The 113348-nt window shown below is 56.7% G+C and carries 107 protein-coding genes (2 of these 107 only partly in view); 43 read left to right on the top strand and 64 right to left on the bottom strand.

Annotation, left to right across the window (positions count from 1 at the left end; genetic code table 11):
• Both nemA and ACMYSN_RS01065 read right to left on the bottom strand, forming a co-directional pair.
• Nucleotides 1–21 carry the 5' end (the start) of an alkene reductase gene (gene nemA, locus ACMYSN_RS01060; protein ID WP_462496672.1) on the bottom strand. Its footprint begins 1077 nt before the window's first position, so 21 of the gene's 1098 nt are visible here — the first part of the coding sequence; its start codon is at nt 19–21; its stop codon lies beyond the left edge, outside the window.
• A 53-nt stretch (nt 22–74) separates the two neighbouring features.
• Nucleotides 75–674, bottom strand: a complete 600-nt coding sequence (locus ACMYSN_RS01065) for a TetR/AcrR family transcriptional regulator (protein ID WP_462496673.1) — start codon at nt 672–674, stop codon at nt 75–77.
• Nucleotides 675–813: 139 nt separating this feature from the next.
• Here ACMYSN_RS01065 and ACMYSN_RS01070 point away from each other — a divergent pair, with 139 nt between their 5' ends.
• The gene (locus tag ACMYSN_RS01070; protein WP_174509365.1) at nt 814–1056 is read left to right on the top strand and encodes a DUF1289 domain-containing protein; all 243 of its coding nucleotides are present in this window, start codon (nt 814–816) and stop codon (nt 1054–1056) included.
• A 48-nt stretch (nt 1057–1104) separates the two neighbouring features.
• Nucleotides 1105–2001 (top strand): aldo/keto reductase, encoded by an 897-nt coding sequence (locus tag ACMYSN_RS01075; RefSeq protein ID WP_462496674.1) that lies wholly within the window; start codon nt 1105–1107, stop codon nt 1999–2001.
• Nucleotides 2002–2033: 32 nt separating this feature from the next.
• Here ACMYSN_RS01075 and ACMYSN_RS01080 read toward each other — a convergent pair whose 3' ends face one another.
• The 3 genes from ACMYSN_RS01080 to ACMYSN_RS01090 are packed head-to-tail and all read right to left on the bottom strand — an operon-like array spanning nt 2034 to nt 5219.
• Nucleotides 2034–4076: an FUSC family protein gene (locus ACMYSN_RS01080; RefSeq protein WP_462496675.1), complete on the bottom strand. Its 2043-nt coding sequence runs from the start codon at nt 4074–4076 to the stop codon at nt 2034–2036.
• Nucleotides 4073–4972 (bottom strand): HlyD family secretion protein, encoded by a 900-nt coding sequence (locus tag ACMYSN_RS01085; protein ID WP_462496676.1) that lies wholly within the window; start codon nt 4970–4972, stop codon nt 4073–4075. Before ACMYSN_RS01085 ends, ACMYSN_RS01080 begins: the two co-directional genes overlap by 4 nt.
• Before the next feature lie 10 nt (nt 4973–4982).
• Complete coding sequence (locus ACMYSN_RS01090) at nt 4983–5219, bottom strand: DUF1656 domain-containing protein (protein ID WP_123754592.1); 237 nt, start codon at nt 5217–5219, stop codon at nt 4983–4985.
• A gap of 172 nt (nt 5220–5391) precedes the next feature.
• On the opposite strand from ACMYSN_RS01090, the gene slyA reads away from it, so the two are divergent.
• Nucleotides 5392–5832: an ArsR family transcriptional regulator gene (gene slyA / locus ACMYSN_RS01095; RefSeq protein WP_462496677.1), complete on the top strand. Its 441-nt coding sequence runs from the start codon at nt 5392–5394 to the stop codon at nt 5830–5832.
• Nucleotides 5833–5869: 37 nt separating this feature from the next.
• Here slyA and ACMYSN_RS01100 read toward each other — a convergent pair whose 3' ends face one another.
• Nucleotides 5870–7222, bottom strand: coding sequence for an MASE4 domain-containing protein (locus ACMYSN_RS01100; RefSeq protein WP_462496678.1), 1353 nt, complete (start codon nt 7220–7222; stop codon nt 5870–5872).
• A 236-nt stretch (nt 7223–7458) separates the two neighbouring features.
• Entirely contained in the window at nt 7459–7926 is a 468-nt protein-coding gene (slyB, locus tag ACMYSN_RS01105; RefSeq protein ID WP_004862684.1) for an outer membrane lipoprotein SlyB, read from the bottom strand.
• A 263-nt stretch (nt 7927–8189) separates the two neighbouring features.
• Between slyB and anmK the strand changes: the two genes are divergently transcribed.
• The 5 genes from anmK (at nt 8190) to pdxY (ending at nt 12771) form a co-directional block, all read left to right on the top strand.
• Nucleotides 8190–9314, top strand: coding sequence for an anhydro-N-acetylmuramic acid kinase (anmK, locus tag ACMYSN_RS01110; RefSeq protein WP_462496679.1), 1125 nt, complete (start codon nt 8190–8192; stop codon nt 9312–9314).
• Between the two features lie 91 nt (nt 9315–9405).
• Nucleotides 9406–9729 (top strand): C-type lysozyme inhibitor, encoded by a 324-nt coding sequence (gene mliC / locus ACMYSN_RS01115; RefSeq protein WP_462496680.1) that lies wholly within the window; start codon nt 9406–9408, stop codon nt 9727–9729.
• 57 nt (nt 9730–9786) lie between these two features.
• Entirely contained in the window at nt 9787–10443 is a 657-nt protein-coding gene (gene pdxH / locus ACMYSN_RS01120; protein ID WP_434587281.1) for a pyridoxamine 5'-phosphate oxidase, read from the top strand.
• Nucleotides 10444–10574: 131 nt separating this feature from the next.
• A complete protein-coding gene (tyrS, locus tag ACMYSN_RS01125; protein ID WP_123754586.1) occupies nt 10575–11849 on the top strand; it encodes a tyrosine--tRNA ligase in 1275 nt (424 codons plus the stop codon).
• Between the two features lie 61 nt (nt 11850–11910).
• Entirely contained in the window at nt 11911–12771 is an 861-nt protein-coding gene (gene pdxY, locus ACMYSN_RS01130) for a pyridoxal kinase PdxY (protein ID WP_154145297.1), read from the top strand.
• A 44-nt stretch (nt 12772–12815) separates the two neighbouring features.
• Here pdxY and gstA read toward each other — a convergent pair whose 3' ends face one another.
• The 13 genes from gstA to blr form a co-directional block, all read right to left on the bottom strand.
• The gene (gene gstA, locus ACMYSN_RS01135) at nt 12816–13421 is read right to left on the bottom strand and encodes a glutathione transferase GstA (RefSeq protein WP_174509358.1); all 606 of its coding nucleotides are present in this window, start codon (nt 13419–13421) and stop codon (nt 12816–12818) included.
• 105 nt (nt 13422–13526) lie between these two features.
• Nucleotides 13527–15032 carry an MFS transporter gene (gene dtpA / locus ACMYSN_RS01140; RefSeq protein ID WP_462496681.1) on the bottom strand — a complete coding sequence of 502 codons (1506 nt, stop codon included), beginning with the start codon at nt 15030–15032 and terminating at the stop codon, nt 13527–13529.
• A gap of 599 nt (nt 15033–15631) precedes the next feature.
• Nucleotides 15632–16267 (bottom strand): endonuclease III, encoded by a 636-nt coding sequence (gene nth / locus ACMYSN_RS01145; RefSeq protein ID WP_462496682.1) that lies wholly within the window; start codon nt 16265–16267, stop codon nt 15632–15634.
• The gene (locus ACMYSN_RS01150; RefSeq protein ID WP_462496683.1) at nt 16264–16968 is read right to left on the bottom strand and encodes an electron transport complex subunit E; all 705 of its coding nucleotides are present in this window, start codon (nt 16966–16968) and stop codon (nt 16264–16266) included. Before ACMYSN_RS01150 ends, nth begins: the two co-directional genes overlap by 4 nt.
• A 3-nt stretch (nt 16969–16971) precedes the next feature.
• Nucleotides 16972–17592, bottom strand: a complete 621-nt coding sequence (gene rsxG, locus ACMYSN_RS01155; protein WP_123754580.1) for an electron transport complex subunit RsxG — start codon at nt 17590–17592, stop codon at nt 16972–16974.
• A gap of 9 nt (nt 17593–17601) precedes the next feature.
• The gene (rsxD, locus tag ACMYSN_RS01160) at nt 17602–18654 is read right to left on the bottom strand and encodes an electron transport complex subunit RsxD (RefSeq protein ID WP_174509356.1); all 1053 of its coding nucleotides are present in this window, start codon (nt 18652–18654) and stop codon (nt 17602–17604) included.
• The gene (gene rsxC / locus ACMYSN_RS01165; protein WP_462496684.1) at nt 18655–20841 is read right to left on the bottom strand and encodes an electron transport complex subunit RsxC; all 2187 of its coding nucleotides are present in this window, start codon (nt 20839–20841) and stop codon (nt 18655–18657) included. It abuts the gene before it with no gap.
• A complete protein-coding gene (gene rsxB, locus ACMYSN_RS01170; protein WP_462496685.1) occupies nt 20834–21412 on the bottom strand; it encodes an electron transport complex subunit RsxB in 579 nt (192 codons plus the stop codon). Before rsxB ends, rsxC begins: the two co-directional genes overlap by 8 nt.
• A 1-nt stretch (nt 21413) precedes the next feature.
• Nucleotides 21414–21995, bottom strand: coding sequence for an electron transport complex subunit RsxA (rsxA, locus tag ACMYSN_RS01175; RefSeq protein WP_123754576.1), 582 nt, complete (start codon nt 21993–21995; stop codon nt 21414–21416).
• Nucleotides 21996–22074: 79 nt separating this feature from the next.
• Nucleotides 22075–22515 carry a DUF2569 domain-containing protein gene (locus ACMYSN_RS01180; RefSeq protein WP_462496686.1) on the bottom strand — a complete coding sequence of 147 codons (441 nt, stop codon included), beginning with the start codon at nt 22513–22515 and terminating at the stop codon, nt 22075–22077.
• 67 nt (nt 22516–22582) lie between these two features.
• The gene (ydgT, locus tag ACMYSN_RS01185; RefSeq protein WP_123754574.1) at nt 22583–22798 is read right to left on the bottom strand and encodes a transcription modulator YdgT; all 216 of its coding nucleotides are present in this window, start codon (nt 22796–22798) and stop codon (nt 22583–22585) included.
• A gap of 254 nt (nt 22799–23052) precedes the next feature.
• Nucleotides 23053–24423 (bottom strand): glycoside hydrolase family 1 protein, encoded by a 1371-nt coding sequence (locus ACMYSN_RS01190; protein ID WP_462496687.1) that lies wholly within the window; start codon nt 24421–24423, stop codon nt 23053–23055.
• A 125-nt stretch (nt 24424–24548) separates the two neighbouring features.
• Nucleotides 24549–24698, bottom strand: coding sequence for a division septum protein Blr (gene blr, locus ACMYSN_RS01195; RefSeq protein ID WP_123754572.1), 150 nt, complete (start codon nt 24696–24698; stop codon nt 24549–24551).
• A 191-nt stretch (nt 24699–24889) separates the two neighbouring features.
• Between blr and ACMYSN_RS01200 the strand changes: the two genes are divergently transcribed.
• Nucleotides 24890–25930 carry an oxidoreductase gene (locus ACMYSN_RS01200; RefSeq protein ID WP_462496688.1) on the top strand — a complete coding sequence of 347 codons (1041 nt, stop codon included), beginning with the start codon at nt 24890–24892 and terminating at the stop codon, nt 25928–25930.
• Between the two features lie 28 nt (nt 25931–25958).
• On the opposite strand, the gene add is transcribed toward ACMYSN_RS01200, so the two are convergent.
• The 4 genes from add to yedE form a co-directional block, all read right to left on the bottom strand.
• Nucleotides 25959–26960 carry an adenosine deaminase family protein gene (gene add, locus ACMYSN_RS01205; protein WP_462496689.1) on the bottom strand — a complete coding sequence of 334 codons (1002 nt, stop codon included), beginning with the start codon at nt 26958–26960 and terminating at the stop codon, nt 25959–25961.
• 186 nt (nt 26961–27146) lie between these two features.
• Nucleotides 27147–28667: a diguanylate cyclase DgcJ gene (gene dgcJ / locus ACMYSN_RS01210; protein WP_462496690.1), complete on the bottom strand. Its 1521-nt coding sequence runs from the start codon at nt 28665–28667 to the stop codon at nt 27147–27149.
• 354 nt (nt 28668–29021) lie between these two features.
• Nucleotides 29022–29255 carry a sulfurtransferase-like selenium metabolism protein YedF gene (yedF, locus tag ACMYSN_RS01215; RefSeq protein ID WP_123754568.1) on the bottom strand — a complete coding sequence of 78 codons (234 nt, stop codon included), beginning with the start codon at nt 29253–29255 and terminating at the stop codon, nt 29022–29024.
• A complete protein-coding gene (gene yedE, locus ACMYSN_RS01220) occupies nt 29252–30463 on the bottom strand; it encodes a selenium metabolism membrane protein YedE/FdhT (protein WP_462496691.1) in 1212 nt (403 codons plus the stop codon). Before yedE ends, yedF begins: the two co-directional genes overlap by 4 nt.
• Before the next feature lie 321 nt (nt 30464–30784).
• Here yedE and ACMYSN_RS01225 point away from each other — a divergent pair, with 321 nt between their 5' ends.
• A complete protein-coding gene (locus ACMYSN_RS01225) occupies nt 30785–31813 on the top strand; it encodes a CorA family divalent cation transporter (protein ID WP_123754566.1) in 1029 nt (342 codons plus the stop codon).
• 52 nt (nt 31814–31865) lie between these two features.
• Here ACMYSN_RS01225 and ACMYSN_RS01230 read toward each other — a convergent pair whose 3' ends face one another.
• Together ACMYSN_RS01230 and malX are read right to left on the bottom strand one after the other, a co-directional pair.
• Nucleotides 31866–33038 (bottom strand): MalY/PatB family protein, encoded by a 1173-nt coding sequence (locus ACMYSN_RS01230; protein ID WP_462496692.1) that lies wholly within the window; start codon nt 33036–33038, stop codon nt 31866–31868.
• Between the two features lie 49 nt (nt 33039–33087).
• Nucleotides 33088–34680 carry a PTS maltose transporter subunit IICB gene (malX, locus tag ACMYSN_RS01235; RefSeq protein ID WP_462496693.1) on the bottom strand — a complete coding sequence of 531 codons (1593 nt, stop codon included), beginning with the start codon at nt 34678–34680 and terminating at the stop codon, nt 33088–33090.
• A gap of 176 nt (nt 34681–34856) precedes the next feature.
• Here malX and ACMYSN_RS01240 point away from each other — a divergent pair, with 176 nt between their 5' ends.
• On the top strand, nt 34857–35885 hold the full coding sequence (locus tag ACMYSN_RS01240) for a Mal regulon transcriptional regulator MalI (RefSeq protein WP_123755489.1): 1029 nt from the start codon (nt 34857–34859) through the stop codon (nt 35883–35885).
• A 26-nt stretch (nt 35886–35911) separates the two neighbouring features.
• Here ACMYSN_RS01240 and ACMYSN_RS01245 read toward each other — a convergent pair whose 3' ends face one another.
• Nucleotides 35912–37465 carry a YdgA family protein gene (locus ACMYSN_RS01245; RefSeq protein WP_462496694.1) on the bottom strand — a complete coding sequence of 518 codons (1554 nt, stop codon included), beginning with the start codon at nt 37463–37465 and terminating at the stop codon, nt 35912–35914.
• Between the two features lie 98 nt (nt 37466–37563).
• Nucleotides 37564–38742, bottom strand: a complete 1179-nt coding sequence (manA, locus tag ACMYSN_RS01250; protein WP_462496695.1) for a mannose-6-phosphate isomerase — start codon at nt 38740–38742, stop codon at nt 37564–37566.
• A gap of 196 nt (nt 38743–38938) precedes the next feature.
• Between manA and fumA (ACMYSN_RS01255) the strand changes: the two genes are divergently transcribed.
• Together fumA (ACMYSN_RS01255) and fumC are read left to right on the top strand one after the other, a co-directional pair.
• A complete protein-coding gene (gene fumA / locus ACMYSN_RS01255) occupies nt 38939–40585 on the top strand; it encodes a class I fumarate hydratase FumA (RefSeq protein WP_174509346.1) in 1647 nt (548 codons plus the stop codon).
• 144 nt (nt 40586–40729) lie between these two features.
• Nucleotides 40730–42130 carry a class II fumarate hydratase gene (gene fumC / locus ACMYSN_RS01260; RefSeq protein ID WP_462496696.1) on the top strand — a complete coding sequence of 467 codons (1401 nt, stop codon included), beginning with the start codon at nt 40730–40732 and terminating at the stop codon, nt 42128–42130.
• On the opposite strand, the gene tus is transcribed toward fumC, so the two are convergent.
• The 3 genes from tus to rstA form a co-directional block, all read right to left on the bottom strand.
• Complete coding sequence (gene tus / locus ACMYSN_RS01265) at nt 42120–43052, bottom strand: DNA replication terminus site-binding protein (protein ID WP_462496697.1); 933 nt, start codon at nt 43050–43052, stop codon at nt 42120–42122. The genes fumC and tus overlap by 11 nt on opposite strands.
• 73 nt (nt 43053–43125) lie before the next feature.
• The gene (gene rstB / locus ACMYSN_RS01270) at nt 43126–44427 is read right to left on the bottom strand and encodes a two-component system sensor histidine kinase RstB (RefSeq protein WP_462496698.1); all 1302 of its coding nucleotides are present in this window, start codon (nt 44425–44427) and stop codon (nt 43126–43128) included.
• A 107-nt stretch (nt 44428–44534) separates the two neighbouring features.
• Nucleotides 44535–45251, bottom strand: a complete 717-nt coding sequence (gene rstA, locus ACMYSN_RS01275) for a response regulator transcription factor RstA (protein ID WP_462496699.1) — start codon at nt 45249–45251, stop codon at nt 44535–44537.
• A gap of 173 nt (nt 45252–45424) precedes the next feature.
• Here rstA and ACMYSN_RS01280 point away from each other — a divergent pair, with 173 nt between their 5' ends.
• Complete coding sequence (locus tag ACMYSN_RS01280; protein WP_123754556.1) at nt 45425–45760, top strand: GlpM family protein; 336 nt, start codon at nt 45425–45427, stop codon at nt 45758–45760.
• Here ACMYSN_RS01280 and folM read toward each other — a convergent pair.
• The 3 genes from folM to ydgH all read right to left on the bottom strand — a co-directional run bounded on the left by folM (nt 45757) and on the right by ydgH (nt 49030).
• A complete protein-coding gene (gene folM, locus ACMYSN_RS01285; protein ID WP_462496700.1) occupies nt 45757–46482 on the bottom strand; it encodes a dihydromonapterin reductase in 726 nt (241 codons plus the stop codon). The genes ACMYSN_RS01280 and folM overlap by 4 nt on opposite strands.
• A gap of 36 nt (nt 46483–46518) precedes the next feature.
• Nucleotides 46519–47901, bottom strand: coding sequence for an amino acid permease (locus ACMYSN_RS01290; protein ID WP_462496701.1), 1383 nt, complete (start codon nt 47899–47901; stop codon nt 46519–46521).
• A 178-nt stretch (nt 47902–48079) separates the two neighbouring features.
• Nucleotides 48080–49030 carry a DUF1471 family protein YdgH gene (gene ydgH, locus ACMYSN_RS01295; RefSeq protein WP_462496702.1) on the bottom strand — a complete coding sequence of 317 codons (951 nt, stop codon included), beginning with the start codon at nt 49028–49030 and terminating at the stop codon, nt 48080–48082.
• Between the two features lie 519 nt (nt 49031–49549).
• Between ydgH and pntA the strand changes: the two genes are divergently transcribed.
• The 3 genes from pntA (at nt 49550) to ACMYSN_RS01310 (ending at nt 52814) form a co-directional block, all read left to right on the top strand.
• A complete protein-coding gene (gene pntA / locus ACMYSN_RS01300) occupies nt 49550–51079 on the top strand; it encodes a Re/Si-specific NAD(P)(+) transhydrogenase subunit alpha (protein ID WP_123754551.1) in 1530 nt (509 codons plus the stop codon).
• Nucleotides 51080–51089: 10 nt separating this feature from the next.
• Nucleotides 51090–52478, top strand: a complete 1389-nt coding sequence (pntB, locus tag ACMYSN_RS01305; protein ID WP_462496703.1) for an NAD(P)(+) transhydrogenase (Re/Si-specific) subunit beta — start codon at nt 51090–51092, stop codon at nt 52476–52478.
• A 147-nt stretch (nt 52479–52625) separates the two neighbouring features.
• Nucleotides 52626–52814: a YdiH family protein gene (locus ACMYSN_RS01310; protein ID WP_123754549.1), complete on the top strand. Its 189-nt coding sequence runs from the start codon at nt 52626–52628 to the stop codon at nt 52812–52814.
• Between the two features lie 137 nt (nt 52815–52951).
• Here ACMYSN_RS01310 and uspE read toward each other — a convergent pair whose 3' ends face one another.
• The 3 genes from uspE to ogt all read right to left on the bottom strand — a co-directional run bounded on the left by uspE (nt 52952) and on the right by ogt (nt 55503).
• The gene (gene uspE, locus ACMYSN_RS01315; protein WP_462496704.1) at nt 52952–53902 is read right to left on the bottom strand and encodes a universal stress protein UspE; all 951 of its coding nucleotides are present in this window, start codon (nt 53900–53902) and stop codon (nt 52952–52954) included.
• Nucleotides 53903–54039: 137 nt separating this feature from the next.
• Nucleotides 54040–54792 carry a fumarate/nitrate reduction transcriptional regulator Fnr gene (gene fnr / locus ACMYSN_RS01320; protein WP_004862555.1) on the bottom strand — a complete coding sequence of 251 codons (753 nt, stop codon included), beginning with the start codon at nt 54790–54792 and terminating at the stop codon, nt 54040–54042.
• 195 nt (nt 54793–54987) lie between these two features.
• Nucleotides 54988–55503 carry a methylated-DNA--[protein]-cysteine S-methyltransferase gene (ogt, locus tag ACMYSN_RS01325; RefSeq protein WP_462496705.1) on the bottom strand — a complete coding sequence of 172 codons (516 nt, stop codon included), beginning with the start codon at nt 55501–55503 and terminating at the stop codon, nt 54988–54990.
• Nucleotides 55504–55639: 136 nt separating this feature from the next.
• On the opposite strand from ogt, the gene ACMYSN_RS01330 reads away from it, so the two are divergent.
• Nucleotides 55640–55906, top strand: coding sequence for a hypothetical protein (locus tag ACMYSN_RS01330; RefSeq protein WP_462496706.1), 267 nt, complete (start codon nt 55640–55642; stop codon nt 55904–55906).
• A gap of 230 nt (nt 55907–56136) precedes the next feature.
• Here ACMYSN_RS01330 and abgT read toward each other — a convergent pair whose 3' ends face one another.
• Genes abgT through ACMYSN_RS01345 form a run of 3 tightly spaced genes read right to left on the bottom strand, consistent with a single transcriptional unit; the run spans nt 56137 to nt 60478 of the window.
• The gene (abgT, locus tag ACMYSN_RS01335; RefSeq protein WP_462496707.1) at nt 56137–57663 is read right to left on the bottom strand and encodes a p-aminobenzoyl-glutamate transporter; all 1527 of its coding nucleotides are present in this window, start codon (nt 57661–57663) and stop codon (nt 56137–56139) included.
• A gap of 59 nt (nt 57664–57722) precedes the next feature.
• A complete protein-coding gene (locus ACMYSN_RS01340) occupies nt 57723–59168 on the bottom strand; it encodes a M20 family metallopeptidase (protein ID WP_462496708.1) in 1446 nt (481 codons plus the stop codon).
• A complete protein-coding gene (locus tag ACMYSN_RS01345; protein WP_462496709.1) occupies nt 59168–60478 on the bottom strand; it encodes a M20 family metallo-hydrolase in 1311 nt (436 codons plus the stop codon). Before ACMYSN_RS01345 ends, ACMYSN_RS01340 begins: the two co-directional genes overlap by 1 nt.
• A 166-nt stretch (nt 60479–60644) precedes the next feature.
• On the opposite strand from ACMYSN_RS01345, the gene ACMYSN_RS01350 reads away from it, so the two are divergent.
• Both ACMYSN_RS01350 and smrA read left to right on the top strand, forming a co-directional pair.
• The gene (locus ACMYSN_RS01350; RefSeq protein WP_154143898.1) at nt 60645–61556 is read left to right on the top strand and encodes a LysR family transcriptional regulator; all 912 of its coding nucleotides are present in this window, start codon (nt 60645–60647) and stop codon (nt 61554–61556) included.
• 99 nt (nt 61557–61655) lie between these two features.
• On the top strand, nt 61656–62219 hold the full coding sequence (gene smrA, locus ACMYSN_RS01355) for a Smr/MutS family protein (RefSeq protein ID WP_462496710.1): 564 nt from the start codon (nt 61656–61658) through the stop codon (nt 62217–62219).
• Here smrA and ACMYSN_RS01360 read toward each other — a convergent pair.
• Nucleotides 62216–63022, bottom strand: coding sequence for an IclR family transcriptional regulator domain-containing protein (locus ACMYSN_RS01360; RefSeq protein ID WP_123754540.1), 807 nt, complete (start codon nt 63020–63022; stop codon nt 62216–62218). The genes smrA and ACMYSN_RS01360 overlap by 4 nt on opposite strands.
• Before the next feature lie 167 nt (nt 63023–63189).
• On the opposite strand from ACMYSN_RS01360, the gene ACMYSN_RS01365 reads away from it, so the two are divergent.
• Genes ACMYSN_RS01365 through pcaC form a run of 6 tightly spaced genes read left to right on the top strand, consistent with a single transcriptional unit; the run spans nt 63190 to nt 68254 of the window.
• Nucleotides 63190–63876, top strand: a complete 687-nt coding sequence (locus tag ACMYSN_RS01365; RefSeq protein ID WP_154143897.1) for a 3-oxoacid CoA-transferase subunit A — start codon at nt 63190–63192, stop codon at nt 63874–63876.
• 10 nt (nt 63877–63886) lie between these two features.
• Entirely contained in the window at nt 63887–64543 is a 657-nt protein-coding gene (locus ACMYSN_RS01370) for a sugar phosphate isomerase family (RefSeq protein ID WP_462496711.1), read from the top strand.
• Nucleotides 64544–64553: 10 nt separating this feature from the next.
• Nucleotides 64554–65756, top strand: a complete 1203-nt coding sequence (gene pcaF / locus ACMYSN_RS01375; protein WP_123754537.1) for a 3-oxoadipyl-CoA thiolase — start codon at nt 64554–64556, stop codon at nt 65754–65756.
• Between the two features lie 9 nt (nt 65757–65765).
• Nucleotides 65766–67118, top strand: coding sequence for a 3-carboxy-cis,cis-muconate cycloisomerase (locus ACMYSN_RS01380; protein ID WP_462496712.1), 1353 nt, complete (start codon nt 65766–65768; stop codon nt 67116–67118).
• A complete protein-coding gene (gene pcaD, locus ACMYSN_RS01385) occupies nt 67108–67872 on the top strand; it encodes an alpha/beta hydrolase (protein WP_462496713.1) in 765 nt (254 codons plus the stop codon). The genes ACMYSN_RS01380 and pcaD overlap by 11 nt, the downstream gene beginning before the upstream one ends.
• Complete coding sequence (gene pcaC / locus ACMYSN_RS01390; protein WP_123754534.1) at nt 67865–68254, top strand: 4-carboxymuconolactone decarboxylase; 390 nt, start codon at nt 67865–67867, stop codon at nt 68252–68254. Before pcaD ends, pcaC begins: the two co-directional genes overlap by 8 nt.
• A gap of 49 nt (nt 68255–68303) precedes the next feature.
• Here the strand turns inward: pcaC and ACMYSN_RS01395 are convergent, their stop codons facing one another.
• Nucleotides 68304–69938: a mechanosensitive ion channel family protein gene (locus tag ACMYSN_RS01395; RefSeq protein ID WP_462496714.1), complete on the bottom strand. Its 1635-nt coding sequence runs from the start codon at nt 69936–69938 to the stop codon at nt 68304–68306.
• 259 nt (nt 69939–70197) lie between these two features.
• Between ACMYSN_RS01395 and ACMYSN_RS01400 the strand changes: the two genes are divergently transcribed.
• The 3 genes from ACMYSN_RS01400 to ACMYSN_RS01410 are packed head-to-tail and all read left to right on the top strand — an operon-like array spanning nt 70198 to nt 73400.
• On the top strand, nt 70198–70653 hold the full coding sequence (locus ACMYSN_RS01400) for a MarR family transcriptional regulator (RefSeq protein WP_174509333.1): 456 nt from the start codon (nt 70198–70200) through the stop codon (nt 70651–70653).
• 22 nt (nt 70654–70675) lie between these two features.
• Complete coding sequence (locus ACMYSN_RS01405) at nt 70676–71854, top strand: efflux RND transporter periplasmic adaptor subunit (protein WP_462496715.1); 1179 nt, start codon at nt 70676–70678, stop codon at nt 71852–71854.
• Nucleotides 71855–71864: 10 nt separating this feature from the next.
• Nucleotides 71865–73400: a DHA2 family efflux MFS transporter permease subunit gene (locus tag ACMYSN_RS01410; RefSeq protein ID WP_123754530.1), complete on the top strand. Its 1536-nt coding sequence runs from the start codon at nt 71865–71867 to the stop codon at nt 73398–73400.
• A gap of 73 nt (nt 73401–73473) precedes the next feature.
• Here the strand turns inward: ACMYSN_RS01410 and fumA (ACMYSN_RS01415) are convergent, their stop codons facing one another.
• A complete protein-coding gene (gene fumA / locus ACMYSN_RS01415) occupies nt 73474–75123 on the bottom strand; it encodes a fumarate hydratase (protein WP_462496716.1) in 1650 nt (549 codons plus the stop codon).
• Between the two features lie 54 nt (nt 75124–75177).
• A complete protein-coding gene (locus ACMYSN_RS01420; RefSeq protein WP_123754528.1) occupies nt 75178–76689 on the bottom strand; it encodes an anion permease in 1512 nt (503 codons plus the stop codon).
• A 638-nt stretch (nt 76690–77327) separates the two neighbouring features.
• On the opposite strand from ACMYSN_RS01420, the gene ACMYSN_RS01425 reads away from it, so the two are divergent.
• Together ACMYSN_RS01425 and ACMYSN_RS01430 are read left to right on the top strand one after the other, a co-directional pair.
• A complete protein-coding gene (locus ACMYSN_RS01425) occupies nt 77328–80105 on the top strand; it encodes a flavocytochrome c (protein ID WP_462496717.1) in 2778 nt (925 codons plus the stop codon).
• Between the two features lie 84 nt (nt 80106–80189).
• Nucleotides 80190–81143, top strand: coding sequence for an FAD:protein FMN transferase (locus tag ACMYSN_RS01430; RefSeq protein WP_462496718.1), 954 nt, complete (start codon nt 80190–80192; stop codon nt 81141–81143).
• On the opposite strand, the gene dcuR is transcribed toward ACMYSN_RS01430, so the two are convergent.
• Both dcuR and ACMYSN_RS01440 read right to left on the bottom strand, forming a co-directional pair.
• The gene (gene dcuR, locus ACMYSN_RS01435) at nt 81124–81843 is read right to left on the bottom strand and encodes a two-component system response regulator DcuR (protein WP_462496719.1); all 720 of its coding nucleotides are present in this window, start codon (nt 81841–81843) and stop codon (nt 81124–81126) included. The genes ACMYSN_RS01430 and dcuR overlap by 20 nt on opposite strands.
• Complete coding sequence (locus tag ACMYSN_RS01440; protein ID WP_462496720.1) at nt 81840–83459, bottom strand: sensor histidine kinase; 1620 nt, start codon at nt 83457–83459, stop codon at nt 81840–81842. Before ACMYSN_RS01440 ends, dcuR begins: the two co-directional genes overlap by 4 nt.
• A 174-nt stretch (nt 83460–83633) precedes the next feature.
• Here ACMYSN_RS01440 and ACMYSN_RS01445 point away from each other — a divergent pair, with 174 nt between their 5' ends.
• The 4 genes from ACMYSN_RS01445 (at nt 83634) to ACMYSN_RS01460 (ending at nt 88988) form a co-directional block, all read left to right on the top strand.
• Nucleotides 83634–84554: an N-acetylmuramic acid 6-phosphate etherase gene (locus ACMYSN_RS01445; RefSeq protein WP_462496721.1), complete on the top strand. Its 921-nt coding sequence runs from the start codon at nt 83634–83636 to the stop codon at nt 84552–84554.
• Nucleotides 84555–84906: 352 nt separating this feature from the next.
• Complete coding sequence (mqo, locus tag ACMYSN_RS01450; protein ID WP_462498176.1) at nt 84907–86520, top strand: malate:quinone oxidoreductase; 1614 nt, start codon at nt 84907–84909, stop codon at nt 86518–86520.
• A gap of 197 nt (nt 86521–86717) precedes the next feature.
• Complete coding sequence (locus tag ACMYSN_RS01455) at nt 86718–87914, top strand: multidrug effflux MFS transporter (RefSeq protein ID WP_462496722.1); 1197 nt, start codon at nt 86718–86720, stop codon at nt 87912–87914.
• A gap of 147 nt (nt 87915–88061) precedes the next feature.
• On the top strand, nt 88062–88988 hold the full coding sequence (locus tag ACMYSN_RS01460; protein ID WP_462496723.1) for a LysR family transcriptional regulator: 927 nt from the start codon (nt 88062–88064) through the stop codon (nt 88986–88988).
• Here the strand turns inward: ACMYSN_RS01460 and mdcH are convergent.
• The 11 genes from mdcH to ACMYSN_RS01515 all read right to left on the bottom strand — a co-directional run bounded on the left by mdcH (nt 88978) and on the right by ACMYSN_RS01515 (nt 98404).
• Nucleotides 88978–89880, bottom strand: a complete 903-nt coding sequence (gene mdcH / locus ACMYSN_RS01465) for a malonate decarboxylase subunit epsilon (protein ID WP_462496724.1) — start codon at nt 89878–89880, stop codon at nt 88978–88980. The genes ACMYSN_RS01460 and mdcH overlap by 11 nt on opposite strands.
• On the bottom strand, nt 89877–90497 hold the full coding sequence (locus ACMYSN_RS01470) for a phosphoribosyl-dephospho-CoA transferase (RefSeq protein WP_462496725.1): 621 nt from the start codon (nt 90495–90497) through the stop codon (nt 89877–89879). Before ACMYSN_RS01470 ends, mdcH begins: the two co-directional genes overlap by 4 nt.
• A gap of 1 nt (nt 90498) precedes the next feature.
• A complete protein-coding gene (locus ACMYSN_RS01475) occupies nt 90499–91458 on the bottom strand; it encodes an AEC family transporter (protein WP_174509321.1) in 960 nt (319 codons plus the stop codon).
• 141 nt (nt 91459–91599) lie between these two features.
• Entirely contained in the window at nt 91600–92400 is an 801-nt protein-coding gene (gene mdcE, locus ACMYSN_RS01480) for a Clp protease/crotonase-like domain-containing protein (protein ID WP_462498177.1), read from the bottom strand.
• A complete protein-coding gene (locus ACMYSN_RS01485) occupies nt 92400–93233 on the bottom strand; it encodes a malonate decarboxylase subunit beta (RefSeq protein ID WP_462496726.1) in 834 nt (277 codons plus the stop codon). Before ACMYSN_RS01485 ends, mdcE begins: the two co-directional genes overlap by 1 nt.
• Nucleotides 93226–93525 (bottom strand): malonate decarboxylase acyl carrier protein, encoded by a 300-nt coding sequence (gene mdcC, locus ACMYSN_RS01490; RefSeq protein WP_462496727.1) that lies wholly within the window; start codon nt 93523–93525, stop codon nt 93226–93228. The genes ACMYSN_RS01485 and mdcC overlap by 8 nt, the downstream gene beginning before the upstream one ends.
• Nucleotides 93526–93535: 10 nt before the next feature.
• Nucleotides 93536–94396, bottom strand: a complete 861-nt coding sequence (locus ACMYSN_RS01495) for a triphosphoribosyl-dephospho-CoA synthase (protein WP_462496728.1) — start codon at nt 94394–94396, stop codon at nt 93536–93538.
• Entirely contained in the window at nt 94396–96051 is a 1656-nt protein-coding gene (gene mdcA, locus ACMYSN_RS01500; protein WP_462496729.1) for a malonate decarboxylase subunit alpha, read from the bottom strand. The genes ACMYSN_RS01495 and mdcA overlap by 1 nt, the downstream gene beginning before the upstream one ends.
• Nucleotides 96052–96371: 320 nt before the next feature.
• Nucleotides 96372–96590 (bottom strand): hypothetical protein, encoded by a 219-nt coding sequence (locus ACMYSN_RS01505; RefSeq protein WP_462496730.1) that lies wholly within the window; start codon nt 96588–96590, stop codon nt 96372–96374.
• Between the two features lie 128 nt (nt 96591–96718).
• Complete coding sequence (locus tag ACMYSN_RS01510) at nt 96719–97144, bottom strand: hypothetical protein (RefSeq protein ID WP_462496731.1); 426 nt, start codon at nt 97142–97144, stop codon at nt 96719–96721.
• A gap of 228 nt (nt 97145–97372) precedes the next feature.
• Nucleotides 97373–98404 (bottom strand): AI-2E family transporter, encoded by a 1032-nt coding sequence (locus tag ACMYSN_RS01515; RefSeq protein WP_462496732.1) that lies wholly within the window; start codon nt 98402–98404, stop codon nt 97373–97375.
• 529 nt (nt 98405–98933) lie between these two features.
• Between ACMYSN_RS01515 and mdtJ the strand changes: the two genes are divergently transcribed.
• The 3 genes from mdtJ to ACMYSN_RS01530 all read left to right on the top strand — a co-directional run bounded on the left by mdtJ (nt 98934) and on the right by ACMYSN_RS01530 (nt 101877).
• The gene (gene mdtJ, locus ACMYSN_RS01520; RefSeq protein WP_462498178.1) at nt 98934–99296 is read left to right on the top strand and encodes a multidrug/spermidine efflux SMR transporter subunit MdtJ; all 363 of its coding nucleotides are present in this window, start codon (nt 98934–98936) and stop codon (nt 99294–99296) included.
• A complete protein-coding gene (gene mdtI, locus ACMYSN_RS01525) occupies nt 99283–99612 on the top strand; it encodes a multidrug/spermidine efflux SMR transporter subunit MdtI (protein ID WP_462496733.1) in 330 nt (109 codons plus the stop codon). Before mdtJ ends, mdtI begins: the two co-directional genes overlap by 14 nt.
• 108 nt (nt 99613–99720) lie before the next feature.
• Complete coding sequence (locus ACMYSN_RS01530) at nt 99721–101877, top strand: putative bifunctional diguanylate cyclase/phosphodiesterase (RefSeq protein WP_462496734.1); 2157 nt, start codon at nt 99721–99723, stop codon at nt 101875–101877.
• 3 nt (nt 101878–101880) lie between these two features.
• Here the strand turns inward: ACMYSN_RS01530 and ACMYSN_RS01535 are convergent, their stop codons facing one another.
• Together ACMYSN_RS01535 and ACMYSN_RS01540 are read right to left on the bottom strand one after the other, a co-directional pair.
• The gene (locus ACMYSN_RS01535; protein ID WP_462496735.1) at nt 101881–102693 is read right to left on the bottom strand and encodes a trypsin-like serine peptidase; all 813 of its coding nucleotides are present in this window, start codon (nt 102691–102693) and stop codon (nt 101881–101883) included.
• Between the two features lie 646 nt (nt 102694–103339).
• Nucleotides 103340–104257: a LysR family transcriptional regulator gene (locus tag ACMYSN_RS01540; RefSeq protein ID WP_462496736.1), complete on the bottom strand. Its 918-nt coding sequence runs from the start codon at nt 104255–104257 to the stop codon at nt 103340–103342.
• A gap of 117 nt (nt 104258–104374) precedes the next feature.
• Here ACMYSN_RS01540 and ACMYSN_RS01545 point away from each other — a divergent pair, with 117 nt between their 5' ends.
• On the top strand, nt 104375–104983 hold the full coding sequence (locus ACMYSN_RS01545) for a LysE family translocator (RefSeq protein ID WP_462496737.1): 609 nt from the start codon (nt 104375–104377) through the stop codon (nt 104981–104983).
• A gap of 76 nt (nt 104984–105059) precedes the next feature.
• Here ACMYSN_RS01545 and ydgU read toward each other — a convergent pair whose 3' ends face one another.
• The 3 genes from ydgU to ACMYSN_RS01560 all read right to left on the bottom strand — a co-directional run bounded on the left by ydgU (nt 105060) and on the right by ACMYSN_RS01560 (nt 107313).
• The gene (gene ydgU / locus ACMYSN_RS01550) at nt 105060–105143 is read right to left on the bottom strand and encodes a small membrane protein YdgU (protein ID WP_462498179.1); all 84 of its coding nucleotides are present in this window, start codon (nt 105141–105143) and stop codon (nt 105060–105062) included.
• Between the two features lie 69 nt (nt 105144–105212).
• Complete coding sequence (gene asr / locus ACMYSN_RS01555; RefSeq protein WP_462496738.1) at nt 105213–105632, bottom strand: acid resistance repetitive basic protein Asr; 420 nt, start codon at nt 105630–105632, stop codon at nt 105213–105215.
• 193 nt (nt 105633–105825) lie between these two features.
• Entirely contained in the window at nt 105826–107313 is a 1488-nt protein-coding gene (locus ACMYSN_RS01560) for a carboxypeptidase M32 (protein WP_462496739.1), read from the bottom strand.
• Nucleotides 107314–107542: 229 nt separating this feature from the next.
• On the opposite strand from ACMYSN_RS01560, the gene ACMYSN_RS01565 reads away from it, so the two are divergent.
• The gene (locus ACMYSN_RS01565) at nt 107543–107635 is read left to right on the top strand and encodes a KPN_01571 family protein (RefSeq protein ID WP_217426886.1); all 93 of its coding nucleotides are present in this window, start codon (nt 107543–107545) and stop codon (nt 107633–107635) included.
• Between the two features lie 34 nt (nt 107636–107669).
• Here the strand turns inward: ACMYSN_RS01565 and ACMYSN_RS01570 are convergent, their stop codons facing one another.
• Nucleotides 107670–108920, bottom strand: coding sequence for an MFS transporter (locus tag ACMYSN_RS01570; RefSeq protein ID WP_462496740.1), 1251 nt, complete (start codon nt 108918–108920; stop codon nt 107670–107672).
• 118 nt (nt 108921–109038) lie between these two features.
• Here ACMYSN_RS01570 and ACMYSN_RS01575 point away from each other — a divergent pair, with 118 nt between their 5' ends.
• The 3 genes from ACMYSN_RS01575 to bioD all read left to right on the top strand — a co-directional run bounded on the left by ACMYSN_RS01575 (nt 109039) and on the right by bioD (nt 112104).
• Nucleotides 109039–109947, top strand: a complete 909-nt coding sequence (locus ACMYSN_RS01575; RefSeq protein ID WP_462496741.1) for a LysR family transcriptional regulator — start codon at nt 109039–109041, stop codon at nt 109945–109947.
• Between the two features lie 118 nt (nt 109948–110065).
• Entirely contained in the window at nt 110066–111286 is a 1221-nt protein-coding gene (gene mlc / locus ACMYSN_RS01580; protein ID WP_123754499.1) for a sugar metabolism global transcriptional regulator Mlc, read from the top strand.
• A gap of 122 nt (nt 111287–111408) precedes the next feature.
• Nucleotides 111409–112104 carry an ATP-dependent dethiobiotin synthetase BioD gene (gene bioD / locus ACMYSN_RS01585; RefSeq protein WP_462498180.1) on the top strand — a complete coding sequence of 232 codons (696 nt, stop codon included), beginning with the start codon at nt 111409–111411 and terminating at the stop codon, nt 112102–112104.
• Here bioD and clcB read toward each other — a convergent pair.
• On the bottom strand, nt 112057–113348 hold the 3' portion of the coding sequence (gene clcB, locus ACMYSN_RS01590; protein WP_462496742.1) for a voltage-gated chloride channel family protein. Its footprint extends 4 nt past the window's final position; the window shows 1292 of its 1296 coding nt (coding positions 5–1296); its start codon lies beyond the right edge, outside the window; it ends in the stop codon at nt 112057–112059. The genes bioD and clcB overlap by 48 nt on opposite strands.

Here is a 113348-nt window from a genome sequence, read left to right on the forward strand (position 1 = left end):
AAACAGTTTTGATTCGGACATGATGACTCCTGAGTAGACCGGTCGTCTAGAAATTCGGTAAATAAAAACGCCTGTTAAACGTCAGGCGCAGCAATAATGTGTTTCGCATGGGCGAGGGCACTTTCCAGAGGCATCGCACTATGAGTAATCTTGGCCTGCAAATTGGCACCCAGCCACAGGGAGTACAGCACCTGGGAGAGGGTGAATGCATCGCCACTAAACTGCAGGCTGCCTTCCTGGCGTCCGTGCTCCAGCGCGTCACCCAGCAGATGAATAATCTGGCTGGCGCCTTTGTTCATTTCCTCACGCATCGATTCAGACAGGTCGCACACTTCCGCGGAAAGTTTCACCGTCAGGCAGCCGCTGATAATGCCCTGCTGGCAAAACTGCGTCAGGGTATGCTGATAGTACGCCAGCAGACGATCGCGATAGTTGCCTTCGCCGTGGGAAAAATGATCCACCAGCCGCTGAAGATAGCCGGCATAGTGATATTCCAGCAGCGCAACGCCGTAAGCTTCCTTGGAGCGAAAATAGTGGTAGAAAGAGCCTTTCGGCACTTCCGCTATTTTTAACAGTTCGCTCAGCCCCATGCCGGTGAAACCGCGGTGCATGCACAGCTGTTCTCCGGTAGCAAGGATGTGTTCGCGGGTATCGCATTCGCTATGTTTGTTCATGGGGCTCACTGTAATAGACCGATTGGTCTAATGCAAGAAAAAAGTAAAGTGCCGCCTGGCGCAGAGCCTGAAGAACAAAAGTTGCGTAGTCCGGTTGAAACGTCTTCAATAAACGATACAGATCAGCGACGGGGGCAGTGTGGTGGCAGAGCAACTGGAGTTTTTCCCGGTACAAAGTCCGTGCCGGGGAATTTGTCAGTCAGATGAGCGCGGTTTTTGCCGGGGCTGCTTTCGCAGTCGCGAGGAGCGCTTTCAATGGCAAACCATGAGTGATGTGCAAAAACAGGATGTCCTGCGCCTGTGCCGCCAGCGATTGCTGCGCAAATTACGCGCGAATAAACCCCAGGCCGCGGAAGAACCGCAGCAACCCTCACTGTTTTAATGACAAAATTGCGTATACTCGACCCACTTATTTGTTGAGGATGTCGTTATGGTTCAGCGTATTGCTATGGCTCCACAGGGGCCGGAATTCTCGCGTTTTGTTATGGGCTACTGGCGGTTGATGGACTGGAACATGTCCCCCAGCGCGCTGGTGAGTTTTATCGAGCAGCACCTGGATCTGGGCATTACGACCATCGATCATGCGGATATTTACGGTGATTATCAGTGTGAAGCGGCGTTTGGTGAAGCCCTTAAGCTGGCACCGCACCTGCGTAGCCGGATGGAGATTGTCAGCAAGTGCGGGATTGCCACCAAAGCCCGCGCCGAAAACACTATCGGCCACTATATTACCGACCGTGACCACATCGTTTTAAGCGCCGAACAGTCCCTGCGTAATCTGGCAACCGATCATCTGGATCTGCTGCTGATTCACCGCCCGGACCCGTTGATGAACGCGGACGAGGTGGCGGAAGCCTTCCTCGCGCTGCATCACAGCGGTAAAGTCCGTCACTTCGGCGTATCCAACTTTACGCCGGCGCAGTTTACCCTGCTGCAATCGCGCCTGCCGTTTACCCTGGCCACTAACCAGGTGGAAATCTCTCCGGTGCACCAGCCGCTGTTGCTGGATGGCACGCTGGACCAGCTCCAGCAGCTGCGCATCCGGCCGATGGCCTGGTCGTGCCTTGGCGGCGGCAGCCTGTTCAATGACGAGCGCTTCCAGACGCTGCGTGATGAACTGGCGCAGGTCGCTCATGAGCTGAATGCCGAGAGTATTGAGCAGGTGGTGTATGCGTGGATCCTGCGCCTGCCGTCCCAACCGTTGCCGATTATCGGCTCCGGTAAAATAGAGCGCGTGCGCTCGGCGGTGGTGGCGGAGAAACTGAACATGTCTCGCCAGCAGTGGTTCCGCATCCGTAAAGCGGCGTTAGGTTACGACGTCCCGTAAGCGTTATCCCGCCTCCGCGACGGCGGAGGCGTTCACTGCGTTTTTTTCTCCACCATCGCGCTTTCCGTTATCGTCCCGATAGCGGGCGCCTGCTCAAGCTGAGACAGGGCGCAATACAGCCGCCAGATCACCGCTGCCAGCTCTTTCGCCGCCGGTTGATGGTGATGGCTCAGGGTATCGCAAATATGCTGCAGCTCACGCAGCGTAGAGGCCAGCGGACGTTGCTGAACGCCACGTTCGCTCATCACATCGCGCAGCAGACTAATACACAAATCACGAACCTGCGACAGCGGATCCGAGCGGGTTTCCCATTCTCGCAGCTGCCAGACCACATGCGAACAGTTGAGCAGCACCACTCCCCAGCGCAGCAGCCAGCGGCGGGCCAGGGCATCCTGGCTGTGGCTTAACTGGCTGATATGGTGATACACCAGCGATTCAAACTCATGCTCGCTGTGCTGCGGGTGACGACTTAGCTGATCGACAAAGTGACGGCGTAACGTTTTGATATGACGCCGGCTCTTGCGCGCATCGGAACCCGGGCTTATTACCGCAAACGCCAGCCAGGCAAAGCCGACGCCGATGATTTTGCCGAGATTGTCGTTGAGGAAGGCGGCGAAGTCATACACCGGCGGGTTGGTTACCGAAATAAACGACCCCATAAACACAATCAGCTGTCCCCACAGACCGGCCAGCCTGGGCATCTGCAGCTTGAGCAACTGCATAGTGGTCAGCAGCGGGAACAGGAATAACAAAAACTGCCATAGATCGGTTATCTGTACCATCAGGCCGAACTTCACCGCAAAGCTGAACACCGACAGCAAAACCAGCGTACGCATTAGTAACGTTAATGATTTGAACGGCGATGGCGAGACGGAGTACAGCACGCAGCAGATCGCCGCCAGGGTCAGCGCCGCAGCGCTGGCCTGCCACTGGGTGCTGATGCCCCAGGCACCCACCGCCACCAGGGCGCAAAAGGTCCTGATACCGTTCCACAGCGCTTCAGCCTGATCGGTATGGCGCGCTAACGCCGGGGCGGACGGGACGTTAAATTCGGCGATCGCCGAGGCATTTTCCACCCGGCGGATCCAGCGACCGCTGTCGAGATACAAGCGACAAAAGTAGCGCAGGCGCTTCCACACGGCGAGGTGGCGGTAGTCGGCACCGGCGGGAGGTGCCAGCGGGGCGATAATCCGCGCGACGCTGTAAAAATCGGCCTGCGGACTGGCGAGAGCGACGAGCAGCGTCTCCAGCACCTGGCGGGTCTCTGCCGGGGCTGCCGGCCAGTTGATCAACATCCGGCGCAGGCTGGAGATAACACTGGTGAGGCGCAGCTGCTGGTGGAGTAAATAATTGAGCAGCGGATTCTGCCGACGAAAACGGTAGTGGCTCCAGAAGGCCTGAATGCGCAGCAGGTTCATGGTCAGAATTTGCCCGATCACGCTTTCGTGGGCGCTACGAATCGCATCGGTGGTTTCCGGCACCCACAGTAGACTGGCGTGTTCAAGCAGGCGCGCGTGCATGTTTTTCAACGCCGTCAGCAGCGTGGTACCGTCGGAGGTGCTGGGCATGATCATCATCATCAGCCCGCCGCAGAGGATCCCGACGATAACCTCGCACACTCGCGACTGCGCGATGGTCCACAGCTCATTGGCATCGGTAATGTTAATCACCGGGAAGGCGATAATCGCGCAGGTATAGCCGGCGAGCTGGAAGGCATAGGCCACGTTGTTGGTATACATCGCGCAGGCCCAGGTACAGAAGGCGATCCACGCCGAGATGCTGAGCAGGAACAGCCACGGGTCGTTGAGGGTATGCCCGGCGAGCAACAGCGCGGCGCAGGCTCCGAGCAGGCTGCCGGCGATGCGGCCAAAGCTTTTGCTGATCACCCCACCGACGGTCGGGAAGCTGACGACGGCGGCGGAGGTCATCGCCCAGTACGGCTCATCGAGGTTCAGCCAGTAGGCAATGCTCAGCGCCAGGCACATGGCGATGCCGTTGCGCAGCGCGTATCGCCACTGCGGCCGGCTGGCCTTAACCCATGGCAGCGCACGCCACGACAGGGCCTGCAGTTTCATCGTGGTGCGCCAATCGAGACGGTGCAGGTGGTACCGGAAACCAACGTGGTCTCTGGCGGCAGGGCATCAAACTCGATGCGCACCGGCACGCGTTGAGCCAGACGAACCCACGGGATATTGGGCTTGATGTTCGCCACCAGGCTGTTTCCCCCCTCGACGCTTTGGTCGACGATGGCACGGCCGATACTGCCCACGTGACCCTGTAACGTTTGTTTACTGCTGTAGAGGACGATCTGCGCGCTATCGCCGGCGCGGATATGGCGCAGCTTGGTCTCTTCAAAGTAACCGATGACATAGAACGAATGGCTGTCGACCAGGGCAAAGACCGGATGACCGACGGCGGCATAGTCCCCGACCCGGGTGCTCAGATTGGTGACCCAGCCGTCGACCGGGGATTTCACCTCGGTCTGGCCGAGCTGCCAGCGGGCGTGTTCCAGGCTGGCCTGCGCCACCCCGACAACCGCTTTGGCCGCCTCAAGGCCGGTGTTGGCGGTATTCAGCGCGGTATTGACGTTCTCCAGATCTTCGGCAGAAATCGCATCCTTCGTCAGGTGACGGCGGCGCTGGGCATCGTTCGCCGCTTTGCTCTGTTCTGCTTTGGCTTTCGCCACCTCCGCCTGAGCCTTAGCGAGCTGCGCCTGGGCGTTCAGGAGGGCGATGCGGTAAGGGGTATCATCGATGCGAAACAGCACGTCGCCAGCTTTCACGAGCTGATTATCGCGGACGTTGAGCTGAAGGATGCTGCCGGAAACCTGGGGCGTAATACTGACCTGCTCTGCGCGCACTTTGCCATCCCGGGTCCAGGGTGACTGGGTGTAGTAGTTCCACACCAGCCAGGCGGCAATGAGGGCGAGGGCGGCAACAAACAGGGTCGAGAGATATTTTAGTTTTTTCATGTCGTGAACATTACCAGGCAGTCAGTAAAACCAGAGCCAGACAAACGGAAAGCGCGAATAAGGACAGGTCCATCAGCAGGGGATGCCAGATATCACCGGCATACATCCAGTCGCGCAGCTGACGATGGATCACCAGCCAGACAAAAAATCCCAGCAGAACGGCTTTAAACAGAGGCGGAAAGTAGATGGACGCGCCAAAAATCAGGTCCTGGAGCGACAATCCTGACGTGTTAAGACTCAGTTTCACAAGCAAAAATCCTTTGCTATTGCAGGGAGTAAGTTCAGGGCATGCTACTATTACACAGTGTAAATCATTGTTTTGATGTTGGTGAATCAGGTAATTCATTTGTTTTGCTAATTTAAATACTGCAAACTATTCTAAAATCAGTATAATAACTTAGCAAGCTAATTATAAGGAGATGAAATTGGAATCGCCACTAGGTTCTGATCTGGCCCGTTTAGTCCGCGTCTGGCGCGCGCTGATCGACCATCGCCTGAAACCTCTGGAGTTAACGCAGACGCACTGGGTTACGCTGCACAATATTCATCAGCTGCCGCCTGAGCAGTCGCAAATTCAACTGGCGAAAGCAATTGGTATTGAGCAGCCTTCTTTGGTTCGCACCCTGGATCAGCTGGAGGAGAAAGGTCTTATTTCTCGCCAGACCTGTGCCAACGACAGACGCGCGAAACGCATCAGGTTGACGGAAAAAGCGGAACCACTGATCAACGAAATGGAAGAGGTGATCGGTAAGACACGCGATGAAATTCTGTCCGGCATTTCACCAGAAGAGGTGGAAACGCTGCTCCAATTGGTGCGTAAACTGGAACACAATATCCTCGATTTGCAGGCAAAAGACTAATCTATTCAGGGCCTTGATTTCTCAAGGCCTTTTTTGCTTATTCCTCCCACACCACCACGCGATTTCTGCCGCTATTTTTGGCCTGGTACATGGCCGCGTCGGCCCGCTTCACGCACTCTTCCGGACTCAGGCCACTGTCATAAACGGTGAAAATGCCTGCGCTGATGGTCATTTGCTCCGGCAGGTCTTCTTGTTTCTCGTTGACGGCCAGACGAATGCGCTCCGCCACCGCCTGAGCATCTTGCGGCCCGGTGTTGACCAGCAGCAGGGCAAACTCTTCCCCGCCGATGCGGGCGGCGGCGTCCTGGGTGCGGACATTCTTCTGCAGAACGCTGGCGGCGTACTGGATGACTTTGTCTCCCTGCACGTGGCCATAGTTATCGTTAATGCGTTTGAAGAAGTCGAGGTCGCAGACGATCACCGACAACGGCTGACAGGCGGACACCGTCGATAACTGTCTGGTCAGGGTGTCGTAAAAATGGCTGCGGTTGTACAGTCTGGTCAACGAGTCGCGAATCGAGTTTTGATACGAGGTCATATATTTCTGCTCGGATTTGCGGTACAGGCTGAATACATCGCATAACAGGATAAAAAACATAAATAAGGTACTGATAACTTCAAATATCCTGGCGTAATACCAGGCGTATTCGGTATTACCGCTGGTCAATAAAAGAAAAGTCAGTGTGAATATATAGGCGCTGCAGAAAAAGGCACCGCTGTACCAAAATACATTGCGAAGCTGGGTAACAGAAACCAGAAATAACAGGGTGATAAACCATCCGATCGCCATCAGGCAACCCAGAATATTATGCCAGAGCGCGGAGTGAGTTAAAGTGATATTGTCAATTAGTGTGATATAAAGTAATGGGTTGTGGCTTGAATACATCCACGATAACACACAGATGAACCCCGTAAATAAGATGCAAAATATTAAAATAAAGCTGTGCGCTTTGCGCGTGAGTTTCTCGCTATGACGGAAGTGGAATAAGGAGATGCTGAGAATAAACAACACCATCATCATGATATTGCGGAAGCTGTAAAAAATAAGCGCATCATTGGCGTTGGTCAGCAGCCCCGAGTCACACAGGAACCACGCCGGATAGCTGCTTAGCGTACCGAACATCAACAGTGACGAGCCCGCAAAGGCGCAGGCAATCGCGATCAGGTACAGACGTTTACGGTTACACCAGTACTTCATGACCATAAAACAGGAAATGGTCACATGAAGTATTAATAAGAAAATCGTCAATACGGGAAAGAGCAGTGGATTAAATGTCGGCATACGACTAATTAATGACTCGGAGAACAAATGTATCAGACCAATGGCAATAATGCCGATGGCCAGAAGGATTAATGTTCTTTTTACTAAATGATTACGCTCAATAAACATTAGTTACATCCATGCGATAGGTTGGGTTGCTGACTCGGATCTATTATGTTTGGAATGCGAATTTTCTCAATAATATACAGGGCTGTGACAGCAGAATATTGAGCGAACGCAAATGTTGGATGAGAAAGTGAAGGGCGGTGAGGGAAGGTCGTGCCTGAAAAGAAAGATACCGTGCGGAGATTAACCTGGCATATGAAAAAATAATGCGGCCCGAGCAGGCCGCATTATCGAAAAGATTAACGTGGGGACACCGTAACCTGGCTGCCGCTGCCAGCAATGGCAACACGCTGACCGACGGAGAACGGGGTTGTGCCCTGTTTCTGTACCACCAGAATGGTGTTACCGTCATCTTTACGGATTTCCAGCTCAACACCCTGGGTTTTGTTCATTGCGCCTTGCACGCCCTGGCCTGCTACGCCACCTGCGACGGCACCCGCGGCAGTTGCCAGTGAACGACCGGTACCACCACCGATGGTGTTACCCAGAAAACCACCAAGAACCGCACCACCGATAGCACCAATCGCATTGCTGTCGTCGCCGCTCTGAATCTGTACGGCGCGAGTATGCACGATAGTCCCGTAGGTGACGCTCTGCACTTGTTTGGCTTCTGATGCGGAGTAAACGTCTCCGGAGAGGCCACTGCTGCTGACGCAGCCGGCAAGTGATAAACCAATCATCGAGACAGCCAAAACACGTAAAATCATTGATGAATCTCCTTCACTAAATAGTGTTCTGTTGAACGTCCATGCGCTCAATTATATGGTATTTCATCGACGACGGGCATACCTGCAGCATGGAGTATGCAAAAAATAATAATCAGACGCTTCTCAACCTAACATAAACACAGGTGCTTTACGCTATGCGCAACCTTGTCGTTTTAGTGTTAATAAACATTATTACGCCATAGCAATGCCCGGTGCTTTATGATTGAGTGTGGCGTAAACGAATCATGGAATGAGGAAGGTGTATGAAATCAGGTCACTTTATTGGCGTCATGTCCGGTACCAGCCTTGATGGTATCGATGTTGTTCTGGCGGCAATCAATGAAAGCGTGGTGGCACAGCAGGCTAGCCTGTCATACCCCATTCCCATTGCCTTAAAAGAAGAGATCCTCGCCATCTGCCAGGGACAGCAGCTGACGCTGTCACAGTTCGGCCGTCTGGATACGCGTCTGGGGCGGCTGTTTGCCGATGCGGTGCTGGCGCTGATGCGTCAGGAGAAACTGCAGGCGGCGGATATCATTGCCATCGGCTGCCATGGGCAAACGGTATGGCATGAACCCACCGGCGAGGCGCCGCACACTCTGCAAATCGGCGATAACAATCAGATTGTGGCCAAGACCGGCGTGACCGTCGTCGGCGATTTTCGTCGCCGTGATATTGCCCTCGGCGGGCAGGGCGCGCCGCTGGTACCGGCTTTCCACCACGCGCTGCTGGCGCATCCGGTCGAGCGGCGGATCGTGCTCAATATCGGGGGGATTGCCAATCTGTCACTGTTAGCGCCGGGTGTGCCGGTGCGCGGGTATGATACTGGTCCGGGCAATATGCTGATGGATGCCTGGATCTGGCGTCAGTGCGGGAAACCGTACGATAAAGATGCGCAATGGGCCAGCGAAGGCAAAGTCCTGCTGCCGTTGCTGCAGAATATGCTTAGCGACCCGTGGTTTGCGCTGCCGGCGCCGAAAAGCACCGGACGCGAATATTTTAACTATGGCTGGCTGGAGCAGCATCTGGCGCGGTTCTCCGGGCTGCGCGCTCAGGATGTCCAGGCGACCCTGGTTGAGTTAACGGCGGTGACCATCGCCGAGCAGGTCATGCTGAGCGGCGGTTGTGAACGCCTGCTGGTATGCGGCGGCGGCGCTCGTAACCCGCTGTTGATGGCACGACTGGCGGCGCTGCTGCCGGGAACCGAGGTCTCGACTACCGACGCGGCGGGCATCAGCGGCGATGATATGGAAGCGCTGGCGTTTGCCTGGCTGGCATGGCGTACAATGTCCGGGCTGCCGGGCAATTTACCGTCGGTCACCGGTGCCTCCGAGGCGTCGATACTTGGGGCCATTTTCCCTGCCGGCCCGCGGCAAAATCAGAGTTAACTGAAATCTCTCTTATGGATTAACCGGTAAACTGGCTGAATTAACGGGGGGCGACAGGCTCCTCTGGACCGGGAAAGTCGAAGGCAAACGAATGAAAAAAATCCTTATTGTTGTTCTCCCTTTTATGCTTGCAGGATGTAGCTACTACAACCAGTTTGTGGACCGGATGCAGACCAATACGCTGGAATACCAGTGCGATCAGAAACCGCTGACGGTACATATCAACAACACGCGTCAGGTTGCCAGCTTCATTTATGACAATCAGCAGTTGAACCTGCAGCAGGGTATTTCGGCCTCCGGCGCGCGTTATACCGATGGTGTTTATGTCTTCTGGTCGAAAGGCGACAGCGCCACTGTCTACAAACGCGATCAGGTAGTGCTGGACAACTGCCAGCTGCAGACGGCCAAACGTTGAGATTTCTGTCCCGGGGGCGCACAATGACGCCACCCGATGACAACTTTCTTCAGTGCCATGTCTGATAACGATGATTTGCAGCAAATCGCGCATCTGCGCCGAGAGTACACCCGTGGTGGCCTGCGTCGCCACGATCTTCCCGCTGAACCGCTAACATTGTTTGAGCGTTGGCTTCGCCAGGCCTGTGACGCCCGACTGGCCGATCCGACGGCAATGGTTGTCGCCACCGTTGATGAAAACGGTCAACCCTGGCAGCGAATCGTGCTGCTTAAGCACTATGACGAAAAAGGGCTGGTGTTCTACACCAACCTTGGCAGCCGCAAAGCGCACCAGATTGAAAAAAATCCGCATGTCAGCTTGCTGTTCCCGTGGCATATGCTGGAGCGTCAGGTGATGGTGGTCGGCAAAGCCGAACGCCTGTCGACCCTCGAAGTGGTGAAATATTTCCACAGTCGCCCGCGCGACAGCCAGATCGGTGCCTGGGTTTCCCAGCAATCAAGCCGCATCTCGGCCCGCGGTATTCTTGAAAGCAAATTCCTCGAACTGAAGCAAAAATTCCAGCAGGGCGAAGTGCCGCTGCCGAGCTTCTGGGGAGGATTCCGCATCTCTATCGATCAGATGGAGTTCTGGCAGGGCGGTGAACACCGTCTGCACGATCGTTTTTTATACCAGCGCGACCATGACGCGTGGAAAATCGACCGCCTGGCTCCCTAATCCCGGAAATTTGTTGTGTTAAGCGCTGGTGCTCGATGGGCTGGCGCTTTATTCTATAGTCTTCATTTTTCGCGTCTGGCGAAAAGTCGTGTACCGGCAAAGGTGCAGTCGTTTTATACATGGAGAATTTGATGGCAAGCAGTAACTTGATTAAACAATTGCAAGAGCGGGGGCTGGTAGCCCAGGTGACGGACGAGGAAGCGTTAGCAGAGCGACTGGCGCAAGGCCCGATCGCGCTCTATTGCGGCTTCGATCCTACCGCTGACAGCTTGCATTTGGGGCATCTTGTTCCATTGTTATGCCTGAAACGCTTCCAGCAGGCAGGCCATAAACCCGTGGCCTTGGTGGGAGGCGCAACCGGTCTGATCGGTGACCCGAGCTTCAAAGCCGCCGAGCGTAAACTCAACACCGAAGATACCGTGCAGGAGTGGGTAGATAAAATCCGCAAGCAGGTCGCACCGTTCCTCGATTTTGATTGCGGTGATAACGCCGCGATTGCCGCGAATAACTACGACTGGTTCGGCGGCATGAACGTGCTGACCTTCCTGCGTGATATCGGCAAGCACTTCTCCGTCAACCAGATGATCAACAAAGAAGCGGTTAAGCAGCGTCTGAACCGTGACGATCAGGGCATCTCGTTTACCGAATTCTCCTATAACCTGTTGCAGGGTTATGACTTCGCGTGCCTGAATAAACTGCACGGCGTGGCGCTGCAGATTGGCGGTTCCGATCAGTGGGGTAACATCACCTCGGGTATCGATTTGACCCGTCGTCTGCACCAGAACCAGGTCTTTGGTCTGACCGTGCCGCTGATCACCAAAGCAGATGGTACCAAGTTCGGTAAAACGGAAGGTGGCGCAGTCTGGCTGGATCCGAAGAAAACCAGCCCGTACAAATTCTACCAGTTCTGGATTAACACCGCGGATGCCGATGTTTATCGCTTCCTCAAGTTCTTCACCTTTATGGACATGGCTGAGATTAATGCCCTGGAAGAAGAAGACAAGAACAGCGGCAAGGCGCCACGTGCGCAGTACGTGCTGGCCGAGCTGGTGACCCGCCTGGTGCATGGCGAAGAAGGCCTGATTGCCGCCAAACGCATTACTGAAAGCCTGTTCAACGGCAACCTGAGCGACCTGAGCGAAGCTGACTTCGAACAGCTGGCGCAGGATGGCGTACCGATGATTGAAATGGACAGCGGTGCCGATCTAATGCAGGCGCTGGTGGATTCCGAGCTGCAGCCATCTCGTGGCCAGGCGCGTAAAACTATCGCCTCCAATGCGGTCACCATCAACGGTGAAAAACAGTCCGACCCGGAATATGTCTTCACCGATAGCGACCGCCTGTTTGGCCGCTATACCTTACTGCGTCGCGGTAAGAAAAATTACTGTCTGGTCTGCTGGAAGTAATTGCGTAAAGGCAGGGGCGTGGGAAACCACGCCCCTTATTTTTTGCTGTCAGGTACCCAAGATGAAGAACATCCTCGCCATCCAGTCCCACGTTGTGTTTGGCCACGCCGGCAATAGTGCCGCAGAATTCCCGATGCGCCGCCTGGGCGCGAACGTCTGGCCCCTTAATACCGTACAATTTTCCAATCATACCCAGTACGGGAAATGGACCGGGTGTGTGATGCCGCCTGCGCATCTCACCGAGATCGTCCAGGGGATTGCGGATATCGATCAGCTGCAGCGTTGTGATGCGGTCCTCAGCGGTTATCTGGGCTCTGCCGAACAGGGTGAGCATATTCTCGGGATTGTGCGTCAGGTGAAGGCGGCCAATCCGGCGGCGAAATACTTCTGCGATCCGGTGATGGGTCATCCGGAGAAAGGCTGTATCGTGGCGCCTGGCGTGGCGGAATTTCATGTCCGTCATGCGCTGCCGGCAAGCGATATCATTGCGCCAAACCTGATTGAGCTGGAGATCCTGTGCGGTCATCCGGTAGCGAACGTCGCGCAAGCCGTGGCCGCCGCACGCGAACTGATCGCCCAGGGGCCGCAGGTGGTGTTAGTGAAACATCTCGCCCGCGCTGGCCGCAGCATGGATCGTTTTGAAATGCTGCTGGTGACGCACGACGAAGCATGGCATATCAGCCGCCCGCTGGTGGATTTTGGCCTGCGTCAGCCGGTAGGCGTGGGGGATGTGACCAGCGGACTGCTGCTGGTTAAGTTGCTGCAGGGTGCAACGCTGCGTGAAGCGCTGGAACATGTGACCGCCGCAGTCTATGAAATCATGCTGACGACCAAAAATATGCAGGAGTATGAACTGCAGGTCGTTGCCGCGCAGGATCGTATTGCGCTGCCGGAGCAGCACTTCAGCGCGACACCGCTGTAAACCTCGTTAACTGCCCGGTATTGCGCCGGGCAGTTCTTCTCGCCTTACTGAAGCCCTTCAGCCGCCAGTGCTGCGGCAACCGATGGACGCGCCGCCATGTGCTGCATCCAGACCGCAATATGCGGATAGCCTGTCATATCTAACTTCAGCGCATACGCCCAGCGCAGCACCGTAAACAGATAGCCGTCGGCAATGGTGAAACGGTGACCGTTCAGCCACTGCTTATCTGCAAGCGAGCCATCAATATACTGCAGCTTCTTCTCCAGCTGAGCACGTGCCGTCGGTTTATAGTCTTCCGGGGTGTCCGGGCGAAACAGCGGCGTGAAGCCTTTATGCAGTTCGGTTGCGACGTAGTTGAGCCATTCCAGCGTCTGGTAACGGGCAACGGAGCCAACCGGTGCCAGCAGCTGGCGGTCCGGGACCTGGTCTGCAATGTACTGCATGATGGCAACGCCTTCGGTGAGCAGAATATCGTCGTCAAGCAGCAGCGCCGGTACCTGGCCTTTGGGGTTGATCTGCAGATAATCATCACCGTTTTCCAGGCGTTTATGCATCAGATCAACGCCTTGCAAAGTGAAGTCCAGTCCACTTTCACGCAGGGCAATATGTGAGGCAAGAGAACACGCACCGGGTTTGTAGAACAGTTTCATCAGTAACTCCTCGTGGCTGCAGTTTTCTGTATGTTAGCCCAGGGGTAAAAAAAAAGCCGCTAACAAAACGTTAGCGGCCTAAATTTATTGGTTTTCCCGAAGCGCTTAGACGGTAGCCGTATCGCGAGCTTTAGCGACGGCGTCGTCATCCTGAGTCATGCGGTTCAGCTTCGGTGCGAAGGCAAACATCAGCACAGAGATAACGGCGGTCGTGATACCGATCTGCAGGAACACGTGACCATAGACGGCCAGGGACTGCAGCGGGTCGGTTACGTTTTCCGGTACCGCCATCAGGTTTGCTACTTTACCGGCGATGATTGCCGCGCCAGCGGTGGTCAGGAACCAGCTACCCATGATGAAGCCCATCAGACGCTGAGGAACCAGCTGAGCCACCATTGCCAGGCCGAGACCAGAAATCATCAGCTCACCGATACTCTGCAGCGCGTAGCTCAGAATCAGCCAGTTCACGGAGACGATACCGGCATCGGTCGCGAATTTCGCGCCCAGCGGCAGCACGAGGAACGCCAGCGAGCACAGCACCATACCGATAGCAAATTTGTGCGGCATCGGCAGACGGTCGCCCATCTTGTTATAGATAGCGGCCAGAATCGGGCTGCCGATCATAATCCAGAACGGGTTCAGCGCCTGGAACTGCTCCGGCTGGAAGCTGATACCCAGAATAGCGTGCTCAACGTTACGGATTGCGAAGAAGTTCAGGGAGGTCGGCATCTGGCTGTACAGCACGAAGAAGACGATCGCCTGAAGCATCAGAATAAAGGCCACAATCATTTTACGACGTGCAGCGCCTTGCATGCCCATGGCTTCTTTAGCAAAGATAATCACGATACCCAGCGCAACCACGCCCAGCACCATACGGGCAATACCCTGGTTGTGCAGCAGCCAGGTAGCAATCACCACAAGGATAACCACACCGACGATGGTTGCCAGCAGTTTGCCGTAGTGAACCGGTGCAAAGTCAGGTTTAGAACCGTAGTTTTTCACCCATTTTTTGCAGAACATAAAGTTCACGAGGGTGATCAGCATCCCGACGAAGCTCAGAGAGAAGGCGATGCTCCAGCCAAACTTTGCCGCCAGCCACGGAGTAGCCAGCATAGAGAAGAACGAACCGATGTTGATGGACATATAGTACATCGTAAATGCGCCATCGAGACGCGGGTCGTCTTTCTCATAACAGGTCGAGAGCAGGGAGGACGGGTTAGCCTTAAACAGGCCGTTACCGACGGCGATAGTCGCCATACCCATATACACGATTGCAGCATCATGACCGGAGTACGCGACCAGCGCGTAACCAATTGCCAGAACGATAGTGCCGAGCATGATGACACGTTTGGTGCCGAGGACTTTGTCACCCAGCCAGCCGCCGATAGCGACAAGGCCATAAACCAGTGCACTGAAGGAGGAGAAGAGTGTAATAGAATCCGCTTCTGACATACCCAGCTGTTTTACCAGGTAAACGGCCATGATCCCTTGCAGGCCGTAATAACCAAAACGCTCCCATAATTCGATCGAGAAGATCAGATAGAACGATTTCGGTTGTTTGAAAGCGTTCAAACTCACGCTTTCTGCTGGTTTATTGTTTGCAGTTGACACATATACCTCTTTTTTTACATCCCATATTAACGGGGGGTGTTCGGGGCGCAATCTGAGAAGACCGCCGCCTTTATAGTTATTCTGGAGGGAAAACGGGAAGTAATGTTCACTATCCTGACCATTCAGGCAAGGGGTTTGTAATACTCTGTTACATATATCTCAGGCGTTATAATACGCCAGTCATTTAAATGTTATACAGAGTTAAATTTCATCTTTTAGGTATTGTTGACATTTTTATCTGTCGCCTTACGAAAAACATTGGATAACGGCGATATGTTCTGCTGATAAGCCTTGAACCTAGTGATATAGCCCATAATCCTAAAAATAGGCGGGGTATTGTCCTGACTACTGGGGCTCTGGTATTGCAAATGCTGGATTTCATTATCATCAAAGAAACAAAAATTTAACATCAGGTTGCTAAGGTGATCTGGATCACAAATGTATAGAAATTTTTGCTACATAAAAAATGATTAACCTGGCTGTGCGTTATATAGCCGGTTAATTCTTCTGCAAAGTGGATGATTATTGGTGTTAAAGACAGGGCGGAGGCGTTAAGCGCAGAACCACATTATTTAATGGTCATGATTCTGCACTGGCGGTCAGGAATAGACTTTCTCTTTAAACTCGCATAAATCTTCGATCAGGCACGAGCCACAGCGCGGTTTGCGGGCAATACAGGTATAGCGGCCGTGCAGAATCAACCAGTGATGGCAGTCGACTTTAAACTCGGCAGGAACCACCTTTAGCAGTTTTTCCTCAACCTGTTCAACGTTCTTGCCCGGGGCAAATTGTGTCCGATTGCAAACGCGGAAAATATGCGTGTCTACCGCAATCGTCGGCCAGCCAAACGCGGTGTTCAGCACCACGTTGGCGGTTTTCCTGCCCACGCCGGGAAGGGCTTCCAGCGCCGCTCTGTCTTCAGGAACCTCGCCATGATGCTGTTCGAGCAGGGTCCGGCAGGTCTTAATGACATTTTCCGCTTTGCTGTTAAACAGGCCGATGGTCTTGATATACGATTTGACGCCATCGACGCCCAGTTCCAGCATCGCCGCCGGGGTGTTGGCCACTGGGTAGAGCTTTGCCGTGGCCTTGTTCACGCTGACGTCGGTGGCCTGGGCGGACAGCAGCACCGCAATCAGGAGCTCAAACGGGCTGGTGAAATTGAGTTCTGTGGTCGGGTGCGGGTCGTTATCCCGCAGCCGGGTGAGGATTTCCAGACGCTTGCTCTTGTTCATCCCAGACTTTCCGTGTGTGCATCCGCAGGAGCGGCAGGTGTCGCCGCAACCGCTTTGGCTTTACGCTGTTTAGTGCGCTCATCAATAAGGTATTTTACCGCCAGCATCATACCGAGGCCAATAAACGCCCCCGGTGGTAGCATCGCCAGCAGGAACGGCGTATCGGTGTGGAACACCTCAATACGCAGCACTTTAGCCCAGTTGCCCAGCAGGCTGTCTGCGCCGTCGAACAGGGTACCGTTACCGATAATCTCGCGCAGCGACCCCAGCACAAACATCGCGCAGGTGGCCCCCATCCCAATGGAGAAACCATCCAGCGCCGACAGAGCTGGCCCTTTTTTGGCAGCAAAGGCTTCCGCCCGGCCGACCACGATACAGTTGGTGACGATCAGCGGGATAAAAATCCCCAGAGACTGATACAGGCCAAAGGCGTAGGCGTTAATCAGCATCTGCACCACGCTTACCACCGAGGCAATGATCATCACGTAAATGGGGATACGGATCTCGGCCGGTGTCCAGCGGCGCAGGCTGGAGATAGCCAGGTTGGTCAGCGTCAATACCAGCGTCGTCGCCAGACCCAGTCCGAGCGCATTGGTGGCGGTTGACGTCACCGCAAGCAGGGGGCACATGCCGAGCAGCTGCACCAGGGCGGAGTTGTTTTTCCACAACCCTTGAACAATGACCTCTTTGACTTCGCTCATGGTCTACTCTCCGCAGGGGGTAAGTTCGGGAATCTGTGCCGGCAGCGTCTGGGCATACAAACCGGCGCGCTTCACGGCGTTAACTACCGCACGTGGGGTGATGGTGGCACCGGTGAATTGATCAAAATCGCCGCCGTCTTTTTTGACAGCAAAATGGCTGTCGCTCGCGCCGTGGATCACTTTACCAGCAAAGTGGGTGATCCAGTCCGACAGGCGTAACTCAATTTTATCCCCCAGGCCTGGGGTCTCATGATGCTCGGTCACGCGGGTACCGAGGATAGTACCTTTAAAATCGGCTGCGACCAGCAGCTGAATGGCGCCGGAGTAACCATCCGGCGCGGTGGCTTCCATTACGACTCCGACCGGAGCATCCTGGTTTTTAGCAATCCAGATCTTATGCTGGCCTTTGCCGAGCGACGGCTCCGCCACCAGAAAACAGCTTTGCAGTAGATCGTTAGTGTAGCGCTCGGCAGGCAGAACCTGATTGAATAACGCTTTCTGTTGCGTGGCCGCCTGCTCATCAATCGTCGATTTCGTCAGCGCATTGATGGCTGCGGTCAACCCGGTTGTACCGGCGGCAAACAGCGCCAGCGTGATCCCGTGTTTGCGCATGCTATTTAACATCATCAATCCTCAGCGGTGGCCATAAACGCGCGGGCGCGTGTAGTAATCAATCAACGGAACGGTGATATTTGCCAGCAATACGGCGAATGCCACGCCGTCCGGATACCCACCAAAACTGCGGATCAGCCACACCAGCAGGCCGGCGAGGGCGCCGAAAATCAGGCGGCCACGGTTGGTCGTGGAGGCGGTGACCGGATCCGTCAGAATAAAGAATGCCCCCAGCATGGTGGCGCCAGATAGCAGGTGAATCTGCGGCGCGGCGAGGCTTTGCGGGGAAAACAGCCAGCCGAGAGTGGCGCACAGGGTCAAACTGAGCAGGAAGCTGAGCGGAATATGCCAGCGGATGGTTTTCTGCCACAGCAGGAACAGGCCGCCGGCCAGATAGGCGAGATTAACCCACTGCCAGCCCGGCCCCACCAGTACGCCGCCGAAAATAGGGTACTGCATGATCTCTTTGACTTCATGTCCGGCACGAAGCGAGGTTTTAAAGGTGTCGAGTGGCGTGGCCTGGCTTATCCCGTCAATGCCCATTCGCAGGGTATTGATGTCGCCACCGCTGGCGGTATGGCCGGTAAAGATCACCTGCAGGGCGTCGGTGAAGCCCGGAATGGTTGCGGCAATGTCATGCGGCGGGAGCCACGAGGTCATCTGCACCGGGAATGAAATCAGCAGGACCACGTAACCAATCATCGCCGGGTTAAACGGGTTGTGACCCAGCCCGCCGTACAACTGCTTGGCGATAATAATGGCAAAGGCTGTGCCTAATACCACCATCCACCAGGGGGCCAGCGGCGGAATACTGATGGCTAACAGTAAGCCGGTCAGCAGCGCGGAGTTATCGGCGAGGGTGGTGGCAATATTCTGTTTGCGCAATTTGAGGATCGCGGCTTCCGTCCCCCAGGCCGTCAGGGCTGCCAGAATAAGCTGTATAGCGGTACCCCAACCAAAGAACCAGGTCTGGACCACCAGACCGGGAACGGTCGCGAGCAACACCAGCAGCATTATCCGTGAGGTCTGACGCTGGTTATGGGTATAAGGGGAGCTTGCGATTCTGAAAACCATTTATTCCTCGTTAACTGCCTGCCGGGATGTTTTCCTGGCCTGAACACGGGCGATTGCTTCGGCGACTGCGGCTTTGCGCGGATCGTCGTTGGCGGCTGGCGGATGTTGCTCTTGTTGCTGTTCGGCCTTACGGGCTTTAGCACGAGCGATAGCGGCTTCGACGGCGGCTTTGCGCGGGTCAACGGCGGCTTCAGTTACCGGTTGAGCGGCAGCCTGCGGTGCACTCTGCTGCCCGGCCTTGCGGGCTTTAGCGCGGGCAATTGCCGCTTCGACGGCGGCTTTGCGCGGGTCAACGGCGGCTTCTGCCTCCGGTTGAGCGACAGCCTGCGGTGCACTCTGCTGCTCCGCCTTGCGGGCTTTGGCGCGGGCAATTGCCGCTTCGACGGCGGCTTTGCGCGGGTCAACGGCGGCTTCTGCCACCGGTTGAGCGGCAGCCTGCGTTGCACTCTGCTGTTCGGCCTTGCGGGCTTTGGCACGAGCGATAGCGGCTTCGACGGCGGATTTACGCGGGTCAACGGCGGTTTCGGTCACCGGTTGAGCATCAGACTGCGGCGCGTTCTGCTGCTCGGCCTTGCGCGCGCGCGCCTCGGCTTTCCGTGCCTCGCGGGCAGCGATGGCGTCACTGTTATCTGGTTTTGTGCCGGCCTGGATGATAATCGGCTGTGCGGCATCGCGCTGTTTGTCACGTACCCGGGCCAGCGCGGCGTTAATGGCATCCTGATCTTTGGCTGCCGGTTGTACCGCGGACTGCTTGTGCCGTTCCTGGCGTGCGGCTTTATCACGCTCCAGTCGTGCCTGGCGTGCTTCAAATCGGGCTTTGGCTTCCGCTGCGCGTTTCTCTTCCTGAAAGATGGCGGTAATCTCCGCTTTTTCCTGGCGGAAGTATTGCACCAGCGGAATATTACTCGGGCAGACCCAGGCGCAGGCGCCGCACTCAATACAGTCGGCCAGGTTATGGCTCGTTGCCTTGTCGTGCTGTTGCCCTTTGCTGAACCAGTAAAGCTGCTGAGGCAGCAGGTCAGCGGGGCAGGCGTCGGCGCAGGCGCTACAGCGAATGCAGCCTTTCTCTTCTTCGGCCTGGCCCATTTCATCGACGGAGGGCGCCAGCAGGCAGTTGGTGATTTTAACTACCGGCACGTCCAGCCACGGCAGGGTGAACCCCATCAGCGGGCCGCCCATGATCACCATCTGATCGGCGCTCGGGCAAAAACCGGCATTTTCCAGCAGGTGGCGCACCGGCGTACCCAGTCGCGCCCAGACGTTGCCAGGACGGGTAACCGATTCACCGGTCAGGGTAACAACACGTTCGGTGAGCGGCTCGCCGTCAATCACCGCGCGTTTCACCGCGTAGGCTGTTCCGACGTTTTGCATCAGAATGCCGATGTCGGAGGAGCGCCCGCCGTGGGGAACCTGTTTCCCGGTGAGGATCTGCGTCAGCTGTTTGGCACCGCCTGACGGGTATTTGGTCGGAATGACCCGCAGCTCAATGCCGTGGGCATCGCATAACACTGCCCGCAGCATCGAAATGGCCTGCGGTTTATTATCTTCAATGCCGATCAGGACCTGGCGGGGCTGTAATATGTGGGCCAGGATGCGGATGCCGTCAATAATTTGTGCCGCACAGTCCTGCATCAGGCGATCGTCGGCGGTAATGTACGGCTCGCATTCGGCGGCGTTAATAATCAAGGTTTCAATGTTATCGCCGCCGCCGCGTAATTTTATGCCCGTCGGGAAGCCTGCACCGCCAAGACCTGCAACGCCGAACTGATGGATGCGCTCAATCAGCGCTTCACGGCTCTTATTCTGATAATCACTCCAGCCGTCGCGCTCGATCCAGCGGTCTTCGCCATCGGCATCGATAATCACGCTCATTTCCGCCAGCGCGGAGGGGTGGGCTGTAGAGTGCGGGGCAATGGCGCTCACCACGCCGGATGTCGGCGCATGCACCGGCAGCATTCGACCCCAGCCGCGGGTCAGCGGCTGGCCACGCAACACCCGATCGCCCGGTTTTACGCACAGCTCACCCTCGGCACCAATGTGCTGCTTAAGCGGGATGACAAATTGCTGTGGCAAGGGAACCTGGCGCAGTGGCGTTGCGTTAGACTGGCTTTTCATTTCAGGCGGATGAATGCCGCCATTGAAATCCCAGATTTTGTCTTTTCTGAATGCGGAGAATAACTTAAACATGTTGTTCCACAGGAATATTGCGTACCGGAATAGTGTGAAGATCCCATTTCCAGGTTTCAGTGGTCGTCGCGACCGGCACCATTTCAATACATTGCGTCGGACATGGCGCGACGCAGAGATTACAGCCGGTACACAGATCGCTCATCACGGTATGCATGGCGCGGGTGGCGCCAAGGATCGCATCGACAGGGCAGGCCTGGATGCATTTGGTACAGCCGATGCAGTTGTTCTCGTCGATAATCGCCAGCATGCGCACGGGTTCCTGCGCCAGCTCATCGCCATCAATGGGTTGCGGATCGACGTTTAACAAGGCCGCGATCTTCAGCATCACCGCTTCGCCGCCAGGGGCGCAACGGTTAATTTTCTCGCCCTGGGTACCGACGGCTTCGGCATAGGGGCGACAGCCCGGGTAGCCGCACTGACCGCACTGACTTTGCGGGAGCAGTTCATCGACTTTTTCAACCACCGGGTCATCTTCTACTTTGAAGCGGCGGGAGGCGTATCCCAGAATCAAGCCAAAAATCAGCCCCAGCAGGCTGATGGCGATCACCGCTATCCAGACAGCACTCATATTACAACTTCACCAAACCACTAAAGCCCATAAATGCCAGCGACATCAGGCCCGCTGTCACCAGGGCAATCGCATTACCACGAAACGGTGCGGGGACATCCGCCACCACCAGTCGCTCGCGAATTGCCGCAAACAACACCATCACCAATGAGAAGCCGACCGCGGCGGCAAAGCCGTACAGTGCGGACTGCAGGAAGTTATGGCCGAGGTTTATATTCAACAGTGCCACGCCGAGTACCGCACAGTTAGTGGTAATCAGCGGCAGGAAAATGCCTAACAGGCGATACAGCGCCGGGCTGGTTTTGCGAACCACCATTTCGGTAAATTGCACGACCACGGCGATGACCAGAATAAAGGCCAGCGTGCGCAGGTAAATCAGATTGAGCGGGATCAGGATCCAGGTATCAATCAACCAGGCACTGATGGAGGCCAGGGTCATCACAAACGTGGTGGCCAGCCCCATCCCCATCGCGGTTTCCAGTTTTTTGGAGACCCCCATAAACGGGCATAATCCAAGAAACTTCACCAGAACGAAGTTGTTAACGAGGACAGTACCAATAAAGAGCAGTAAATAATCAGCCATCAACTCGACCTGAAAACAGAAAAAGCCGCCTATTATCGAATAAATCGATACCGGCGACAACAGGTTAACTGTGTGGGTATTACGAATTCACGAAAGTTCGCTTAACCCGTTTGGAACGTTTGAAGTAAGGCACCAGCAGCGCCGCGGCAAGCAGCGGGAACACCAGCTGGCGCAGGGCCATCGCATCGGTGATCGGTGAAAAGGCAAACGCTTTTATCGCCAGCAGTAAAGAAACCAGCAGCCAGATAATGTAATGCTTTGGCACCAGCGCCCGTCGTTTGAAAAAGGCAAAGGTTAGCCACAGGGTGTAGTACCACATGCCAACGGCAAACAGCAGCGAGCCGACCCACAGCAGGAGGTGGCCTGTGCTCATTTCCGACAGCAGGGCAAAGGTCCGGGAGGACATCAGCGCGTTAGCAAATATCAACAGCGACAACGACGTGCTCAGCAATGCCACCAGTAGCCATGCCAGTGGGGCCAGCAGCCACCCGCCGATACGTTCAGCAGATTGAGAAGACATTATTTCTCCCGGTTTCGATGAAATGAAGGGCGGGAGTATAAGCAACTGGCATGGTTGAGAACAGGATTTATTGCACGTAACGCCAAACGGATTTAGGCACCTGGCCGATGTCGAACAATTTCCCACCAGAAACCAGCTCCGCCCGGCGATGATCGGCGGCACGATACATATTGACGATCTCCACGGTGTCGGTCAGGGAATAGTTAAGGTGGTCAAAAAGTTTTTCAAGGCTTTCAAGCGAACTGATTTTTCGAAATTTTAATAAGTAATCCTGAACGGTCATTTGCGTTTCCATTTTATAATCGGACTATACCCTTCTTCTTTCAAGTTGCTTGGGTGCTGGCTGCATCCGTGCACTCCAGTCACTTACCTGAGTAAGCTCCTGGTGATTTACGGCTTTGCCCCCTACAAGCAATTCGAATTATTTCGGTTGCCATGACGAAAAACAAGAACTGATTTCGTTCCGGAGGTAGCACAAAGATAATTAAGAGTTTTCCAGAGACAGAACAGGCGCCGGACGGCGCCTGGTGGGGAAGATTAACGCTGTTCGCCTTGGGTGGCAATCAGGTTTTGATACCAAAAGAAGCTCTTCTTACGTTTGCGGGCAAGGTTCTGTTGATGGTCAACATACACAAAGCCATATTGTTTTTGATAACCATTAAGCCAGCTCAGCAGATCAATAAAGGACCACGGATAATAACCGCGGACATCGGCACCGGCCTCGATGGCTTTTTCCAGCGCAGTAATGTGGCTGCTCAGATAGTCAATGCGCGGATCATCGACAATCTCGCCATCAATAATAGGGTCTTTGGCCCCTAAACCATTTTCGGTGATATAAATTGGAATATCGCCGTAGCGTTCCTTAATCATCATAATCCCGTCAGTTAGCCCCTGCGGCCAGATCTCCCAGCCCCATTCGGTATAGGTACTCTGCGGGTTACGCACGAAATGAAACAGCCCGTCCACGCCTGGTTCACCGCCGCTCAGGCCTTCCTGCGGCTCGGCCGAGACGGTTTCACGGCGATAGTAATTCAGCCCGATAAAGTCGCAGCGACTTTCGCGCAGCAGGGCATCATCCTCTGGCGCGAAGCGCGGCACGCCCCACAGCGCCTGGGTCTGTTGCAGCAGCTCCTCGGGATAGTGGCCTTTTAATACCGGGTCATATAACCAGTAGGTATGCACGGCATCGGCCATGGCGGTAGCCTGGCGATCGGCCTCGCTATCGGTGAGCGGAGTGTGCGGCTGGAGCACGTTAACGAAACCAATCTCACCGTTAATGCCGGATTCACGGAATGATTTTACCGCCAGGGCGTGGGCGATGAACACGTGATGGCACGCCTGGATAGCGCGGGCCGGGTCGCGTACGGCCGGCGGATGGCAGCCATTAATATAGCCATGTCCAATAAAGACAATGGTCTCGTTAAAGGTTGCCCACAGTTTTACCCGGGAGCCGTAGCGGGCGTAACACAGGCGGGCATACTCAGCGAACGCTTCGGCGGTACTGCGCGCCTCCCAGCCACCTTCATCCTGCAGCGCCTGCGGAAGATCCCAGTGATAGAGGGTGATCATAGGTTCGATATTGTGGGCCAGCAGCTCATCGATCAGATCGCTGTAGAACTGAACCCCCGCTTCATTGATCTCGCCACGTCCCTGAGGGAGCAGGCGCGGCCAGGAGATAGAAAAGCGGTAGCTTTGCAGGCCCATCTCTGCCATCAGCGCAACGTCTTCGCGAAAGCGGTGGTAGTGATCCACGGCGACGTCGCCGTTGGTGTTCTCAAACGTCGCTCCCGGCTGATGGGCGTAAATATCCCAGATTGACGGGCCTTTGCCGTCAGCGTCGTGGCCGCCTTCAACCTGATAGGCTGCGGTGGCGGCGCCCCAAAGGAACTGTTGCGGAAATGCGGACATGATAAAACTCCTTATCAAATGATAAAGAGAGTGTATGAATGTGCTCGCAGTTGTGCAACCGGTTTCAGAAACCGGTTGCACAACTGCGAAGTGGGTCACTGTTTCCCGTCAGCGGGGATGACGCACTAGTGAGGCTGAACGTTGGTGGTCACAACATTAGCCGGAGGCGGTGACTGGTAGTTATCAATGTGGTGCGCGATAACCAGAAGCAGGGCGGAAACCCCGAAAACAACCCATCCGATAAGTTCTACAATTCTGTTTAAAACGTTCGACATAATTCTAAAATTAAAAGTTAAAGCAGAGCTAAATGTTACTAAACGACGACAGCAACGCAAGAACTACCTGGGGGAATTGTCACGATTGTCGTAAAGATGAGCAGCGATAATACATTAGGAAAGCTAATAAATAAAATGCGTCTTATAGTTAACAGGCAGGGCGAAATCTACCGCTGAACGGGGGTGAAACGATGAGTGACAATATTCAGGTCGGTATCATAGGGTACGGGTACGCCAGTAAAACCTTTCATGCGCCATTAATCAGCGGCACGCCGGGAATGACCCTGGCCGCAGTCTCCAGCAGTGATGCAACGAAAGTGCATGCCGACTGGCCCACGCTGCGCGTTGTCGCCGATGCCGCTAGTTTACTGAGCGACCCTGATCTTGATCTGATCGTCATCCCAACCCCCAATGATAGCCATTTCCCGCTGGCTCAGGCCGCGTTGGCGGCGGGTAAGCATGTTGTCGTCGATAAACCGTTTACGGTGACACTGTCACAAGCGCGGGCATTAGAGGCGATGGCCAAAAGCGACGGCAGACTGCTGTCGGTATTTCATAATCGCCGCTGGGACAGCGACTTTCTGACGGTGAAGTCGCTGATTAATGAAGGACAGCTGGGCGAGGTGTGCTATTTCGAATCGCATTTTGACCGCTACCGCCCGCAGGTTCGCCAGCGCTGGCGTGAACAGGGTGGCCCCGGCAGCGGGATCTGGTACGATCTTGGGCCGCATCTTCTCGATCAGGTAGTCAATCTGTTTGGCCTGCCGGTCAGCATCCACGTTGATTTAGCACAGCTGCGCCCTGGCGCGCAGGCGACCGACTATTTTCATGCGACGCTCGCCTATCCCCAGCGCCGCGTGGTATTGCACGGTACGCTGCTGGCGGCAGCAGAAACCGCACGCTATATCGTCCACGGTTCCCGGGCGAGCTATGTGAAATACGGCCTGGATCCGCAGGAAGCGCGATTGAAAAACGGCGAGCGTCTACCCCAGGAGGATTGGGGCTACGATATGCGTGACGGCATTTTGACCCGCGCGGAAGGAGAAGAGCGTCATGAAGAGAGCTGGCTGACTTTACCGGGCAACTATCCGGCCTACTATGCGGCGATTCGTGATGCGCTGAACGGCAATGGTGAGAATCCGGTTTCCGCCAGTCAGGCGATTCAGATAATGGAATTAATTGAGCTGGGGCTGGAATCCGCAAAACACCGCGCCACATTGTCGCTGATTTAGCCCGGCAGGTGGTCTGCCGGGCTATCGGTTAAGCCCCTTTAACGCGCTCAATAAGCGCGATTTTTTCCTGAGGGCTCAGAAACGCCTGTTCCAGACCATTGATCTGCGCCTGGCGAATCTGCTCGCGGCTCAGGCCCGCAGCCGGCGCGGCGACGGTATATTCGTGAATAATATCGATGCCCTGTACCGCAGGATCGTCGGTATTGATCGATGCCAGCACGCCGTGCTCGAGGAAGGTTTTCAGCGGATGCTGCGCCAGGGAAGCCACGGTGCTGGTCTGAATGTTGGAGGTCAGACAGGACTCGATCCCAATGCGTTTCTCGGCGAGGTAGTCCATCAGCGCCGGATCCTGAACGGCTTTCACGCCATGACCGATACGTTCCGCGCCCAGCTCACGAATGGCCTGCCAGATGCTCTCGGGACCCGCAGCTTCACCCGCGTGGACCGTAATGCGCCAGCCGGCGTCGCGTGCGAGGGTGAAGTGACCCGTGAAACGCTCGCCGGGAAAGCCGAGTTCATCCCCGGCCAGGTCGAGTGCGGTAATGCCATCGCGATGGGCCAGCAGGGCGTCCAGCTCTTGCTGGCAGGCCGCTTCGCCGAAGGTGCGGCTGAGAATACCGATCAGACGGGCATCGACGTTAAAGTCGCGGCAGCCTTCGCGGACGCCGGCAATGACCGCTTCGACCACGCCGTCGACCGGCAGCTGGTGGGTCATCGCCATGTAGCGTGGCGAAAAACGCAATTCAACGTAGTGCAGGCCGTTGCGCGCTGCATCTTCGACGTTTTCATAGGCCACACGGCGGCAGGCTTCCAGCGAGGCGAGGACTTTTACGCCCCAGTCCAGTTTGGCGAGGAAACTCACGAGGTCAGGTTCATTGCTGGTGACCTGGACGTGGGGGATCAGGGTATCAAGTGAGGTTGCCGGAAGCGCGATATTGAACTGGCGGCCAAGATCGAGAATAGTTTGGGCACGGATATTGCCGTCAAGGTGGCGATGAATGTCGGTTAATGGCAAAGTTGAATCAATCATGGTCGCACTCATTTTTAGGTAAAGTGCACATCATTATACAACATCTGTTTAATCATTTAAAAGTATCAAAGAATCGACAGCGGCCATTCGTTTGATACTAACAGCGGCGTGCAAATGGCGATTAGCGGCGATAATGATATATATCACCATCGCCTGTGCCGTTCTGCTAATTCTTGCTGGCGAACCTTAGCGGTACTTGTCTCTTTTTTGTACATACAGCAGTTTGTCGGATTTTTTTATCGCCGTTTCCAGTGAATCGTCGGGATCCATCTGATGATTGCCGTGTGAAAAAGCCACCAGTTTGTCTGTATCGGTATGCTGTAAATGCGCTTTAATTCTGGCGATAATTTCCAGACTTTTAAGGTACGGGGTATCGATAAGGATCAGGATAAACTCATCGCCACCGAGGCGGATGCCGTAATCACTTTTACGAATAGATTGTTCGATGGCCTGGCCTAATAGCTGAATGACTTTGTCACCCACGTCATGCCCGCGAGTGTCATTGATATTTTTCAGACCGTCGCTGTCAATGGATACCACGGTCACCGGGATATTTTTACCGATCGCGGTCTCTATCTTGCGGTCCAGCGCATCGTTGAGCACTTTTCTGTTGTACAGGCCGGTCAGAGTATCGGTGACGTTAGCTTTTGACAGCATAGCGTGGCGGGCCATTTGTGTTTTGGTGTAGCGGCACAGCAGCCAGGTACTGAGGATGTAGAGGACCGCCAGCCACAGGTTATTGAGAACAAAATAAAGCAGATCCATTTTAATATTTAAAACATAGAACGGAGTCAGGTTCTCTTTATAATTTATGATATTGAGGGTTTTTATTGTCGAGCGATGGAAGTAAATGTCATCGCCGGTGGAGCGATCGGTGACGTACAGCGATAAAAAACGCCAGAGCACCGGTCGGTCAGCGGTATAAAACGAAGTGGTAAGATCGTCAATATTAACATCGGTCACGATAACCCCTTTGATTATACCGTTATGAAACACCGGGGTTAACATGCTGATAATATTTTTTTTAGTATAACCATCCTGATAAACATGCGAGGTGATATTTTCGCCATGCAGCAAATCATTGAGCGCGCTGGGGTCGATATTAATGGTATGGGCGCTGCGGGTGATATCGATCAGGTTATCATCGCGAACTAACCAGTTATCAAAGCGATACTGGTTGGTATCAATTATTTTGTTAATGTAAATATAGTTGTTGGCCAGATCGATATAATATTTGATGTTATGAAAAACATACCCCCGGTAATTCGAGAAGGTATATTTTGACGCCGACTGATTATAGTCGCTCTGGATGATAGAGAGGGCGGAAACGTCGCGCCCCCAGATATGGCAATCGGGATTGCGGGTTTGTAGGGTGCCGCTTAACCCCTTGAAGGTCTGGTGGGTCAGGTTGAGGCCAGATACTCCGTTCACCGATTCCAGATGCTCGCAAACCGCGCGGGTTTTATCATTTTGCCCGTCAGACATTAACGGGGCGGCAGAAAAGGCTCTCGAGAGCTGCAGCGCCATATGCTGGTTGATGTATTCGGCATGGGAAAGCGCGGACTCGCCGTTTTCCGCCACGTAGCCCATGTATCTTTGCAGATCGCGATATTCACGCATGATGAATCCAATAAATATCGCCGTCGTCAGAATGACGGTGAGCATATTGATATAGCGAGAACGCAGGGAAACCGTGGTGTGGTCCATATTAGATGACCTGTCCGCTAAAGAGGCTCATCAGGCGCCGGAACGCAGATAATGCGACATTTCCCTGCATGACTTCCCCCATCAACAGGTTAACAACGGAGCGAAAAGTAAACGGCATGGTAGCTTCTGTTCCTCATCCTTAAGGCGTATCGGGCGGTTGTCAATATCAGCATAGAAGTATTACTCCTAATGACAACGCCTGGATATTATCCTGAAGGTGAAATCTTAGGCTTCCATGATGTATATTTCCAGTTAATTAAACCGGTATTTTACTTTTATTGCAGAATATAGTGATGCGGAGGTGGCGAAAGGCAGGCCGGTTGCGGGCAGCGTCCGGCCCGGCCTGAATCAGGCTTATTTTTGGATCAAATAACGGATAGTTGGCCCGTCCTGCTGAATATCCAGAACCGTATAGCCGTAGTTCCGGGCATCCTGGGGAATGTTGTTGATCGACTGCGGGCAGTCGCTGACCACTTCCAGTATCTCTCCCTTTTTGAGCGAAGGCATCGCCTCAAGGGTTGCCACGGCCGGATAGGGGCAGGGCTCACCCACCATGTCGAGACGGTAATCGGGCACGATATTTTTCATGCGGCATCCTTAGCGTTAACGGTAGCAAGCGACTTCTGGCTGAAAAAGTGTTTCTCCCAGGCGATGACCAGCATCAGGGCGATAAACAGCAGCAGGTAGGTGACCAGCAGGCCGACAAACGGACCAAAGGTGGTCAGCAGGTTGACCTTATCCCAGTTTGTCGCCAGTGCAGGCGACAGGTCATCCCAGAAATAAGCCAGAATCGTTGAGCCAATCACATTGCCCAGCCCCACCCACCAGTAGTGGACCTGGCCTTCAACGGCGCGATACATCCAGCCGGTTTCGCAACCGCCGGCCAGCACGATGCCGAAACCAAACAGCAGTCCGCCGATAACCGCATTAGGGCCAGCCCACATGATTTTAGGCTCCATGCCCAGCTGGACGTAGCTGAAAATCCCAATCGCACTGGCGGCCATTCCGAAGATGATCGCTTTCGCCATATAGGTGCGCCCGGTGATCCACATATCGCGGAACGCTGAGGTAAAGCAGATCTGCGCGCGCTCAATCAGCAAACCGAACCCGACGCCAAACAGCATCGCGAGGCCCAGCTTTGGCCGGTCGATGGCGGTCAGCAGGCCCCAGGCGATCATCGCGAAGAACACCAGCATCCCGGCGCGGAACCGGAGTCGCGCCTGCGCGGGTTTTTGCGTTAACGGCGACGCCGCGCTAACTTTCTGCATCTTGACCGGAATGCGGAAAATGGGCAGCAGGGTAAAACGGGCGCCAAACCAGGTGCCGATCGCCGTGGCGATGGCAAAAAACCAGGCGTGCAGGGAAAACTGAGGGATACCGGTAAAAAAGGCAGCGAGATTACAGCCCATCGCCAGGCGCGCGCCAAACCCGGCAATGATCCCGCCGGCCACTGCCTGAAAAATACGGATGCGGCTGCGTGGCAGGCGCAGTTTGACGTTGTTGGCCCATAGCGCGGCGGCAAAACAGCCGCCGAACATGCCGAGGATCATCATGCCGTCGATGCGGGTTAGCGGCGTGCCTTCAAGGTGGATCAGCTGGTAATAGCCCCACTGTTCGGTATGGACGCCGACAAGCTGCAGTAACTGCCCGCCCCAACGGGTAAATTCACCGGTAACGGCCCAGAACGTGCCGGTAATGCCGAAATAGTAGGTGGAGAGAATACCGGCGGCGATCACCGCGGGAGCGGGCGCCCAGAACTTAACCAGGTAGGCCTGTTTGAATTGTTGCCATGTCATAAAAGATGCCTCTGAACTCAGAAGGTAAATCACCCCGGACGGGGTTGAAGAACGGCGATCATACGCCGCTCAGGACGTTAAAACGCTCGACGGGATCAAGGGGAACGGTATCGGTGACGACGTCTGGTGGGCTAATGTGCCATCCGCTGCCCCTGAGATGTCAGTCAGGTGTCCGTTTTATGAACAAATCATTACCCTTGCCTGGCTCTGAAAAATAGCGAAATATACCCATCATCCTTTGCTGCCTCGACGCATCTTGAATGATGGTGTGTACATGCTTTTATTCGCTCTGACAGTGCCAGATGAAATCCTGAGGGATATATGAGTCAAGATGTCGCCGGAAAGATGTTAAAACCCGATTTTGATCTGGAAGTCTCCGGACTGGTGCATGGATTCCTGTTTCGTGAAGGCCAGGTTCCACAGCAAATCAACTCCCACGAGGTCTGCGCCCGATATCAGCAACTGGACGGCGAGAATGACTTTGTCTGGCTCCACCTGAACCTCAATCACGCCACCGCTGAGAAATGGCTGACCAGCCATTTTCCCGTTGACGACTTTTTCTTTGAAGAGATCCGCGACGGTTCCCATACGACGCGGATTGAACGTCAGGATGAGATCCTGTTTGCCGTCCTCAACGATGTCATTTTTCACCCCAAAGAGGCGACGGCGGAAACCTCAACCCTGTGGCTTTACTGCAGCCAGACGCTGGTGGTGACGGCCCGCTATAAACCGCTGCGTTTTATTGAATGGATGCTGCCGCGACTGGCGACCTTAAAGGTGAACGCGTCTACCGGGCTGCTGGCGTTCTTGCTGGAAGAGCAGGAAGAGGTGCTGGAGCAGGTGGTCAGGCAGGCCAGCCGTCGCGTCGATGCTATTGAAGAGCGCCTGCTCAGCAACCATGTGCAGCGCAACCGGGCCGACCTCGCGCGCCTGCGGCGTATGCTGCTGCGCTTTCAGCGCCTGCTGGCACCTGAACCGGCGGCGATGTTCCGTCTGCTGAACCGCCCGCCGGCGTGGATCGATCGCGCCGTGGTGCAGGAGTTCCGCCAGTTCACCGAGGAGTTTACCGTGGTACTGAACGATCTCTCCGGGCTGACCGAGCGGATCAGCCTGCTGCAGGAGGAGATCAGCGCCCGACAGATGGAGCAAAGCAACCGCACGCTGTATACCCTGACGGTGATCACCGTGCTGGCGTTACCCATCAATATCGTGGCCGGTTTTTTTGGCATGAACGTCGGCGGAATACCGCTTTCGAGCAACCATCACGGCTTTATTCTGTTGGTGGTGATTGTCGGCGTGTTTACCCTCGGGGCCGGGTATCTGGCTTTCCGGCGGCGGGATGATTTGTAGGGGACGGCAGGGAAAACAGATGTCGCGCAGCCGAAACTGCGCGACAGGGCAACTACGATAAGGCGCGCAGGGCGGCAATCAGCCCGTTAACGCCTTTCTCCAGCTTTTCGCGAGGGCAACCAGCGTTGAGACGGAGGAAGCCGACACCCTCTTCGCCATAGGTATAGCCCGGCATAATGGCCACCTTTTGTTCCGCGATCAGCACTTTCTGCAGGGCGCGATCGTCGATACCCAGTGGGCGCAGATCGATCCACGCAAGATAGGTCGCCTGCGGCGACTGCCAGTTTAGCTGCGGGAACGCCTGATTGAGCGCCCCGGCGATGTAGCGCATATTGTCCTGCAAATAGGCCCGCAGCGCATCCAGCCAAGGGGCTCCTTCCCGGTAGGCGGCAACATGGGCAACCAGCGCCGGCACCGATGGCGAGGATAATCCGTCGCGACTCTTCAGGGCGGTGAGATACTGCTCGCGGGCGTGGGGATCGTCGATCAGACCGTAAGCGCCGGTAAAGGCCGGAATATTGAAGCTTTTGGAACCGGAGGTGAATAACGCCCACGGGCCACGGGCCACGTCGCACCACGGCGTATGCCGGTGTTCACCCCAGACCATATCCATATGGATCTCATCGCTGATCACCTTCACGCCGTGTTTTTCGCACAGCTTCGACATCGTCTCAAGCTCTTCGCGCTGCCAGACTTTACCGGTTGGGTTATGCGGGCTGCACAGCAGCAGCACGGTGTTGCGCGGTTGCGCCAGTGTCTGTTCGAGCAGGGCCATATCGCACTGCCACTGATTATCTTGCAGCGTCAGCGGGACCGGCGCGACCTGACGCTGGTTGCCCTCAATGGTTTTATAGAAGGCATCATAGGCGGGTGTGTGCACCACCACGCCATCGCCTGGGCTGGACCACTGGCGAATCATCTCCGCCACCATATAGATAACCGACGGGCCATATACGATGGCGTCGCGATCTATCTGGGAGTGAAAGCGGCTGGCGTACCAGTGGGTCACCGCGCCGAGAAACTCATCGTTTTTCCAGCGGCTATAGCCGAAGACGCCGTGAGCAAGGCGTTTGCTGACGGCGTCAAGAATGCAGGGAGCGGTGGCGAAATCCATATCGGAGATCGTAAAGGGGAGCAGGTCGGCTGCGCCGAAGCGGTCGGCAACGTAATCCCATTGCGTACACCAGGTACCGTGGCGGTCGACAGGCGTGGAAAAATCAAACATCTGAACTTCCTTTATCAACGCCCCCTCCAGACTCAGAGGGGGCTGGTATTTATGCCTGGACGGTATTCATCAATACGGCCATTTCATCTTTCACCGACTGAACCTGCGGGCCAATGACGACCTGCAAATTATGCTGGTTAAGCTGCACAACGCCGATGGCGCGGTTGGCTTTCAGCGCTGCACTGTCCACTTTACTCATGTCATGCACCGACAGGCGTAGACGGGTAATGCAGTTATCGAGAGAGACGATGTTATCTGCTCCGCCGAGGGCGGCCAGAATCGCCGGGACGTTGTAACCTGACTTGCCGGTCACGCCGGAGACGGCTTTCTCAAAGGCGGCGTTAGTTTCGATATCACGACCCGGCGTTTTGAGGTTAAAGCGGGTGATGGCGAAACGGAAGATGCCGTAATAGACCGCGAACCAGATGGCCGCCACTACCGGCACCAGATACCACTTGGTCGACAGGCCGTGCAGAATACCGAACACCACGAAGTCGATCACGTTGCCGTCGGTATTGCCGATGGTGACGCCGAGCACCGCCATAATGGTGAAGCCGAGGCCGGTCAGCAGCGCGTGAATAACATACAGCACCGGGGCCACGAACAGGAACAGGAACTCCAGCGGCTCGGTGGTTCCGCCGACCACGCAGGCAATGACCCCGGAAATCAGCAGACCTTTGATCTTATGACGATTCTCCGAACGGGCGCAGTGATACATTGCCAGTGCCGCACCCGGCAGGCCGCCGAGGAAGGCCGGCATTTTACCTTGCGACAGGAAACGGGTCGCGCTTTCAGAGAAACCGTGGGTTTCCGGGCAGCTCAGCTGCGCCTGGAAGATAGTCAATGCGCCGCTGACGCTATGACCGCAGACGTCCATGGTGCCGCCCGCCTCGGTAAAGCGGATCAGCGCAACCAGAATATGGTGCAGGCCGAACGGCAGCAGCAAGCGTTCACCGGTACCGAAGATCATCGGGCCGAAGTCACCGGCGCTGTTAATCATATGGCCCAGGGCGTTGATCCCCATGGCAAACACCGGCCACACCAGCGGGATCGCCAGGCCGACCAGCCCCAGCACCACGGTGGTGATAATCGGCACAAAGCGGGTGCCGCCAAAGAAGGCCAACGCATCCGGCAGGCGGATATTATGAAAACGTTCGTGCAGCATCCAGACGACGATCCCGGCGATCACGGCGCCGAGGATCCCGGTGTCGATGGACTGAATACCGATAATGTTCTGGATATTGTTGGCTTTCAGCACGGCGGCATCGGTGGTCGGCAGAATGCCTTTGGCGGTGAGCCAGAAGTTAACCGCCAGATTCATCACCGCGTAGCCGACAAAACCGGCGAAGGCGGCGACGCCTTTATTTTCGCGCGCCAGGCCCAGCGGGATGGCGATACAGAACATGACCGGCAGGAAGCTAAAGGCGAAAGAGCCGACTTTGCTCATCCAGATAAACACCGCCTGCAGCAGGGGAATATCGAGCCACGGCAGCAGGGTGAGCACATCATGACTGCTTAAGGAGCTGCCGATCCCCAGCATGATCCCGCAGAATGAAAGCAGGGCCACGGGCAACATAAACGTTTTTCCCAGCTGCTGGAAAAACTCCCACAAAGTAATTTTTGGTGTCGTTTTTGCCGTCATTAACACGAATCCTGTTTATTTTAAGTTATGGGTAAGGTGTAACGTGACGGAAAGATAAAACGTTTTATCATTTTTTAGTGCGATAAAAATCACATAATCAAGCGATGATAACGTTTATAAAGATAACCCATTGATAAAACGTTTTATCGACCGCCGAAGGGAGACGGTTGCAGAATATGGCCATCGCAAAAAAGATCACCATCAATGACGTCGCACTAGCCGCCGGGGTGTCGGTCAGCACGGTGTCGCTGGTTTTGACCGGCAAGGGCCGAATATCATCGGCCACCGGCGAGCGCGTCAATCAGGCGATTGAACAACTCGGCTTCGTGCGTAACCGCCAGGCGTCCTCGCTGCGCGGCGGACAGAGTGGGGTGATTGGGTTGATCGTCAGCGATCTGTCAAAACCCTTCTACGCCGAGCTGACCGCCGGGCTGACGGACGCGCTTGAGTCCGACGGGAAAATGGTCTTTCTGACCCAGGGCGGTCATCGTGGCGAGAAAATGCTGCAGCGCTTTGAAACCCTGATTTCGCAGGGGGTCGATGGGGTCATTATTGCCGGAGCGATCGATAAAGGCGGCGAACTGCGCGATCGTGCGGCGCAGGTCGGGATGCCGCTGGTGTTCGCCTCCCGCGCCAGCTATCTCGATGATATCGACCTTATCCGCCCGGATAATATGCAGGCGGCGCAACTGGTGACCGAGCATCTGATTCGCCGCGGTCATCAGCGTATCGCCTGGCTGGGGGGGCAAAGTGCCTCATTGACTCGCGCGGAGCGGGTGGGTGGCTACTGTGCGACCCTGCTGAAGTACGGCCTGCCGTTTCATAGCGAATGGGTGGTGGAGTGTGATTCCAGCCAGAAACTGGCGGCGGAAGCCATGATCACGCTGCTTCGCCAGAATCCGACCCTGACCGCAGTCCTGTGTTACAACAGCGTGATTGCCACCGGTGCGTGGTTTGGTCTGATGCGTGCCGGACGGCAGAGCGGTGAGGACAGCGTCGAAAGCTATTTTGAACAGCGGGTGGCGCTGGCCGCCTTTGCTGAGGTGCCCGAAAGCGCGCTGGATGATGTGCCCTTAACCTGGGTGACAACACCGGCAAGAGAGATGGGGCAAAGCCTGGCGGAGAGCATTCTGCGGCGGATTGATAACGGGCAACTCGGCACGCGAAATCAGATTATGCCCCCGCGACTGGTCACCCGAAAATAGCCCCTGAGCAGGGGCTATCCGGAGGATTACTGCTGCGGTACTGCTGGCGTCACCGGCGGCACAAGCTCTTGTGGCTGAGCGTCCTGCGGCGCGCTACCAGGTGCTGTCGGCAAAGCATAGCCAAACATGCTGGCAAACTCATCCAGCAGCATCTTCTGACCGTTCAGGGTAACCTGTCCGTCAGCGTACTGCAGGCTGGAGGTAATCGCGTTGTCTTCCATGGCGGTGATGCGGAACATCTGGCCCATTGCCGCCATCCCTTTCACCTGCTGGTCAGCCAGCTTCGCGGCGTCTGCCGGCTGATAGCCTTCAAGACCGGCAATCTGGGTCATAAAAGCGGTTGCCATATCGACCGGGATCACCAGTTTGCTATCGAGCGATTTCACGCTGCGGTCCACTTCATCCGCCAGGGTTTGCGGCTCGGTGGTGGTTTGTGCAGGGTCTTTCAGCAGGATTGACATGTTAAAGGTGCTTTCGCCCTTGGCATTGCGCCAGCTCAGCGGGGCTATCGTCACGGAAGGGTTGCCTTTCAGCAGAATCGGCAGCGCCTTAAAGAAGGTCTCGGTCAGCGCCTGCTGGTACAGCTCCGGATTCTGTGTTAGCTCAGGATTGGCCATCAGCGCCTGGGCTTCGGTGTTGTACTGCTGGCTGAACTGATGCCAGGCCTGGCCATCAAGGTTTGCCAGCTTCACGGTCAGCTTACCGCTACCGATATCCTGGTTTTGCAGTTTCAGGCTGTTGAGGGTGTAATCCAGCTGGCTGTTGATCCCTTTGCCATCGTCGGTCAGTGAAGACTGGCCGTCAATGTTCATACCTTCCAGCAGGGCCAGCTCTTTCCCTTCAACGCCGATCGACAGTTTTTCCAGCGCGATTTTTTGCTTACCGATGCGCTCGTTGAAGCTGGTCATCTCGGTTGCGCCGTCGGCCTTCAGGTTGCTGAAACTCAGCTGCACCTTCTGATTGTATTCATTCAGCGCGTTGATCTGGCCGCCGCTCGCATCGCCGGTGAGGCTGACGGATTTGCCTTCTGCATCAGCATTCAGCTGGAACTGACCGCCGCTGAAGGTGACTTTTTCATCGCCTTTGGTATAGTCCAGCGGTTTCAGCGTAATAGCCGAGCGGCTGTCGCCGCTGTAGGCGATGCGGGTATCGATAATGAACGGGGTTTCGCCTTTGGCAATCTCAAACAGCGCTTTGCTGGTGTCGTTATTCACCAGAGTGGTGTTAACGGAGGCCATCGCGGGCGCCAGCTGACCGGATTTCAGCGCGGCCAGCGGGAAGGGACCGTGATCGACCACTTCATCAAAGACCAGACTCTGTCCAGCGGCGAGCCAGCTGTGTTCTTTACCGGCTATCGGTTTCACTACCAGCTGCAGGCGGCTACTGAACAGGCCGCGCTGATAGTTCTGCGAGGCGAGTTCAACGCCGGCTTCCGGGGCGCTGTTCTGAAGCTGTGCATTCGCCTGTTTCACGACTTCGGCGAGATGATTTTCCAGCTGTTTCCCTGTGTACCAGGCGCCACCTGTCCAGATAACACCCAGAGCCACGATAATTCCTGCTGCGACCAGCGTTTTCTTCATAGCATTTGTCCATAAATAAAACCAGGCGGATCGGGCCGCCTGGTCATGTTGTCATGATGTGGGAAAGTCTAGCAAGCGCGGCTAAAAAGTTCAGTAACTTACTTGAGCTTATTGAAGACGCGCGCCACGCGACCGCTGCCGCTGACCTCTACCGGCGACTCGTTGCAGGCAATAAATGCCGATTCGCCAGGTTTCAGGGTCAGGCGCTGGTCGCCTTTGCACAACACCGCTTCACCTTCCACACAGAAGACGATCGCCGCGCTCTCCTGCGCAAGAGGGGCCGCCTGCTCTGACAGGTCGTGCAGGGAGAAGGCGAAATCATCAACCGGAATCGGGAAGTCCAGCTCTGTCGCCTGTTTGACCGGCTGAGTCAGTAGTTCACCCGCCGGTTTCGCCACGAATTGCACGTTGGCGACCAGTTCCGGAATATCGATATATTTCGGCGTCAGGCCCGCGCGCAGTACGTTATCCGAGTTAGCCATGACCTCCAGCGCCACCCCTTGCAGATACGCATGCGGGGTTTCGGCGAACAGGAACATAGCGTCACCGGGGTTCAGCTTGACGACATTGAGCAGTAAAGGAGAGAACAGGCCGCTGTCGTCCGGATAGAACTCGGCGATAAGCTTGATGGTCTGCCACGGTTCACCTTGCTGGCTGTCCAGCGCCGTTTGCAGGATACGCAGAGCCTGGGCTTTCTCTTCGCCCTGCATGTTCAGCAGGCCGGCGAACAGCTGGCTTAAATGTTGTGCATCCGGATGGCTGAGGAACTCGCCAATGGCCGGGTGGGCGCTGGCTACCGGCTGCAGCAGGGCGGCGATCTCGGCAAACTCACGGAAGGCGTTCATCGCCAGGAACGGCGTCAGCGCAAAGACCAGCTCCGGCTTGTGGTTCGGATCTTTATAGTTACGTTCTGCGGCATCAAGTGGAATACCGGCGGCATTCTCTTTGGCAAAGCCAATCTCGGAGGCCTGCTTGTTTGGGTGGACCTGGATAGACAGCGGCTGGGCGGCGCAGAGCACCTTAAACAGAAACGGCAGCTCGCCGAACCGCTGGGCGACCTTGTCACCGAGCAGCGCCGACTTGTCGCCGTCAATGACCTCACGCAGCGAGCGCGTGGTGCCGTTAGCATCGACAATCTTTGAGCTGCTCTTCGGATGCGCGCCCATCCACAGCTCCGCCATCGGCAGGTTGTCCGGATTCGCGATGCTGTACAGTTCGGTTAAGGCGGTATGACTTCCCCAGGCATAGTTCTGCACTGAGTTAATGAGCTTTTGCATTCTCAATCCCTGTTTCCACTTGATGATAATCGTTCTATTAAACCAGTAAACTGCTGATAAGCAACTGCTGAAAGAAAAAGTCGTCCTTGTCTCAGTTTTTGTTAAAAATTTGTGTAAAATTGATCGACTCGCTTTTCTACAGGCAAATGGAGTGTCTGCCTGAAATATAATCAGCCAAGCAGTAAGTGAGAGCACAATGTCGAATAAACCGTTTGTTTATCAGGATCCTTTTCCCCTCAAAAAGGATGACACCGAGTATTATCTCCTCAGTCGTGATTACGTCTCTGTCGCCGAGTTCGCCGGCCAGGAAATCCTCAAGGTAGAACCCCAGGCACTGACCCTTCTGGCACAACACGCCTTCCACGACGCCTCCTTTATGTTACGCCCGGCGCATCAGCAGCAGGTTGCCGATATTCTTAGCGACCCGGAAGCCAGCGAAAACGACAAATACGTCGCCCTGCAGTTCCTGCGCAACTCCGATATCGCGGCTAAAGGTATTTTACCGACCTGCCAGGATACCGGGACGGCGATCATCACCGGCAAAAAAGGTCAGCGCGTGTGGACCGGCGGCGGTGACGAAGCGGCGCTGGCGCAGGGGGTCTATAACACCTATATCCAGGATAACCTGCGCTATTCGCAGAATGCCCCGCTGGATATGTATAACGAGGTCAATACCGGCACCAACCTGCCGGCGCAGATCGACCTCTACGCCACCGATGGCGACGAGTACAAATTCCTGTGCATCGCCAAAGGCGGCGGCTCTGCCAACAAGACCTACCTGTACCAGGAAACCAAAGCGCTGATCACCCCGGCGAAGCTGAAAAACTACCTGGTTGAGAAGATGCGCACCCTCGGTACCGCGGCCTGCCCGCCGTACCATATCGCCTTCGTGATTGGCGGGACCTCGGCGGAATCGACTCTGAAAACCGTCAAGCTGGCCTCGACCCACTATTACGACGGCCTGCCGACCGAAGGGAACGAGCACGGTCAGGCCTTCCGCGACGTGCAGCTGGAGCAAGAGCTGCTGCTGGAAGCGCAGAACCTCGGCCTCGGCGCGCAGTTTGGTGGCAAATACTTTGCTCACGATATCCGCGTGGTGCGTCTGCCGCGCCACGGCGCCTCCTGCCCGGTGGGGATGGGGGTATCGTGCTCTGCGGACCGTAATATCAAAGGCAAGATCAATCGCGACGGTATCTGGCTGGAAAAACTGGAAAGCAATCCTGGGAAGTATATCCCGGAAGCGCTGCGCCAGGCCGGTGAAGGCGAAGCGGTGAAGGTCAACCTCAACCAGCCGATGAGCGAGATCCTGGCTCTGCTGTCGCAGTATCCGGTCTCGACGCGACTCTCCCTGAGCGGCACCATCATCGTGGCGCGCGATATTGCCCACGCCAAGCTGAAAGAGCTGCTGGATAACGGCGAAACGCTGCCGCAGTACGTTAAAGACCACCCGATCTACTACGCCGGTCCGGCGAAAACACCGGACGGGTACGCTTCCGGGTCGCTCGGTCCGACAACGGCAGGGCGGATGGACTCCTACGTCGACCTGCTGCAGTCCCACGGCGCCAGTAAGATCATGCTGGCGAAAGGCAACCGTAGCAAGCAGGTGACCGATGCCTGCCATCAGCATGGCGGTTTCTACCTCGGCAGTATCGGTGGTCCTGCAGCGGTGCTGGCGCAGCAGAGCATTCGCAGCCTGGAGTGCGTGGCTTATCCGGAGCTGGGAATGGAAGCTATCTGGAAAATCGAAGTGGAAGACTTCCCGGCGTTCATCCTGGTGGATGACAAAGGTAACGACTTCTTCCAGCAGATTCAGACCTCGCAATGCACACGCTGTGTGAAATAATCCTGGCCGCCCTTCGGGGCGGTTTTTTTATGTCGCTTAGCGGCACGAACCACCAATCCATAATTAAAAATCTGACCAATACTGTAGGTTTTAAAGCAGGTGAGCCTTGTCACAATGACTGACTTTGTATTCAAGGAGAAAGTAATGACAACGCATCGCAGTGAAAAAGACTCTATGGGCGCGATTGACGTGCCTGACGACAAACTCTGGGGCGCGCAGACCCAACGTTCGCTGGAACATTTCCGCATCTCGACGGAAAAAATGCCGGGCGAACTGATCTTTGCGCTGGCGCTGACCAAAAGGGCGGCGGCGCGGGTTAACCAGGATCTGGGCCTGCTGGAGGCAGAAAAGGCGGAAGCTATCATGAGCGCCGCCGATGAAGTGCTGGCGGGGCGCCATCCGGATGAATTTCCGTTGGCTATCTGGCAGACCGGCTCCGGTACCCAGAGCAATATGAACATGAATGAGGTGCTGGCAAACCGCGCCAGCGAACTGCTGGGCGGCGTGCGGGGGATGGAGCGTAAAGTGCATCCAAACGATGACGTGAATAAGAGCCAAAGCTCCAACGACGTTTTCCCGACCGCGATGCACGTGGCGGCAATTATCGCTCTGCGTGAAAAGCTTATTCCTCAGCTACTGACGCTGACCCAGACCCTCAACGACAAATCCACCGCGTTCAACGACATCGTCAAAATCGGCCGCACCCATCTGCAGGACGCCACGCCGCTAACGCTCGGACAGGAGTTCTCCGGCTGGGTGGCGATGCTGGAACATAATCTCCGTCATCTGGAGCTGTGCCTGCCGCACCTCAGCGAGCTGGCGCTGGGAGGCACGGCGGTGGGGACCGGGCTGAACACTCATCCGGAATATGCCGTTCGCGTTGCCGCAGAACTGGCAGCCCTCAGCGGCCAGCCATTTGTGACCGCGCCGAACAAGTTTGAAGCCCTCGCCACCTGCGATGCGCTGGTGCACGCCCACGGCGCGTTGAAAGGGCTGGCGGCCTCGTTGATGAAAATCGCCAACGATGTGCGCTGGCTGGCCTCCGGCCCGCGCTGCGGCATCGGTGAGATTGCGATCCCGGAAAATGAGCCCGGCTCGTCGATTATGCCCGGCAAGGTCAACCCGACGCAGTGTGAAGCGCTGACGATGCTCTGCTGTCAGGTGCTGGGGAACGATGTGGCGGTCAATATTGGCGGGGCTTCCGGTAACTTCGAGCTGAACGTCTACCGCCCGATGGTTATCCATAATTTCCTGCAGTCGGTCAGGCTGCTGGCTGACGGTATGGAGAGCTTCAACGAGCACTGCGCCGTCGGGATTGAACCCAACCGGGAGCGTATCAACCAGTTGCTCAACGAGTCCCTGATGCTGGTGACCGCGCTGAATACCCATATCGGCTACGACAAAGCGGCTGAAATCGCGAAAAAGGCCCATAAAGAGGGGCTCACGCTGAAAGCCGCCGCGCTGGCGCTGGGCTACCTGACGGAAGCTGAATTCGACAGCTGGGTGCGCCCGCAGGATATGGTCGGCAGCATGGCTACTCGTTAGCCAACCACAGGTGCAGTCGTGGGATCAGCAATTTCAGCGACTGTGCCTGGGGCTTATAACGGTATTGCACATTGTCACTGTCATAATTCAGCAGTTCTCCGAGATCCGGTACGCTCACTCCGCGCGTGCCGGATATCAGCGCAATCAGCGGGCCAGGGCAGGCGTGCTGCACCTGTTTTTGCGCATCCGCGTACCACACCCGGGCAATGGGCTGCACTTTCACCGGCCGTTTAATCTTGAGTTTCGCCCGCTGCGGCAGGGCGGCGATATCCTGATACTCCCGCTCCAGCTTGCTTTGCCACTGCTCACGCGTCCATGGCGGAACCGCCCGCGGTGATTGCAGGCTTTTTTCCAGCTGCATCAGTACGTCGTCGCGGGTGAGATTTTTAATCACGTGTTTATTGGCCCAACCAAATCGAATGGTGCTGGGATCGTTTAAAACCGTCAGGGTGCGGTAGGCGCTGAGGGTGATAAGCCCCGGCAGATGGCGGTGAACCCACTCAAAACGGGCGGTGGCCGGCAGGCCGGATTCAACGGTGACAATCTTTTCGAACGTCGCTTTCAGGGCGTTGATACGGACGATACTTTGTTGCAGCACCGCCTGTTGCTCACCATCAACCTGCAGGCAGATCGCGCCGGGCAGGCGCACCGCGGCCTTGCTGCTCCGGCGTTCCGATTGCTGCTGAATAAACAGATGGCTGTAATGGCGCAGACTCATCTCGAGGGCCGTTTGACCGAGGTGCTGGACCACCTGGATCGTCTCCAGCGGCAGGTGTTCCGTCTCCTTGCTGACGGCGGGCAGCTCAAAGACCCGGGCGGCCAGTAAACGGCAGTCGCGCAGGCGCAGTTGGAGCTGCTGCAGTTCACGTTCCAGTTGGCGAAAGGTGTCACTCAGACGTTCAACGAGGTCATAGTCAGCCATTACATTCACCTTAGTTACAACATACTGTTTAATTTATGACTATACGCAGGCAGCAGCTTCGGTGCAAGGACCGTCAGGCAGCGCTTAAATCGGGCAACTGGTGGTAGATGGGCCAGCTAAAACTAAAGCGGGCGCCACCGAGCGAACTGGCGTCGCAGCTGACGTCGCCGGACATCGCCTGGGCGATACTGTGCACGATCGCCAGTCCCAGCCCGCAGCCGCCGGTGGCGCGGTCGCGGCTTGGGTCGAGACGTACAAACGGCTCAAACACCCGCTCACGCTCTTCAGGCGCGATACCCGGCCCGTCATCTTCCACCTGCAGCGTCGCCCGGGAGCCCTGCAGCGTCAGGCTCACCTGAATACGCTGACTGCTGTAGCGCAGGGCGTTGTTCACCAGGTTATCCAGCACGCGCGCCATCAGGCGCATATCCAGCGCGCCGTAGTTGCCGTCGACGATATTATGCAGCGTCACGTCGCGCTGCGGGTTGACCAGTTGGATCTCATCGATGTGGGTTTCGATCCACGCCGGGAAATCAGGAGTGGTCAGGTTCAGCTCATTTTGCGGTCGGTCAAGCCGGGCGTAGGTCAGCAGCTCTTCGATTAACGCTTCCAGCTGGCCGATATCGCGGTTCAGCGCTTGCGATTCCGCCTCGGTCAGGTTTTCACTCATCTCCAGGCGATAGCGTAGACGTACCAGCGGGGTGCGTAACTCATGCGCGATCCCGTCAATCAGCTGTTTCTTACTGGCGATCAGCGCATTGATGTTGTCAGCCATCTGATTAAAGGCCACCCCCAGCCGTTCGAAGCTGGACATGCTGTCGAAATGAATGCGTTCGGTAAAATGCCCTTCACCGAAGCGCTGGGCAGCGGTCTCGAGGCGCAACATGTCCTGCCAGTGGGGGCGCATCCAGATAAACACAGGAAAGGCCAGGGAGATAGCGATGAAAGCCATCAACGCCACATCCAGCAGGCGCATTTCATGCAGAAAGTAGAGATAAGGCACCGGGCCCACCGATAAAACATAGTGGCTGCGCGGGATCCGCTGGATAAAGGTGTATTCGTCATCAAGGGCGACAATATCGCCGGCGCGCAGGTGCTGCATCGAGTTTTCTGAGAGCTTAAATTTGCTCAGCGGTTCGATATGCAGGTCAAATGACAGATTAAGGTCCAGCTCTTTCAGCGTTTTGCTCCAGTCCCGCGGCGGGATCTCCCGCAGTTCGCTGCGCATTAAATACAGCGAACTTTTCATCAGGTCATCCAGCGACTGCCGGCCAGCGCGCTCGGCGGTGAATTTATACACCAGCCCCACGAGCATCGTCATCACCAGGAAGCAGACGAACAGCAGAAGGTAGAACTGCACAAACAGCTTTTTCATAAAATCTCACCGCAATAGTCACGCTGAACGATACTGTGTTGATGTTGACCCGCGCAGGCCGCGCCCCGGCCAGGATGGGATAGCGTCCCTTGCCAGCGGCTGAGCCGTCAGTTATCCCAGGCGTGCGGGGCGAACAGATAGCCTTTATTGCGCACCGTCTTGATGCGATACGGTTCCGTTGCGCTATCGAGCAGTTTCTTACGCAGGCGAGAAATCGCCACATCGACGCTGCGGTCCATTCCGTCGTAGCTCACGCCGCGCAGGTTTTTCAGCAGGGCATCGCGATCCATAATCTGCCCGGCGTGGGTTGCCAGCTCCCACAGCAGCTCAAAATCGGCGGTGGACAGGGCGACGCTCTCGCCGCCGAGGAGCACCTGGCGATTGACCGGGTCGATCAGCAACGAGCCGAAGGTGATGGTTTTATGTTGGGTGAGCGCCGTCGGGGCGGCATTCACCGCCACGCTGACGTGCTGACGTAGATGCAGGCGCAGACGGGCCAGCAGCACGGCTGGCGGTGTGGTTTTCAGAATGTAATCGCTGGCACCCATTTCCAGGGACAAGATATGGTTCATATCGCTATCGAGCGAGGTGAGCAGCACAATTGGACCCTGCCACTGACCGCGAAGATCGCGGCACAGCGTCATGCCATCTTTGCCGGGCAGCATGATGTCCAGCAACACCAGGTCGGGTTTTTCCGCGGCGATGACCGCTTCCGCCCGGTCGCCGCGTGGTTCCACAACCACGTCCATATCGTGCTTTCCGAGATAGGCTGCAATCAGCGCGCCCACTTCCGGATCATCCTCAACAAAAACGATCTTATTCATATAATAGGTATTCAAGAAAAAGAATTAACATACACCGGCACTACAGTACCCGCCATTACTCTTTTATAAAAATCGATGTCACCCTACAAGCCTATTGTCGCGAAGGATATTGTGTATCTGTCTACTTCCGCTATGCTGCTTCATCTTGTTGTTAAAAGGTTAAGGTTTTGGGTATGGCGTTGTTGATAAAAGCGTTGCTAGGGGCGCTGGTGGTGGTTTTGATTGGGGTGCTGTCTAAAACCAAAAACTATTATATTGCCGGGTTAATTCCGCTGTTTCCGACGTTTGCCCTGATCGCGCATTATATTGTGGCCAGCGAGCGCGGTATTGAAGCACTGCGCACGACCATTGTTTTTGGTATGTGGTCGATTATTCCCTATTTCATTTATCTGCTGTCACTTTGGTACTTCACCGCAATGATGCGCCTGCCTTACGCGCTGGCGGGCGCTGTGGGATGCTGGAGCCTGTGCGCCTGGCTCCTGATTCTCGGCTGGAGCCGCTTCCACTAACGCAGGTGTCTGCCACCATCCACGGCGAAAGAACGCCCGGTCACTAAATGACTGGCAAACAGGTATTCGAGCAGGTCGATAATTTCCTGCTCACCGGCCACGCTTTTCATCAGCGATTTATCCAGCGCCTGCCGACGATATTCGGCATCATCGCCTTCATTAAACATGATCAGCGATGGGGCAACCGCGTTGACTTTGATTTCCGGCGCCAGCTTGCGGGCAAAGGAGCGGGTCATGTTATCCAGTGCGGCCTTGCTGGCGGCATAGGCGATATGCTTATCGCTACCGCGTTCCACTACGTAGTCCGTAATATGAATAATATCGCTGGCGGCATGGCCGTGGCCGCGGAGCAGGCCTTCCAGCGCATGGTTCAGGAGATAGGGGACATGGACGTGGATCTGCATCATGCTGGACAGTACGGTGCTCAACGGGACGCCCGGTTTTTCCGCCATCCAGTCGCTGGCATTATGGACAATGGCGCGCAGACCGTTGCCGGCATGCTGCTTCACCGCTTCGGCGAAGGTCATAATCGCGTCATCGCTGTTGAAATCGGCGGCGAGGCAAATGGCCCCGGCATCGCGCAGCGCGTCAATGGCTGGATAGTGGGTGCGATAACTGATGATAACCGGCTGCTGTTGACTCAGAAAATGGTGCGCCAGTGCGAGGCCAATACGGCGGCCTCCTCCGGTAATTAATATCGGGCGAGGCTGTCGGGTATCCATGGGTATCTCCATTGAGTTAAGCGGCAGGGCAACCGCTTACCCCACCAGCATCCACGTTGCCGGTACGGCGGCAACCAGTAAAAAAGCAATTAAGGCTAATTCACGGCGTTTAAGCATGCGATCGTGCTGGTGCGTACGGCGCGCGTACAGGAAAACCAGAAGACCCGGAGCGTAAAGTATCACTGACAATAATAAATGCACAGGGCCGGATGCATATAATAACCATAAGCCATAAATGCAGGCGCCGACACCCACTACCTTATGTACCGGGCGTACGGCAATCTTCAGCAGGAAGGCGCCAACCAGGAAGTAGGGGACCAGAATCATCTCGGAGGCGATGGTCAGCAGCGTATTGTAATCTGACTTAGTCAGCCAGATCAGCACCAGCGACAACTGGACGCTGATATTGGTCAGCCACAGGGATGACGATGGGGCATTATTTTTGTTCTGCCGGGCAAACATCCGCGGAAATGCTTTATGCGTGGCGGCCAGCCACGGGACTTCCGCGGCCATAATGGTCCAGCTCAGGTACGCGCCGCAGACGGAAACAATCAGCCCGGCGGCAATCACCACTTCGCCCCAGGAGCCCATCATTTTCACCATCAGTCCGGCCATCGACGGGTTGCGCATTTCGGCCAGTTCAGGTCGGGCGACCACGCCCAGCGACAGCAGCGTGACCAACAGGTATACCGCCAGCGCGGAGAGCACCGCCAGCAGCGTAGCCCGGCCGACATCCTGCTTGTTGCGGGCACGGGCGGAAACCACTACCGCGCCTTCGACGCCGATAAACACCCACAGGGTGATGAGCATGGTGTTTTTGACCTGTTCCCAGACCGGTACGCCGAGCGCTACGCCGCTGAAATCAAGCTTAAAGGTCTCGAGGCGAAAAGCCATGATAGCGAGGACCACAAAAGCACCGAGCGGGATCAGTTTGGCAAGCGTGGCAATCAGGTTAATTCCCGCCGCGGTTTGTACGCCGCGCAGCACCAGGAAGTGCACCACCCACAGCAGCAGCGAAGCGCCGACGATCGCCTGCCAGGTATTGCCGTTACCAAAAATAATATGGTCAGGGGTATCGGTGAAGAAGCTGAGTGCGGCAAAGACAATCACCAGATAAGAGACGTTGGCGATCACCGCACACAGCCAGTATCCCCACGCGGAACAGAAACCGATCAGTTCACCAAAGCCTTCGCGGGCATAGGTGAAAATACCGCCGTCCAGCTCGGGGCGAATGCGGGTCAGCAGCAGCATCGCAAAGGCGAGGAATAAAATGCCCATGCCGGTAATTGCCCAGCCGATCAGCAGGGCCGAGGGACTGGCAACGGCCGCCATATTTTGCGGCAGGCTGAACACGCCAGCGCCCAGCATGGAGCTCAGTACCAGGGCAGTCAAGGCGCTGAGGCCCAGTTTCTTTTCCATTGTATTCCCGAGGTGACAGCAGTGAATCAAGAATATTTATTTGGCGAAATCGCATAAAAATGGAGGATTGCGCTAAGGCGCGGGATTTTACGGAGTGTCTTGTGTGCATGCAATGGTGAGGGGTGAAAAAAAACAAAAAGGCGGCAGGGTGCCGCCTTTTTAGCCAGAACAGGTGCGATTATTTATACAAATCTGCGCTGATGGTGATGTTGCCACCACGTTCCTGCCACTGGCGGGTGATGTGGTAGTACTTGGCACCTTTCTTCGCGGCACGTTTCGCGGTCTGGTAGGAAATTTCGGTCATGTTGCCGTAGTTCCCAGTGAACTTAATGCTGTCGAATGGCGCCATCTGCGCCGCGGTGATCTTGTTCACTTCCTCGACTTTAGTACCGTCCGGCAGGGTGACAGTGTAACGTCCGCCTTTTGACGACTGGGTTTCGAAGAAGCGACCGACACCGGTACCAGCACCGACCGCAGCGGTGGTAGCAACGCCCGGGATTTCAACGTTTTTCGCAGCGCTCCCGCCTTCAGCCAGCGCAGCACGTCCGGCTTCAGAATCTGCCGGAATGGCATCCGGGCTCTGCAGCACGCGTTTTTTGGCGTCGGCTTTATAGATATAGGCGGTGATACGCTGGTTGCCGCCCTGGTTGGCATCAACCTGACGGACGATAAAGAAGGATGCTGCACCCTTGGCTTTTGCCGCTTTGGTGATCGCATCATTCACTTCTGGCTGGCTGCGATAGAAGCCCTGCACGGTTACGGTATCGAAAGGTTCCAGCTCAACCGCCTGGTCTTTCGGCAGCTCCATCACGCCGTTGATAACGCGGTTTTTAGGTGCATCGGCCTGCGGGGCATTGTCTTTGTAGAAATCGGCCGTGACGCGCCAGTTACCGCTGTTGCCATAATCAGAAGTGTCGACAACATAAAACGAGGCCGCGCCTTCTTTGTCCGCTTTGCGGGACATTGCTTTTACTGCATCGCCAATCGCCGTAAAACGACCCGTGATCACCACCCGATCGTAGGGTTTTAACGCCGTTGCCTGCTCCGGAGTCAGCTCGGTCGCTGCATGGGCTGACAATGCCGTCGTAGCCAGAAGAGCAGACGCCAGGAGTGAGTTCTTAAGCTTCATAAAAATAATCCTTTGCCTTGCGCAAACCATGTATTGGTATTGTTGTTGACTGATAACACTCGATTATTGCATTTAAAAGGCGCGACTGTCTGCGTCATTTTTTGTTGACCGCCCGAAAGGTGCGTCACAGAAACATAACAAATTGTGATATGTTGAAAAAACAGCCGCTTGACCAGCAAAATTGATAATAGATACCACTTTTATAAGTTAATGTAATGTTAATTCCTTGTTTAAGTCGGCGGTTAATGGTGTGTAAACGCTTCAGTTAAGCGAATTATCAGGCCTGGTTATAAAATTAAGGTAAATATTGCTGCCTGACACGGTTCACGGTGAGTTTTACCAATAAAATCAAAATTTCTGTTTTATCGCTGTAGATCACAATCGGTATTTTCAGTAGGTTATAAAAAGTTTGTTACTGTTTCATTTATCTATCGATGAGGTCGCCATGGCGTTGTTGTCATGACCCCTTATCGGTGAGAAGAAGAAAACCATCATCAAAAACCGATGGAAGGGAAAACTATGCGTATCGGGGTACCAAAAGAACGGTTTGCCAATGAAACCCGCGTAGCCGCCACGCCGAAAACGGTGGAGCAGCTACTGAAACTCGGGTTTACCGTCGCTGTTGAAAGCGGTGCGGGCCAGCTGGCAAGTTTCGATGACGACGCCTTTATTCAGGCGGGGGCTGAAGTGGTGGCGGGTGCCGAGGTCTGGCAGTCGCCCATTATTCTTAAGGTGAATGCACCTGAAGAACATGAAATTGCGTTGCTGAATCCAGGCACGACGCTGGTGAGCTTTATCTGGCCAGCACAAAATCCTGAATTAATGGCGAAGCTGGCTGAGCGCAATATTAACGTCATGGCGATGGATTCGGTGCCGCGTATTTCGCGTGCCCAGTCGCTGGATGCGTTAAGTTCAATGGCTAACATCGCCGGCTACCGGGCGATTGTGGAAGCGGCCCATGAATTTGGTCGTTTCTTTACCGGTCAGATCACCGCCGCGGGAAAAGTGCCGCCGGCCAAAGTGATGGTGATCGGCGCCGGCGTGGCCGGACTGGCAGCTATCGGTGCGGCGAATAGCCTCGGGGCGATCGTTCGTGCCTTCGATACCCGTCCGGAAGTGAAAGAACAAGTGCAGAGTATGGGCGCCGAGTTCCTTGAGCTGGACTTTAAGGAAGAGGCCGGCAGTGGCGATGGCTATGCCAAAGTCATGTCTGAAGCCTTTATCAAAGCGGAAATGGCGCTGTTTGCCGCCCAGGCAAAAGAAGTCGACATTATCGTCACTACCGCGTTAATCCCAGGCAAACCGGCTCCGAAGCTGATTACCCGCGAAATGGTCGACTCCATGACCGCCGGTAGCGTCGTGGTCGACCTGGCCTCGCAGAATGGCGGTAACTGTGAATACACCGTCCCTGGCGAAGTGGTCACCACCGCCAACGGCGTGAAGATCATCGGTTACACCGACCTGCCGGGCCGTCTGCCGACGCAGTCCTCCCAGCTGTACGGCACCAACCTGGTCAACCTGCTGAAACTGCTCTGCAAAGAGAAAGACGGCAACATCACCATCGACTTTGACGACGTCGTCGTCCGCGGCGTGACCGTCGTGCGTGAAGGCGAAGTGACCTGGCCGGCACCGCCGATTCAGGTTTCCGCTCAGCCGCAGGCTGCCGCGAAGACCGTAGAGGCGCCTAAAGAGCCAGAAAAGCCGGCTTCACCGTGGCGCAAATACGCGCTGATGGCGCTGGCGATTATTCTGTTCGGCTGGCTGGCTAACGTCGCACCGAAAGAGTTCCTCGGACACTTCACCGTGTTTGCGCTCTCCTGCGTGGTTGGCTATTACGTGGTATGGAACGTTTCCCATGCGCTGCATACGCCGCTGATGTCGGTCACTAACGCCATTTCAGGGATTATTGTTGTCGGGGCATTGTTGCAGATCGGCCACGGTGGCTGGGTCAGCTTCCTGAGTTTTATCGCGGTGCTGATCGCCAGCATTAATATTTTTGGTGGTTTCACCGTTACTCAGCGCATGCTGAAAATGTTCCGCAAAGGATAAGGGGTAACACATGTCTGGTGGATTAGTTACAGCTGCATACATTGTTGCCGCGATCCTCTTTATTTTTAGCCTGGCAGGGCTGTCCAAACACGAGTCATCTCAGCAGGGCAACTACTTCGGTGTTGCCGGGATGGCCATTGCGCTGATCGCCACCATTTTGGGGCCGGACAGCAGCAACGTCGGGTGGATCCTGCTGGCGATGGTTATCGGTGGCGCGATCGGTATCCGTCTGGCGAAGAAAGTCGAAATGACCGAAATGCCGGAGCTGGTGGCGGTTCTCCATAGTTTCGTCGGTCTGGCGGCGGTGCTGGTGGGCTTTAACAGCTACCTGCAGCATGAAACCGGTATGGAACAGATTCTGGTCAATATTCATCTGACCGAAGTGTTCCTTGGCATCTTCATCGGTGCGGTGACCTTCACCGGTTCGATCGTGGCGTTTGGCAAGCTGTGCGGCAAGATGTCTTCTAAACCGCTGATGCTGCCGAATCGCCATAAGCTGAACCTTGCGGCACTGGTGGTTTCCTTCCTGCTGCTGGTGGCCTTTGTCCGCACCGACAGCACCGCTACTCAGGTGCTGGCGCTGCTGGTGATGACCGTTATCGCTCTGGCCTTTGGCTGGCACCTGGTAGCCTCCATCGGTGGCGCAGATATGCCGGTAGTGGTGTCGATGCTGAACTCCTACTCTGGCTGGGCGGCAGCGGCGGCAGGCTTTATGCTGAGCAACGACCTGCTGATCGTCACCGGTGCGCTGGTGGGGTCGTCAGGGGCGATTCTCTCCTACATCATGTGTAAGGCGATGAACCGTTCGTTCTTCAGCGTTATTGCCGGTGGTTTTGGTACCGATGGTTCCTCAACCGGTAGCGATGAGGAAGTGGGTGAACACCGCGAAATCAGCGCCGAAGATACCGCTGAAATGCTGAAAAACTCGCACTCGGTGATCATCACCCCAGGCTACGGCATGGCGGTGGCGCAGGCGCAGTATCCGGTGGCTGAGATTACCGAACGACTGCGCGCTCGTGGCATCAAAGTTCGTTTTGGTATTCACCCGGTTGCCGGTCGTTTACCTGGACATATGAACGTGCTGCTGGCGGAAGCGAAAGTGCCGTACGACGTGGTGCTGGAAATGGATGAGATCAACGATGATTTCACCGACACCGACACCGTGCTGGTTATCGGCGCGAACGACACCGTTAACCCGGCGGCGCAGGACGATCCGAAGAGCCCGATTGCCGGCATGCCGGTACTGGAAGTGTGGAAAGCGCAGAATGTGGTGGTCTTTAAGCGTTCAATGAATACCGGCTATGCTGGTGTACAGAACCCGCTGTTCTTTAAAGATAATACCCATATGCTGTTCGGTGATGCGAAAGCCAGCGTGGATGCCATCCTCAAAGCACTGTAATCCATCATCGTCCTAAATACTCTTTAATTATGAAGCCGTCTCTGCTGAGACGGCTTTTTCATATATACAGCAAGGCCATTAATTGCTCATAAAACCATCACCCGGAGTGCTATACTAAACCTGTTTTTTCATCATACTGAGGATATTATGGATACCGAATTAACCCCCGCACAAATGGCCATCGAGTTCCTGCGTCGTGACCCAACGGCTTTAACCCCCGCACAGTACCTGAAAAAATTCAAACTACTCGAGCTGGAATTTGCCGATCTGATGTCTCTCTCCGCACTTGAACTGAAAGAAGAGATCGATCACGCGTGGCGTTTAGGTATTCATTAACAGCAGCATGGCTGTAGTATCGCGATGAACGGGGCCGGAAGGCCCTTTTTTTATGCCAGCAGGGTTGAGTGACGAAAAAAATATCCCCCGCCGGAGCAGGGGATACAGTGACGTACACCGGTAATTCAGCGGTGATATTAATCGTCGTCTTCGTCGTCAATTTCAACCGGGGTTTTATATTGTTCCGGCTTGAGTACCAGCAGATCGCAGCGTAGATGGTCGATCACCTGCTCGGCGGTATTGCCGAGAAACGCCGCCGATATCCCGGTACGCCCGACGGTACCTAACACGACAATCCCCGCCTGCAGATGCTCAGAGAGATCAGGGATCACCTCTTCAGGTAACCCTTTCTCAACGTGGGTGCGGTTTTCGTCAATGCCAAATTTTTGTCGCAGCGCTTTCATTGCCAGCAGATGCTGGCCGCGAATCGCGTCGTTGTAGATACTCGGGTCAAAATCGGGAAGTTCAATGGCGATGTTGATTGGGGTCACCGGATAGGCACCAACCAGATGGACTTCGGTATGGTTGACCTGGTCTGCCAGCTCCAGCGTCTCTTTGACTAACTTCTCGTTTAACGCGTCGTGATAGTTTTCTTCACTGGCAAGGTTCACCGCCACCAGCGCCTTGCCGCCTTCCGGCCACGGCTGATCCTTGACCATCCACACCGGGCAGGGACATTTGCGCAGCAGATGCCAGTCGGTAGGAGTGAAAATCACCGCCTCCAGCTTGTCATGCTGGTGCGCCATCTTCAGCAGTAAATCGTGTTTGTCGGTGAGGATCTCCTGGATAATGGCTTCGAAGGGTCGATTGTGCCACACCACTTTAATGTCGATCGGAATACCGGACTCAATATAAAACCGCGCCTGCTCTTTGATCCAGGCACTACGTTGACTGATGACACCCTGACGCATCGCCGTACGCTCGTCGGGCGATAGCAGCGTGGTCATCTCATAGGAAAAATCATAGATCGGCAAAAAGGCTTTGATGCGTCCACCAATCCGTTGGTGTAGATACACCGCACGCCGCAATGCAGGCTGGTCGTCCTGATTGGGGTCGATTACTACCAGCATGTTCTGATACTTCGCCATACAGGGTCTCCTTACAACTGTAACCACAGTCTGTAATTAAAAAGATAACCTATATGAATGAAATGAAACAGGGGATGACCCTTGCCAGATCAACAAATCAGAAAAAATTAGCGGTCTGGCAAGGGAAAAACGAAGGGTCAGGCGACGTTGCGGGCCTGGCCTGCGAGTTGCGCAAGCAGGTCGCTGTTCTCGATGGTGATGTATTTGCCTTTTACTGCCAGCATACCGCTTTTCTGGAAACGGCCCAGCAGACGGCTGATGGTCTCTACCGTCAGACCCAGGTAGTTACCGATATCGCCGCGGGTCATCGTCAGGCGGAACTCACGAGGCGAGAAACCGCGCTGCGCGAAACGACGGGACAGATTGTAGATAAAGGCCGCCAGGCGCTCTTCTGCATTCTTTTTGGAAAGCAGCAGAATCATATCCTGATCGCCCTTAATCTCGCCGCTCATCAGACGCATCATCTGCTGACGCAGGTTCGGCATTTTTCCGGAAAGATCGTCCAGCGTTTCGAAAGGAATTTCGCAGACCATTGAGGTTTCCAGCGCCTGCGCAAAGCTCGGGTGCAGTGCGGTGCCAATAGCATCAAAACCGACTAAATCGCCCGCCAGGTGGAAACCGGTAATCTGTTCGTCACCTTGTTCGGTGATCGTGTAGCTCTTGATGGTACCAGAACGGATCGCATACAGAGATTTCAGCTCATCACCAGCTTTGAACAGGGTCTGTCCTTTCTGGATAGGCTTTTTACGCTCGATGATATTATCCAGCTGATCAAGCTCGTGCTCGTTCAGAGTAAAAGGGATGCAAAGCTGGCTAATGCTGCAATCCTGACAATGGATTGCGCAACCGCCAGACTGAATGCGTCGAATAATTCTCTTTTCTGGGATCATAAGTCTGCTCAAGCCTTAATTGATATTGGTCAATTTTAACATCTTTTTGGTGAGCAGGTAAGTCTCGAACCGGTGAAACACGTAATATTAAAAGGGTAAATGCAATATTACTTTTATCTTATTGATAATAGGCAATATGTTTACCCTAAATTGATTGTAAAGTTGCCGGATGATTCCGATAAAAGGCACAGAGCGCTAAAGCAGCAAATACCCTTCATGGCGCAATAACCACTCTTTGCGCTGCACGCCACCGGCATAACCGGTCATGGTGCCGTTACGGCCTATTACCCGATGACAGGGCACGACGATACTGATCGGATTGGAGCCATTGGCGGCACCCACCGCGCGGGCAGCACCAGGGCGACCTAATGTTTCAGCCAGCTGACCATAATGCATGACGTGTCCGCAGGGGATAGTGCGCAGGGTTTGCCAGACTTCACGCTGAAACGGGGTGCCCGCCGTGGCCGTGGGTAAGGTGGCAATGACATCGAGGTCGCCGGCAAAGTAGGCGTCGAGCTTACGACTTAAGCCACCGGGGTCACGGGTTGATACACGTTGGTAGCTTTCGCCGCGATAGTGCAGATCCAGCAACTGCTCCATACGCTCACTATGCTCTTCCCATTCAACGGCGCGCAGGCGGAACTGCTCGTCACAGATAATCCATAATGGCCCCAGCGGGGTGTCAATTTTGTCCTGAAGCAGTACCAGCATCGTTTCTCCCGATCGTCTGTGCCGCATAATAATCGCGGCAGTATCACAACAAGATATCACGTCGTCTTTACCGGCAACTATACTCCTGAAAGAGAATCACCAGCACGGTGATGAAGGGCGTTACCTGGGGAAGAAAATGGCGCTATTTTTCAATCTTGAGTCGTCTTCGAAAACCGATTACTGGCACCATATATTCATGCCGGTGATGTTTATTTTTGTATTAATTACGCCGCGCGTAGGCAAAGGGTTTTTGTTACTTTTGCTTCGCGGCGAATTCCCCTGTGCGGAGGAGCGTCCTGTTCATTTTTCTCTGCAGTTTGTCATACGCACGCGAATTAGTGAGAACGGGCTAATTCACCGGGAGGCACCCGGCGCCGTCAATAAATATACAGGCATTCCTTGAGTCAATTATTTTGCCAACACCTCGGTGTTGGCATTTTTTTGCCAACCTAAAAGGTAACGATATGCAATACATTCTGACTGGGATTGTAATCTTAATTATCAGTGCGTTGTTGATTAACGCTGCCTCTATGATGGTCGAGTCTGTTTATAAGACGCTGAAAGGCATGCAGTTTAAGAAGAAGCATTTTTGATTCTGATGGTGGCCAGACGCTGGCCACCTCGTTCTTTCCGTTAGTGCAGACGCGGGTAAATGCCCGGACCAATCGGTAAACCCAGCCAGTACCACGCCACCAGCATCAGCAGCCAGACCGCGAGGAATATCAGCGGGTAGGGTAGCACCAGCGAATAGTAGGTCCCGAGTTTTGCATCCGCGCGATAGCGTTGCAGGAAGCCGAGAAACAGCGGGACGAACGGCGATACCGGCGCCAGAGGCAGCACCGAGGAGTCGGCGATGCGAAACAGAATCTGCGCAAAGGCCGGGTGAAAACCGAGCAGCATAAACATCGGCACAAAGATCGGCGCCAGAATGGACCAGATTGCCGAACCGCTGGCAATAAACATGCACAAAAACGCCGACAGCAGTGCCAGACCCACAAAAGCCGGAATGCCGTTTAATCCAGCGTGCTCCAGCAGGTCAGTCAGTCCCACCGCCATAAATTTCCCCATATTGCTCCAGTTGAAAATGGCAACAAACTGGGCCAGCGGGAACACCATCACGATAAATCCGGCCATCTCTTTCATCGGCTCGATCATTAACGGCGGTAAATCGGCCTGACGACGAATTTTCCCGGTGGCGATACCGTACGCCAGGGAGACGAAAAAGAAGAAAAAGATGATCAGCGGCACAATGCCTTTAATAAACGGTGAGGGCATGACCGTGTGGGCGACGGGATCGCGCAAAATGCCGCTCTCCGGCACCACCATAATGGCAATCAGGCCGATAAACACCAGCGCCGCAATCCCGGCGACCCGCAGGCCAAACCGTTGCTCCGGCGTCAGCGCCTGCAGGGCGTCCTCGCTGCGGCCTTCCCATTTCCCCAGCCGCGGCTCGATAAGCTTATCGGTGATCAGGCCACCCACCAGGGTCAGCACGATCACCGAACTGGCCATAAAGTACCAGTTATCGATTACGCTGACGTGCAGCGAGCCATCGAGGGTTTTTGCCGCCTCGGTGCTAATTCCGGACAGCAGCACGTCGGTGGTGACGATCAGCAAATTTGCGGTAAACCCGCAGCCGACGCCGGCAATCGCCGCCAGCAGTCCGGCGACCGGATGCCGGCCAACGGCCAGGAACATCAATGCCCCCAGCGGCGGCATAATCACCAGGGCGGCGTCAGACGAAATATGGCTGAAAAAGGCGATAAACAGCACCATATAGCTGGCATAGCGCGCGCTGACGTGGGAGGCCATTTTGACCATCAACGCCGGCAGCAGGCCCACCCGTTCGGCAAGCCCGGCGCCGAGCACCAGCGCGAGAATCGCTCCGAGAGGAGCAAAACCGCTGAAGTTCTTGATAACGTTAGGCAAAAACCAGTGCAGCCCTTCAATGCTCAGCAGGTTCTTCACCGCGACGGTGGAACCGTCCGTCGGGTTAATCACGCTGACATCAAAGGCCGAAAGTGCGGCGGTAGCCAGCGCCAACGCCACGATCAAATAGATAAACAGCAAAAAAGGGTGCGGGACCTTATTCCCGACCTTCTCAACCCAGCCATAGAGCTTCCCGGTGGGGGAAGGCGACGGTATGGATGACATACTCATGGGCATTCCTCAGTCGTCGTTGTGTTGGTTGTTATGTTGTTGTGTTGGTTATTGTTTTATTATTTTAAAGGTGACGGTGTCACACTTTGCGGGATCGGGCAGTGATAAGGCCGCTCCGCTAACTGCTGCGCCAGTTCTTGCTGACTGGCTTGTCGCAGCGCCGGGTCGCCGAGCAGGCGAATGGCCGTCGCCCCCAGCACTTTCCCCGCCAGCAGCATGCCCTTGTGGGCAATGGCGGTTCGCCCCTGGCTCACCAACTGCCAGCTGTGCAGCGGCGTCCCGATGGCAAAACAGGGGCTGAAGCACTGGGCGACCGGGGCTTTCCAGCTGACATCGCCCACGTCGGTTGATCCTGCCAGGATGTTGTCGGTTGCGTTCCAGGGGGCGACTTCGTCTGCCAGCAGGGCGTCGCGATGGCGGCGGGCAAAGTTTTTTCCCGCTTCACCGCCGGTAATAGCGATATTGTTCAGGCTGTTGGTGCGGTCGTTTTCGCGAAGGGTCGCGCGGATCTCGCTGGCGAAGGCGCGATCCTCCTCGCTCCATGACGGGGTGCCAAAGTGGCAGACCGCCTCATACATTGCCGCTTCCAGCGTGCGATTCGGCAGATATCCGGAGCAGGCTTTTTCGAAGCGGCAACTGACGGTGGTCTCGGTCATCAGCGCGGCGCCCTGAGCTATTTTTTCGATACGGGCGTAGATCTGCTGCACGTCCGCCATCTCCGGCGCGCGAATCAAATAGAGCACTTCTGCCTGCGCCTGTACCACGTTTGGCGAAATACCGCCGCTGTCGGTGATGGCGTAGTGGACGCGCGCTTTCTCAATGATGTGCTCGTTGAGGAAGTTAGTGCCGGTGGTCATCAGGGTGACGGCATCGAGGGCACTGCGGCCAAGATGCGGCGAATTAGCGGCATGAGCGGCGGTACCGCTGAAGCGCCAGGCCGCCTGAATATTGGCCAGCGTGCTGGTGCTGAACATGCCGGCCCAGGCTTCCGGATGCCACGTCAGGGCGGCATCGACATCGTCAAACAGCCCCTCGCGAACCATAAAGGTTTTGCCGGAACCGCCTTCTTCGCCAGGGCAGCCGTAGAAACGCAAGGTGCCGCTGCCGCCATGCTGTTGTAGCCAGTTTTTGCCGGCCACGGCGGCGGCAAAGGCGGCGGTGCCCAGCAGGTTATGTCCACAGCCGTGGCCATTTTCACCCGGCGTGTCACTGGTCTGATGCGCGCAGTGCGCCTGCTGGCTCAGTCCCGCCAGCGCATCATATTCTCCCAGCAGGGCGATAACCGGTTTGCCGTGACCGACGCTGGCAATAAAGGCGTTGGGGATCCCGCCGGCGTCAAGGGTAAGCTGAAAACCTTCGGCTTCGAGCGCCGCCGCCAGCCGCCCGGCGGACCAGAACTCTTCAAAGCGTGTTTCCGGGTGATCCCAGATCTCATCGGCGATGGCGCTAAACTCAGCCGCGCGTGCATCGATGGTCTCATCGACAAAGCGATAGATATTCTCCATTACACACCTCGCTGCCAGGGAAAATTAAGGGCGGTGAGCGCTAAGGTTTCAACGGCCATGGCCATAACGTTCTCATCGAAATCGAACCGCTCGTTGTGATGCCCGGCGCTGAGTTCGGTGCCAAAAATCATGTACGAGGCCTGGCCGTTCTGCTCCTGCACCCGGGCCATCATCAGGGTGGCATCTTCCGAGCCAGCCGGAGCGGCGATACGGTCGATGGCCTGTTCAACCCCCGGGACCTGGGCGGCCTGTTCGCGCAGATAGTTGACCCATGCCGGTGAAGGCGCGCTGGAGGTAGCGGCCCCCATCAGCCGGACGTTGACGCTGGCGCCGTACATCGCCGCGGCACCGTCGATCACCGCCTGTGCCCGCTCAAAGACATACTGGTTGATGGCTTCGGTTTCACCGCGGGTTTCGACTTTGAGCAGGGCGCCGGAAGGGACCACATTGCGGCCGGTACCCGCCTGCATCACCCCGACGTTGACCCTTGAGGCCCCCGCGCTGTGTGGGGCGATAGCGTGCAGACCAAGTGCTGCTTGGGCGGCGGCAAGCAGGGCGTTTCGACCGTCTTCCGGTTTGCCGCCCGCGTGCGCCGCGACGCCGGTGAACTCAACGTCGAATTTGGTGGTCGCCATGAAATTATCCCCGCCGCACACCACCGTGCCGACCGGTACGCCGGTGCCGATATGGATCGCGGTGAAGTAGTCGACGTTGTCGAGCACCCCCGCCGCGACCATTGCCCGCGCCCCGCGGGTGCCTTCTTCGGCTGGCTGGAAGATCAGTTTAATCACCCCGTTTAGCCGGTCGGCATAGTGCTTCAGCACGTGGGCCAGTCCGAGGCCAATTGCGGTGTGGCCGTCATGGCCGCAGGCGTGCATCATCCCCTGATTGCAGGAGGCAAAATGCTCGCGGTACGGGCGGTGATGGTCATCGGTCTGCTCGTTCAGATCGAGGGCGTCCATATCGACCCTAAAGGCCAGCGTCGGTCCGGAGCGCCCGGTATCCAGGGTCGCGACCACCCCGGCGAATCCGCCTTCAAAGGCGCTCAGCCACGGCTCCGGCGCACCCTGTTCACGGGCGCGTAAAAAGGCGCTGGCGAGGGTCGCCTCATCCGGCAATCCCATTCGGCTCCCGGCATCGATGACATCGCGGCCCAGCGCCAGGTCATAGCCCAGCCGATGTAAGATCTCAGCGACCTTGCTGGCGGTACGAAACTCGAGCCAGCCGGACTCGGCATAGTGGTGTAAATCGCGACGCCATTGCGTCATTTCCGGCACCAGCTGGCGGATGTATTCATTGAGTAGCGGCATAACCAGGTCCTGTCATATTTAAAAATGTGATGTTGTTCACGGTGTGATAGCTTTTACTTATCACTGGCGGGTTTTTCGTCAGCACATTCTTACGTTGCCACAACAGTTTGCATTACAGTAGATGCCATTTTCTTCTGTTTGATAAACAACGGTTATCACCACGACGATGTCTTTTCAGATTAAATTTCATCAAATTCGCGCCTTCGTTGAGGTCGCCCGCCAGGGCAGCATTCGCGGTGCCAGCCGCACCCTGGCGCTGTCGCAACCGGCGTTGACCAAGGCGATCAAAGAGCTGGAAGAGGGACTGTCGGCTCAGCTGTTCGTGCGCCGCAGCCAGGGGGTATCGCTGACGGAGAATGGCGAAAGCTTCTATCAGCATGCCAGCCTGATTATCGAGGAGTTGCGGGCAGCGCAGGAGGATCTGCTGCAACGCCAGGGGGCGCTGACCGGGCAGATTAATATTGGCCTGGGCGCCAGCGTCGCGCGTTCGCTGATGCCGTCGGTGATTTGCCGTTTCCATCAGCAGCATCCGCTGGTGAAGGTGCGGATCATGGAAGGCCAGCTGCTGTCGATGATCAATGAACTGCGTCAGGGCGAACTCGACTTCACCATCAATACCTACTATCCCGGCCCCTACGACCACGAATTTAGCTTTGAAAAGCTGTTTGAAAAGCCGTTTGCGGTTTTCGCCCGCACCGGGCACCCTGCGGCGCAGGCCACCTCCATCGATGCGCTGCTGGACTACAGCTGGACCATGCCGACGCCGCGCGGCAGCTACTTTAAACAGCTTCAGGATCTGTTCAGCCACCGGGCGCAGATCCCCCACGTCGGCATCGTGTGCGAAACCTTCTCCTCATGCATCAGCCTGGTGGTGCAGAGCGATTTTCTCAGCATTTTGCCGGTGGAGTTGGGAAGCGATCCGATGATTGCCGACAAGCTGGTGATGATTAACGTGCGCGAAACGTTGCCCAAAGCGACCTATTACCTGATCCAGCGGCGGGATATGCGCCAGACTCCGCTGACCGCATCGCTGATCACCCAGTTTCGTCGCCAGAGTCGTCACCAGTTTCCTGACTGAAGCGCCGGGGTTCACTTTGCCAGCGGTTGTCGACAAACGCATTGAGCCGCCAGGGCGCGGCGGCTATAGTAGCCCTCGGTAGTAGCCGGAGGAGTGCTCATGAATCTTGACGACAAATCGCTATTTCTTGGCGCCATGGAAGATGTCCAACCGCTGAAGCGCGGGAATGACGTGCGCTGGCATCCCGAGCGCAATAGCCGCCCGGTGCAGCGTCTGGATATCCTGCAGCTGGATAACATGCTCACCACCGGTTATCTCGATATTGTGCCGCTGGCGACGCCTCTGGAATTTAAACGCGAAGGGCTGCAAAACGGCGTGCTGGACAAGCTGCGGCTGGGGAAATATAGCCAGCAGGCCAGCCTGAATCTGCTGCGCCAGCCGGTCGAACAGTGCCGGCAGATGCTGTTTGCTTTTATCGTGCAGGCGCAAAAAGAGGCGTTGCGCAACGTGCTGATCGTCCATGGCAAAGGGCGGGAGGATGACGCCCACGCCAATATCATTCGCAGCTACCTGGCGCGCTGGCTGGTCGAACTGCCCGAAGTCCAGGCGTTCTGCGTGGCCTCAGCGCACCATGGCGGCAGCGGGGCGTGCTACGTGGCGTTGCGCAAATCCGCTGAGGCGAAGCAGGAAACCTGGGAACGTCACGCCAAACGCAGCCGCTAGCGCAGTAACAGCGTCAGCTCCCGGGCCGCTTTTTGCAGCTCGGGCAGCACACGTTCAACCATCTCCCGGGTAGACACCTGCCCGGCATGTACCCCGACGTTGAGCGCCGCCTGAACCTGACCCTGCGGGTTGAACAGCGGCACCGCCAGCGACCGCAGCCCCATCTCCAGCTCCTGATCGTTGAGCGCATAACCCTGCTGGTGCACGCGCTTGAGCTCGGCGCGCAGCTTATTCACCGAATCCACCGTCTGCGGGGTATAGCGAATCATCGTCACCCGCGCCAGCATATCGTTCAGCTTCTCTTCCGGCTGGTGGCTTAACAGCACCCGGCCCATCGAAGTAGCCCAGGCCGGCAGACGGCTGCCAATGTCGAGGTCGATGGTCATGATCCGCGAGCTGGAGGCGCGGGCAATGTACAGAATATCGTCGCCGTCGAGGGTGGCGATAGAGCAGGACTCGTTGAGCATCTCGCTCAGGTGCTTGAGCACCGGCTGCGCCGAGCGCGCCAGCGGCGTAGAGGCCAGCCACGCGTGACCGAGCGCCAGAATACGCGGGCGCAGCTGAAAATTCTTACCATCTTCCGCGTAGACAAAACCCAGCTTACCCAGGGTGTACAGGCAGCGACGCACCGCCGCACGCGGGATCCCGGTCTTCTGACTGATTTGCGAGATCGACAACACCGGGCGCTGCGGGGTAAAGGCCTGAATCACTTCCAGCCCGCGAGCCAGTGAGGCCATAAAGTTCGGATCGCCCTTAAACGGATCGCTATCGCCCGTCAGAACATCGTCTGGATGCTTCTCCATTTTCTTCTCCATATTTGCCATCGATCACATTCTTTCGTTAAAGATATACGATGTTCGATTATCGCACCATATTTCGATTATCGCCCTTGACCAACATCGTTAAGCGGGTCACATTTTGTGCGAACAACGCATATAAGTGCGATTACCGCACATAAAGGAGCGACCTGATGATTGATAAAAGCGTGTCGACGCTAAGCGATGCCATCGCCGGGATTCACGACGGCGCGACCATCATGATCGGCGGCTTTGGCCCCGCCGGCCAGCCAACGTATCTGATTGATGCCCTGATTGAACAGGGCGCCCGTGACCTCACCATTATTAACAACAATGCGGGAAACGGGGAAGTTGGCCTCGCGGCGCTGCTGAAGGCTGGACGGGTGAGAAAGATGGTGTGCTCTTTCCCGCGTCAGGTGGATTCACAGATTTTTGACGACCTGTACCGCCGCGGCAAAGTCGAGCTGGAGCTAGTCCCGCAGGGCAATCTGGCCGCACGGATTCAGGCCGCTGGCGCCGGGCTGGGGGCGATTTTCACCCCGACCGGGTACGGTACGCCGCTGGCGGAAGGCAAAGAGACCCGCGAAATTGATGGCCGCCACTACGTGCTGGAATATCCGATTAAGGCCGATTTTGCCCTGATCAAAGCCCATCAGGCGGACCGCTGGGGCAACCTGGTGTATCGCAAAGCGGCGCGTAATTTCGGGCCGATTATGGCGACCGCCGCCAAAACCACCATTGTGGAAGTCTCCGCGCTGGTAGGCCTTGGCGACCTTGATCCGGAAAACGTCATCACCCCGGGGATTTTTGTTCAGCGCGTCTTCTCGCTGGAAAACCTGAACGTTGCACTACGCGCCTGAGGAGCCAGACATGCAAAAACTAACCCGCGATGAAATGGCCCAGCGAGTCGCTCGCGATATCCCGGAAGGGGCCTATGTCAACCTCGGCATCGGTTTACCTACCCGCATCGCCAACTACCTGCCGAGCGATAAAGAAGTGTTCCTGCACAGCGAAAATGGCCTGCTGGGGATGGGCGCTCGTCCCGAACCTGGCGAAGAAGATCCGGAGCTGATTAACGCCGGTAAAGAGTACGTGACGCTGCTCAAAGGCGGCTGCTTCTTCCACCACGGCGACTCCTTCGCCATGATGCGCGGCGGCCATCTCGATATCTGCGTACTCGGCGCTTATCAGGTCTCTGCTTCCGGCGATCTCGCCAACTGGAGCACCGGTGCCCCGGATTCGATTCCGGCGGTGGGTGGGGCGATGGATCTGGCCATCGGCGCACGTCAGGTCTTCGTGATGATGGACCACCTGACCCGCGACGGCGAATGCAAACTGGTTGAACACTGCAGCTATCCGCTCACCGGCGTGGCCTGCGTCAGCCGGATTTACACCGACCTGGCGGTGATTGACATCACCCCGACCGGACCGGTCGTCCGGGAAATTTTTAACGGTCTCTCGTTTGAGGAACTGCAGCGCATCACGCCGGTGACGCTGACGTTCGAACTTCTGGCAGAAAGCGCGTAAGGAACCTATGATGAATCAGGCATTTATCTGTGATGCGGTGCGTACACCGTTCGGTCGTTTTGGTGGTACCCTGGCGCCGGTTCGCGCGGATGATTTAGGCGCTTTGCCGCTGAAAGCGCTGCTGGAACGCCATCCGGGACTGGATCCCGCGCGCATTGACGATGTGATCTACGGCTGTGCAAACCAGGCCGGGGAAGATAATCGCAACGTCGCGCGCATGGCGCTGCTGCTGGCCGGTTTTCCGCAAACGGTGCCTGGCAGCACCATCAACCGCCTGTGTGGCTCCAGCCTTGATGCGATCGGCGTCGCAGCGCGCGCCATTAAAAGCGGCGAAACTCAGCTGATGATTGCTGGCGGCGTAGAGAGCATGTCGCGGGCGCCTTTCGTGATGGGTAAGGCCGAGAACGCCTACAGCCGGAACATGCAGATTGAAGATACCACCATCGGCTGGCGTTTTATCAACGCCCGGATGAAAGCGCTGTACGGCGTGGATTCGATGCCGGAGACCGCCGAAAACGTGGCGACAGATTTTGGTATCTCGCGTGCCGATCAGGATGCTTTTGCGCTGCGCAGCCAGATGCGTACCGCTCAGGCGCAGGAAGCCGGGCGTTTCGACGATGAGCTGATAGCCGTCTCCATCCCCCAGCGGAAAGGTGAACCGCTGCTGTTTACCCGGGATGAGCATCCGCGCAGCACCTCCGCTGAGGCGCTGGCGAAACTCAAAGGGGTGGTGCGGCCGGACGGTTCGGTGACCGCCGGGAATGCCTCCGGCGTCAACGATGGCGCTTGTGCCTTGTTGCTGGCCAGCGAGCAGGCGCTCGCGGTCAACGACCTGCAACCGCTGGCGCGGGTAGTGGGTATTGCAACCGCAGGCGTGGCGCCGCGGATTATGGGGTTTGGCCCGGCTCCGGCTGTGCGTAAGGTACTGGCGCAGACCGGGCTGACGCTGGGCCAGATGGACGTGATTGAACTGAACGAAGCGTTCGCCGCTCAGGCACTGGCCGTTACCCGCGATCTGGGGCTGCCGGATGATGCGGCGCACGTCAATCCCAACGGCGGTGCGATTGCCCTCGGCCATCCTTTAGGGGCATCTGGCGGGCGCCTGGCCATGACCGCGGCCTACCAGCTGCGTCGCACCGGTGGCCGCTATGCGCTGTGCACCATGTGCATCGGCGTTGGTCAGGGGATTGCGCTGATTATTGAACGAGTTTAAGGAGCGCGAATGAGCTTGTTGACCCCAATGTTGCGCGGCAGTCCGCTGACCGACTGGTTTAGCGACGCGCAGCGGGTACAGGGGATGCTGGATTTTGAAGCGGCGCTGGTCCGCGCGCAGGCCGCCTGCGGCATCGTGCCGGCGGCGGCGGTTGCCCCGATCGTCAACGCCTGCCAGCAGGCGCAGATCGATTTTCCCGCTCTCGGGCTGGCGGCGGTCAACGCCGGCAATCTGGCGATCCCGCTGGTAAAACAGCTGACGGCCAGAGTCAAAGCGCACGACCCAGAGGCCGCGCGCTATGTTCACTGGGGAGCCACCAGCCAGGATGCCATCGACAGCGGCCTGGTGCTACAGCTGCGCGGCGCGCTAGACGACACCGATCAGCTGCTTCAGCGGCTGATCGACGCTTTCGCTCAGCAAGCAGAGCGCTATCAACACACCGTGATGCCGGGCCGGACCTGGATGCAGCACGCGCTGCCGGTGACCTTTGGCCTGAAGCTGGCGGGCACTCTGGATGCGCTGCTGCGCTGGCAGCAGCGGCTGCGGGAGATGCGCCCGCGGGTGCTGGTGCTGCAGTTTGGCGGCGCGGCGGGCACGCTGGATTCGCTAAAAGCGGATGGTCCGCCGGTGGCGGAACAGCTGGCAACCATGCTCCAGTTGGCGCTCCCGGACACGCCGTGGCACAGCCAGCGTGACCGGCTGCTGGAAGTCGGCGCCTGGTTCGCCGGACTGTGCGGCACTCTCGGCAAATTTGCCAACGATTTCTCGTTACTGATGCAAACCGAAGTGGCGGAAGTGGGCGAGCCGGTAGCAGAAGGGCGCGGCGGTTCCTCCACCATGCCGCACAAGCGCAACCCGATCGCTTGCAGCGCTATTTTAACGGCCTCCCAGCGCACGCCCGGTCTGGTGGCGACGCTGTACGCCAGCCAGATCCAACAGCATGAGCGTGCGCTCGGCGGCTGGCAAGCCGAATGGGAGACTCTGCCGGAGCTGCTGATGTTGGTCGGCGGCGCGCTGGCGCAGAGCGAGAGCCTGGTGCGCGACATGCAGGTCTTCCCACAGAAAATGCGGGCCGACCTCGATATCACCCACGGGTTGATTATGGCGGAAGCGGTGACCCTGGCGCTGGCGGCGTTTATCGGCAAAGCCGATGCCCACCACTGCATTGAGGCGCTGTGTCGGCGGGCAATCGACGAGTCCCGCCCGTTGCTGACGCTGCTGGAGAACGACCCGCAGGTCAGCCAACATCTCCCGACTTCCCGTTTAACGCAGCTGCTGGATCCGGCCACGGCCACCGGCAGCGCCGACTATTTTGTGCGCCAGGTGCTGGCGCGTTACAAGGAGCAACGGCATGAACCTTGATTATCAGCTGGACGGGCCGGAAGGCGCGCCGGTAATTGTGCTTTCGAACTCGCTGGGCACGACCCGCGAGATGTGGCAGCCGCAGCTCGCGGCCTTAACTCGCCAGTTCCGCGTGCTGCGTTACGATACCCACGGTCATGGTAAAACCAGTAAATCCGGCAAGGTGACGCTGGCGCAGCTTGGCGAAGATGTCATCGCGCTGCTCGACCAGCTCAATATTGCCAAAGCCTGGTTCTGCGGGATCTCCATGGGCGGCCTGACCGGGCTGTGGCTGGGCCGTTTTGCGCCCGAACGTTTTTACGGTATCGCGGTGGCTAACACCGCGGCGCGCATTGGCGATCAGGCCGGCTGGCTTTCCCGCGCCCGGGCCGTGCGTCAGGAAGGAATGGACGTGGTGGCGGCGGGGGCGGCGGACCGTTGGTTCACCGACCGCTTCCGGCAGCGCGCGCCGGAAGTGGTGGAGGCACTGTGTCATCAGCTGACCCACAGCAACGCCGAAGGCTACGCCGAGTGTTGTGAAGCCCTGGCGGGCGCTGACCTGCGGGCAGAAGTCGGGCAAATTAGTGTACCGACGCTGATTATCGCCGGGGAAAGTGACCCTGTCACTACCGTGGTGGATGCCAACTTCCTGCATCAACAGATCCCGGCATCACAGGTGGTGGTGGTCGCGGCATCGCACCTCTCCAGTATCGAATCGCCGGCCGAATTTAGCGCCGCGCTGCTAGGCTTCTTCCAGGGGGAACAGCATGGATGATAAGGCGCGTTATGAGCAGGGTATGAAGGTGCGTCGCAAAGTACTGGGCGATGCCCACGTTGACCGCACGCTGCACAATCTGACCCCGCTCAATGAAGAGTTTCAGGATTTTATTACCCGCTACGCGTGGGGCGAAACCTGGACCAGGCCGGGTCTGGACCATCACACCCGCAGCATGATCACCATCGCGATGCTGATTGCTCTCAACCGCGAGGCCGAGCTGAAAATGCATCTGCGGGCGGCGTTTAATAACGGCGTCACCCGCGATGAGCTGAAAGAGCTGATCATGCACTCGGCGCTCTACTGCGGCCTGCCGGCGGCCAATGCCACCCTGCATCTGGCGCAGCAGGTGTTCGATGAGCTGGACGGTAAAACGGCTTAATCCTGACGGTGCTGGCTGGTCGCAATGCGCGAGCCGGCCAGCAATGACGTTACACTGATTTCACATCATCTTGCTGCGGCGCCAGCGCCGGTTCGGCATACCAGTCCTCTTTCGCCACCACCACCGAGCCCTTCGGCTGCATCACAAAGTTCGGCGACATGATCTGGACGCCAAATTCATTGAAAACATCCTGAATATTGCTGTGCAGCGCGGTACGGGCGTCGGACAGTGAGGTTTCCGCCAGCAGCCTGACCTGCAGCTCGTAGGAGACATACCAGTCCATCAGGCCCAACTGGCGAACCAGCGGCGGCTGGCGATGGTCGATGCCTGGCGCACGGTGTGCCGCCAGTTCGAGCATGGCCTGCACCTGACGCCACGGGGTGTCATAGCCGATGGTCACGCCGGTAGTGAGGTTAATACCGTTGCCGCCGGTGTCGTTGTCTGGCACGCTGAGATTGGTGATTTTTCCGCTGACGACCACCGCATTTGGCACCGTCACCACGTAGTTTTCCCGGGTGATGATTTTGGTGGCCAGCATGCCGATTTCGCTGACTTTGCCCTCGTTATCGGCAATACGGATTACATCTCCTTTGTGCAACGCGCGGGAGTAAATCAGCACCAGCCCGCTCATTGCATGGTTCATGACGCCGGCGGAACCGAGGGTTAACATCAGGCCGAAGAAGACGCTAATCCCTTTAAACGCCAGCGAGTTGGCGCCGGGAAGGAACGGATAGGCCGCCGACAGGGCGAAGAGCCAGATTATCACCGAGATCAGCTTGCGGGTGGCGCCGACGGTTTCCGGATGCAGGCCGGGAATGTGCAGCCGTCCGGCCTCCACCTGGCTCAGCAGCAGTTTGACCAGGCGGATAAAAAACCAGGTGATCAACAGGATAATCAGCACGATCATCAGGCCTGGCAGGGCGGAGGCGATGGACAGCGCGATCTCCTGCAGGACGCCCACCGACCAGTCACCGAGCGATTCGCTCCACACCCGGGTCCACGGAAACAGGCCAAACGCCCAGCTCAGCCAGGCGTACAGCGCCAGGATGCCCAGCAGAATCATCAGCAGGGCATACAGTTTGGTTTCGATATTGCCAAGAAAACGTCGCCAGTTTTGCGGGATCCAGCTGCGCTTTTCAAGGATCCGCAGATGAAAGAAGCGGCGCACCCGGCGCCAGGAACGCCAGGCCGCGTAGTAGATCGCGGCCAGCACCAGCGTGCCGATGAGGACTTTAACGATTGCCAGTGCCAGATAGGTTTTGTTGTACTGTTCACGCAGCGAGCTGCGCTGTGTCTCCATTCTGGCCAGTACGCGCTGCGCCGCCTGGTCAAGGGTCAGATCATCACCTTCATCAAGGTCCGCCTGGCTCAACATCATAATCGGCTTGCCGTTCATCAGAAACAAACGGCCCGGCTGGTTATAACGCGTGACCGGAACTACCTGCAGCGGCTGGCTGATATCGGCTTCGGTAAAGGCCCGCAGCATATTGCGGATCCGCAGCACGCGCTCTTCGGGGGTGGTCTGCCCGAAAGTGGCCTGCAGCATCACAATCGGCTGGTGGAAGATTTTGACCGTACGGGCATCTTCGCGCGGAGTGGGCTGCTGGCGGGGTTCCGCCGCCGACAGCGGGAAGGCCAGGCACAGCGAAAGCCATGCCAACAATAACACCGGTATCCTGTTCATATGCTGCACCCAAAAATAAGGAATTATTGTTATTTTTCAGTCGCTCAACGCGACACGCTGAGCAGACTCTGATTTGAGCATAGACCAGCGATAAGCGAATACAAGCGCCGACAGAAAAGGGACCACAGGGGGGGGATTGCGCCTGGTATCGCGATCCGAGCGGGGCAGGCTGACAAAATGTGCGATCTTCTTGACGTTACGTTGACAAACAATTGCCTGGTCAGTAGTTTCATCTGTAATTACTGACCAGGCAAATATCATGAGTAATCATCCGGGTATTATTAACAATAAATTTCACTTAGGTTTGCTCATTCATCTGGCAAACCAATTCAAAGACCAGCTGATAAACCAGCACTTCTCCGGCATGGATATTACCGCCGCGCAGTTCAAAGTCCTGATCAGTATCTACAAAGGCTTCAACAGCCCGGTTGAGATCAGCAAAAACCTGGTGATGGACGCCGGCGCCATGAGCCGGATGGTCGATCGCATGGTCAAGCGCGATCTCATCAGCCGGAGCGTGAACCCGCAGGATAAACGCCAGGTCATTCTGGCCTTGACCGACAAAGGGCTGCTCATCTGCGAGCGCTTTGTCAATGAAGCGCTGGTGTCGATCATCAGCGACCTCACCGCCCGACTGACTCCCGATGAATCCCGCCAGCTGGTAGCGCTAATGACAAAAATGCTACCGGACGAGATCGTCGCCCCTCATCGCTAATGAATTAAAAAGGTCCAGACAGATGGAAACCACCGCAGCACAACAGGCCGAGCGCGGCAGTAAGCGCAAACGCAACTTTATTATTTTACTCATTATTCTGCTGCTGGCGGCAGGAGGAAGCCTGGCGTGGTATCTGCTGTATGCCCGTTACTATGAGTCCACCGATGATGCCTATGTTAATGGCAACCAGGTGACGCTGACGCCGCAAATTGGCGGGACCGTCACCCAGGTGACGGTAGACGAAGGCGACTTCGTGGAAAAAGGCCAACCGCTGGTGCTGCTCGACCCGAGTGATACCGCCATTGCGCTGCAGCAGGCCGAGGCCAATCTGGCAAATACGGTACGCCAGGTGCGCGGGCTGTACAGCACCGCCGATAACTACCGGGCGCAGGTGGCGGCGAAAAAAGTGGCCCTGCAGACGGCGCAAAACGACTACGCACGTCGGCAGAAAATCTTCCAGAGCGGGGCGATTGCCGCCGAGGACCTGTCGCACTACCGCGATGCGGTCACCAGCGCGCAGAGCGATCTGTTGGCTGCTCAAGAGGCCTTGCGTACCAATATCGCGATGGTCGATGACACCGTTATCGACAGCCATCCGGAAATTAAAAGCGCGGTGGCTACGCTGCGTCAGCGCTATCTGGATAATTCGCGCAGTACCATTGTTGCCCCCGTCAGCGGCTATGTGGCGAAGCGGGCGGTGCAGCTCGGGATGCGCGTCGATTCGGGGACCACGCTGATGGCTATCGTGCCGCTGAACGAAGTCTGGGTCGATGCCAACTTCAAAGAGAGCCAGATGAACGCGATGCGTCTGGGGCAGAAGGTGACCCTCAGCGCCGATCTGTACGGCGATGACGTGACCTACCACGGCACCATTGAAAGCCTGGGGATTGGTACCGGTAGCGCCTTCTCGCTGCTGCCGGCGCAGAACGCCAGCGGGAACTGGATCAAAATCGTCCAGCGTCTGCCGGTGCGCATCACCCTGGATCCTCATGATATGCAGAAACACCCGCTGCGCGTGGGCTTGTCGATGAACGTCAGCGTTGATATTCGCGATGACGCAGGGCATCTGCTGCCGCAGCAAACCGTTAGCACCCCGCGTTTCACCACGGATGTGTATCAAAACCCGCTGGAAGAAGCGGACCAACTGGTGGCTAAGATCCTTCATGACAACAGCAAAACGGTAGCCGCAGGCACCCGTTAAGAGAGACGTTATGCAAGATAAGGCCGCCTTTACACCGCCCAATATGTGGCTGGCGGTGCTCGCGCTGTCGCTGGCCACCTTTATGCAGGTACTGGACTCCACCATCGCCAACGTGGCGTTGCCGACCATTGCCGGTAACCTTGGCGTCAGCGCCGATCAGGGCACCTGGGTCATCACCTCGTTTGCGGTGTGCAACGCCATTGCGCTGCCGCTGACCGGGTGGTTTACGCGCCGTTTCGGCCAGCTAAAGCTGTTTCTCGGCTCGGTGATGATGTTTACCCTGACCTCGTTTCTGTGCGGCTTCGCCCACAGCATGACCGAGCTGATTATTTTCCGGGCGCTGCAGGGCTTCTTTGCCGGGCCGATGTTCCCGATGTGTCAGACGTTGCTGTTGGTGATTTTTCCGCCAAGCAAACGTAGTATGGCGCTGGCGCTGCTGTCGATGGTTACGGTGGTGGCGCCGATTGTCGGGCCGATCACCGGCGGCTGGATCACCGATAACTACTCCTGGCCGTGGATCTTCTATATCAACGTGCCCATCGGTATCTTCGCCACCATTGTGGTCTGGACCCAGCTGCGGGCTCGCGAAGAGACCACCAGCCATGCCCCAATCGATTACATCGGTATTGGGTTGCTGGTGCTGGGGGTTGGTCTGCTGCAGGTGGTGCTGGATAAGGGCAACGATCTCGACTGGTTCGCGTCTTCGCACATCATTGTCATGTCGACGATTTCGGCTATCTCGCTGGTCTCCTTTGTGATTTGGGAGCTGGGGGAGCGCCACCCGATCGTGAACCTGCGCCTGTTTAAAGACCGTAACTTCGCCGTCGGGACTCTGGCGCTGACCCTCGGGTACGCCGCCTTCTTTGCGATCAACATTATTCTGCCGCAGTGGCTGCAAACGCAGATGGGCTATACGGCGATTTGGGCCGGTCTGGCGGCGGCGCCGATGGGGATCCTGCCGCTGATGATGACCCCGATTATTGGCCGCTATGCTAACAAGTTCGATCTGCGGATTCTGGCTTCGCTGTCATTTTTGACCATGGGGGCATCCTGCCTCATTCGCGCGCAGTTCAATACCGATGTCGATTTCCGCACCATTGCCGAAGTGCAGCTGTTTATGGGGATCGGCGTGGCATTTTTCTTTATGCCGATTACCACTATCGTGCTGTCGAACCTTAACGGCGCACAAGTGGCGGAGGGGTCGGGTCTGGCGACGTTTTTCCGCGTGCTGGGCGGCTCTTTTGCCTCGTCACTGACCACCTGGATCTGGTCGCGGCGCGAGGTGTTTCACCATGCCAACCTGACCGAGAGCGTGTCGATCTATAATCCGGGAGCGGTGGAGTATGTTGAAAAGATGGGCGGGGCGACGCAGCAGCATATGGCGCTGATTGATAAAACTATTGAGCAGCAGGCCTACATGATGTCGACCATCGACTATTTCTGGGTGTTGGGCTGGGGCTTTATGGCGTTGATCGCGGTGATTTGGTTTGCGCGTCCACCGTTTAGCCGTGCCGGAGCGCCTGGGGCACCGTCTGCTGGTCACTAATCGCGAAGTCACCGGGTTAAGGGGAAGATTACCATCTTCCCCTTAATTTCCGCGTTAAGACGAATTTACGCCGTTAGCGCTGCGCGCAACCCGCGCACTGTTTGTTCTGAATCTGCTGGAAGAAGTCGTTACCTTTGTCATCCACCAGGATGAACGCCGGGAAGTTTTCTACTTCAATTTTCCAGATAGCTTCCATGCCCAGTTCCGGGTAGGCCACGCACTCCAGGCTCTTAATACTCTGCTGCGCCAGCACGGCAGCCGGGCCGCCGATGCTGCCGAGGTAGAAACCGCCGTGCTGGTGGCAGGCATCGGTCACCTGCTGGCTGCGGTTACCTTTCGCCAGCATCACCATGCTGGCACCGTGAGACTGCAGCAGATCGACGTAGGAATCCATCCGTCCTGCGGTGGTCGGGCCGAGAGAACCGGCAGCATATCCTTCCGGGGTTTTGGCCGGGCCGGCGTAGTAGATCGGATGGTCTTTAACGTACTGCGGCAGCGCTTCGCCGTTATCCAGCAGCTCTTTCAGCTTCGCATGCGCCATATCGCGCGCCACGATAATTGTCCCGTTGAGGGTCAGACGGGTAGAGACCGGATGGGCGGAAAGCTGAGCCAGAATGTCGCTCATCGGCTGATTGAGATTAATACTGACGACCTTGCCTTCACCTTGCTCACGCAGCGCTTCCGGAATGTACTGGCCCGGATTGCTCTCCAGTTTTTCAATCCAGATGCCGTCGCGGTTGATTTTCGCTTTGATATTGCGGTCCGCCGAGCAGGAGACGCCCATGCCGACGGGGCAGGAGGCGCCGTGACGCGGCAGGCGGATCACCCGGATATCGTGGGCGAAGTATTTACCACCAAACTGCGCACCGAGGCCAAGATTCTGCGCTTCCAGCAGCAGCTCTTGCTCCAGCTTAACGTCGCGGAACGCCTGACCGTGTTCGTTTCCTTCGGTCGGCAGACCGTCGTAGTAGCGGGTCGAGGCCAGCTTGACGGTTTTCAGGGTCGATTCCGCTGAGGTTCCGCCAATCACGAAGGCGATATGGTATGGCGGGCAGGCGGCGGTACCCAGGGTACGCATTTTCTCAACCAGGTAGTTTTTCAGCTTCGCCGGGGTGATCAGCGCTTTGGTTTCCTGATACAGATAGGTCTTGTTGGCAGAGCCGCCGCCTTTTGCCATGCACAGGAATTTATACTCATCGCCGTCAACGCTGTAGAGGTCGATCTGCGCCGGCAGGTTGGTGCCGGTATTGACCTCTTTGTACATATCCAGCGGGGCATTTTGCGAGTAGCGCAGGTTATCTTCGGTATAGGTGTTGTACACGCCGCGGGCCAGCGCCGCTTCATCACCGCCGCCGGTCCATACGCGCTGACCTTTTTTACCCATGATAATCGCGGTACCGGTATCCTGGCAGGTCGGCAGCACGCCCTTCGCGGCGATTTCCGAGTTGCGCAGGAACTGCAGGGCGACGTATTTATCGTTTTCGCTGGCCTGCGGGTCGAGCAGGATCGCCGCGACCTGGCGCTGGTGAGAGACGCGCAGCATAAAGGCCGCGTCATGGAACGCCTGCTGGGCCAGCAGGGTTAACGCTTCAGGTTCAACCTTGAGGATCTGTTGGCCTTCAAATTCGGCCAGTGAAACATGCTCTTTGCTCAGCAGATAATAGTCAGTGTCATCTTTCGCCAGTGGAAAGGCTTCCTGATAAACAAACGGTTTAGTCGACATTGCGTAGCTCCCTAAGAGTAAAACCGCCGGAGGTGAGCCCCCGGCGGTTATGAATCAGAACATCATGGACATCCACGGATAGCCAATCAGCAGCAGGGCGGCCAGGAAGATGGCGCCGAAGATGGTGCCGAGGCGCCAGTAATCTTTGGTCGGCAGATAGCCGCTGCCGTAGTAAATCGGGCTTGGGCCGGTACCGTACGGGGTGATGATACCCATTACACCCAACGAGGTGACCATCAGCAGGACAAACACCTGCATGTTCATGCCCGGAATTGTGGAGGCGATAGTCAGCATCGCCGGCAGCAGCGCCGTGGTGTGGGCGGTGGTACTGGCAAACAGGTAGTGCAGCAGATAGAACGCCAGCAGCAGTACAATCGTTGCCACCCCCGGCGAGATGCCGCTCATCAGCGCGCCGCCTTCTTTACCCAGCCAGGCGATAAACCCGGTAGAGGAGAGGCCGTCCGCCAGCGCCACCAGGGTGGCGAACCATACGAAGGTGTTCCACGCGGCTTTGTTATTGGTGATATCGCTCCAGGCCAGCACTCCGGTCCACAGCATCAGTACAATCACCAGCAGGGCGGCCAGCGCCGGTTCAATCCACTCGGCGGCGAAGATCCACATCGCCAGCGCGAAGCAGACGAACACCAGCAGCAGGATCTCATTGCGCGACAGTTTGCCCAGTTTTTCCAGTTCACGAGCGGCCCACAGCGGGACTTCGTTGTTGATTTTGACTTCTGGTGGGTAGAACCAGTAGGCCAGCAGCGGCATGGTCAGAATCAGCAGGATCCCCAGCGGCAGGAAGGCGATAAACCAGGTGCCCCAGGAGATATTGATGCCGACAATGCTTTTGACCAGCGCCAGGGCCAGCAGGTTTGGCGCCAGCGCGGACAGGAACATCGAGCTGGTGATACAGGCGGCGGTGATCGCCACCCACATCAGATAGGAGCCGATGCGGCGGGCGCTGGGGTCATTCGGTTTTGAACCATACAGCGGCGGCAGGTTCGCGATGATCGGGTAGATAGTCCCGCCGCTACGCGCGGTGTTGGACGGGGTAAACGGTGCCAGCAGCAGGTCTGCGAAGGTGATGGCATAACCCAGCGTCAGGCTGCGGCGGCCAAGATATTTCACCAGGATTAGCGCCAGACGGCGGCCGAACTGGGTCTTATCGTAGCCCGCAGCGAACATAAAGGCGCCGAAAATCAGCCACACCGTCGAGTTACCAAAGCCGCTCACTGCCCATTTAAACGAGGCGCCAGCGAGTTTGAATTTCGGGTCGGCCAGCTGCTCCGGGGCGAACAGCAGCCACTGGCTGCACAGGGCGATAACCACCACCCCGGTAATCCCAATCACTGCCCCTGGCAGCGGTTCAAAGATCAGACCGACGATAACGCCGACGAAGATAGCAAAGTAATGCCAGGCATACGGGGGTAAACCCTCAGGCACGGGAACGAAGAGTAGAAGGACTGCAACAATAATGGGCAGGGCCATCATCAGCAGACGGTTTTTATTTGCCGCTTTCGGACTGGCGGCACCGGCAGGCGGTATAGTTGTCTGTTTCTCTTTCATAATGAGTATCTGCGAGTAGTTGAAAATACGGTTGAGTCACGCCATAACCATTGATTTCTTTAATTTAAAAAGTTTCTTTAGTTATTAATTGTTGATTCTGGTTTGGCTTCTGACGGTTATTTAACGCATTTTGTTGGGCGTTAAATTTAATTTGTTGGTTATTTATATATTGCGCTTTGGCGTACCGTTGCAATTGATCGAGATCAACAAATGCTGTCTGAGGAGCTGTTTTTTTATTTTCATAATAACCCTGATGGGTGAGATGTTTATTTGTTTAAAATAACGCTTAATGTTAATTTTTTGCAGATGATAAAAAACGGTTGTCACCGTCTTTTTGTTTGTAAGCACATGATTTTATTGTTATTTAAATTGTTTTCGGTATGTTTTTATTTTTAACAAACGTGTCCATGGTGTTATCGGGTTTCTGTTTTTTGTGAATGTAATATTTGCAATTAATAATACGATGGAGGTAATGATGTTATTCTGGGTATTAAATAGTTTTTTAACTAACGTAATTAGTTTGGTAACTAAAAATAGCGCTATATTATTATCATGACAACAGGAATTAAAAAACAGAACCAAAAACAATTCCGTCACCCAATTCTGAATTATCAATATTTAAGATCTGGAGTATTAATATGACCAGTAACTCACGTATATTGCGTCCTTTTACCTTACCGAACGGGACTGAACTGAAAAACCGTTTGCTAATGGCACCGATGACCACCTGTACCGGATATTTTGACGGCAGCGTCACCAGCGAACTGGTGGAGTACTATCGTGCGCGTGCCGGCAGCATCGGGACCATTATCGTTGAGTGCTGCTTTATCGATAACTACGGCCTGGCTTTCCCGGGCGCGATTGGTATCGACAACGATGAGAAAATCGCCGGCCTGGCTAAAATTGCGCAGGCCATCCAGGCTGAAGGGTCAAAAGCGATTCTGCAGATCTATCACGGCGGGCGCATGGTCGACCCGCAGCTGATTGGCGGTCGTCAGCCGGTGGCGCCAAGCGCGCTCGCCGCACCGCGTGACGGCGCCGCAATGCCGCGTGCGCTGAGTGCAGACGAAGTCACCGGCATGATCGGCAAGTTTGGTGACGGCGTGCGTCGGGCAATTCTGGCCGGTTTTGATGGTGTGGAAATCCACGGCGCCAACACCTACCTGATTCAGCAATTCTATTCCCCGAACTCCAACCAGCGCGATGACGAGTGGGGCGGCAGCCGCGACAATCGCGCTCGTTTCCCGCTGGCGGTGCTCGATATCACCCGCAAAATGGCCAGCCAGTACGCCGACGATGCCTTTATTATCGGCTATCGCTTCTCGCCGGAAGAGCTCGAAGAGCCGGGCATCCGTTTTGACGACACCATGTACCTGCTGGAGAAACTGGCGGCACGCGGTCTCGACTACCTGCACTTCTCGGTGGGGGCGTCGCTGCGTCCGTCTATTGTCGACACCAGCGACCCAACGCCGCTGATTGAAAAATACTGCGCGCTACGCTCTGAAACCCTGGCGCAGATCCCGGTGATGGGCGTGGGCGGCGTGGTCAACGCGGCTGACGCCGAGCAGGGGCTGGATCACGGCTACGATCTGATCGCCGTGGGCCGCGCCTGCATCGCCTATCCGGACTGGGCGGCGCGGATTGCCGCCGACGAAAATCTCGAACTGTTTATCGACAGCACCCAGCGTGAAGCGCTGCATATTCCGGAACCGCTGTGGCGTTTCTCGCTGGTGGAAGCGATGATCCGCGATATGAGCATGGGAGACGCGAAATTTAAACCCGGCCTGTTCGTTGAAACCGTTCAGGACGATGCGAACGAGCTGGTGATCAACGTCAGCCTCGAAAACGACCGCATTGCCGATATTGCCCTGGCCGCCGGTCCGACGCAGACCGTTGAGTTCACCACCAGTTTCGAAGAAATCCGTGAACGTATTCTGACCGCCAACACCCCGCACGTGGACGCCATTTCCGGTGCCACCAGCCAGAGCGAAGCGGTGAAAAAAGCGGTATCGAAAGCGATGCTGAAATCCAGCAAAGCGCTGGCGCTGGAAGAAGGCGGTGAGGACCTGACCCCGAAAAGCTACGACGTGGTGGTCGTGGGCAGCGGCGGTGCCGGTCTGGCCGCGGCGATTCAGGCACACGATGAAGGCGCCAGCGTGCTGATCGTCGAAAAAATGCCGACCATCGGCGGGAATACCATCAAGGCCTCTGCCGGGATGAACGCCGCCGAGACTCGTTTCCAGCGGGTGAAAGGAATTGAAGACAGCAAAGAGCTGTTCTATCAGGAAACCTTAAAAGGTGGTCAGAACAAAAATAACCCGCAGCTGCTGCGTCGCTTTGTTGAAAATGCCCCGGAAGCCATCGAATGGCTGGCCCGTCGCGGGATTATGCTCAACGATATCACCACCACCGGCGGCATGAGCATCGACCGTACCCACCGTCCGCGTGACGGATCGGCGGTCGGCGGCTATCTGATCAGCGGCCTGGTGCGCAACATCAATAAACGCAGTATCGACGTGATGCTCGACACCGCGGTGGAAGAGATTCTGATGGATGGCCAGCAGGTCAGCGGCGTACGTCTGCTCAATGATGAGCAGGAACGCATCGTGGTGCAGACCCGGAGCATCGTGGTCGCCACCGGCGGCTTCAGCGCCAACAGCGCGATGGTGGTGAAATACCGCCCGGATCTCGCCGGCTTTGTCACCACCAACCACAAAGGGGCGACCGGCGGTGGTATCGCGCTGCTGGAGCGTATCGGTGCCGGTACCGTGGATATGGGCGAAATTCAGATTCACCCGACCGTTGAGCAGAATACCTCATACCTGATTTCCGAATCCATTCGCGGCGGCGGGGCGATTCTGGTCAATCAGCAGGGCAACCGCTTCTTCAACGAAATGTCGACCCGCGATAAAGTCTCCGCCGCGATCATCGCGCTGCCGGAACACTACGCCTACATTGTCTTCGACGAACATGTCCGGGCTAAAAACAAAGCGGCCGACGAATACATCGCCAAAGGGTTGGTGACCAGCGCCAGCTCGCCGCGTGAACTGGCGGAGAAACTGGGGATGGATTACCATGCCTTCCTCGCCACCCTTGAGCGCTACAATGGTTATGTTGAACAGCAGCATGATCAGGAGTTTGGCCGGACCACCGCACTACGCGCGCCGGTTAACGAAGGGCCATTCCACGCGATCCGTATCGCACCGGGGGTCCACCACACCATGGGCGGCGTGACCATTAACACCGACACCGCGGTACTGGACAGCGCGCATCAGCCGATTGCCGGGGCCTATGCGGCCGGTGAAGTGGTTGGCGGCATTCACGGTGGCAACCGTATCGGCGGCAACGCCGTGGCCGATATCATTATCTTTGGCACCCTGGCGGGCCACCAGGCGGCAAAACGCGCCAGAGGCTAACGCTCAGTGATGACAGGCCGGGTTCGCCCGGCATTTTCCCCCGGCGGCGCGCTGCCTGCCGGGTGACACAGAGGAGCTGCAACCATGTCAGGTGACCCGCGTATCTATAGCTACTCCGCCGTGCTGATGGGTTCTCCCATCCTGCTGAAACTCTTCTCCCACGATGAAGCCCTGGCCTCCCGCACTTTCCAGCTGATTAAACACTACGAAGATCTGTTCACCGTTAACCGCGCGTCGTCGCAGGTGATGGCGATTAACCATGCCGCCGGTCGTCAGCCGGTCAGCGTCAGCCGCCCGGTTTACCAGCTGATTAAATGCGCTAAAGCCGCCAGCATGGTGCAGGAGAGTGCGTTTAATCTGGCGATCGGTCCGCTGGTGAAGCTATGGCGGATTGGTTTTCAGGGCGATCGCGTGCCGGCGGCGGACAATATCGCAGCCCGGCTGCCGCTGACCCGCCCGCAGGATGTGATCCTTGATGATGCGGCCGGTAGCGTGTTTCTCGCCCGGCCCGGCATGGAGATTGACCTTGGCGCGATTGCCAAGGGCTATATCGCCGACCGCGTTCGCGACGATCTGCAGCGACAGGGCGTGCGCGCGGCGCTGATTAATCTCGGCGGCAATGTGCACACCCTCGGCGAGTGGTCGATTGGCCTGAAAAAGCCGTTTGCCCCGGCCGATACGCTGGTCGGCAGCCTCGACGTCAACGGTCAATCGGTGGTGACTTCCGGGACCTACGAACGCTACTTCGAGCAGGACGGGCGCCGCTGGCACCATATTCTTGACCCGCGCAACGGCTACCCGCTGGATAACGAACTGGAGAGCGTGACGATTATTTCGGACGACTCGCTCGACGGCGATATCTGGACCACCTTGATCTACGGCCTCGGGGTCGAGAAAGGCTGTGCGGCGCTGCGTCACCGTGACGATATCGAGGCGATTTTCGTCACCAAAAATCGCGAGGTGATCCTCTCATCGCAGCGCCGTTTTCGTTTCCACCTGCTGGACGACGGCTACCGACTTATTGACTGTACTGCTTGAGCAGACTGTACTGCTCGGCCACCAGCCGATAGCGGTAGACCGGACGCCCGGTGGCGCCGTAATGAATGCTGGTATACAGAATATTGATTTGCGCCAGCCAGATCAGGTACTTCCGGCAGGAGACGCGGGAAATATTGACCGCCACCGCCAGTTCATCGGTTGAAAACTCGGTGCCCGGATGGGCGTCAATCCACTGACACAGCGTGCGCAGCGTCTGGGCGGTCAGGCCCTTCGGCAGTTTCCGCGCATCGCTGGCTTCCGGCGTGCTGCCGTGCAGCAGGCGGTCCACATCGGCCTGTTCATAATAGGGCTGTCCGGTCATCAGTTTGCGTTTTTCACGCCACGCGGTGAGGGCCTCTTCAAAACGCGGGAACTGGAATGGTTTGATCAGATAATCGACCACCCCGTAGTGCATCGAGGTCTGCACGGTGGTGGCATCGGCGGCGGAGGTAATCATGATCACGTCGATAGGGCGGCCGGAAGCCCGAATGGTCGGCAGCAGATCCAGCCCACTGTCGTGCTGCATGTAGACGTCCAGCAGCACCAAATCGATCTCCTGTTCGCTATCGTTAACCATCTCCTGGGCTTTACTCAGCGTAGACGCCGTGCCACAGCAACGGAAGCCGGAAATTCTCGCCACATACAGGCGGTTCAGTTCGGCGACCATGGCATCATCGTCAACAATTAATACATTTATCACGTACGTTTCCTTTTACTATCCCAGGGAAGGTGAACAAAAAATTGGGTAAACACGCCAGGTTCTGACTCGACGGCAAGCGTACCGCCCAGCTCACGTAACTGCTGGCTGGCGAGAAACAGGCCGACGCCACGGTTCTCACCCTTGGTAGAAAATCCTTTGTTAAAGATGGCGTCAATATTCGCGGCCGGGATCCCCGGGCCGTCGTCGCTCACTTCGCCACTTAACCAGCCGTTCTGATAGTGCAGCAACAGACCCACTTCGCCCTCGCTCTGGCCGCTCATGGCGTCCAGCGCATTCTCAATGAGATTCCCCAGCACCGTGACCAGTACGGTGACCTGTTTTTCATTGGGGCAATCGGGCACCAGGCTCTCTTCCGCCAGATGCAGGCTGAAGCCGCGCTCTTTCGCTCGCTGAATTTTACCAATCAAAAAGCCTGCCACCACCGGTGATTTGATGCGGTGCTGAATTTCACCGATGTCCGCCTGATAAGTATGGGCGGTTTGCAGCACATATTCCTCCAGCTTGCCGTAGCTCTTCATATTGAGCAGTCCGAGGATCACATGCAGCTTATTCATAAATTCGTGGGACGTGGTGCGCAGCGCATCGACATAGTTCACCATCCCGTCGAGACGCTGCAGCAGTTGGCTCATCTCGGTTTTATCGCGGAAGGTGCTGATGGCACCGACGATGGCATTCTGACTGCGTACCGGCACGGTGTTGCTGATCAGCAGCAGGCCGTTGCAACCCAGCTCGCGGTCATAAATCGGCTCGCCGGTTTTCAGCACCGCCTGCAGATCGGCCAGCAGCGGGGTATGATCGATCGCCTGGTCCGGGCCGCTCAACAGGATCTTGCTGGCGGCGGGGTTGATCAAGTTGACCTGTCCTTCGGCATCGACCGCCACCACACCTTCTTTTAGCGAATGGAGCATGGCCTGGCGTTGCTGGAACTGGGTGGAGATCTCGTGCGGCTCGAGCCCCAGCAGCACCCGCTTAAGGCCGCGCACCAGGCTCCAGGTGCCAATCCCGCACACCAGGGCGCTGAACAGCACGGTCAGCAGGACGTCCCAGCGGCCTCGGGCAATCTGCTCATCCACTTTGCTAAGCGAAATGCCGACCACCACCACGCCGATTTGCTGCTGTTGGTCGTTGAATACCGGCGTAAACACGCGTAGCGCCTGCGCCAGCACGCCATGGTTGATAGCGACGTTCTCTTTGCCGGCAAAGGCGGGCTGAATATCCTCGCCGATAAAACGTTTGCCGATAAGCTGCGGGTTAGGGTGCGAATAGCGCACGCCGTGCATATCGGTCACCACGGCATACAGCAGGTCATTACGCTGGGTGATCGCCAGCGCCAGGGGCTGGATCAGCGCGCGCTCCTGCGGCTGGCTCAAGGCCTGCTTCACTTCCGGCATGTCGGAGAAGGTCCGCGCGACCGCCAGCGCCGTGTCTTTAACCCCGTCACGGGTGGTGTCACTGATCTGGATAAACCACAGAGCGTAAACCAGCAGCAGTACCGAACCGATGACGCTGCTGACCATCAGCGATACGGCGGTACTCAGTTTCATTCTCATCAGGCGTTTACGCACGGGTGGTATCTGGGCCGCTGAATCCTTCATGACATCCCCTGAAATAATCGGCAAGCACCTATTATCGCTGAAGGTAATCATTTCTTAAAGCAATGTAAAAAAGCCAAAAGCGGCGCGAAAGAACCGTGAAGCGTGACCCCACTCGCAGGACATTGTGGTAAATATCCTTATAGTGAATATGGAGTTTTTTAAAAGGAGGTTTTTATGAGCAGTAAGCCAACCGCTTCAATGATGGAACGATGCCATCCCGAAACCCACCAGATAGACCGTCTCGCCACCCTGGATATGCTGACAATGTTGCATAAGGACGATCGGCAGATTGCCGACGCCATCGGGGCCTGTTTACCGGAGATTGCCCGTCTGGTCGATAATGCCGCAGCCGCATTGAGCCGCGGAGGCCGGCTGGTGGTGGTGGGCGCCGGGTCATCCGGGCGCGTGGCATTGCAGATGGTCAGCGAGTTTGCCCCGGACGAGAAACATGCGCTGGTGGGGCTTATCGCCGGGGGGCCGGTGGCCGCGCTGCAGGAGATGGAAACCGCCGCGAACGATTATAATCTCGGTGCCCTGGAGTTACAGGCTATCGAGTTCAGCAGCAACGACATGCTGCTGGCATTGACGGTCAGCGGGCAAACCCCGTGGGTGTGGGGGGCGATGCGTCACGCCTGGTCCCTCGGCGCGCCTATTGCCGTGCTGACCCAACAGCAGAACAGTGAAGCCGCCCAGCTGGCGGATATCATTATTGCTCCACAAACCGGACCGGAAGCGGTGGCAGGGTATGGCAACCCGAAAGCGCAACTGGCGCAGCGGCAGATCCTCGCAATGTTAGCCACCGGGCTGGCGATCCGTTCAGGCCGGGTATACGGCAATCTGCGGGTCGACCTGCAGGCCACCAGTCCGCGCTGGGCCGAGCGGCAGATTGCCATCGTGATGACCGCGACCGGCTGTTCGCGTAGTGAGGCCAAAGCCGCGCTGGTCAGCTGTAACCAGCACTGCCGGACGGCCATCCTGATGATAATGACCGGGCTTGACGCCTGGCAGGCGCGGGACCTGCTGGCGGAAAATAACGACCGTCTGCGCCTCGCGCTCCAGCAAAGCCAGGCCGCTACCCTGAGCCCTGCCAGTTAATCTACGCTGGTCCACCTGAACCACGTCAATCCATAACGGTGCGCTAAAAATAGCGCGCCGTTATTGTTTGTGGGGATATTGGGCATTAGTAATTAAAGAAAGCGGTAGGGCTGACTTATTTTCTTTGTTTACCCGCCTGTTTTATTTTTCTGCGTCTGTTGCCAGACAATAAATACTTTTTTAACTTAAAAAATTATTTATTGTAAATTGATTAACTGTGCGGAAAATGTAAATGATATTTTAAAATATAATAGAAATGCGTTAACATGTTTGCACTTATTTCATTATGCTATGCGATAATTCTATTATGCCTGCAATTAAAAAATCGATTTTAACGATGACCGCTCTGGCGATGTTCGTCAGTTCCGCCTCTCACGCCAATACCGAATCCGCGCAAAAAACTGATTTTCTGCTGATTGGCGGCGGTATTATGAGCGCCTCTTTGGGAACCTGGCTGCAGGAATTACAGCCGGACTGGAAACAGGTGATGGTAGAGAAGCTGGACGGCGTCGCATTAGAATCGTCGAACGGCTGGAACAACGCCGGTACCGGCCACTCGGCGAATATGGAGCTGAACTACACTCCGGAGCGCCCGGATGGTTCGATTGATGTCAGTAAAGCGCTGGATATCAACGAGCAGTTTATGATCTCCCGCCAGTTCTGGACCGCCCAGGTCAAACGCGGCATTATGCACGACCCGCATACCTTTATTAATTCAACCCCGCATATGAGTTTCGTCTGGGGCGATAATGTTGACTACCTGCAAAAACGTTATAACGCACTGCAGCAAACCACGTTATTCCAGGGAATGAAATTCTCCACCGATCACGCGCAAATTAAACAATGGGCGCCGCTGGTGATGGAAGGGCGTGACCCGCAGCAAAAAGTGGCGGCCACCTGGACGCCGGTCGGTACCGATGTGAACTACGGCGAGATTACTCGTCAGCTGGTCGGTAGCCTGAAGAAAAATAGTAATTTCACGCTGCAGACCTCTGCTGAAGTCACCGAATTTAAACGCAATGCCGATAATTCCTGGCATGTGACCATTAAAAACGTCAATAGCGGCGAAGAGCAGGCGATTGATGCGAAATATGTGTTTATCGGTGCCGGCGGCGGCGCGCTGAAATTACTGCAAAAAACCGGTATTGCGGAAGCGGATAACTACGCAGGCTTCCCGGTGGGCGGCTCATTCCTGATGACCGAAAACCCGGCGGTAACCAAGCAGCACCTCGAGAAAGTGTATGGTCAGGCCTCCGTTGGCGCACCGCCGATGTCGGTTCCGCACCTGGACGCCCGTTACATTGATGGCAAACGCGTCGTACTGTTTGGGCCATTTGCCACCTTCTCGACTAAATTCCTCAAAAACGGTTCGTTTATGGACCTGCTGAGCACCACCACCACCGAGAACGTGCTGCCGATGACCCACGTGGGCCTCGATAACTTCGACCTGGTGAAATATCTGGTTAGCCAGGTGATGCTCAACGACGACGACCGTTTCGCCGCGCTGAAAGAGTACTACCCGGATGCCCGCAAAGAAGACTGGAAACTGATCCAGGCCGGTCAACGTGTGCAGATCATCAAGAAAGACGCCGATAAGGGCGGGGTGCTGAAGCTGGGTACCGAAGTGGTGGTCGATCAGCAAAAAACCATCTCCGCGCTGCTGGGCGCATCGCCTGGTGCTTCTACGGCAGCACCGATCACCCTCAACGTGATTAAGCAGATGTTCCCGGAACAGTTCGCTTCCCCGCAGTGGCAGAGCCGTATTCATGCCATCGTGCCGAGCTACGGTCAGAAGCTGAATGACAATGCCGCGCTGACCCAACAGGTGTGGGATGACACCGCCGCGACGCTGCAACTGGAGAAACCGCCGGTTATCGACATGAGCAAGCACGCTCCGACCGCAGCCAACGCCCAGCCTGCTGAACCGGCTCGTGCCGAGTCTGCTCAACACGATATGGCGCTGTAATCTGACAGCAGATCATCGTTAATACCCTCAGGCCAGCCGGTTAACCCCGACTGGCCTTTTTTATTATATCTTGCGGGCACCGCGCGATTTATGAATGGTGTTCATAAGCTTGATACGCTAACGGGGGATTATCGGTCGACACTTTACCGATAACATAACAGTCACTTGATCGCACGCTCCCCCGACGGATATCTCACATGACTTTGCCGCACAAACAGGCCGCCAGCGGGCCGCTGTTTATTTTGATTTTAAGCGGACTGATGGCGTTTACCTCCCTGTCCACCGACATCTACCTGCCGGCCATGCCGCTGATGGCGGAGGAACTGCAGGGCGATGCTGAACTGACCATCACCGGTTTTCTGATTGGTTTTGCCCTTGCCCAACTGGTGTGGGGGCCGATCAGCGACCGCCTTGGCCGCCGTACGCCGCTGCTGATTGGCATGGTGCTGTTTATTATTGGTTCCGCCGGCTGCGCGCTCTCGACCAGCATCGATCAGATCATCTTCTGGCGGGTATTTCAGGCCCTCGGCGCCTGCACCGGGCCGATGCTGGCACGGGCAATGGTACGCGATCTGTTTGCTCGTACCCGCGCCGCGCAGATGCTCTCAACCCTGACCATCGTGATGGCGATTGCGCCGATTATCGGGCCGCTGATGGGCGGGCAGATGATTAAAATCACCAGCTGGCATGCCATTTTCTGGCTGCTGGTGGTGATTGGCCTGTTGATGTTGCTGGCATTGCGCTGGTTGCCGGAAACGCTGCCGCCGGATCGTCGTCAGCAGGGATCGCCGCTGAAGGCCTTTCATCACTATGGACTGCTGCTGAAAAACCGTATTTTTATGCGCTATACCCTCAGCCTGACCAGCTATTACGTCGCCGCTTACGCTTTTATTACCGGTTCGCCCGATGTCTATATCCGTTATTTCGGCGTGGCGCCTCAGCACTATGGCTGGCTGTTCGCGGTGAATATTCTCGGCGTGATGGCGCTAAGCGTGGTGAACCGCCGATTGGTCCAGCGTCATCCGCTGGGTCATCTGCTCAAATCGGCGCTGCTCGTTGCCACCCTGGCGACGGTTGTGCTGGCGCTGAGCGTCAGAATGGATCTGGCGGGGATTGCCGGGATTGTGGCCTGCGTGTTTGTCTTTTTCTCAATGAATGGGGTGATCGCCGCGACCTCCACCGCCGCGGCGCTGGACGAAGCCGGGGCGTTCGCCGGTTCCGCATCGGCTTTTATCGGCTCGTTGCAGTACGGCAGCGGGATTATCTCTTCGCTGCTGCTGGCGTGGCTGAACGACGGCACGCCGTGGACCATGGCGTGGATCATGGCGGCGTTCACGCTGATTAGTCTGCTGCTGGCCTGGACGCGCTCCACGCCGCGGGGTGAGGAAGCCTGATGATCGAACAGGGCAACGCACGACGCGTTTTTGGCAAAACATGGCCGGATCCGCAAACCGTCGTCTCCCTCGCCGCCGTTTGCGCTTATACTGGCTTGAATTTATAAGAGAAAGCGAAGCCAACGGCGAAGAAGCGGGGCGCCAGCAATGAAAGACGATATCAACCAGGAGATTACCTTCCGCAAGCTGGCGGTATTTATGATGTTTATGGCAAAGGGAAATATCGCCAGAACCGCCGAAGCCATGCAGCTGAGCGGGGTGAGCGTTCACCGGGCGCTGCATACTCTCGAAGAGGGCGTGGGTTGCCCGCTGTTCGTGCATAAGGGGCGCAATTTACTGCCGCTACCGGCTGCCTGGACGCTGCTGGAATACTGTCAGGATGTGACAACGCTGATGACCCGCGGTCTGGAAGCGACGCGCAAAGTCGCCGGCGTGGGCCAGGGGCGGTTGCGGATCGGCACGCTCTATTCGCTGACGCTGGAAACCGTGCCGCGCATCATCATGGGGATGAAGCTCCGCCGCCCGGAGCTGGAGCTGGATCTGACCATGGGCTCCAACCAGATGCTGCTGAATATGCTGGAAGACGATGCTCTTGACGCTATTCTGATTGCCACCAATGAAGGCGAATTCAGCCAGTCGTCCTTCGATGTGGTACCGCTGTTTGAGGATGATATTTTCCTCGCGGCACCGGCCACGGAACGCCTCGACACCTCAACGCCCGCCGACCTGCGCGATTATGCCGACCGCAAATTTGTCTCGCTGGCGGAAGGGTTCGCCACCTACGCCGGATTTCAGGAAGCCTTCCAGGTGGCGGCCTTTGAGCCCGACATTGTTACCCGGGTCAACGATATCTTCTCGATGATTAGCCTGGTGCAGGCCGGGGTGGGGTTTGCGCTCCTGCCGGGGCGAATGAAGAAAGTCTATGAAAATGATGTGCAGCTGTTAAAGCTGGCGGAACCGTACCAGATGCGCCAGCTGATCTCGATTGTCTATTCGCACCATCGCGAACGCGACGCGGACCTGCTGGCGCTGGCGGCAGAAGGGCGGATGTACGCCCGCAGCCTTACCCGTTAAGCCGGCGCGCGAGGTGCCGAGCCACTTCAACGCTGTTGCGCTCCATGCAGATGGCCTCGCCCTGCCAGCCAGCGAGGTGCGTCAGCCCGGTCAACACGCTGCCGGGCGGCATCTCAAGCGCCAGCCCGGCATCGCGCTGATTGGCGGAAACCATGGCGTCCTGCCACTGTACGGTGCGCGCCATATTAAAGGCTAAGTCGTCGGCGATTTTCTGCGGCTCCCACAGCACCCGTCCCGTTGTCCCGCTCAGATAAGCACGCAGAGGGCGTGACAACGTCACTGATCTGAAGGCCTCGGCCAGTTCAGCGGCGGGCTTATCCAGCAGCGCGCAGTGCGACGGCACGCTCACCGCCAGCCGGGTGGCTTTGCTGGCTCCGGCCTCCAGCGCTTTACGCGCGACCACCGCCATATCCTCATCCCGTCCGGCAATCACAATCTGCGTTTCGGCATTCAGGTTGGCAATATAGGTGCCGCTGTCTGCCATCAGCTTTTCAACCTGATTCAGCCTCAGGCCGACAATGGCCGTCAGGCCGTAGCCGTGAGGATAGGCCTGCTCCATTAAATCACCGCGTAGCGCCACCAGCCGCAGGGCATCGCGGAAATCGAGCGCCCCGGCAATTACCGCCGCCGGATAGGCGCCAATCGACAGACCGCTGACGATATCAGGGGTCACACCGTTACGCATCAGCTCCCGCGCCCAGGCCACGCCGGCGATCAGCAGACACAGCTGCACCGCGCGGGTGTGTTGTAGCGCCTCTGGGGTGTCGAGCTTATCGGTTTCAGCACCGAGCGCGATGCGGACGTCGGCGAGAAGCGCCTCGCCGTCGGGCAGGTTGTGCAGCATCCCCGGACGTTGTGTGCCCTGGCCGGGAAAGGTAAAGAGGATTTTCATGATGGCTCCCTGTGCCACGGCGTAGCGGTGAGCGCAGGACCGGTGGCGGTTTTCAGCAGAACGCGTCCTTCGCGCAGCCATTCGTTCAGGGCAAACGCGCCGAAGGGCGTTTCAATCTGGGTATCGGCGCGGCACGGCAGCGTGTCGACCTGCGCCTGCCACTGGCGTAATTCATCGTTGGTCAGCGGCTGCGGGGCGCGAATCACTAAATCGAGATCGCTGTCGGCGTGCAGAACCGGAATTTCGGTGGCGAGCGCATAGCCGGTGCTGCCGGTGATGCCCCATAGCCACGGCCACGCAAAGGTGGTCAGCAAAATAGCCGCCTGAACCGGCGGCTGGGAAACAAAGGGTGAGTGCAGAAGGCGCTGGCGTTCGGCCAGATCTTCCGGCGTCACCACGCGGGAAACCGCCGCTGCCTTCACCCATCCGGCGGCGCGCTGTTCGCGCTTCATGCCGCGCACGCCTACCGGAATTTCATCGCTGTCATTCGCTTCGCGCCGCACTACTACCGGTAAACCCGGGTGCCACTGGCTGGTGACCCACGCCTCCTGAATATCCAGTAAGGCGTCGGCGTTGTTCAGCCATAGTAAGTCGTGCGGGTGCGGGGCGAATGTCATATCAAATACCTGAAGTCAGCGTAATAAACAGCGGTAACGACAGGATACACAGAACCGAGCTCAACAGCAGCACCGCTTCTGCATCCGGCGACTGCACGCCAAATCGGTTGCCGAACACCACCCCGAAGAAGCCAGCGGACAGGGCAATCATCAGGATCGCGGTAATTGCCACCGAACCGTGCAGACCGAAGGCCAGTACGATAGCCCAGGCGATAAACGGCTGGATCAGCAGCTTGGCGATTGTTGCAATGCCGACCATCGCGTTCAGCTTCAGCTTACGGGCAGAGAGGATCACCCCGGTCAGGAACAGGGCGGCAGCGGTGGCAGACAGGCCCAGCGGTTTGATGGACGCCAGTAGCAGGTCCGGCATTTTGATGCCAATCGCAGACAGGATCACCCCAAGCAGCGGGCCCATGACGATAGGCTTTTTCAGCGAGCGCCACATCAGCACCGGCAGCATCGCCAGGGTTGAACCGCTGTTTTCACCGGCGGCGCGGGCTTTTTCACGCTCAAGGATCAGCAGGCAGAACGGCGTCATCAGCACGGAACCGCAGGCAATGGAGACGGCCACGGAGAGCGAGGTCGCAGAACCTTCGCCCAGCACGCTGCCGAGAATCGGCAGGCCCAGCGCGGCATAGTTCGGCAGCGCAACGGTGAGGGTCAGCACCGCGGCATCCTGCGGGGATTTTTTAAACACGCCGGTGGCGAGGAAGTAGATCGCCGCATAGGTTACCCACATGGCGCCGGTCAGCACCACGATTAGCGGAGACTGGGCAACGATACCCGCCCATGGAGTCTGCACGGTGGCGCTGAACAGCGCGGCGGGCAGGGCAAAGTCCATTACGAAGATATTGAGTAGCGAGACGTTTTTATTGTCGACCATTCCGGCTTTGCCGGCCCAGAAGCCCAGCAGCATGATGATAAAAATCGGAGCAAGGGCATGAACAATTACGTAAGTCATAGATCACCTGTAGAAGATAATAAAATTAGCACTGACGCGATGGTTATAGTTTTCTAAAAGCGGCGTACCGTGGACGCTATGCTGCGCCCGACGGAGGCCGCTTTCGGCAGGTCTTTTTTTACGTACTTCTGATGCTGCTCGTTACCAGCTGGCGCGCATCCGTTCGCGTACCAGGGCAGAGCTACGGCGATTTTCCGCGCCGAGACGGTTTTTCAGCGTTGGATCTTGACGTGCATCCGCAATCGCCTTCTGCACGGTGATTTCCACCAGCGCGAGGTCCGCATCGGACGGCGCATCCGGGTTGCTGAGGTTCAGCAAATCCGAGAGCAGGCCGAGGGTGGCGTAGTTGCTGACGTCATAGGCCATCGGCGGGATGGTGGCCGCCAGTTTTTCCAGCGCTTCAACGGTACGCAGGGTGATACGCGCGGCGGACGCTTTGCCCATCGCATGCACCAGTACGCCTTTATCGTTGATGGCAATCAGGCGGTTGGCCTGGTAGCCGTGCGCCAGGAACGCCCCGGACATCGCCTTGCCGACAATCAGGCCGATCACCGGATGGCCAGCCAGGCGGGCTTTGGCGTAAGCACCTGCGGCACCGGCCAGCGCCTGGTGAATGCCGAACGCTTCTTCGCGGCGGCCGTAGGCCTGGCTCGGGACGTCGATCACCGCCACAATCGGGCGCTTCACGTCGCTATTTGCATCGGCGTCGATGGTTTCATTGACCACTTTCGCCAGCGTCCAGCCTTCCAGCAGGCCCACTTCGCCTTTGGCAGCGCGCGGGTAGTGGTTATGGGCATCCGGTACCACGGCGATAAAGCGCACGGGCTCATTGTTCAGTTCACCGTCAGCAACCTGAACAGAAGGGCACAGGCCGCTGAGACGCAGCGCATTCGGCGCCAGTTTTTCCAGCCATACGGCCCCACGGCTATTGGACTGAGTCATCATTTCACCTCCCGGGCAAAAAGCTGTTTGATCTGCGCGGTATCCGCCTGCTGGCGGGTATCGAAGTTGGTCAGACGGGTCAGGTAATCGGCATATTTATCGCTGCGATGCTGTGCAGGAACGCCTTTGGCAATGGCGTCGTTCATGGCGGTTTTCACCGCGTTGATGCCGTCACCAACCAGCGCATCGACCAGCCCGCTGTCGTAGCGGATTTCGCCGCCGGTCATGCTCCAGATAAACGGTCGGTCGCGGGAGTCGTACTCTTCGATCCCGGCCTCCTGCTCGATAACCTGCGGGCCGTTAAGGCCAAGACGCGCTTCGCGGGTGACGATCAGGTAGCTGCAAAGCGCGGCGGCAATGGACATCCCGCCGAAGCAGCCGACGGTGCCGGCGATAATGCCGACCACCGGGGTGTAGCGGCGCAGATCGACGATTGCCGCGTGGATGTCAGCAATGGCCGCGAGGCCGAGGTTGGCTTCCTGTAACCGCACGCCGCCGGTTTCGAGGCACAGAACCGCCTGGGTCGGAATACCGTTGCGGTTGTCTTCTGCCGCAAGTTCGAGCGCCGCCGCCATTTTGGCACCGGACACTTCGCCCATACTGCCGCCCTGGAAGGTGCCTTCGATGGCGATCACCACCGCCGACTGGCCGTTAATGGTGCCGCGAGCGACCACCATGCCGTCATCAGACTGCGGCACCACACCCTGTTGCGCGAGCCACGGCGACATAATGCCTTCGAACGGGTCGAGCAGTTCGCGGTAGCTGCCGTCGTCCAGCAGCGCGTGGGCGCGTTCACGGGCCCGTAATTCAATAAAGCTGCGGTCGTTACGCATGGGCAACCTCCTCAAAAACCTGTTCGATACGAATGCGCGCCACGCCGGGCGTCGCGCCGAAATCGTGAATAATCAGCGTGCCGGCAGGCAGGCCGTTGATCAGGTTCAGGCGGTCAAATAAGGCGTTCCAGCGACCGGTGCTGTTGTCCACCGAGGTGGTGATATCAATGCTGAGCGTGTCCCCGGCAGCTGCGGTGAACAGTACTTCCATATCACCGGAGCCGACGACGCCTGCCAGAGCTTTACCGTTGAAGGTATGGCTGGCAGGGAATGACAATGTAATGTGTTCCATAACATCCTCTTTAAATTGAGCAAGACGCGGGCGGGCATACCCTGTCGAGAAACAGCGTGGCGGCGAGCAGATCGGCGGCACCGCCGGGCGATGCGTTGAGCGCCAGCATCTGGGTGTCGAGTCTGGCGAGCGCTTTGCGCCCCTGAGCTGTGGCGCTGCCGCCGACGTTCAGCACCGCGCGGGCACCCAACTGCATCGCTTCGAGGCCGGGCATCCCGGCGCGGGAAAGTACGCAGGTATCGCTGAGCGAAGTCATGATCGCCATCAGCGCGTCAATGCGGGCTTCGCTTTCGCCAGCACCGTTTGCGCGGCTGTGTCGCAGTTGTGGCAGAGCCAGATTCATCACATGGGGAAACGCCTGTTGCGCCTCTTCACGTGCCCCCGGCACCCGATACTGATGGGTCGCTTTCAGCCCTTTGCTGAAGACCTTCGGCGCGGCGTTGTCCGGCAGGCGGGCAAGCAGGGCGGCGGTATCCGCTATCTGTTGCGCGCTGGCCTCAAGGCTTACCATCGCGCTGGCGCTGACCAGTAACCCCAGCGCCCAAATCGCGCCACGGTGGGTGTTCACGCCCTTGGTTGCCGCCATCATCTGCTGTTCGCCTTCGCGCCCTAAACGGCCAACGGTTTCCCGCAGGGCGATATCGGCCGGGCGTTGCCAGCTGTGCTGAGCCAGTTGCAGAAACGTCGGGGTCAGGCTGTGCGCTGAGCGCTCCATCAGGGCCAGCGAGAGGTCGTGATGGGCACCGTTTCCCCGGCTGTCCACCAGACCCGGCTTCGGGCTTAATCGCGCTTCGTCGATCAGGCAGTCGCGGGCGATGAACGCCAGCTTTTCGGCCTGTACCTCGGCATGAGTCTGTGACAGAAGTTTCATTACCAGCTCCGGAATTTCGCAGGTGGGTTGTACAGACCGTCGGACCATTCGACCAGGTCCGCCACGCTACCGGCGGCAAGCAGGGAACGGGTGGCGTCGCTGCGGCGAATACCGATATCTTCCGGATAGACCACTTTGCCGCTCTTACGCAGGTCGGCAACGCGCTTAGCATCCACGCCAAGGCCGATATCGGTGATCCCGGCAACCGCAGCCACCATTGCGCGACGCTCTTCGAGGTTTTCTGCCCGGTAGAGGTAGGCAATGCCTTCTTCGGTCAATACGTGGGTCACGTCATCGCCATAGATCATCACCGGCGCCAGCGGCATTCCGGAGGCTTTGGCGACTTCAACAGCATCGAGTTTTTCCACGAAGGTCGGTTTCGCGCCGGCCTGGAAGGTTTCTACCATCTGCACCACCAGCTTTTTGCCGCGCTGCATCGGGTCCGGTTCGGTGATCATATTCAGCCAGGCCGGAGTGGCGTGACGGCGACCGTGCGGATCGTGGCCCATGTTCGGCGCGCCGCCGAAACCGGAAAGACGCCCACGCGTGACGGTGGAGGAGTTAGCGAGGCCATCCACCTGTAGGGTCGAGCCGATAAACATATCGACCGCATACTGGCCTGCCAGTTGGCAGAAGGCGCGGTTGGAACGCATCGACCCGTCGGCGCCGGTGAAGAACACATCAGGACGGGCGCGGATATACTCTTCCATCCCCAGTTCGCCGCCGAAGCAGTGCACGCTTTCGACCCAGCCGCTTTCGATGGCCGGAATCAGCGTCGGGTGTGGGTTGAGGGTCCAGTGCTTACAGATTTTGCCCTTCAGGCCGAGCTGCTCGCCGTAGGTCGGCAGCAGCAGTTCGATGGCGGCGGTATTAAAGCCGATGCCGTGGTTCAGGGACTGCACCTGGTGCTCGGCGTAGATGCCTTTAATCGCCATCATCGCCATCAGGATATGCTCCTGCTTGATGAGGCGCGGGTCGCGGGTAAACAGCGGTTCAATAAAGAACGGCTTGTCGGCCACCACCACGTAATCAATCCACGAGCCCGGAATATCGACGCGCGGCAGGTCACACTCGTCGTCCACCAGTTCATTAACCTGTGCAATCACGATGCCGTCGTGGAAGGCGGCGGATTCAACCAGCGCCGGGGTATCTTCGGTGCTTGGCCCGGTATAAAGGTTGCCTTTGCGGTCTGCTTTATACCCGGCGATAAGCGCCACGTTTGGTGACAGATCGACGTACAGGCGGGAATAGAGCTCGATATAGGTATGAATTGCCCCGATCTCGAGCAGACCATCTTCCAGCAGCTGCGAAATGCGCAGGCTCTGGGTACCGGAGAACGAGAAATCAAGTTTGCGGGCGATACCTTTTTCAAACAGATCCAGGTGCTCGCTGCGCCCGACGCTGGGCATGATCATGTGCAGGTCGTGGATATTTTGCGGGTTCACTTCCGCCAGCATACGGGAGAGGAAATCGGCCTGCTTCTGGTTGTTACCCTCCAGCACCACGCGGTCGCCGGGGGCCAGCAGATGCTCCAGCGCATCGACCAGTTGGTCGGTGGGGATAACCTTACCGGAGACATTCGCGGCGGCCAGTCGGCGCTGCTTCTCCGTCCGGCGACGGTTCCAGACCCGTCCCGTCGTTTGTTCGCCATTCATTATTAACCTCCTGATTTGACAAATCGTTTTGATTGTCATGGTGTGGAAGTTAGTGTGCGACGAGCGGGGCAGTGCATCAATTAAGCCCGGGAACAGATCGTTAGCCTGAGAGTAATAATTTCCTGGGTAATTATGTGACGGCGATCGAAGCAGGAAGGCTGGGGGTGGACTACGGAGAGATGGTGTTGCTAAGAACAGTGGGTATCCGGCGAATGATCCGTGCAATGCAAAGGATGAACGACATGAGATGATTGCCGTTCATTGATTCTAAGAGGGGAAGTAAAACAAAAAAAGTCTGATACAGGCTTTGAGAGACTGCGTTAAATATCTTGCAGTTCACGCATCAGGCGCCCGCGTAATTTTTTGCGTAATAAGGTGGCAGAAGAGTGTTTTTTGCCGCTAGCAAGGCTGACTTTGATATCAACCAGGGTGGCCTGCGTATTGATAGCGCAGGATGCCGCTAATGCCTGGAACACCTTTTTCCCACCGGTATCAGCGGTGCAGAGCGTGCTGCGTTGCTGCTTAGTGTAATACGACATAGTTTGCTCTCCCCTGCGTAACGGTTTTGTAAGCCTTTAAATCCCCTGGTATCAGTGGGCGTGGGATCTTTTTGGGCAACCCAGTGCGTTGATTATAGCGTGGCTCACTTTTTAACCCAAGCATATAGTCATAGGTCTCTTCGAGGGGGGATACGGCGACCAATATCTACAATTCCGCCTGAGGCGGCCTGGAAAGCGAAGCCCCCGATATTAAATTTTTCATAGTGTGCGATTAAAGCCAGTGAGACCGATTGCAAAACGACAGCGCTTCCCAGTCCCTCAAATCTGACGTGGCGAAAATCGGCCAAATTAGCCATGCCGTCAATAATGTCGAAATAAACCTCTGCCATACCATTATCCGGAAATGGGATATCCAGTGGCATTTCGTAACCGATTCGGGTGAAGGTTCGTTCATCAACCATGCTGCCAATGATGACCGTGTAGATTTCGCTACCGGCCACAAAGATGTAGCTATGATGTACGCGGTGGTCGTAGACGAATTTTTTGCGCCGCATCCCATAATCATCCAGAAATACCTCTTCTTCGATGCGCATGGTTTGTCCCTGTGAGAGGCATTAACATTTTCGGTTTTCAAAAGTATTGCCTGTTAATTGATTTCTAATACCTTACCTTACTGGATGAATATCCAGCACCTTATGTTTTTGGTTAAAGTTTAAAACTGCGTGAACGCTTCTGGAATTAAATGTAAAGCCGCTGGCGGCATTGCACCGCCAGGGTGAACCCCGATACCCTGAATAATTCAGGCTGTATAACCGGTATCCCTACTTACTTAAATCACTCAGCAATACCGCGATGCTTTGTCCGCTGACGCTCTGCTCAAGCGCAATTTTCACAATGATGGTCAGCGGCACGGAGAGCAGCATGCCGACCGGTCCCAGCAGCCAGCCCCAGAAAATCAACGACAGAAACACCACCAGCGTCGAGAGTCCCAGGCCACGGCCCATGATCCGCGGTTCGAGGATATTGCCGAAGACGATGTTGATAACCAGGTATCCGGTGAGCACTACCAGCGCGTCATACAGACCGCCAAACACCATCACCTGCAAAATGGGCGGGATCGCCGCCAGAATCGAACCGATATTGGGAATGTAGTTCAGCGCAAACGCCAGCAGGCCCCACATAAAGGCGAATCGTACATCCAGCAGCGCCAGCATCGCCCAGACCACCAGCCCGGTGACCAGGCTGATGGCGGTTTTTAATACCAGATAGCGCGAGACGCTGTCGAGGGCGCGCTGAATGGCTCCCATACCTTCCACCGGTCTCGACATCAACTGCTGCAGCTTGGCGGGAAGCTGCGGGACTTCCAGCAGCATAAACACCACCGTCAACAGCAGCAGGAAGATCGACGACATGGCGTTGGATAGCTGAGTCAGCAGGCTGGTCACCATCGTCATGACCGCATTGGGATCGATATATTTATTCAGCTCCACCACCGACACGCTAAAACCAAAGCGCTGCAGCCATGGGGTAACGGTATGCACCGGCTCGGAAAGTGAGCTGCGGTATTGCGGCAGGGTACGCGCCAGTTCATTGAGCGACGTTGCGAGTGAAGCCAGCAGGACAACCGCCAGCATCACAATGGTGCCGATCAGCAGCACGATGGCCAGCACTCGCGGCACCCGACAACGCATCATCAGGCGCACCAGCGGGTTTAGCACCACCGCCAGAAACAGCGCCAGCACGAAAGGAACGATGATATCGGCCGCGAAGCGGATACCGGTAAGAATGATGACCAGCATGCCCAGCATGATGACAATCTTTAATCCATTAAGGGTGATGATGGGTTTGGCCATAGGTGTCCCTGAGAAGAAAACCGGTTTTTCTCACAGTGTAGCGTCGGATGCCGGACAAAAGGCAGCAAAAAGTCGCTAGCAGTAAAGTTTTATCGTGTAGAAAATAATCCGGTCATTAAAATAAAAATGAGCACACGCCATCATAATGACAATTGGCATCAGAAAAAGCTAATCTAAATCAAATGCCAGACGTAAAGAAGTGCAAAGGCTTTGAGCGTAAAAGGGCGTTATGGTACAAATTCAGGGTGTTTAACTCTCGAGGACAATATTCATCCGCAATGATGGGAAGCAATACCGCGGATAATTGTAATTTTATGGACAATCAGTTCACCCTGTTTATTTCAGTTTCTGTTTGCGAAACCCTTCCTGACAGCCGCTTCTACGGCGAGCAACACTGGCGCTCCGCGCTTTAGTCCTTCTCCTCTGCCTGAGCTGGCGCACTGCGCACGGCTAAATCTACGCCAGAATTTTTCGGTCTGCCCCGGTGGCAAGCCGTCATGGATTATATTCTCATGCAGGAGAACGGATGATGTTTTATTGGATTTTATTAGCTCTCGCTATTGTTGCTGAAATTATCGGCACACTCTCTATGAAATGGGCCAGCGTTAGCGGTGGTCACCTTGGTTTTATTTTGATGTTGGTGATGATCGCCGTTTCCTATATTTTCCTGGCCTTTGCGGTTAAAAAAATCGCCCTCGGGGTGGCTTATGCGTTATGGGAAGGTATCGGCATTTTGTTGATTACCTTATTCAGCGTGCTGCTGTTTGATGAGTCCCTGTCGCTGGTCAAAATTGCCGGTCTGACGACGCTGGTCGCCGGGATTGTGCTGATTAAATCCGGCACCCAAAAAGTCGAGAAACAGCCAGAGGAGTTAACGCATGCAACAGTTTGAATGGGTGCATGGCGCCTGGCTGGCGCTGGCTATCGTGCTGGAAATTGTCGCTAACGTCTTTTTGAAGTATTCCGACGGCTTTCGCCACAAAGTGTACGGTGTTCTCTCGCTGCTGGCGGTGCTTGGCGCCTTCAGCGCGCTCTCCCAGGCGGTCAAGGGGATTGACCTGTCGGTGGCTTATGCCTTGTGGGGCGGGTTCGGCATTGCCGCTACCCTCGCTGCGGGTTGGATCCTGTTTGGTCAGCGCCTGAATTATAAAGGCTGGCTCGGCGTGATCCTGCTGGTGAGCGGGATGGTATTAATTAAACTGGCGTAATGTGATGCCGCCTGCATATGCGGGCGGCAAAATTTGTTCTCTGTAGTATTCTTTAAAAAAAAGAGTGCTGGCGGCGGATTTACCTTTAGCCGTAAAAGAGGACTGATAATGGTAAATTTGCCTGGCTGGCGCAATCTCCCCTCTGCTAAAACCCTGTCGGTAATGATCTTCCTTGCCGGGATCGGCCTGATTGTCTCGATTATTTCACTGCTCTATTTTTCCCAACATCTGATCGGCATTAAAACCAACGAAATTGACAGGCATCGCTCGATCCTCTCTGTGGATGGCGCGGTGCAAACCTCGGTGACTCGCGTGCTGTCGTTGGTCCAGGATAATTCAATCTGGGATGACGCCGTGAGACAAACCTACGCCCCGGTGCTGGATACTACCTGGCTGTATGACTCCTGGGGTTCCGGATTCAAAATTGACGATCTCTACGATGGGATGTTCGTCCTCGACCAGCATTATCAGGTGATGTGGGGCTCGTTTCGCAGCAAGACGCTCAATGAAACCGATATTCGCTTCTTTGGCAGCGGCCTGCGGGCATTAATTACCAAACACGGCGAAGACTTGCGCAGCGGCAAGAGCGCTTATGCCGGCATTACCCGTACCCAGACGGGGATCGCCTTTATCGGCATCGGGCTGATACGCCCGTCGGTGGGGCGTTTACAAGTGCACGATGATACCCGCCGTTATCTGGTGGTCACCCGACATATCAATGCGGATATCCTCGAAAAACTCGGGAATACCTTTCAGATCCGTGGGTTGCATGCCACCGATCGCGGGGGTGAATACAGCGTCCCGTTACGCACCAGCGCCGGCGAGACGGTCGGTTATCTCAGTTGGCAGCCGCGATTGCCTGGCGCGGAGGCGGCGCATGCGGCGTCGACCGGTATTCGGCTTATCGCCTTACTGGCCGCCAGCCTGATCCTGCTGTTTATTCTGTTGAGCTGCCTCGGGCTGTATAAGCTGTCGTGCGGTGAGAAACTGGCGCGGCAGATAGCGATGACCGACTGGCTCAGCAAGTTACCCAACCGCCGGGCGCTGTTCGGGCGGCTCAATCAGATCTGCGAAAAGACGCAGCATGAAGTGCAGTGCGTGGTGTTTATCGACCTTGACGGTTTTAAAGATGTCAATGACAACTACGGCCATGAGGTGGGAGATGCGCTGATTGCGCATATTGCCCGGGAGCTTCAGGAGTGCGTCCCCTCCGACGGCCTGCTGGCGCGGATGGGTGGGGATGAGTTCGCCATGTCCGTCGGCGGAGAGCAGTCGATAGCGCAGGCGTCGGCCTTTGCATGGGCGGTGCTGGAGATGCTGAAGTCGCCGGTGGCGATTGGCGAGCGCAAAATTTACATCAGCGCCAGTATCGGCATTGCCAGCGGCACGCCGGCGACCTGTTCCAGCACCGAGCTGTTTCGCCGCGCTGATATAGCCATGTATCACTCGAAAAAATCGGGAAAAGGGCGCACTACCTGGTACGACGAGAGCCTCAACGATACCCGGCAGTATCAGCTCAATATTGAGAACGGCATCCGCCAGGGGCTGGAGAACGAGGAGTTTGATGTCTGGTATCAGCCGATCGTCAACGCCGATACGCTGGTGGTGGTTGGCGTAGAGGCGCTGCTCCGCTGGCCTCGCCGGCCGGAAGGTCCGCTGCCGCCGGATGCCTTTATCGGCATCGCGGAAAGCAGCGGGCTGATTTATGCCCTCGGCCAGTTTGCCCTGTATCGTGCCTGCAGCGATCTGCGCGCGCTGGACGATTTAATGCTGTCGGTGAATATCTCCCCGGCGCAGTTTCGCGACCCGGAGTTTGAGTCTCGGGTGGTTCAGGTTCTGGCCCGCTGCCACTTTCCGGCGCGTCGGTTACAAATTGAAGTGACCGAAAGCTATGTGATGGAGAATCCGGCCCGTGCGCTGGCGGCGATAGAGAATCTCAAGGCGCTGGGGACCTCGGTGGCGCTGGATGATTTTGGCATCGGTTATTCCAGCATTGGCTATCTGCGGAGCTTTCACTTCGATACCCTCAAAATTGATAAATCGCTGGCCGGCGTGGTTGATGTTGATGCGCAGGCCGCAGAACTGGTGCGCGGGACCGTGCGGATCGCCGGGGCGCTCGGGATGACGGTGGTTGCCGAAGGGGTCGAGAATCAGCAGCAGCTGGCGCTGCTGCGTCGGGCCGGATGCGACCGTTTACAGGGATTTTATTTTAGCGAACCGATGCCCATTGCCGCATTACGACAGCTGCGCCAGCAGCAGGGCTAGCGGTTATTCACCGGCCAGCGTTTCCAGTTTGTCACGAAAACCTGTCACCGAAATGGCGCGGTTATCCGCCCGCCAGCGATCTTTCGGCCCGGGTGCCGAGCTCTGTACGGCAATCACCTGCCAGCCGCTATCGGTTTTCAGCAGCAGCGGCGAACCGCTGTCGCCTGGCAGCGTATCGCACTGGTGCGACAGGACCGTGGTCTGCGCCCAGCCGGTGACGATGCAATCCTGGTGGGTATAGAGATTGTCGAGATGGTCTTCCGGGTAGCCCGATTGAGTGACTTTACGCTCCGCGACTTTCAGCGCGGCGGTCAGATCGGCCTTATCGCCGTTAAATAACGGGATCGGGGTGATGCCGGAAGGCGCATAGCGCAGGACAATCAGGCCGAAATCCCACGGGGCAGCAGACGAGGGGACAATCCAGCCGTCGCCATCCGCTTTCAGCCGTTTGCCCAGCGACGGGTCAACGCGCCCCTCGATACCGTGAATTTCATATACCCAGTCGCCTTTGCGCGAGATAAAGCGCAGGGCGACTGCCTTATCCGGTTTGCCTTTTGGCGGCGTCAGCAGGCAGTGGCCCGCCGTCAGCGCCAGATGAGGCGAAATCAGGGTGGCGGTACACAGATTACCGCTGGCCGTTTCTAACTGCCCAATGGCATCCCAGGGTTCTTCAGCAGGGTTGTTGACCGGTTTGCGATCGTCATGACCGAAAAAAAGCGTCTTGATATCTTTTGCGCTCATGCTGTCATCATCAGCGTGAGCAAACGGGGACAACAAACCAAAAGAACACAACAACAACAGTACGTCTTTGCGCATATGACTCTCTAAGGAGAAATTCTCTCTATACATCTCATCCTTCATCCTTCATCCCTCAGGCACTGGGCAGGATGAATTTGTGTATATTGACAGTAGCAGGAGATTTAAGTTTATGAAAGTTAACAGTAATTTTAATTAAGCGAAACGCGACTAAAATCCCGCCAGAATGCCGCATTTCCGTACAATTATTACGATAACTCAAATGGTTAGCGCATTTTTCTCACCTGGCTATTTCCGCAGAAACCGTGGCGGGAAGCAACATAAATCAGGTTACGGTACGTACCAAATGCGCCGGGTATGCTTCAGGTGCGTTTTGTAAAGTTGTTGGGCGGGGGATGACGATAAATCGACATAAATATGAATGCATTCATCGGATAACGCACATTTTTACAACTTCAGCAGTTACTTTCAAAGCGAAACATTTTCTCACGGCAATTATTGCTATTCCTGTTTTCCGTTGAACAAACAGAGACGTTGTCCCGGTGATGATAGCCCTGTTTCTTATCTCCGGTTTCGGGAGGATCTATGTCGAAAAAAGGTATTCGTGCGTTAGTGTATGTTTCTCTCGCCTCAATCTTTATCTGGGGTGCAGCAGGCTATCTGGTGGTGCAGGCGGTGCAGGTGATGTAAAGCGCCGCTCCTGATGTTATTTCGCCTCCTTTCCCCGGCGCTCGATACTGGCGGGAAAGGGGGCGGGAAGATGCTCTCGCAAAAACTGGTACAGTTGCTCTACCGCTTGCCCGTTGCGCGACTCCTTCGGCCAGACCAGGTAATAGCCGTCTCCGGTGGCGACCGCCTGAGCGAACGGCGCGACCAGCAGACCGCTGTCGATAGCCTCGAGGCTCAGCAAAAGATCCCCTACCGACACCCCATGTCCGCTCATCGCCGCCATATTTCCCTGATCCAGACTGTCAAAGACGATACCCCGGCTTATGTCTGTCGGTGCCCGCGGCTCTATCTCCTGCAACCAGCGTCGCCAGTCACGGCGATCGGGGGTGGGATGGATCAGCGGGCAGGTGGTTAAATCCACGCGCGCGGCCTCCACCATGGTCGGGGCGCATAGCGGAATCAGCCATTCGCTGAACAGCAGCGCGTGCCGGGTCTCGTCGCCAAAGTGGCCGTCGCCGAGCAGAATCGCGCAATCATAAGGTTCACGGGTAAAATCAACGCTGTCCCGGTCCATCCACACGCTACTCATCTCAATAACCGGCTTTTGATGCTGCTGGCGAAACTGTTGCAGCACCTTCAGCAGCCAGCGCATCGTTAAGGTGGACGGTGACTTCAGGCGGAGCTTTCCTGCCTGCTGACGCAAAGCCTGGCAGGCCCGATCGATGGCGGTGAAGTTTTCCTCCAGCGCGTTCGCCAGCTGGCGGCCGGCCTCGCTGAGCGTCACCTTCGGTCCCTGACGAATAAACAGCTGACAATCGAACCAGGCTTCGAGTGTGCTGATATGGCGGCTGACGGCGCCGGGAGTGACATGCAGCGTCGCGGCGGCCTGGCTGAAGGAGCCCAGCCGGGCGGCGGTAGCAAAAGCGCGCAGCGCATACAGCGGCGGCATCGACATCGCGATTCATCCTCAATGATGAGTAAAACTCACATTCAAGCTCAGCATGGGTCGTTTTTCAACTCTCAAATCAAGGGAGATAATAGGAAGGAGTGAAAAGAAGAGTGAGTTTATATCATGAATTATGTCTTGCTGATGGGGTACAGCCTGACGGTGCTGGCCCTCATTGCCGCGCCGGGGCCGGTAGTGGTGCTGGTGACCGGCGCGGCGACCCGTCATGGTTATCGATGTGCGTTACGTACCATGGCCGGGAGCAATATCGCCTCGTTGCTGCTGATTGCCGTCGCCGCCGCGATGTTGCGCGGGGTGGTGGCTATCCATCCGGATATGCTGACGCTGCTGGCGGCCGCCGGGTCCTGCTATATTGCATGGCTGGCGGTCGGAATGCTGCGGGGAGACAACTCGGCATCTGCGGCTTCGGCGCAACGCGGTGGCTGGTTGATGGGGTTTGTGACCGGGGTAAGTAATCCCAAGGACATTCTGTTTTTTGTCGCGTTTTTTCCGCTGTTTATTCCTGTCACCCCTACGCCTGGACTGAGCCTTATTGTATTGACCGTGATCTGGCTGATTATCGACCTCAGCGTGCTGTCGTTCTATATCTTCGCTATTCGCCGCTGGTTGAGCGCAGCGCATAGCGCTCGTGTCACCACCTTATCCGCCTGCTGTTTGTTGCTGTTCGCATTGTATGGTCTGGGCTACAACGGTTGGGCATGGCTAAGTCGATAGACGCGGCCCGGTAATGAAACAAAATGAGGAAAAGCGCGAGGGGATGCACAAAGTGACGGGTTAAGCGGTCGCCGGATCAGTACAGGAAAAAGCGGGTGGCAATCACTGCGCAGAGGATCAATAAGACCAGGATGAGCTCAAAACGATAGCGCCGCAGCATAGTGCCCTCCAGAAAAAAAACGGCGCTGAAGCAGCGCCGATTTATGATTCACCCGACGGAGCGGAAGAATTACGCAGCTGGCTGTGCAGCTGGTTTAGCGGCCTGGTGTTTGGTGGTTTTGTGGTGCTTTTTAGCCGCCTGCGCTTTCTGGGCTACAGCTGGTTTGGTCGCTGCTTTGTGGTGTTTCTTAGCGGCCTGGGCTTTCTGCGCTGCTGCAGGTTTAGCTGCTGCTTTGTGATGTTTTTTAGCGGCCTGGGCTTTCTGCGCTGCTGCAGGTTTAGCTTCGGCTTTTTTGTGTTTTTTGGCAGCCTGAGCTTTCTGCTCGGTAGCTGGTTTAGCCGCCACTTTGTGGTGTTTTTTGTGATGGGTAGTTTTGGCAGTGGTGCTGTGAGCAGCAGGAGCCTGAGTGGTGCTTACTGCGTCAGCAGCGAAAGCAGCAGAAGACAGACCCATAGCAGCGGCAACGACCAGAGCTAATACTTTTTTCATTCTGATATCCTCGAATTTGTTTCTTCAGTGAACCCCACTGCGGGGCCGTTGAAAGCACTATAGGCTTCTGGTCAGGTGGCTTCAGTGAGTGTTTGGTATCGGCGTGTAACCATATGTACAACGTGGTACTGCCAGAACGACAACGAGGATAACGTCGGAGTGATGGCGCCGGGGAACTCCCGGCGCCACAGGCTTACAGGTAACGTGAGGTCAGGTGCTGGCGGAAATAATCGCTGTTCAGGTCCTCGCCGGTGGCGTTGGTAATCAGCTGCGAGGTGGTAAACCGGCTGCCGTGCTGCCAGATATTCTGTTGCAGCCAGGCAAACAGCGTGGAGAAATCACCGTTGGCAATGCTGGCTTCCAGCTGCGGTAGCGCGCGTTTCGCCGCTGCCATCAGCTGCGCGGCATACATCGCACCGAGCGTGTATGAAGGGAAATAACCGAAACCGCCATCGGTCCAGTGGATATCCTGCATGCAGCCATTGCGGTAATTGCCGGTAGTGGAAAGTCCGAGCCAGCTTTGCATCTTTTCATCCCACAAGGCCGGGATATCGTCCACTTCAATCTCGCCATCAATCAGCGCGCGTTCAATTTCATAGCGCAGAATGACGTGCGCCGGATAGCTGACTTCATCGGCATCCACGCGGATAAATCCAGGTTTTACGCGCTGGTTCCAGGCAATGAAATTGTCACTGCTGAAGGCCGGCTGATCGCCGAAACGCTGGCGCATGACGGGCAACAGACGTTTCAGGAAGGCATCGCTGCGCCCGAGCTGCATTTCAAAAAACAGGCTCTGTGATTCGTGAATCGCCGTTGAACGGGCGAGGGCGACCGGCTGATCGAGCCATTTGCGCGGCAGGTTCTGCTCGTAGCGCGCATGGCCGGTTTCATGAATCACCCCGAACAAGGCGCTGAGCAGGTCGTCTTCGTTATAGCGGGTGGTGATTCGCACATCCTGCGGGACGCCGCCGCAGAACGGATGGGCGCTGATATCAAGACGTCCACTATCAAAATCGAAGCCGAGAATGCGCATTGCTTCAAGACCCAGTTCACGCTGTTCGGCCACCGGGAACGGCCCCTGCGGTGCGACGGGTGGTTGCTGCGCCTGCTTTTCGACGACGTCGGTCAGCAGGGCGGGTAACCAGGATTTGAGGTCGGCAAACAGCACATCCAGACGTGCGCTGGTCATGTCCGGTTCGAAAATATCCAGCAGGGCATCGTAGCGCGAACCCCCTCTGGCCGCCGCGCGGATGCTGGCCTCTTCCCGGCTCAGTTTCACCACGTCACGCAGGTTCTCGGAGAAACCTTCCCAGTCGTTGGCCGGGCGCTGGCTACGCCAGGCGTGCTCGCAGCGGCTGCCGGCGAGGGATTTGGCTTCCACCAGGCTTTCCGGCAGCAGCGCCGCCTGTTCATACTGGCGGGTCATTTCACGCAGGTTGGCCTGTTCAACGTCATTCAGATCTTCCTGCAGCGCGTTGCGCAGCGCCTGGGCCACGCTGCTGTCCGTCAGGATCTGATGCTGCAACACCCCCAGCTCTGCCAGTGCGGCGCCTCGTGCGGCGCTGCCGCCCGGTGGCATCATCGCGAACATATCCCAGCCGGCGATGGCGCCGAGATGCGAGAAGCGAGAAAGACGCTGGAAAGTGCGGGTAAGCTGCTGATAATTTTTGTTTTCAGTCATGTATATTCTGGCCTGTTGCGAATGAACGAAAGGCGTAGCCCGTATCGCTCTACACTATCCTGATCTGCGGCAATCTGCCAGACGGAGGGCACAGGTTGGTGCAGCACTATTTATTGTCAGGCGCCGGCAGGATCGAAATATTGTCACAAAGGTATGGTCAAGATAGCGGATTAATTTTTAACCAGCGGCTACACTCAATGATGCGCAGGCCGCTGATGTGGGGGGTACTATGAATCCGTTCACCATGCTGTTTATTGCACTACTCTCAATTGATGCCGTCAGAGAACTGATGGGGGCGTCGTCGGTATTGGGCATGTGGTGACAGACGTGGCCGATGAAGGCCACGTACAGAGCCGTTAACGCAGACGTTTGTGCAGACAAACGCCAGTAAGAAGTGCTGCTGTTAGCATTAGCGCGATAAAACCACCCACCCCATTCCAGCCATAGTTATGCCAGAAAATGCCGCCTAATGTCCCCGCGATGCTCGACCCCAGGTAGTAGCTGAACAGATACAACGATGAAGCCTGACCACGAGCGCGACGCGCACGCGGGCCAATCCAGCTGCTGGCGACCGAGTGGGCGGCGAAGAAGCCCGCCGAGAACAGCAGCATGCCGGCGAAAATCAACCACAGGGAGGAGAACAGGGTTAACATCAGCCCGGCCAGCATCACCCCGACAAACCCCAGCATCACCGGCCCGCGGCCAAAGCGCGCGGTCATGGCGCCGGCTTTTGGCGAGCTCCAGGTCCCGGTAAGATAGGCCACGGAGAGCAGGCCAACCACCGCCTGGTTCAGCGACCATGGCGACATCATCAGGCGATAGCCGATGTAGTTAAACAGGGTCACGAAGGCACCCATCAGCAGGAACCCTTCGAGGAACAGCAGCGGCAGGCCGCGATCGCGCCAGTGCAGGCGGAAGTTGATCAGCAGCGACTTTGGTCGCAGTGAGGTCGGGCGAAAGTGGCGAGATTCCGGGAGGATGCGCCAGAACATGATTGCCGCCGCAAGGGCAAAGCAACTGATCACCGCCAGCGCCACGCGCCAGCCAAAAAAGTCGGTAAATACCCCGGTCAGCAGTCGGCCGCTCATCCCGCCGATGGAGTTACCGCTGATGTACAGCCCCATGGAAAAGGCCACTACGCTGGGGTGGATCTCTTCACTCAGATAGGTCATCCCGACTGCCGCCACGCCGCTCAGCGACAGGCCAATCAGCGCCCGCATAATCAAGATCCCGTGCCAGCTGGACATCACGGTCGACAGCAGCGAACAGCAGGATGCCAGCACCAGCGCGGTGACCATCACCTGCTTACGACCGATCGCATCGGACAGCGGCCCGGTAAACAGCAGGCCGATGGCCAGCATAGCGGTAGAGATCGATAACGATATGCTGCTGCTGGCCGGCGTGACGCCAAACTCCGTCGACAGCACCGGCAGAATCGGCTGCACGCAGTAGAGCAAGGCGAAAGTGGCCAGACCGGCGGAGAACAGCGCCAGAGTGACGCGAATAAACTGGGGGGTACCGCGTTTAATAAACTGATTTGGCTGGGAAATAACATTGTCGATGACTTCGCTTGCCGGCACGTTGTCAACGGTAGTTGTACGACTCACGGAAAAATCCTTGCTGAGAACACAGAGTTATGTGATGTCACAGATCACACTTCTAAGGGTATGAAAAGGCGAATATTCTGTCTAATATATTAATAATCTCAAATAAGATGTTTAAGATATGAATATCGAACTGCGCCATCTCCGCTACTTTATTGCCGTCGCTGAAGAACTGCATTTTGGCCGGGCGGCAGCGCGGCTGAATATTTCACAACCGCCATTAAGCCAGCAGATTCAGATACTTGAGCAGCAGATTGGCGCGCGCCTGTTTGCCCGTACCAACCGCAGCGTCAGCCTGACGGCGGCGGGGCGTCAGTTTCTGATCGACAGTCGATACATTCTCACCCAGGTGGATGATGCCGCCGCGCGGGCGGGACGGCTGCATCACGGCGAAACCGGGGAACTGCACATCGGCTTTACCTCTTCCGCGCCGTTTATTAAACCGGTCTCCGACACGCTGTCGACATTTCGGCGCCGCTATCCGGACGTGCATATCCAGACCCGGGAAACCAACACCCGGGAGCAGATTGTGCCGCTGAATGAAGGGGCGCTCGATCTGGGGCTGATGCGCAACACCCAACTGCCGGAAACGCTGGTGTGGGAGAGGGTGTTGCGCGAGCCGTTGCTGGCGATGGTGCCGAGCGATCATCCGCTGGCCCGTCAGGAGGCGGTGAGCCTCGTGGAGCTGGCGCGCGAACCGTTCGTCTTTTTTGATCCGCACGTTGGCACCGGGTTGTATGACGACATTCTGGGGCTGATGCGGCGCTACGGATTAACGCCGACGATTGCCCAGGAAGTCGGGGAAGCGATGACGATTATCGGGCTGGTGGCGTCCGGGCTGGGCGTCTCTATTTTACCGGCGTCGTTTAAGCGGGTGCAGATTAATGAAATGCGCTGGCTGCCCATTAAAGAACAGGACGCGGTATCGGAAATGTGGCTGGTGTGGTCGAAGCACCATGAACAGAGTCAGGCGGCGCAACGCTTCCGCGAATACCTGCTTGCCGCCTCTGCGGTCATAAATTCAGACTAAATATTGTCAAAAATGTGCAGTAAATCACAAGGCTAAGTAAAAATTTGACGAGTGCCCTCGAAGTGCTTCACCATAGCAAAAAGTTTATTTCGAAGCGCGAAAATAAAGGGAGTCAACGGTGGTAGCGGATAGTCAGCCAGGCCATATCGATCAAATAAAGCAGACCAATGCCGGCGCCGTTTATCGTCTGATTGATCAGCTTGGCCCGGTGTCGCGTATCGATCTGTCGCGCTTTGCGCAACTGGCCCCCGCCAGCATTACTAAAATTGTGCGTGAAATGCTGGAAGCGCACCTGGTGCAGGAGACGGAAATTCAGGATCCAGGCAGCCGCGGGCGTCCGGCGGTTGGCCTGATGGTGGAAACCGAAGCCTGGCACTATCTCTCGGTTCGTATCAGCCGCGGTGAAATTCATCTGGCGCTGCGGGATCTAAGCAGCAAGCTGGTGGTGGAAGAGCAGCTCGAACTGGCGCTCGAACATCCGCAGCCTTTCCTGACGCGCGTTGTCGAGCACATCGACAAATTTTTTATTCGTCATCAAAAGAAGCTGGAGCGCCTGACGGCCATCGCCGTCACCATGCCGGGGATTATTGATACCGAAAATGGCGTTATCCACCGCATGCCGTTTTATGATGATGTCCGGGATCTACCGCTGGGCGAGGTCCTGGCCAGCCGCACCGGGGTTTCCGTTTATATTCAGCACGATATTAGCGCCTGGACCATGGCGGAATCGCTGTTTGGCGCGTCACGTGGCGCGCGTGATGTGATTCAGGTGGTGATCGATCATAACGTTGGCGCCGGGGTGATCACCGACGGTCGCCTGCTGCATGCCGGCAGCAGCAGTCTGGTGGAGATCGGCCATACCCAGGTCGACCCGTACGGTAAGCTGTGTTACTGCGGCAACCACGGCTGCCTTGAGACCATCGCCAGCGTCGAAAGCGTGCTGGAGCTGGCGCAAGTGCGGATGGCTAAATCCATGAGCTCAATGCTGCATCAGCAGCCGCTGAGCGTGGAGTGGCTCTGCGAGGCGGCCCTGCAGGGCGATCTGCTGGCGCGGGATATTATCAGCGGCGTCGGTCAGCACGTTGGACGCATTCTGGCGATCATGGTGAATCTGTTCAACCCGCAAAAAATCCTGATTGGCTCACCGTTTAGCCAGGCGGCGGATATCCTGTTTCCGGCAATATCTGACTGCATTCGGCAACAATCTCTCCCGGCCTACAGCCGTCACATTGCCGTCGAAAGTACCCAGTTCGCCAACCGGGGGACGATGGCCGGCGCAGCCCTGGTCAAAGATGCGCTCTATAACGGATCTCTGTTGATTCGACTGTTACAGGGTTAACATTTTCCCGTCGTCGCACCAAAAATTGCGCTATCTCAAGCTGATATTCCCCGGCTTCGCGTAGACTTTTCCCCACACTTTATTATTTTGTCTTTATAACCAACATAACCGTGGGGTTAATGATGTTTAAGCGTTTCTTTATAACAGGGACTGACACCGCCGTCGGCAAGACGGTGGTTTCCCGTGCGCTGTTGCAGGCACTTGCTGCCAGCGGCAAAAGCGTCGCGGGATACAAACCTGTGGCGAAGGGCAGCAAAGAGACGCCGGACGGATTGCGTAACAAAGATGCGCTGATTTTACAAAGCGTGTCGACGCTGGCGTTACCGTACGATGCTGTCAATCCCATCGCGTTAAGCGAAGATGAAAGCAGCGTGGCCCACAGCAGCCAGATCAACTACGGCCTGCTGACGAACGGCCTGCAGCGCCTGAGCGGGCAGGTGGATCACGTGGTGGTCGAAGGCACCGGCGGCTGGCGCAGCTTAATGAACGATCTGCGTCCTCTCTCCGAATGGGTGGTGCAGGAGCAACTGCCGGTACTGATGGTGGTCGGGATTCAGGAAGGCTGCATCAACCACGCGCTGCTGACTGCCCAGGCCATTGCTAACGACGGCCTGCCGCTGATTGGCTGGGTGGCCAACCGCATTAACCCGGGGCTGGCGCACTATGCGGAAATTATCGATGTGTTGAGCAAAAAGCTGCCGGGGCCGCTGATCGGCGAACTCCCGTATCTGCCGCGTGCCGAACAGCGCGAGCTAAGTCAGTATATTGATTTACCCATGCTCGGCAGCGTGATGACGGTAGATCGAATCCTCGCGTAAGGTTCTTGATAGCACCGATGCCAGCACGCTGGCAATCAGTAAACCGGGCAGTAACGTATACTGTCCGGTCATTTCACAAATCATCAAAGTTGACATGATTGGCGCGTGCGTCGTGGCCGCCAGAAAGGCTGCCATTCCGGTCAAACCCATCAGAATTACCATCCCCTGATCGTGATGCAGCCACAGCCCGCTAAGGTTGGCGAACAGCATCCCCATCGCCAGGCCGACGAACAAAGTCGGTGTGAAGACCCCGCCCGGCGCACCGGAGCCGCTGCTGGCAAATACCGCAATGAGTTTACACACAAAAACCAGCGCGATAGCGCTGAACAGCGGCGGAGACTGGAGATAATGTTGCACCGTGCTGTAACCATTGCCCCAGACCGCCGGTGTTATCAGCGACAGCAGGCCGACGATAAGCCCCCCCAGCGCCAGCTGAAAGGGCGGCGAGAGACCCGCGCGCAAAAAGCCACGGTGACTGGCGCTCATCATGGCGATAAACAGCGGGCCGCACACCCCTGCCAGCAGCCCGGTTGCCAGCATCAGCGCATAGTGCATGGCGGCAAGGGGTTCATTGAACACCACCTGATACAACGGCGACGGGCCGCCGTTCAGCAACTGGGTGACCAGCAGCGCGATCACCGCAGAAATAACTACCGGGCCGAGGGACGCCAGCATCAGGGTGCCGAACAAAATTTCGGCGATAAACAGGCTTCCGGCTAGCGGGGCGTGATAGGCGCTGGCCATCCCGGCGGCCGCGCCGCAGGCTACCCACAGTTTCCATTCCGCTTTCGGTGTAAAGCGCCGGGCAAACAGCGATGCTGCCAGCGCCGCCAGCAGAATCATCGCCCCTTCACGGCCAATGGCGCTGCCGGTGGTGACCACCAGTAGTGACGCCAGGGATTTGATCAGGCTGGCGGGCGTATCGAACTGACCATCGCCGGTCTCCAGCGCTTCCATATAGTCGGTGGGGGCGTGAGGACGCTGGCGGGTCTGGCGTTGCCAGAGCCACAGCAGGGTGCCCGCAGCCAGACCTCCCGCCGCAGGGGTTAGCAGCCGACGCCACCATGGCAGCGCCTCGGCGGCATTGACCAGGCTACCGCTATGATCGTTGAGGAAGACGCCTTCCAGCACGCCCATCGCCAGATGAAACAGGGCGACGGCGAACGCCGCCAGAATGCCCACCAGGGTGGCAATCAGCAGACGACGGAACATGACCGGGACATCGGGGTAATGATGAAGACGAT

Origin of the sequence: Klebsiella sp. R445 (genome assembly GCF_051131755.1) — a bacterium.
Classification (GTDB): Bacteria; Pseudomonadota; Gammaproteobacteria; order Enterobacterales; family Enterobacteriaceae; genus Klebsiella; species Klebsiella lignicola.

What these genes read in the sequence shown, in the direction of transcription:
- ACMYSN_RS01540 (WP_462496736.1), bottom strand. Translation starts at nt 104,257, where the DNA reads ATGTCGATGCCGCCGCTGTATGCGCTGCGCGCTTTTGCTACCGCCGCC.
- ACMYSN_RS01230 (WP_462496692.1), bottom strand. Translation starts at nt 33,038, where the DNA reads ATGTTTGATTTTTCCACGCCTGTCGACCGCCACGGTACCTGGTGTACG.
- add (WP_462496689.1), bottom strand. Translation starts at nt 26,960, where the DNA reads ATGATTGATTCAACTTTGCCATTAACCGACATTCATCGCCACCTTGAC.
- asr (WP_462496738.1), bottom strand. Translation starts at nt 105,632, where the DNA reads ATGAAAAAAGTATTAGCTCTGGTCGTTGCCGCTGCTATGGGTCTGTCT.
- slyA (WP_462496677.1), top strand. Translation starts at nt 5,392, where the DNA reads ATGAAATTGGAATCGCCACTAGGTTCTGATCTGGCCCGTTTAGTCCGC.
- ACMYSN_RS01075 (WP_462496674.1), top strand. Translation starts at nt 1,105, where the DNA reads ATGGTTCAGCGTATTGCTATGGCTCCACAGGGGCCGGAATTCTCGCGT.
- ACMYSN_RS01100 (WP_462496678.1), bottom strand. Translation starts at nt 7,222, where the DNA reads ATGTTTATTGAGCGTAATCATTTAGTAAAAAGAACATTAATCCTTCTG.
- ACMYSN_RS01485 (WP_462496726.1), bottom strand. Translation starts at nt 93,233, where the DNA reads ATGCGTAACGACCGCAGCTTTATTGAATTACGGGCCCGTGAACGCGCC.
- ACMYSN_RS01430 (WP_462496718.1), top strand. Translation starts at nt 80,190, where the DNA reads ATGTCAGGTGACCCGCGTATCTATAGCTACTCCGCCGTGCTGATGGGT.
- ACMYSN_RS01410 (WP_123754530.1), top strand. Translation starts at nt 71,865, where the DNA reads ATGCAAGATAAGGCCGCCTTTACACCGCCCAATATGTGGCTGGCGGTG.
- ACMYSN_RS01080 (WP_462496675.1), bottom strand. Translation starts at nt 4,076, where the DNA reads ATGAAACTGCAGGCCCTGTCGTGGCGTGCGCTGCCATGGGTTAAGGCC.
- rsxG (WP_123754580.1), bottom strand. Translation starts at nt 17,592, where the DNA reads ATGTTAAATAGCATGCGCAAACACGGGATCACGCTGGCGCTGTTTGCC.
- ydgT (WP_123754574.1), bottom strand. Translation starts at nt 22,798, where the DNA reads ATGACCGTTCAGGATTACTTATTAAAATTTCGAAAAATCAGTTCGCTT.
- ACMYSN_RS01240 (WP_123755489.1), top strand. Translation starts at nt 34,857, where the DNA reads ATGGCCATCGCAAAAAAGATCACCATCAATGACGTCGCACTAGCCGCC.
- ACMYSN_RS01505 (WP_462496730.1), bottom strand. Translation starts at nt 96,590, where the DNA reads ATGTCGTATTACACTAAGCAGCAACGCAGCACGCTCTGCACCGCTGAT.
- ACMYSN_RS01150 (WP_462496683.1), bottom strand. Translation starts at nt 16,968, where the DNA reads ATGAGCGAAGTCAAAGAGGTCATTGTTCAAGGGTTGTGGAAAAACAAC.
- uspE (WP_462496704.1), bottom strand. Translation starts at nt 53,902, where the DNA reads ATGGCGAAGTATCAGAACATGCTGGTAGTAATCGACCCCAATCAGGAC.
- ACMYSN_RS01535 (WP_462496735.1), bottom strand. Translation starts at nt 102,693, where the DNA reads ATGCGCAAAGACGTACTGTTGTTGTTGTGTTCTTTTGGTTTGTTGTCC.
- ACMYSN_RS01530 (WP_462496734.1), top strand. Translation starts at nt 99,721, where the DNA reads ATGGTAAATTTGCCTGGCTGGCGCAATCTCCCCTCTGCTAAAACCCTG.
- tyrS (WP_123754586.1), top strand. Translation starts at nt 10,575, where the DNA reads ATGGCAAGCAGTAACTTGATTAAACAATTGCAAGAGCGGGGGCTGGTA.
- manA (WP_462496695.1), bottom strand. Translation starts at nt 38,742, where the DNA reads ATGCAAAAGCTCATTAACTCAGTGCAGAACTATGCCTGGGGAAGTCAT.
- mliC (WP_462496680.1), top strand. Translation starts at nt 9,406, where the DNA reads ATGAAAAAAATCCTTATTGTTGTTCTCCCTTTTATGCTTGCAGGATGT.
- ACMYSN_RS01180 (WP_462496686.1), bottom strand. Translation starts at nt 22,515, where the DNA reads ATGTCTTCTCAATCTGCTGAACGTATCGGCGGGTGGCTGCTGGCCCCA.
- pcaC (WP_123754534.1), top strand. Translation starts at nt 67,865, where the DNA reads ATGGATGATAAGGCGCGTTATGAGCAGGGTATGAAGGTGCGTCGCAAA.
- pdxY (WP_154145297.1), top strand. Translation starts at nt 11,911, where the DNA reads ATGAAGAACATCCTCGCCATCCAGTCCCACGTTGTGTTTGGCCACGCC.
- ACMYSN_RS01470 (WP_462496725.1), bottom strand. Translation starts at nt 90,497, where the DNA reads ATGACATTCGCCCCGCACCCGCACGACTTACTATGGCTGAACAACGCC.
- fnr (WP_004862555.1), bottom strand. Translation starts at nt 54,792, where the DNA reads ATGATCCCAGAAAAGAGAATTATTCGACGCATTCAGTCTGGCGGTTGC.
- ACMYSN_RS01400 (WP_174509333.1), top strand. Translation starts at nt 70,198, where the DNA reads ATGAGTAATCATCCGGGTATTATTAACAATAAATTTCACTTAGGTTTG.
- rstB (WP_462496698.1), bottom strand. Translation starts at nt 44,427, where the DNA reads ATGAAAAAGCTGTTTGTGCAGTTCTACCTTCTGCTGTTCGTCTGCTTC.
- fumA (WP_174509346.1), top strand. Translation starts at nt 38,939, where the DNA reads ATGTCGAATAAACCGTTTGTTTATCAGGATCCTTTTCCCCTCAAAAAG.
- mdcE (WP_462498177.1), bottom strand. Translation starts at nt 92,400, where the DNA reads ATGACTCAGTCCAATAGCCGTGGGGCCGTATGGCTGGAAAAACTGGCG.
- rsxA (WP_123754576.1), bottom strand. Translation starts at nt 21,995, where the DNA reads ATGGCTGATTATTTACTGCTCTTTATTGGTACTGTCCTCGTTAACAAC.
- anmK (WP_462496679.1), top strand. Translation starts at nt 8,190, where the DNA reads ATGAAATCAGGTCACTTTATTGGCGTCATGTCCGGTACCAGCCTTGAT.
- ACMYSN_RS01545 (WP_462496737.1), top strand. Translation starts at nt 104,375, where the DNA reads ATGAATTATGTCTTGCTGATGGGGTACAGCCTGACGGTGCTGGCCCTC.
- pntA (WP_123754551.1), top strand. Translation starts at nt 49,550, where the DNA reads ATGCGTATCGGGGTACCAAAAGAACGGTTTGCCAATGAAACCCGCGTA.
- fumA (WP_462496716.1), bottom strand. Translation starts at nt 75,123, where the DNA reads ATGTCGACTAAACCGTTTGTTTATCAGGAAGCCTTTCCACTGGCGAAA.
- ACMYSN_RS01245 (WP_462496694.1), bottom strand. Translation starts at nt 37,465, where the DNA reads ATGAAGAAAACGCTGGTCGCAGCAGGAATTATCGTGGCTCTGGGTGTT.
- ACMYSN_RS01365 (WP_154143897.1), top strand. Translation starts at nt 63,190, where the DNA reads ATGATTGATAAAAGCGTGTCGACGCTAAGCGATGCCATCGCCGGGATT.
- slyB (WP_004862684.1), bottom strand. Translation starts at nt 7,926, where the DNA reads ATGATTTTACGTGTTTTGGCTGTCTCGATGATTGGTTTATCACTTGCC.
- pdxH (WP_434587281.1), top strand. Translation starts at nt 9,787, where the DNA reads ATGTCTGATAACGATGATTTGCAGCAAATCGCGCATCTGCGCCGAGAG.
- ACMYSN_RS01405 (WP_462496715.1), top strand. Translation starts at nt 70,676, where the DNA reads ATGGAAACCACCGCAGCACAACAGGCCGAGCGCGGCAGTAAGCGCAAA.
- ACMYSN_RS01515 (WP_462496732.1), bottom strand. Translation starts at nt 98,404, where the DNA reads ATGGCCAAACCCATCATCACCCTTAATGGATTAAAGATTGTCATCATG.
- abgT (WP_462496707.1), bottom strand. Translation starts at nt 57,663, where the DNA reads ATGAGTATGTCATCCATACCGTCGCCTTCCCCCACCGGGAAGCTCTAT.
- ACMYSN_RS01330 (WP_462496706.1), top strand. Translation starts at nt 55,640, where the DNA reads ATGGCGCTATTTTTCAATCTTGAGTCGTCTTCGAAAACCGATTACTGG.
- pcaD (WP_462496713.1), top strand. Translation starts at nt 67,108, where the DNA reads ATGAACCTTGATTATCAGCTGGACGGGCCGGAAGGCGCGCCGGTAATT.
- mdcC (WP_462496727.1), bottom strand. Translation starts at nt 93,525, where the DNA reads ATGGAACACATTACATTGTCATTCCCTGCCAGCCATACCTTCAACGGT.
- ACMYSN_RS01290 (WP_462496701.1), bottom strand. Translation starts at nt 47,901, where the DNA reads ATGGAAAAGAAACTGGGCCTCAGCGCCTTGACTGCCCTGGTACTGAGC.
- ogt (WP_462496705.1), bottom strand. Translation starts at nt 55,503, where the DNA reads ATGCTGGTACTGCTTCAGGACAAAATTGACACCCCGCTGGGGCCATTA.
- pntB (WP_462496703.1), top strand. Translation starts at nt 51,090, where the DNA reads ATGTCTGGTGGATTAGTTACAGCTGCATACATTGTTGCCGCGATCCTC.
- ACMYSN_RS01085 (WP_462496676.1), bottom strand. Translation starts at nt 4,972, where the DNA reads ATGAAAAAACTAAAATATCTCTCGACCCTGTTTGTTGCCGCCCTCGCC.
- ACMYSN_RS01340 (WP_462496708.1), bottom strand. Translation starts at nt 59,168, where the DNA reads ATGGAGAATATCTATCGCTTTGTCGATGAGACCATCGATGCACGCGCG.
- mdcH (WP_462496724.1), bottom strand. Translation starts at nt 89,880, where the DNA reads ATGAAAATCCTCTTTACCTTTCCCGGCCAGGGCACACAACGTCCGGGG.
- rsxD (WP_174509356.1), bottom strand. Translation starts at nt 18,654, where the DNA reads ATGGTTTTCAGAATCGCAAGCTCCCCTTATACCCATAACCAGCGTCAG.
- ACMYSN_RS01565 (WP_217426886.1), top strand. Translation starts at nt 107,543, where the DNA reads ATGAATCCGTTCACCATGCTGTTTATTGCACTACTCTCAATTGATGCC.
- ACMYSN_RS01445 (WP_462496721.1), top strand. Translation starts at nt 83,634, where the DNA reads ATGAGCAGTAAGCCAACCGCTTCAATGATGGAACGATGCCATCCCGAA.
- ACMYSN_RS01560 (WP_462496739.1), bottom strand. Translation starts at nt 107,313, where the DNA reads ATGACTGAAAACAAAAATTATCAGCAGCTTACCCGCACTTTCCAGCGT.
- dgcJ (WP_462496690.1), bottom strand. Translation starts at nt 28,667, where the DNA reads ATGGACCACACCACGGTTTCCCTGCGTTCTCGCTATATCAATATGCTC.
- smrA (WP_462496710.1), top strand. Translation starts at nt 61,656, where the DNA reads ATGAATCTTGACGACAAATCGCTATTTCTTGGCGCCATGGAAGATGTC.
- malX (WP_462496693.1), bottom strand. Translation starts at nt 34,680, where the DNA reads ATGACGGCAAAAACGACACCAAAAATTACTTTGTGGGAGTTTTTCCAG.
- ACMYSN_RS01420 (WP_123754528.1), bottom strand. Translation starts at nt 76,689, where the DNA reads ATGAAAGAGAAACAGACAACTATACCGCCTGCCGGTGCCGCCAGTCCG.
- nth (WP_462496682.1), bottom strand. Translation starts at nt 16,267, where the DNA reads ATGAACAAGAGCAAGCGTCTGGAAATCCTCACCCGGCTGCGGGATAAC.
- ACMYSN_RS01440 (WP_462496720.1), bottom strand. Translation starts at nt 83,459, where the DNA reads ATGAAGGATTCAGCGGCCCAGATACCACCCGTGCGTAAACGCCTGATG.
- ACMYSN_RS01475 (WP_174509321.1), bottom strand. Translation starts at nt 91,458, where the DNA reads ATGACTTACGTAATTGTTCATGCCCTTGCTCCGATTTTTATCATCATG.
- rstA (WP_462496699.1), bottom strand. Translation starts at nt 45,251, where the DNA reads ATGAATAAGATCGTTTTTGTTGAGGATGATCCGGAAGTGGGCGCGCTG.
- ACMYSN_RS01200 (WP_462496688.1), top strand. Translation starts at nt 24,890, where the DNA reads ATGAGTGACAATATTCAGGTCGGTATCATAGGGTACGGGTACGCCAGT.
- ACMYSN_RS01225 (WP_123754566.1), top strand. Translation starts at nt 30,785, where the DNA reads ATGAGTCAAGATGTCGCCGGAAAGATGTTAAAACCCGATTTTGATCTG.
- ACMYSN_RS01510 (WP_462496731.1), bottom strand. Translation starts at nt 97,144, where the DNA reads ATGCGCATCGAAGAAGAGGTATTTCTGGATGATTATGGGATGCGGCGC.
- mqo (WP_462498176.1), top strand. Translation starts at nt 84,907, where the DNA reads ATGTTCGTCAGTTCCGCCTCTCACGCCAATACCGAATCCGCGCAAAAA.
- folM (WP_462496700.1), bottom strand. Translation starts at nt 46,482, where the DNA reads ATGGATACCCGACAGCCTCGCCCGATATTAATTACCGGAGGAGGCCGC.
- ACMYSN_RS01350 (WP_154143898.1), top strand. Translation starts at nt 60,645, where the DNA reads ATGTCTTTTCAGATTAAATTTCATCAAATTCGCGCCTTCGTTGAGGTC.
- yedF (WP_123754568.1), bottom strand. Translation starts at nt 29,255, where the DNA reads ATGAAAAATATCGTGCCCGATTACCGTCTCGACATGGTGGGTGAGCCC.
- mdcA (WP_462496729.1), bottom strand. Translation starts at nt 96,051, where the DNA reads ATGAATGGCGAACAAACGACGGGACGGGTCTGGAACCGTCGCCGGACG.
- ACMYSN_RS01495 (WP_462496728.1), bottom strand. Translation starts at nt 94,396, where the DNA reads ATGAAACTTCTGTCACAGACTCATGCCGAGGTACAGGCCGAAAAGCTG.
- mdtI (WP_462496733.1), top strand. Translation starts at nt 99,283, where the DNA reads ATGCAACAGTTTGAATGGGTGCATGGCGCCTGGCTGGCGCTGGCTATC.
- tus (WP_462496697.1), bottom strand. Translation starts at nt 43,052, where the DNA reads ATGGCTGACTATGACCTCGTTGAACGTCTGAGTGACACCTTTCGCCAA.
- ACMYSN_RS01360 (WP_123754540.1), bottom strand. Translation starts at nt 63,022, where the DNA reads ATGGAGAAGCATCCAGACGATGTTCTGACGGGCGATAGCGATCCGTTT.
- ACMYSN_RS01380 (WP_462496712.1), top strand. Translation starts at nt 65,766, where the DNA reads ATGAGCTTGTTGACCCCAATGTTGCGCGGCAGTCCGCTGACCGACTGG.
- ACMYSN_RS01280 (WP_123754556.1), top strand. Translation starts at nt 45,425, where the DNA reads ATGGCGTTGTTGATAAAAGCGTTGCTAGGGGCGCTGGTGGTGGTTTTG.
- ACMYSN_RS01345 (WP_462496709.1), bottom strand. Translation starts at nt 60,478, where the DNA reads ATGCCGCTACTCAATGAATACATCCGCCAGCTGGTGCCGGAAATGACG.
- ACMYSN_RS01425 (WP_462496717.1), top strand. Translation starts at nt 77,328, where the DNA reads ATGACCAGTAACTCACGTATATTGCGTCCTTTTACCTTACCGAACGGG.
- ACMYSN_RS01575 (WP_462496741.1), top strand. Translation starts at nt 109,039, where the DNA reads ATGAATATCGAACTGCGCCATCTCCGCTACTTTATTGCCGTCGCTGAA.
- yedE (WP_462496691.1), bottom strand. Translation starts at nt 30,463, where the DNA reads ATGACATGGCAACAATTCAAACAGGCCTACCTGGTTAAGTTCTGGGCG.
- blr (WP_123754572.1), bottom strand. Translation starts at nt 24,698, where the DNA reads ATGTCGAACGTTTTAAACAGAATTGTAGAACTTATCGGATGGGTTGTT.
- rsxB (WP_462496685.1), bottom strand. Translation starts at nt 21,412, where the DNA reads ATGAGTGCTGTCTGGATAGCGGTGATCGCCATCAGCCTGCTGGGGCTG.
- ACMYSN_RS01065 (WP_462496673.1), bottom strand. Translation starts at nt 674, where the DNA reads ATGAACAAACATAGCGAATGCGATACCCGCGAACACATCCTTGCTACC.
- gstA (WP_174509358.1), bottom strand. Translation starts at nt 13,421, where the DNA reads ATGAAACTGTTCTACAAACCCGGTGCGTGTTCTCTTGCCTCACATATT.
- ACMYSN_RS01310 (WP_123754549.1), top strand. Translation starts at nt 52,626, where the DNA reads ATGGATACCGAATTAACCCCCGCACAAATGGCCATCGAGTTCCTGCGT.
- ACMYSN_RS01455 (WP_462496722.1), top strand. Translation starts at nt 86,718, where the DNA reads ATGACTTTGCCGCACAAACAGGCCGCCAGCGGGCCGCTGTTTATTTTG.
- fumC (WP_462496696.1), top strand. Translation starts at nt 40,730, where the DNA reads ATGACAACGCATCGCAGTGAAAAAGACTCTATGGGCGCGATTGACGTG.
- ydgU (WP_462498179.1), bottom strand. Translation starts at nt 105,143, where the DNA reads ATGCTGCGGCGCTATCGTTTTGAGCTCATCCTGGTCTTATTGATCCTC.
- ACMYSN_RS01370 (WP_462496711.1), top strand. Translation starts at nt 63,887, where the DNA reads ATGCAAAAACTAACCCGCGATGAAATGGCCCAGCGAGTCGCTCGCGAT.
- mdtJ (WP_462498178.1), top strand. Translation starts at nt 98,934, where the DNA reads ATGTTTTATTGGATTTTATTAGCTCTCGCTATTGTTGCTGAAATTATC.
- ACMYSN_RS01460 (WP_462496723.1), top strand. Translation starts at nt 88,062, where the DNA reads ATGAAAGACGATATCAACCAGGAGATTACCTTCCGCAAGCTGGCGGTA.
- rsxC (WP_462496684.1), bottom strand. Translation starts at nt 20,841, where the DNA reads ATGTTTAAGTTATTCTCCGCATTCAGAAAAGACAAAATCTGGGATTTC.
- pcaF (WP_123754537.1), top strand. Translation starts at nt 64,554, where the DNA reads ATGAATCAGGCATTTATCTGTGATGCGGTGCGTACACCGTTCGGTCGT.
- ACMYSN_RS01395 (WP_462496714.1), bottom strand. Translation starts at nt 69,938, where the DNA reads ATGAACAGGATACCGGTGTTATTGTTGGCATGGCTTTCGCTGTGCCTG.
- ACMYSN_RS01190 (WP_462496687.1), bottom strand. Translation starts at nt 24,423, where the DNA reads ATGTCCGCATTTCCGCAACAGTTCCTTTGGGGCGCCGCCACCGCAGCC.
- bioD (WP_462498180.1), top strand. Translation starts at nt 111,409, where the DNA reads ATGTTTAAGCGTTTCTTTATAACAGGGACTGACACCGCCGTCGGCAAG.
- ydgH (WP_462496702.1), bottom strand. Translation starts at nt 49,030, where the DNA reads ATGAAGCTTAAGAACTCACTCCTGGCGTCTGCTCTTCTGGCTACGACG.